This is a genomic window from Dictyobacter kobayashii (assembly GCF_003967555.1).
GTDB lineage: Bacteria > Chloroflexota > Ktedonobacteria > Ktedonobacterales > Ktedonobacteraceae > Dictyobacter > Dictyobacter kobayashii.
The window spans coordinates 230,686-346,028 of sequence record NZ_BIFS01000002.1 but is presented as its reverse complement, the minus strand read 5'-3'; the positions used below and the strand labels follow the sequence as shown (position 1 = coordinate 346,028).

Sequence of the window (115,343 nt, the reverse complement as noted above, 5' to 3'; positions counted from 1 at the left end):
GCAGGCAGATGCGTTCGACAAGCATTGTCGTGTCGCCTCTGTGGATGGCTCCCAGCGTTCTGAGAATAACTTCGGATAACTCGGCGAGCAGTCTACTCGCATACGCATCTGCATCTGCCTGAAGAGAGCTCCATGTCCAGTGAGAGATTTCTTGCTGAAATGCATGAAAAACTTCCTCTTTATCAAGCAGAATATGAGCATCCCGTATGGTCGATAATCGAAAGATAGCCTCTTGTGGAATACGTAGCCACTCTTTGTAAATAGAAAGCGGACGACTCGAAAGGTTGAGGAGATAGCTATCATACCAGATGAATTGTTTCTGTTGGTGTCGTTCTGAAGTCTCTCTCGTAATTCTTACGATGTCAATATCACTATAAGGTGGGTTGGCGTTTCCACGCGCATAGCTTCCATGGAGAATGATGGCTGTCACTGTTTCATTGTCGATATCAGCAACAAGCTTTTGCAAGAAGGTATCGGATAAATGTGTTGATGAAGAAGTCATTGTTGTACCCTTCATAGTAGAAATAAGGACTTTCTATGAATTATATATTATATAAAGATGTAACATGCCTCTGAATAGATAAGGATAATTTTTCTTATCGCATTCATCTTCTTGTTTTCCATTACGAGGAAGAGCATTCAAGAGATTGGTGCTGAATTTAAACGTGTGGAGGTAATGTGAGTTTAAAACGCGTCTTGTTTATCGGTTTGGGTGAGCTCGGATCTCACATTTTTGACTTGCTTGTTCGAATTCCTGGACGGCATTCGTTCCTTGTGGGAGGAAGAAACCTTGGATATCTTCAGCAGCGAACGAATCTCTCGCTCTTTTCCGCTTTGCAGCTCGGATGTGAACCAAATGTTGCTTGTGTGGCTCTCGATCTAGAGCATGTAGAGCAAACAGCAGAAACCATTGCGGTTTTTCAACCAAATATCATTGTATGTGCTGCAACTCTTCAGAAAAAAGAGGTATTTCAGGATCTTCCCTCTCCTTTGGCAAAGCGCTTGCTGTCAGCCCAACTTGGTCCTCGGCTTCCCTGGCATCTCTCTTTGATCTATAAACTTATGCAAGCGGTAAAAATGTCCGGTCAGACAATCCATGTACTGAATGCAATTTATCCAGATGTCGTGAATCCTATCCTTGCAAAAGTTGACCTAGCCCCAACCACAGGGATTGGAGATCTGGCAAATAATGTCCCAGCTCTCAGGCAAGCAGTTGCGGGCATACTTAATGTGCCACGAGAACAGGTGGATGTTCGCCTGATTATGTCTCGGTATGTCAGTTATTGGATGTCGCGTCACCCTCTCAAAGATGCTCCTCTCTCTTTCTCTGTATTCATCAATGGAGTCGACCAAACCTCTGAGATTGACCGAGCAAAAGTGTTCCAACAGCTTCCATCAACGCTCAAGCGGACTGGCGGTGGTGTTGGGAATATCATGACCGCAACGTCAGCAGCGGTCGTGTTCGATGGGGTCGTCAACGATACTGGTGTTATTACCCATGTTCCCGGTCCTAATGGGTTGCCTGGCGGATATCCTGCCCGCGTAGATGCGCAGGGAGTAGAAGTCGTTCTACCTGAGAAGATCCCATTACAAACCGCCATCCACATCAACGAATCCGGACTTGTACTCGATGGTATTGAACGTATAGATGAGGATGGGGCGGTTTTATTTGCGGAACAAGAAATGTCTGTATTCCGGGAAGTTTTGGGATATGACTGCAGGAAGATGCCACTATGCGAAGTAGATGATTGGGCTAAGGAATTGCAAACCAAATATCATATGCTGGTTCGTTTATAAAAGGTGAAAATATACAATCTGGGTGTAAGGTAGACTGAGAGCGAGGTACTGTTACCAATCCTTTTCTCTCAGTCGCCTTCCGAACCGGCACCGTTTAGTGTAGCTGTACCATCATCGCGAGTTGCACTGTTAATTGTTTTACAAAGCTTCAACCAGTTAGATGATCGCTACGGGCAAGAAGTAAGAAAGAATATTTTATCTAACTCGGTAACTCATCTGCTACTACCAGGGTCAGGGTTAGAAGAAACGGAGTATTACAGTCAACGTATTGGGAATAGTACAATAAAAAAAGAGTCGACAAGTACCACTGGCTATAGTGTAGGGCTGTTCTCCGATCCACAAAACATAACACATACCCAGGACGAAACGGGTCGATGTTTGCTCATGTCGGATGAAATACGGACGAGATGCCAGAAGACACCATACTCATGATCAATTCTTCACGTTCACCAATGCTATTATAGATGACTCCTTATTACCTCAATCGTAAAATGGTGCGCTTGACGGAGATTTCATATCAACTACCCATAAATAGGACACTCCAACCTGATCAATATGTTCCTATGGACACAGGAACGCCAATAGAGGGTCTGGCGTCTCCAAAATATATAACCAGAGATCATGTAACATCCTCGGACCACCCAGAAATAGTTCCAGAAAGCACACAGCATAAACCCTTTGATTCCTTCTTCCTCGACGATTAGAAAACATCAAAATTTCGGGGACTGGACAACAAGTATTTTGAATGTGTTTCCTATTGGAAAAACCTAGCGTTTAGCGATGGGCCAACGAATTCCTATGTATTCGAAGTATTGTTCTGTCTCGGTAAAATGGAGGCAGAAATCTTCACATGTTGGATAGTTTAAGGCATGATAGTGGTCAATGCTGTTCTGCAAATCGTTCCAAAGGTCTTTATCCCCACGGATATCAGGTTTGCCAACCATGTTAAATTGCAGGCGTTTTCCACTCTGCAAATCATGCAAATAATAAAAAGCTATTGACTGATTTTTTCGCCCAATGCGATAGGCGTACATTTGTGGAAACCTGAGCCATACAAAGAATTTGAAGTGTTCATTGGTAAGAAGATCAGGATGGAAATACTCATAGTCCCAGGTCTCTTCTATGATTGGGAAAATAGGTTCTCGCGGATACAATGACCGATCCAGGCGATGATCCACCCCTTCGCCTCCGTGCAAGCGCATAAATTCACCCTGGAGGTTATCGAGTATTTTTCCATAAACCTCACCCGTGTCCATATCCCGGCAGATGATGAGCATCATACTTACGTACCACGTTTTGACATTGACTACTAACAAGCCACCAGGTGCTAGCTGATCAATCCATGCGAAAGGTACAAATGGATAACTCCCAGTTGCAATGATGCGATCATAGGGAGCATTGGGTGCGTAGCCTTCACGACCATCGCCAACGAGTATTGTCATGCCATCGCCGCCGCTTGCACATATGCGTTGAGTGGCCCTGTACACTAGATCCTCGTCAATATCAATAGTCGTTACCAGAGCAGGATCACTGGTAAGTTCAGCGAGCAAAACTGCATTCCAACCTGTCCCGGTTCCGATTTCCAGCACCTTTTGACCAGGTTGGACATGTAGTTCTTCTAACATGGCAGCCATGACCGATGGTTTGGATGAGGATGAAGAGGCATGACCATCAGCAGCAATTTGTGTCACTACTGGCTCATCTCTATAAACTGCCTCAAGCCATTCTGTTTCATTCATCTGTGGCGATAGCTGGACCCATTGGGGCGTCTGTCCTTTGGCTGGTCGTGGCAGATAAAAAGTATCAATAAATACATGCCTGGGTATACGCGCAAATGCTTCAAGAACATTTTGGTTGACGCTATATTTAGACAACTCTTTTTGTAACTTTGTGCGATATTGTTCTATAGAATAATCCTCATTGGATCTATCTGGTATCATATATGGCCTCCCTAGAGAGGAAGAGGCACGTATATGATCTCTTCCTCTCTACTCTCTATTCACAGCTTACTACTTAGTTTTTTCGATGGTCGCCACGCTTCCCGTGATGCCAGCCATACGTATGGCGATATCCGGTAGGGCGACCACGATCACCGCGTCGTCCACCATCGTCTTCGTTAATGGGTCCTTCTTCTTCAAACTCTTCACCTTCCTCTATATCATCGGCATCATCAACCAGATATTCATCGTCATCTTCCCAAGGATTATAGCCAGCATTTTCGCCGCCTCCATCATCCCCTTCACCCCACCGCGCCCTTTGTTTCCCCCTCCTCCATGGCCACTATTTCCCCCTCGGCCGCCACTGCTTCCTCCACCACCACCACGCCGCCGACCAAAAAGATTTGTTGGTAATTCCAGCGCTCTACCTGATACAACGATTTGTTCTATAGATTGTGCCATACCAAGACTCCTTTCCGTAATTATTGAGCAAGGTCATTGTTTTGGATATGCCTCACAGCTAATACTCCTTTGGTACTACTAAGATATTTGTCATCACCGTCTGCCTGATGTCGCAGTTTAAGTTCCTACTGTCTCGTCTAATGTGGGATGAGTGCTGTATGCGCATATAAAAGTTGAAAGGGAAAAGCATGCAGCAATACATTTTTCTTATTTATCCTGGTCTGCTATGTGTGTGTACGTAAAATCACAAAGCAAATAATGAGTGTGCGCTATCTGGTTAAAAGCATCCAAAAGTTTCTGTGTTATTGATTCAGGTATGGCGACCCCAGCAAAGAGGCAATCAATAAAGTTAGGATTAACCAGTGTCTTAAAGTACAAGTCCTGCTTTGTGATATTCATGGCTACGCACATTGAATAGAATCTCAGCTTGCTTGGCTTGGCCAATTCTGTACTCATATGGTGTCCTTTCTAGGAGAAATAGGGCCAAAGGTGGCTTGAAAAGAATACCTCCACAGCATTTGTGTTTTCTCCCTTATTCGCTCTGCCTATTTTTGCCCACAAACAAGATCAATTCTCAGGTTGTGTGAAAGTGTTCCCATTCTAGAAGCAAGTCGGCCCACGACGTATCAAGCGATTGCGCAGGCGTCTTAGTTTTCTCTATGCTATTTCCACAAACTATCCTGACACAACACATCATGGGCTATTTCATGTAATCCCGCATGTTCAAGTGCAGATATGTGATCTGCCAGGCGTTCCATACGGATCGTAATGGATGTATGATTTGCAACGATGGCAGGGTCATATAATGCTCTTTGCGTTGCCTCTGCTTCTAAATCGATCTGCAATTTGACCTTTGCGACCTCGCTCATATTAGGCCTGCTTTCTGATTTGAATGAGAGAATGAGGCATGAATCATTTCTATCACTCCTACATCACTCCTTTTGCTTCTATACTTATCTATGACATAGGATACATGAAATATAATGTGTTGAAAATATGGTTTGAATAGTGCGATGGTGTAACCATCGGTGTCTCTTGCTAAGAGAATCGTGTTCGCATATACTATCTTCAGCAATGAATATGGAACCACTTCATATGAAGGGGCGAATAAGTATGTGTGCTGTCCAACCATCACGAAGAGAGCAAGGGCTTAGTGCATTTGACGCTGGTCCAGACGGGCTTCTGCGTCCTGGACAAGTTATTCGGCATTTTCGCCAGACCAGGCTCAAAGCAGATGGAATGCCCTGGACACAACGCGATTTAGCCCAGGTCTTAGGCAAACAAGAGTTAGCCATAAGAGAAATGGAGCTTCGAGATAGTGGGTTGAATGATATTATTCGTCGGCGTTTTCTCGCTGAATTGTTTGCTATTCCGCCAAGTCTCTTAGGATTAGCGACGGTGCCAGAAATAGAGAACCCAGGCGCAGTTATTTCGATCTGGTGGGTAAAGCTCGGATTTCCCGCATTTGACGCTGGTCCAGACGGGTTTCCGCGTCCTGGGCAAGTCATCCGACATTTTCGCCAGATGAGAGTCAAGGCAGATGGAAAGCCCTGGACGCAACGCGATTTAGCTCAGGTCTTAGGCAAACAAGAACTTGCTATGAGAGATATGGAATTAAGGGATACAGGTTTGAATGACATTCCACGCAGAAGGTTTCTTGCTCATCTTTTCGACATTCCCCTCTTCTTCTGGGGTTAGCCGCACTCTCGCATCCGTCAAGCAAAATTTCTCAAAGTACGTCTGCACCAAAGCCTCTGATCGTTTCAGACCGGATCGATCTTGAGGAGGTTCGAGCCAGGCTGACGGATTTTTGGATACAGAATGATGGAGCCTCTCAGGATGTATTTCATACACTTGATATGACATTGAAGCGATTATATGAATGCTATCCTACCACAGCATCCTCTGAGCGTTTAGAGGTTGTAACCGCTCTGTGCGAATTACACATTCATGCAGCCAATCTTTTACGAGACAGGGGGAAATTCAGCAAATCACTTGAACATTTGAATAAAACAAAAGATCTTCATGTACTTCTGAATGATGATGAGCTCAAAGCCGACGTGCTCTATAGACGCGGAGGGCTGTACCTGGAAAAAGGAGAGATTTCTCTGGCTTTGGATGACTACCATACAGCCGAGCAGAAGCTGGACAATGTCTCTGCACCGCTCCAGGCTGCTGTTTTGCTCGAAACAGCCCTCTCTGAGGCCAGGATAGCAGATTCAAAGCAGCAATGTACGGCTGTTCTGAAAAAACTTGATCAGGCTGGTCGTATTATTAGAGTCGAACGGACTGAAGTAGGAAGAGAAAAGAAGCCCTATCTCAAGGTTGACTTAGCACGTTATCATCTGGATCGAGCCGCAACGTTGATTGCTCTTGGGAATCCTGATGAGGCACAGCAGGAACTCACGCTGCTTTCTTTTTCTCAACTCAACGGCAGGCGCTCTGTGTACCACTTGATCTTGCAAGCTCAGGCTTGCTTCGGTCTGAAAGAGTATTCGCAAGCAGCGATGCTGGTAGAAGAAGCGTTGCCTCTCGCCCGTACAATGCGCTCGCGTGTAAATTTGGAACGCATCAAGACGCTCTATAAGCAGCTTCAAGACACCCCCTTTCGAAATAATCCAGAAGTTGGGCGCCTTGGCTATCTGCTTTTTCATACGTGAGAACAAAAGCGCTGATATCACCGTACGGATTCACTGTTGTCTGTTCTTTTTAAGAAATGTCGTAAAGGAGTTTTACTTGCAATTACAGATATCCTCTACTACGCCAATCGACTTGCAAATGCATACCACATATAGTGATGGACGCTGGTCAGCAGAGCAACTTTTTGAGTACCTCGCACAAGAACGTTTTGGCCTGGTCGCGGTGACAGATCACGATCGCGTGGATACGGTAGAACGCATCCAACACCTGGGGGTTCAAAAACAGGTGCCAGTTCTCGCAGCTGTAGAGATAAGTGCCCAGTTTCATGGAAAGATGGCTGATGTCCTCTGTTTTGGTTTTGACCCTCATGATCAGGCGCTTCGCACCATTGCTGATGATGTTCGACAACGCCAGAAAGACAACGCAGAGCGGGTGTATGAAGAGTTACAGAGCCGAGGCTACCGATTTCCACATCCTCAAGATCTGCGTGTGGCAGGTGACTGTGGCAAATTGTTGATCAAGCAGGGTATGGTCCCCGATTGGCCGAGCGCCTTGACGTTGTTGACCGATGCAGGATATTGTGAAATGAAGGCGGATATAGGCCAGGCCGTTGAGGCAGCACACCAGAGTGGAGGTGTCGCCTTGATTGCGCATCCAGGCCGTGGTTTGCGAGAGTCTCAGGAATTTACCGATTACACACCGGAACTGCTCGATCAAGTGCGTGCAGAAATCCCTCTCGATGGCATTGAAGTTTACTATCCCACACATTCTCCAGAACAAGTGGAAACCTATTTAGCGTATGCAATGAAGCACGACTTGCTGATCAGTGCTGGCTCAGACTCACACGGCCCTCCTGGTCGCATGCCGATCAAGTATCGCGCCGAACTCTGTCGACGCCTCCTTGAGCGTGTAGGCATCCAGGTGCAATGAGCTAGAATATGTGCCGCGAAACGGTGGGCCTGTACGGAAAAACAGGCATCATCAGTGAATATCCGAGACCAATAATAAGAAAAACTGTCCACGTAGTGAAATCTACCCGGACAGTTTTTTCATACCTAAATTCTTTCTACATGATAATGTATGGTTTGTTTTTCCAACTACACCAGTCCTTTTCTCAGAACAAGGCAGTATCAGCTAGCGCGGCAAGTGCTGACTCGGTACAATTGTGCTTCTCTTTTCCATGAGCCATAAAACGGACATTGCGTATAGATTTAATCAATCCGATATATGATCGCAATCTCTTCCATGTACTTACATACAAAACCAGAAAAAATATTTCGAAAGATTTTAACGTATTAAATCCCTTTTGGTTGCGTCGAAAGCAGCATATTCAATACGTTTATTTCAAACTTCTCTTTTTATGCTTATTTTCTTGTGTTAATCAGGATGGAGATGTACATAGCAGTATTTCTTCTTAAATAGCACTTGCATCCCTGGAAGTATGGTATAATCTTTTGCAATTGGATAGATGCATTCCTAATTATGAAAAGTGATGAGAGGTGAAAGCTGATGGATGATTGGAATAGAGAGGGGCTGATTGACTTAAAGGAAATATGGCTTAGACAGGAGCAGGAGATATGTGCTGATACACGCTGTTCTTTCTGTGGAAAGCGTAGAGATCAAGTGAACCGACTAACCGCAGGGCCAGGCAAAGTCTACGTGTGTGACGAATGTGTTGATCTCTATCGAGAGCATTTCGAACACATGGGTGGGTCATTCAACCCAAAAGAGAAACTTTCGCATCTCTGTCCATCGTGTGGCACACACGCTCCTATGAGCCATAAGTATTGCTACAATTGTGGAATACAATTTGAGCCGCAAGCAGATTCATAAAGAGAGACTTTGCCAGTTTGCTATCCCGTTTGTTTCGTTGCATTGAAGAGAGCGCAACAATGATCAGAGCAAGGTGATAAGTAAAGTTTCAAAGATCATGAGTATTCTTATGAGTATCATTTGTGGAGGATAGGCGATGCATAATGATTTCATGTGCAAGGCTAGAAAACTGCTGATATCTCACGCATAGGAAAGATATATATCATTTCATACGCTTTGCTCCTCGTAAATGATAGCTATCCCGTCCATGTTGTTTTTGTGGAACATTAGTCATCGCCATAGTGTTTCTTATAGAAATGTGTAGTACCCAATTGTAAGGGGAAATGGTTATAGGTTATTTTTCATCTATCAAAAGGCAAAACGATGGATTATGAACGCCTCGAAGTTGATCTACAACACAGTCCGGCCATCAAACTGTTAAGAGCGGATAATGCCGCACTTATTCTTCGCTTTTTTCATCAAGAATTTAAGCGAGAACCTCATGTTTCTCTGCATTGGTCAGCATTCGTGGAGCATCTAGAGGATGAGTTAGAAAGAATACATCTCACCGCTCCAGGTCGTTATCCTCGTTCTGCACAAGCGTATGTAAGTGATTGGGCAGATCAACAATTTATTAGGATCATAGCGCCTGTTCCCGGGAGGAGCGAGAAGCCGACGGTTGAATTGACTGCTGATGCAGAACGTGCTATCGGGTGGCTTGATGAGATGCATGCTCAGCCTTTTGTCGGCACTGAGTCCCGTTTTTTGCTGGTGGTGCAAATGCTTCAGGATATTGTGCACAAGAGTACGGAAGATCCTCAAGAAAGACTCGCGCAACTGGAGCAGCAACGTGATGAATTGCAACGTCAGATTGAAGACATCCGTGCTACTGGGAAGGTTGATGATCGATATACCTCGACGCAAGTTCGTGAGCGTTTTTTTGAGGCGACGGCACTTGCGCGTCAACTTCTTCGTGATTTTCACCTCGTTGAAGACCGCTTCCGTGAGATTGCCCATTCTATTCAGGAAAGGCAGTTACAGCCAGACATTCGCAAGGGGTCTCTCATCGAATATGTCCTTGATGCTGATTCCGAGCTAAAGCTTTCCGACCAGGGGAGGAGCTTCTATGCTTTTTGGGATTTTCTGATGGCCCCTTCTCAGCAAGATATATTCTATACGTTGTTAGATAATCTCCGTCATATTCCTGAGCTTCAGCCTGTTGCTCGTGCAGATGATATTCTTCGACGCTTGCCAGCTTACCTGATTAATGCCGGTGAACAAGTAGTGCAATCAAACTCTCGGCTTGCTGAACAACTGCGCCGTATTCTTGATGAGCAGGCACGTGCTGAGAGTCGTCGTGTTCGTGAATTGACCACAGAGATTAAGTTCCTGGCTCGCCAGATTGGGGATTCCCTGTCAAACGAGGAGGGATTTCTTGAACTAGAAGGGCCTCCGTTTGTTTCACTCATCATGGAAAGAGGTTTATGGGAACCGAGCGAGACCATACCGGTTGAGATGCAACCGGAAGCAGGTGATGATGATCTGACTGAGGTTGATTTTATTCGCCTCCACACACAATTTTATGTCGATGAGGCCGTATTATGCGAACGAATCGAGAGCATATTAGCGCTTCGTCCAGAAGTGACGCTTGCCCACCTCCTTGAACAGTTCCCTTTAGACAAGGGGCTTTCTGAACTTCTGGCATATTGCTCTATCGCCGCAAAAAGTACCTCTCATAGGATTGATAGCACACAAAAAGATGTTGTTCCACTTTTTTCATCTTCAGATGGAATTGAATCCCCGAAGGTAGTTGTTCTTCCGAGAGTTCTTTATCGAAGGAATAGCGATGAAAAGTAATACAGTTGTGGCTTATGCACCTGTGATTATCAAGTTGCTTCAGGGGCCACTCTTTAGCGATGAGCCAAATTCATGGAATCTTCTGCTTCATTATGTCGAGCAGATACAAGCATACTTTGCCCAAATCGGCTTGGAAGTTCAATTACATGAAGAAGATGGATTTGCTTATCTGCACCAGCCCACCATTGAGGACGATGATGGACATTCCTATGTGCTTCCTCGACTGACACGCAGAGATCGTTTGAACTATCATACGACGTTACTATGTGTTTTATTACGTGAGCAACTGGATCAATTCGAGTCGAGTAACCTTGATAGTGGCTCTTGTCTCCTGACTAGGAAACAACTCTACGACCTCCTATTCCCATTCTTGCCTGAACGCTCCAATCAGCTGGTTATGTATAAAAAAATGGATGCGACTATCTCAACTGTTATTGAGCTTGGTTTCTTAAAACGTATAACATCACAGACAGACAGCGAATATTTTGAGATCCGACGCCTTGTGAAGGCACGCGTGAATGCAGAGCGGTTACTTGAAATAAAGGAGAAGTTGCAGCGATATGGAACCCCTCTCTCTGAAACCACAGATGCTTGATATTGGAACATCTATGACTGGATTTCGCTTAATGCAGTTAGAAGTCTATAACTGGGGAACGTTCAATCAACGAGTGTGGAAGATGTCACCTGGTGGTGGAACTGCATTACTCACAGGAGCAAACGCATCTGGAAAGTCTACGCTCGTTGATGCCTTACTTACGTTGCTTGTGCCATATAATCGACGCACGTATAATCAGGCATCTGGGACCGAGAAACATCGAGAGCGTGATGAGAGAACCTATATTCTGGGAGCCTGGAGTAAGCAGAAAGACAGTGGGAGCAGCCAGGCTCGCCCCGAATATCTTCGGGATAAAACATCCTACTCTGTTCTACTTGCAGTTTTTCATAATGACCAGTCTAGGCGTGATGTGACTCTGGCTCAGGTCTTACGTGTTCAGGATGATGGCATCTCCAAATTTTTCGTCGTTGCGCCACTGGCTTTGACAATTGTCGAACACTTTCGCTTGACTGGGACGCTAACAGAATTGCGTAAGCAACTTCGTGCATCTGGTGCTGAAGTATACAACGAATTCGCAGCCTATAGTCGGCAAATCCGTCATCTGATGAATGTGCGTTCAGAGAAGGCGTTTGATCTCTTCAATCAGATCGTCTCTATGAAGGAAATTGGGGGTCTCAACACCTTCGTTCGAGATCATATGCTAGAAAAGACAGATATCCAGCATCGTATTGCCCAATTGCATGCCAACTTTGAGAACTTAACACGTTCACATGACGCCATTCTTCTGGCGCAGAAGCAGTTGGACATTCTTCGTCCACTATGCGATGAAGCGAACAAATATGTTGAACTACAGATCCGTATTAGCGAAGCGCAGCGCTGTATTGATTTGGTGCCCTTTTATATCATTAAGAGCAAATTGAATCTTTTAGAAGGAGCTCTTGCCACAGCAGAGCTAAAACGAGAGGATCTCCAAGATCAGTTGAGCGGTGTGAGTGAGAGACTCAAGGATTTGAAGCAACAGGAGATAGATTTGCATGTTGCTCTGAGCAATAATCAGATTGGGCAACAAATTGCGCGTCTTAACTTACAACTCAATCATCGGCTTTCTGAACAGAGGAGCAAGGAGAAAGAAACTCATCGATATAATGCATTGGCAGAATCGTTAGGATTAGCTGGCTATCGGGATAAAACGACGTTTTATGCAACAATTCAGCAAGCAAAATCTTTTCTCGATCAGATGAATGCAGAGTTAGAGGAATTCAAAGATGAGCGTGATACTGTTATGCAACAGCTCACAACCACAAAGGGAATAAGCGAGTCTCTTTATGATGAAATCACGTCTCTCAGAGAGCGTAAAAGTCAAATCCCGAATTTGGATATCGCTATTCGTCGCCAGTTGGCGATCGATTTACACATTGTAGAAGATGAACTGCCATTTATTGGTGAACTTCTCCGCGTCCGCGAGAATGAGCAACTCTGGGAAGCAGCAACTGAACGTCTGCTTCATCATTTTGCATTGCAGGTGCTGGTACCAGAACAGTGGTATCATCAGGTAAGTCGCTTTGTTGAGAAAACGCATCTGGGCAGACGTTTCGTTTATCACCGTGTTGCTGTTGGCCAACGTACACCTCGTAATACCAATTTACCCTATCATAATATGCTGTATAATAAGCTCGAAATCAAAGCTGGTACGGCTTTTAGCGATTGGCTTGCTGCGGAGATTATTGACCGCTATGATTATCTTTGTTGCGAAACACTTGAAGAGTTTCAGCAAGCACGACGTGCATTGACCGTCAAGGGACAAATCAAGCATAGCGCTGTTTTGCATGAGAAGGATGACCGCCAGCAACTTGGAGATCGTACCTTTTATGTACTTGGATGGAATAATAAAGAGAAGTTAGTCGTTCTGGAAAAGCAGCTTGCGAAGCAAAAGGAGGACTTTAGCCGTTTACAAGCGGCCGTTGCGAATCTGGAAAAACATCAGAAACAGGGCCAAGGAAAGCAACAGGGTTTACAGCGATTCCTGGAATTTGAGCACTTTACTACGATTGATTGGCGAACAGAGGAGCAGGCTGTGCTTGCTTTACAAGCACAAATACAGGATCTGGAAAAGAATTCGAGTCTGGCTGAGCTTCGTCGACAACTAAAAGGCGTCGAGGAAGAACTTAGTAGTGGTCAAGAAAACTATAATCATCTTAATGGCTCGATTGCGACCTTCCAGCACGATATCGAGACGTATACAAATCAACAAGAACAATGCCATAAAACGTACAAGAAGCTGGGATCAGAAAGAGCCGCGCAACTGGCCCATCTTGAAAAAGAGCATGGGAGCAAAGAACTTACTCTTGAGACAGTTGATAAAGAGGAAAGTGTTCTTACCATGTTCTATACACGACGTATCAATTCACTGCAGGGCACTTTGAATCCCTTAGGACCACAGATGGTTCTTCGTATGCAAGAACTGAGAGGGACGAGCGCAAAGATAGCGCAAGAAGTTGATACCTCTCTAGAAGCTATTGACCAATATAAGCAATATTATGAACAGATCAAACGGGAAGATCTGCCCCGCCACTCAAAACGTTTTAAAGAACTCCTCAATGACAACGTTATCATTGATATCAACTCATTTAAAGCTGGCTTAGAGCAGCAAGAGAAAGAAATTGAAGAGAGTATAGAGAAGTTGAACCGCTCTCTGGGTAGAATTGACTACACTCCATTAACGTATATTCAATTGTGCTGTGAGCGAACTCATGATCAGCAGGTGCGGGATTTTAAAATGGAATTGCGAGCCTGTCTCCCTGATGTTTCCCAGCAACGTACTCCAGAAGCAAATGAGGTAAGCTTTCAGCGTATTCATGCTTTGCTCCAGCGCTTTCAGCAGGAAGAACGGTGGACAACAAAAGTGACGGATGTCCGGAATTGGCTGGACTTTTCCGCAGAAGAACTTTACCGTGAAGATGGAAAGCGCAAGAACTACTATTCGGACTCATCTGGGAAATCTGGTGGGCAGAAGACAAAGCTAGCATATACTATTCTCGCTTCAGCAATAGCGTATCAATATGGCCTTGATCAAGAAGAGGGACATGAACGTACCTTTCGATTTGTGGTCGTTGATGAGGCATTTAGTAAATCAGATGAAATGAATGCTCGCTATGCGATGGAACTTTTTAAACAGCTTGAGTTGCAACTGCTTGTCGTGACTCCACTTGATAAGATTCATGTCATTGAGCCCTACATCTCTGCGTGTCATTATGTGGTCAATACGGAAGAAGAGAATGACTCAAAGGTGTATAACCTCTCAATTGAACAGTATTATCAGCAGAAACGGGAGATAGAGATGGGAGTGATGATTAGTGATTACGCCGATTGAGATAAGACGAAAAGGGGAGCGATACTATCTCCACTTTTTACAAAGCTGGTTGAAGGAAGAGGCGTTTGTACCCTATGCATTTCCCGTTGGTACACCGCCTGCAGATTTCGTCGCGTTCCGTGGTGCCGTAGAGGCACTCTATCGTCATTCGAAAGAGCAGCGTGGGTATGGCTATACTATCGTGTCGCAATTTAAGCGTATGCAGCAGCATGGAAATCAGAATTTGCCGGTTCGCATTCTCATTGAGACTCCGCAAGATCTTCTCGGGTTGATCGAGAAAGAGGAGGAGTTTGAGCACTTTCAGCAAGATGTCGCATTGATTCGCACACACATGCCGCAACTTAACGAGTGGCTGATGCATCACCCGCAACGTATCATTAATCACCATCTTGATTGGCTTGCTTTACTCAAGATTTGCGCCTACTTTTTAGAGCACCCACGACCAAATATGTATATTCGTGAACTTCCCATTGCTGTCCATACAAAGTTTATCGAGCAGCATGTCGGTATCGTGCAGGAACTCTTGAAGGTTCTTCTTCCAGAGACTTCAATACGATTAGATGCACCAACATTTGAACAGCGTTTTGGTCTGCGCGAAGATGAATCCCTTATTCGCATACGGTTTCTTGATAATCAGATCATGGCTCGATATGCTCTCCCTGTCACGGATATCAGTCTCCCGATTTCGCAGCTCGCTCAGATTGAGTTGCAGGAACAGGTGTGTATTGTAACTGAAAACAAGATGACGTTTTTGACATTGCCAGCACTTCATCAGACCTTCGCTATTTTTGGGAGTGGTTTTATGGTCAATAATTTGTCGAGTCTTTCTTGGCTTGCTACCTGTCCTATCCTCTACTGGGGGACCTGGATGCTCACGGTTTTCAGATCCTCTCTCAGCTTCGTGCAGCATTTCCTCGTGTAATTTCTATGATGATGGACAAAGCAACGCTCTCTACATTTTCAGAGTTTTGGGTCACGGGTACACCTTTATCTGTGCAACGCTTACCCCATCTCACTGATGAGGAGCACGACCTCTTTATTTATCTCATGAAGGAAAATATTCGGCTAGAGCAGGAACGCATTAGTTATGTCTATGCCATCAGATATATAAGAGAGAGATATCTGAGTTTGAATTGCGAGGATGTGTTGTTGAACCATAACTTTACTCTTGAGTAGCCTCTCCTCTTCCATTAAACATGAACAGCTTTATTGCTATTTTCTATTTCAGGCTCTTCCGCACAAACCGTGTTCAGCAATAGGGTGGCAGTGAAAAAAATGGTCATCCGATGATGATGCAAAACTGCTCCCTCCTCTCGAAGGATCATCAAAGGCGGCAATCGAGAGGACCTCAATTGTGAATATTGTCAGATACTACCGCAAATCATGTAGACTTTCAGATACTTCAAGCGTCCTAGGATGATATGGGCCATACACCCGTGTACGGATTGCAAGAGCTCGTTGATAAAGGTCAGTCGCTTTTTTAAGATTCCGTTGCCATTCATAGAGACGAGCCAACCCAAACAATGTGGTGGCAAGGTCTGTATGGTGCTCAGTCAATGTTTGTTCCTGGATCGCTAACGCTTGGAGAAATAAAGGCTCCGCCTCTCTATGTTTGCCTTGCTCCTGATAAAGAAGCGCTAGGCTGGTAATACCTCTTGCGGTTTCCAGATGGTGAGTACCCAGGTTCTGTTCCCAGTTCGCAATGACTCGCTTTATCAGTAGTTCCGCTTCTCTATACTTTCCCTGTTCCCGGTAGAGCTCTGCCAATTCATAAAGTGTTTCAATCGTATCAAGGTGTTCTTCCCCCAGGTGCTTTTTGCGTATCGTGAGTCCCTGGAGAAATAAAGATTCCGCCTTAGCATGCTCTCCCTGTTCCCGGTAAAGAATTGCTAGGCTCGTGATACCACGTGCTGTATCGGGGTGATCCACTCCTAAATGGTGTTCCCAGATAGCGATGGCTCGCTTTATCAATGGCTCAGCTTCTTTATACTTTCCCTGGCAACGATAGAGTTCTGTTACATTATTCAGTCCCATAGCCGTAGTAGGATGATCCGCTCCTAGGTGGTGCTCCCAAATAGAAATCGCTCGTTTTATTAGTGGTTCTGCTTTCTCATACTTTCCTTGTAACAGATAAAGGTTCGCCAGATTATTCAGCAGTTTGGCAGTATGAGGATGATTAGCTCCCAAGAGTTGTTCCCGAATGGTCAATGCTCGCTGATACAATGGTTCGGCCAGTCCATACTTCCCCTGGTTCCAATAGAGAATCGCCAAGTTATTTAGGCTTCTTGCTGCGTCAGCGTGATTGATTCCTAAGTACCTCTCACAAATTGAGATTGCTTGCTTGTAGAGTGGTTCTGCCCTCTCATATTTCCCCTGCTGAGTATAAAGAACAGCTAGATTGTTTAAATTGCTCACTATATCAGAGTAGTGTGGTTCGAACTGCTGCTCGCGAATCGCGAGTGCGCGTTGATACAGCGTTTCGGCAAGGATATACGAGGCGTGGTCACGAAGAAAGGTTCCTGCCCTATCAAGCAAATCTGCCGCCTCCGGAAATGATAAGTTATACTTTTGGATAAGTTGGTCGCAGGCCTGTACTTGCTCTAAATAACGCAGACATTGCGGCCAGGTATCAACATTGTCTTTTGGATCTTTTGGAAAAAGTGTGTTGACGGCACAGACCACTCGTTCGGCCCATTTGTGTTGCTCACCTATATTCATCCGATCCAGCTGTACCGCTTGCACGAGCCGATGCAGACTCAGTAAATGTTCTTGCGTCAATCGTTTGATCAGCGAAAATGCTAGTAATGCTTCGAGAAGCTCATTGAAAGTAAACTGATCGGCCACCGCCTGTTGGAGTATAGGGGGCCAGTGTTCCGCTGCCTTAGTAAACAACTCTTCAGGAATATGATCGGGGGAAAGATACGCACATAGTTGCAAGAGCTTAGTTGCCGCCGGATAGGCCTGCTCAATCTTCTGAAACGAGAGTTCCCAGGTGGTGACCACCGAGTCGGGATAGTGCGTAGCCTGCCTTCCTCGGCGTGCTAGTAGCTTGGCATGATGCTGCTCATAGAGCTGAAGGTACTCCCCAAAGCCACATCCGGTTTCTTCGATATAGGCTCCTGCTTGGTCTAGAGCCAGAGGGAAGCCATCGAGGGCGATCACAATATTGCTGGCCTCATTTTGCTCCTCGTCGCTTGCATCCAGGTGTTGAGCACGATGCAGCAAGAACTGCGTGCCTTCCATCAATCCCATCATTTCCACTTCAAGCGGTACGGCAAATGAACCAACAGCATGTGCACGGGTGGTGAGGAGCACACTCCCATAACCCTGTTGGGGAACGTAAGGCTGGATTACAGACAGATCATCAGCATTATCAAAAACCAGCAACCAGCGTGTTCGATAGCCCTCCAGCCAGCGCTTAATTGCCATAGCGAGCTTGTGTTGATCAGTTTCATCTTGCTCAGAAAATGTGGGGAGCAGTCGCACCAGCCCCACGAAACTGGTCATCACGGCCTCTTCACTAGATGCGTTGATCCAGAGTATATGGGTGTAGCGATTCTGTTTGCGGGCACGGTAGGCATATTCCACCGCAATCTGGGTCTTCCCAATGCCACCTAGGCCCTTGATGGCCTGCGGCTGGGTCAACTCGACCTGACACATCATGCTGCCAGGTTCCTCAGGTCTTTCTGCTGAGAGGCGTTGATCAAGGTGATCCAAGAGATCCTCACGCCCGGTAAAATGCGGATTACGCGTATAGGGCACATTCCATACACCGTTCCCCTCTTCAGGTGAAGAACACGTCTGCTTCACGTCTGATACATCTTGATCAGCGGACGGTAGCGCCGATGGGTTGTCCACGGCGACCAATCCGAGTTCTTCTGCGCTTTTGCCAAAGAGGGCACACAGTTTGATGCGAAAGTACGCGCTGGGTTGTTGGTTTCCCCGTTCCCACCGTTTCACCGTACCAACGGTAGTTCCCAGTTCATCAGCAAGATCTTTTTGACGCCAGTTGTGCAGAATACGTTCTTGTCGTATCCGATTCACCGTATCCGTAGAATGAGATACGTCCATATCTCTACTCCCATGTTTTATTTAATGATTCTGAAGCAAATTATTCTTTAAAGAGATTATACAATATAAAAAAATGCGAAGTGCCTTAGCTGTTGTATAAACGCTACCTAGACGCTACCTAGTGCATTCTCAAGAGACCATGTCCTGGATAGATAAATGAGCTTCATACGAACAACGATAATAGGCACAAATCCGCTCGGCCAACTGCGAGGCTGTGAGGAGCCCATTGGGTTCAACGACAGCACGCTTGCCATGCACCCACTTGGGTTCAATGGGATTGAGCCATGGACTCTGTTTGGGCAGAAACAACGGAAGAATGCGCACGCCCTTGCCTGTCAACTTGACCTGCTGATTGTGATCCCGAATCCAGGCGCGCACGATCTTACTGGAATGCCAGGAAGCATTATCCCAGATGAGCAGCCAGGCCGTTTTCCCCTGACGCTCCAGTTCGGTGCAGCACCACGCCAGAAACTGCGTCGTGATGTCACTCACAGGACGCCCATCTACAAAGCGCAGCGACATCTGATCCCGCATGGGAGCATCTGCTGGCCCTCGTTGCCACAGAACCCCATAACATGCCAGCGCTTTCGCATCCGGATCGGCCTTCTGCCAACTCTGTTCTCTCAAATGAACGGGAGCATCGGTCGTTTGCCAGGCATGAGCTGAGGGCAACGCAAAGCGACTCCACCACACCTCATCGAGAAAGCCGATGGCCCAGATGGCCGCCTGCTGCGTTTGGGAGGCCCAGATCAAGAGTCGGTCGCGAGCGGTTTTTTTTCCTGGTACAACGGATCGGGGCTGGTGATCCAGTGTTTCGCCCGCTTCCAGTTGATGCCTAGACGCAAGAGCGTTTGGCGCATCGTCTCGATGGAGACGGAGCGGGTCATCCAGCCGAAACGCACACATTGCTTGACGAGCAAGTCGAGTGTCCACAGGCTGGTCTCGAAGCCGAAATCGCGAGGCGGGCGATGCAACACCGCTTTGAACATCTCGGTGGTTACGTCTTCGCGCAGAACGGTCAGCAGGTGATGGGGACGGCTCGATCCAGCTTGTAGCGCTTCTCGTCCCTGTTGGTTGAAGGCGTGGATGGCATGGCGAACGGTTTGTTCGTCGCAGGAGAGCGCTTTCGCGATGCTGGGGGGCGTTTCCCCACGAGCCGAGGCGAGCAAGATCTGGCTGCGACGAAGCACAAACGCGTCGGCTGAACGTAATCCGGCAGTCAATGCCGTTCGTTCGTTTTCGGAAAGGTCTCGAACAAAAATGCGTGGTCTCATGAGATTGAGTATACCACATCCCGGATCACCTCTCTTGAGAATGCACTAGACGCTACCTAATGACCTTCCCGAGAAGGAGGAAAACTGGGTACTATCAAGACAAGGTGATCGCGTCAATCCCAAGTTGCTGCGGGAGAATATAGGATCATTGCATGATTATGTAGAGGGTAATGATCGGGTTACTTGCAGTAATGGGCTTCCTTCCGGAGTTGAGGCAAGTTCGGCCCCTCGGCAAAGTTCCTAGGCAATTTAAAGGCTTCGGGCGGAGCTCGGATATTTGTTCAATTCCTAATCACTATACTCACCCCATTGAGGAAGAAAGAAAAGGAGTTCATGAATGATGGCACTTTGCTGCCAATACAAGGGTCACGTGAGCTACACAAACCTGCCTATTCGGGTGTAACACACGCCTAAAGGGTACAGCGAGTTAGCGTGCTGAATTTACAATGGGTATCACATCCCGCATAAAAGCATCGTCGCATTTTTTGTATTGAATGTATCTGCGAAGGTACAGCAATTTGTTAAAGGAGAACATTAGCAATGAAACGTTTTATCTCGCTTATGATAAGTATAGCTCTGCTTGTTTCCATGTTTTCATATATAGGTGTTGGAACAGCTTCTGCGCATACAATTACACCTTCCATTGACATGGCCAATTGCTATAATAATCCGCAAGGTTTTACTGGCGTTTATGGTCACGACTATGATGGGAATCAGCAGGAAGTGTGCTTTGCAAATGCTGGCACTTATGAAGGGGGCAATATTCTCTACAATGTCTATGAAATTTACTCGGGGAATAATACAGGCCATATTCTCTGCGATACAATAAGTGGCATACGGGCTTATTACTTCTCAACGCGATTCCAATGGTATTCTGTTTCTGGGTGTTATACAATGGTAGGCATCACCATAAATTAATGAGTGAGGAAACTCAGGTTCGCACTATACATGTACCGTGATAGGTGTCAATAACGAGAAGTGCTTGATCTGTACGGCTGTGTCAGGTATGACTCTTGCCCGGGGAGTCCACCTGGCGCGGTCTTTATCTTGTTAGGCCCGAGATTTCACCTACTCTATTCATCAAAGGCACAAAGAGTTAGCTGAACATAGAGAAGAAGCATACTTTTCAGTAGGCATCAAACGGCCTTGGATGAAGAAAACCGTCGGATGAAATGAGAGGTATACGCACCCACCAGGAAAAGATATCCAAAAAAGTATTAGTATCTTCAGACCCAATAGCTTACTACAATTGTACTTTTTAAACTGAACAATACCCATCCCAAAAGAAAAAAAACGCTTCAAGTACCTTTCGGTGACATGTGGCACTCTGTACTTGTGAAGTACGAAACAGAGCTTTGCATGTATTAGCGCCGACGCACATGTGAGCCAGTGTCGAGCTCAAATGCGCGCTTTTTGAACAAGGAAAGAAATGGTTATTTTCTGCTTCAATGGCTTATCATTTATCTGAGCAGGCTTCTCATCTGGTGTCAAGGTAAGACGCAGCAGCCTTGATAGCAGATGAGAAGTCCGCTACACTCCCTAAGTCATTGAGTCAAAACGCGCCAGGATCGGCTCACATGTGTGTCGGCGCTGGCATTTCATATCTGAATTCCACCCACATTAGAACTCTTGATATGCAGAGATAGACGAAATGCTAAAAACAAAGTGCCACAAATGGCAAGACGAACCTCCAAGATGGCTTTTGAACAGGGATATGAAATGAACTTAATCCAGTCCAATCAGGTTACAGATTTTCTGCTGATACAGCTTCTTCAGGCTCAGAAATATGACTGTTTCTTGAACAAATTATATTTATTTTCCATCTTGATGAGACGGAATCTGAGACGAGAAGCGGTACGCACTCGTTGTTCTTTTGGCTTCGGCTACGTCGCTTTCGGTGTCCTTATCCGGTTTCCAGGTACCTTCGCTGAGCGTTGACATGCGCTCTTTAAAAGCTAGATAGACTTGATCAATCATATCTGGATTGCCGAGTTTGCCCAGTTCGACGACACAACGACGAATGGCACGAGCTGCTCTGACCACCCGTTCACCATCTTTACCAGCTCTATAGGCGAACTTCAATTTCTGGTCCCATCGAGTGTTTAATGCGTACATGGCATAGTCATAGAAAAGCTGTGCCGCTTTCGCAATATGGTGTCTGCGCTGTTCCTCATTCTGTTCAATGGAGAGATCTTCATCAAGAAAGTTTTTACCAAGTGCACTCTCATAGTTCGCCATGATCAGTACTGCATCCAGGTATCTGTCCCGATAGAGCGTGATTGGTTCTTTTACCCAGGGGCCAAATTCCTCGGGAACTTTTCTATGAGTGATTGGAGGAAGTCTCCTGGATACGCATCGATGAGATTCTGGCATGCTTCTACGACCCAGTTAGGAATAGTGCCATTGAGCTTTTCGTCCAGAACTCCCTCTTTACGTGCAATCTTGATCACGTTATACTGTTCTTCGATCTTTTCCAGGTCAATCACTCTACAAGAGGAGTGAAGCCAGTAGAAACCTGGCTCGTTACTGAAGAAATCGACGTCATCAGCGACATGATGGTCATTCTTTTCCAAATCCTTTATTGCACGATCTAAATCCTGACGAAGATACCTCTTGGCTGCGTCGAAGACTTCTCCCAGTTGGTCAGTATTCATATCTCGCCTTTTCCCACGTGCAATCACATAGGTCAACATTTTGTCTCGGTCGACCGAATTTCCCTGCCGCCATGCGATGTAGGCAAGCTGAATAAGACGGATGGCGTTCTCACCTCCACGTAATTTTACTTCCACACTAGTCCCGTCATCGGCCCGTACCCAACAGCGTATCTGTTTCAGTAGTGTCAACGTTACTGGTTTTGGTGTCTCAGAGAGTTCTCTTGATTTTTGTAAGGGGAAAAATTTCTGCGATCCCTCTGACTCCGTTGTTTTTTTCTTCTCTTCCTGTTGTGGTGGGACATCAAAGACTTGTGATTGCATGATCTGCTCGGCTTGCGTAACCGGTGTATTCTCCTCTCCATTGGTCTCCACCTTCTCTTCCGCGTGTTCAGCCTTGGGAGATCCGTTAGGCGGAGACCAGTCAGGATTTGTCATAGGTAGAGGTGTGATCGGAAGATTGGACTGTTGCCAGGGATTTGTTGGATCAAGTTGGAAGAGTGGGGGGCTGCAATCTGTCTTTTTGTTTCCCATCCTTCATGTTCGCTTTTCTGCGGCGTCACCGATCTTTCAAGTTTGTATCGAGGCTCTTGAGGGATCGTACCCTGAGAGGGCCTCATTCGGTTTGTGCTTTCCTCCTTTCCTCGCCATGATAGGAATCTCTCTCCAAGCGCGAGGAGAACCCAAATCCACCCTCCTGTGAGCAAGAAGCTGAGAAGCGGGGACAGGAGTTTGACGAGAATCGCTGCACGTACCAGAGGTGAGAATTGGAAAAGTTGACCAAGGAGTGACAGAGTTGGAATCCATATCCGGACTGTCACCAATATGGCAATGAAGAACCCAACAGTTCCTGCAATAATTAGACGTGTCTGCAAATGCTTTCTGTCTTGATGCATATATCACTCCTTTCAAATAGCTATAGAGACTTATATAAGATAGTAGTGTCATTTTGCTAGATACCTTGAAATACCTCCTTTTTGCTATTGGGCTTTTCTTGGTATTTAGACTATCTTATATCATTTTAAAGTCCACAATTACAATAAAGCGTAAAGGACATCATAGTGTAATAAAGTATACAACATTGCAGTAAATGTAATCGACGATTGAACGAGGAGATAACCTTCACTAGCTTTCCAACCTCTGATCTGAGAGTGTTATACCTCCTTTTAGATCATGCCGGGAAGTTTTTTTCCGACGACGAGGCTTTCTTTCAGGCCGATCAAATTATCCTGCTGGTGCTGGATTGCTGCACGGGAAAGGACACGACTCATATCTTGGAAGGATGCAGCAGCGATCCAGCTTGCTGTATGCAAGACGGTATTTGTCAATCCGAGGAGCTGTGGTTGCGCTCTCGCTGGGTTGCCTCCCTGTGCAAGAACAGCAGCAACACACTGTTGAAAGGTAAAGCGGTCGATAATCGAACCTGGGAGTAGATCTGTGTCACCAGCATCGGACACAAGAACGTAGCGAAGCATTTGCCGAACAATAACCTCTACGTGTTTATCATGCACTACAGCGCCAGTGCTTCTATAGACTTTTTGTATCTCTTGAATCAAATATCGTTGTGTCATGTCTTGTCCAAGAAGGTGTAAGATTTCGTGAGGATTCAACGGGCCTTCGATGAGGGGAGTGCCTATCTCTACCCGTTGCCCTTCCTTCACCGTAATTTTCCGTCTACGCGGAAGTTTGTAGACCCATTCTTCGTGTTCCTCGCTGCATGCAGATGCGAAGTGAATCTGATATTCTCCTGTCTTTATATCTGTCTGGATGGTTTTCACTGTGCCACTTCTCTCTGCCATAGGAGCGGCTTGAGCAGGGACATGAACTTCAAAGAGATCATCCACCCGAGGCAATCCTAACGTAATGTCAGATGCATTGTTGGCAATGCCACCTGAATGAAAGGTTCGCATCGTGAGTTGCGTACCAGGTTCACCGATAGCCTGGCCTGCCAGGACCCCCACGGCTGCACCTTTTCTGATGTGTTTGCCTGTGGCAAGATCGGACCCGTAACAACTTCTACATATTCCATATGGTGCCTGGCAATAGAGAGGAGAACGAACACATACATGCTCGATGCTATTGGCAAGGAGCATATCGACTAGCTTTTCATCAAGGAGCGTGCCAGCCGCAATATTTCCTGCGCGCTCTGCCAGGACTCGTCCAATGATTCTACTACGCATATTTGGTAGGCCAATACGACGACACTCTTCATTCGTGATGAGAAGGCTTTCCATTGTCTGACAATCTTCTTGGGTCACGATAACTTCCATACCGGCTTCCACCAGGCGGCGTGTCAGGTAGCCAGACATTGCCGTATTGAGACTTCTGTCCATAAACCCCTTTCGAGCGCCAGACGCTGCAATAAAAATTTCCCAGACGAGTAATCCAAGCAGGTAGTTCGAGAGGATCGGTATTGGGAGGATCTTACCAGAAGGGCTTGCCATAAGGCCGCGAATGCCGCTGAGCTGGCGTATTTGCTGAAACTTTGCCTTCGTTGCTCCAGATTTCACAATGGTCATCATTGTTCCAAATGGATCAAGGACATCTTTCAGTTTTCCGCTAATCTCTTCCGTAATCTGGGTCCAGATTTCGATGACGTGATGATACCATTCATCATAGGTGACTTCTCCTGCATGATAGCGTGTATCTATCTCTTCTACTTGTTTGCGACCCAGAGCGATCAGGTCTTCTCGTTCTGGGGGGATTTTCATATCGCTCATAGCGAAGCTTATTCCGCTCTTGGTTGCATACTGATAGCCGATCCGTTTCATTTCGTCGAGGAGATGAACGGTTGTCTCTTCCCCGCACATTGAGAGACATTCTGCAACGAGAGCCTTGAGGGCTTCTTTATTGAAGGGATAATTGCGGTAGCCGAATTGCTTAGGAAGAATTTGATTGAATATCAATCGCCCCACAGTTGTCTCAACGCGTCCGCGTGTGGGTTGTTCGGGTTCCATAGGAGGGGGTGTTGTGTATACTGATACATCACCGATGCGTACGATAATGTGCGTATGCAGATCTATATGACCTGCCGCGTGTGCAAGCAGAGCCTCGTTACTATCAGCGAACACTCGTCCAGCCTTTTTATCACTTGGGCGGTTCTCTGTGAGATAGAAGCAACCAAGGACGATCTCCTGGCTTGGAGAGATCGACGGCTCCCCTGATGCGGGATGACGTAAGTTGTGCGTCGAGAGCAGCAGACGGCGGGCTTCCTCCTGTGCTCTTTGAGAAAGCGGAACGTGTACTGCCATCTGGTCTCCATCGAAGTCCGCATTAAATGCTGAGCACACAAGCGGATGAAGTTGAATGGCTTTGCCTTCAATGAGTTTTGGTTGGAAGGCTTGAATACTTAAACGATGCAAGGTCGGTGCGCGGTTCAGGAGCACAACGCGTTCGAAGAACACCTCATCTAACACATCCCAAATCTGTTCATACCGTCGCTCCACCATGCGTTTTGCGGCTCTCGGACTAGGAGCATATTGATGATCAAGTAATTTTCCAATGAGAAATGGTTTAAAGAGTTCGCATGCCATCTCTTTTGGCAAGCCACACTCATGGAGTAGGAGTTGTGGTCCTGCTACAATTACTGAGCGGCCCGAATAATCTACACGTTTGCCTAACAAGTTCCGGCGAAATCTTCCTTGTTTCCCCTGTAATACATCTGTCAAACTCTTCAGTGGCCGTCTGCGAGAATCGGTCGTCTTTTTCTTTTTATGGGCATTATCAAAGAGCGCATGGCATGCTTCTTGGAGCAGACGGCGCTCATTATTCAAAATGATTTCCGGTGCTCCCTGTTCGAGAAAGCGCTTCAAACGATTGTTGCGGTAAAGAATACGATAGTACAGTTCGTTCAAATCAGAAGAGGCAATGCGGCCTCCATCTAAAACAAGAAGCGGCCTGAGTTCCGGTGGAAGGACAGGGATGATAGAGGTGATCATCCAATCAGGATGTTGGCCAGAAGCCAGGAAAGCATCGATATTAAGGACGGTGTATACTCGAGCCGGTGAAGAATTGACCGACCCCCAAGAAGGCGGTAGACTGAGGATATAAACACAACAATATTCTCAGGAGACCGACCATGCTTAGGAGTCAGACAGTGCTAACAATACACGATCTTTACACACAGGGGAAGAATGTACAGGAAATTGCTCAGGAGTTGGAGATCTCACGCACAACGGTACGCAAATACTTGAAACATCCCGAGGCGGTGATCCCGAAACCGCGTCCGGTGCGTCCCTCCAAGCTTGATCCATTTAAAGAACAGATCAAGAAGTGGGTCATGGAAGACCATTGCACCAATTGCGAGGTGATCTTCGAGCGGTTACAGAAGATGGGCTACACCGGCAGGATCAGTATCCTCAAGGAATACGTGCAGCCGCTGCGGGCTGCAGTGGCTGGCCACGCGCCCGTACAACGATACGAAACCAATCCAGGAGAGCAGGTTCAATTCGATTGGGGCGAGTTTGTATACGAGCATGAGGGTCAGATGCGTAAATTTTATGGATTTACGGCTATCCTTGGCTATTCACGCATGCGCTTTGTGACCTTTGTGAAGCGTTGCGACACACCCACGCTCATCCGCTGCTTAATGGAGGCATTTGAGTACTTTGGTGGCTTAACGAAGGTTGCGCTGACGGATCGCATGAAGAGCGTCCTCTTAGAAATGGAGGAGAACAAGCCGCGGTGGAATCCCCGCTTTGCCGATTTCATGGTTTCCATTGGAGTTGGCGCACGCGTCTGCAAGCCGTACACACCACAAACGAAGGGCAAAGTCGAGCGTACAGTCAGCCATGTCAAGAAGAGTTTATGGGTGGGGTCACCTTTACCGATCTGGATGATCTCAATCGCCAGGCGCATGCGTGGTGCGAGCGTATCAACTCCCGTGTGCATCGCACGACCCATGCACGGCCCGTGGATCGCCTTGCCGAAGAGAAGCTGCTGCCCTTGCCCCAAGACTTTGCTTGGGAACGCTTCGCCACCGAAGAGCGCAAAGTCACCTGGGATGGCTACGTCTCCTACGATGGCGTGCTGTATGGGCTGCCAGGGACGCTGCAACTGGCAGGCAAACAGGTCCAGGTACGTGAGCGCAAGGGCTTGCTCACCGTCTGGTCGGCTGGCACTCAGGTGTTTGCTATCGAGAAGCGACCGCGCTCGCAAGAGAGCGTGCCGCACGCGGACCAGTGGAAGACCGTCGCCTCCGTCTCAGCTACCCGCCGTGCGCCCACGCCCTTAGGCCATTTGCAGCCTGCCCCGGACGTCGAAAGCCGTCCCCTCCAGGAGTATGATCAGTATTGTGGAGTCGTGACCATGCAGGAGGTGGTCGCATGAAGAAAGGAGTATACAAACAACTGAACTTAACGCACTTGGAAGCAGCACTGCCACACGTCCTAAATGCGGCCCGGCACGAGCAGTGGACCTATGAGATGTTGCTGGAACGAGCTCTGGCTGCGGAGTTAGATGGACGTGAGCAGAAGGCCATCGCTCGGCGGCTCAAAGCGGCGCGCATTCCTGGAAAAAAGACCTTGGATGGGTTCGATTTCTCCTTTCAGCCGACCCTTTCCGAACGGCGACTGCGGGAACTGGCGGATCTCTCGTTTGTGCGAACCTGTACCAATGTAGTCTTCCTCGGCCCTCCGGGGACAGGCAAAACACACTTGAGCTTGGCGTTGGCGGATCGAGCGCTCGCAGCAGGGCATTCCGTGTTGTTTACGACCCTGGCTGAGCTCGCACAGGCCCTGGAAAGTGCATCGCATCCTGGCCTCATGCGGCAGCGTCTGCGGCGCTATATCGCGCCCAGTCTGCTGGTCATCGACGAAGTCGGCTACACCAAGCTGTCACAGGAGCAGGCGCACCACTTCTTTGAGTTGGTGACGGCACGCTATGAGCATGGCTCGATCATCCTGACCTCCAACACGAGCTTTGCTCAATGGGGCGCTCTCCTGGGGGATGAAGTGCTTGCCACAGCACTGCTCGACAGGCTGCTTCACCATGCTGAGGTTATCCCCATTAATGGGCGCAGTTATCGCATGAAGGAGCGTCAGACCGAGCGTACGAGCCTCTCAGCCTCACCGGAAGTGGCTCTCAGCGCCACCGGCGGCAAATCTACCGGCGTTCGGTAAGCGGCGTTTGTGCGCCGGCGTTGGGATCACTTGATTCTGGCGCAGTTTGGTCGGCATTTGTTCGCCGGCGCTCATGGAATGTTGTTCTTTGGAGTTCGTTTCACTAGGGCGGCCAATTCTCAATCGGCTCGTGATTACACCGGCCTTGACACTACGGCCGATCGCTTGCTGCGTATGCATCGCGGACGTGGTCCCTCTGGCCTCTCCACGACACGTCCAGGAACACTGCTCAAGCAACAGATTCCCATGCGGACATTTCAGCAGTGGAATGAGATCCAACCTGGTTTTCTGGAAGCAGATCTGGTGGCCCATGGTGGGGCTGACACCAAGGGAAGTTTTCTCTACACGTTCACCCTTACGGACATTGCCACAGGATGGACGGAATGCCTTCCCCTTTTGTCCAAGTGCCAGGAGAGTGTCCTCGACGCGTTGCGACAGGCACGCGAGGTCTTTCCTTTTCCCATCCTGGGGCTCGATACCGATAATGGAGGAGAATTCATTAATGAGGCGGTCCTGAGCTATTGTGAGCAGGAACAGATCTCCTTTACCCGAGGACGCCCAGCGCTCAAGAATGATCAGTGTTATGTTGAGCAGAAAAATGGCACTATCGTACGCCAGGTGGTTGGGTATGATCGGTTTGTTGGAATGCAAGCCTATCAACAGCTGGGTGAGGTCTACCGAGCGCTGCACTTCTATGTCAATTGTTTTCAGCCCTCGATGAAATTACAAGCGAAACAGGTCGATGGAAGAAAGGTCCACCTCGTCTACGATGTGGCCAGGACGCCACTGCAACGTCTGATACGTTCCAAGGTGCTCTCTGACGCAAGCGAGCAGGCGTTGATGCAGATGTTTCGAGTCATAGACCCTATCCTGCTCTTTGCACAGGTGAAAGAGATGCAGCAGGCGCTCTTCGCCTGCACTGGAAGCGCCGCTGTCTCTCCAGCGGCGCTTCCAGTGCAGCGATTTTATGTCGAACGTTGTTTGCCAGCAGCTCTGGCAGCCGATGTCCTTCCCTCAGCATTGATCTTGGAACAGCATGAGCAGGTGCATGAGCTGCCATCACTGCAGACGCTCCTCGACTGGCCGCGAACGTGTCACGATCCATTCAAGGACGTGTGGAAACTAATCGCATCCTGGGTAATTGCCCACCCTGAACGTGCCTGTAGCGAGATGTTTCGGGAATTGCAGTGCCTGTTTCCTGAGCGTTACCAGCCATTCCATCTGCGCACGTTACAGCGAGGTGTGCACAAGATACGAGTTCGTCTGCAAGAGACACGTGGTGAACAATGGCAAGAGGCCATATTCCATGAAGAGGGGTGTCGTCTTTTGGTGCCAGAGAGATCAGATGGAGTGGTTTGCCAACCAGACCTGCCGATTCGATCTACCACGGTTTCTCTTGCGAGAGACATATTACAGGAACACCCACCAGGACAACAGACCTCTTCTCGCTGTCCTATTGTGGATGAGGCGAAGGAGGTACCGAAAATCGCAGTCAGCACCACCGGGTCGCATACGCTTATGCCGGACCAAGAGCACTCTCAGGGAGGTCCACTATCACAAAACGTTGCTCACCGTAGCGCGTCGCGTCAGAGAGGGGCGTCGCTCTCCATTGAGCAAGCCATTCAGGGCTATCTTGAGGCACAACGCAGAGGCAAAAGACGGCCAAAAACGCTGGAATGGCACCAGACGGCCCTGCGTTTGTTCCAACAGTATCTGCTCACCGAGTGCCAGTGTGTTCTCATCCATCAGATTACCGAGGCCGCAGTACAGGGTTGGTTCACGTTTCTTCGTGAGCGACCAACGGCAAAGGAATGCTCCGCGCTGTTGGAACCATCGCATCGTATGCTCGCTCGGCTCGGGCCTTTTGCCAGTGGTTGGTGCGGCAACGGTATCTGAAGCGGACGCCCTTTGTGAATTTGTACGTGCCTCACGAGGACCCTGGGCTTCTTCACCTCGTAGAACTGGAGGAATGGGAACGTTTGTTGTTGGCCTGTCAGCCTAGGAGGGAGAAGGCAACAGGAGCGGATCAGGCTGCAGCGCGTAATCAATCCGTGCTCTGGATCCTTGCTGAGACCGGAATGCGTACTGCTGAAGTTTGCGGGCTGTGTCTTTCGGATGTGGATCGTGAACAAGGCAGGCTCAGGGTACGAGGGAAGGGCTCTACGCGGCGATGGATTCCCTTGGGGCATGAGGGACTCCATTATCTGTACCTGTATCTGGATCACCATCGCCTGAAGGCTGGTCAGGATGTGAAGCGAAGACGAGTGGGAGAGGAGCCTCTGTTTCTTTCTGAGGCAGGGCACCCTCTCACCAGCAATAGCATTGCACTTTTGTTTGGGCGACTCAGGAAACGGGCAGCGATCACGCGAAAAGAGGTTGGTCCTGTCCTGTTACGCGATACGTTTGCGGTGCGCTATCTGCAGGAAGGTGGAGATCTGCTCACGCTGCGGCAACAATTGGGTCAAGAGGAAAGTGCCGCTGTCAAAAGGCACCTGGGTATGAATCATGGTCAAAGAGCACACGAAGTGGAAGAAGCATGAGAAAATAGTTCCTTTCGCCTGGTGTTGATCGCAGGGACTGTTTTTATGATACAGCCATAGTGGTGTTGGTGCAGGAATCGGACATCCCCATGCTTTGTTTGCCTTAATCCAGCTTTCTATGGCATCTTGCTCTTGCTTTACATCTTCGATATATGTTTTTCCATGCGGCTTGCAGCCAGGGAGTTCTGGAACTGTGACAATGTACGCCTGATCCTCTTCGTTCCATTGCATGTTCATTGAGTAACGCAACGGCTCGATTCCCATGAGGTTGCTCTCTTTCTCGCTGATGATTTATCTCTCTGCATCAATGAGTACTTGCTCTAGAATATCTATAACACCAAGCTGGGGTGCGAATTGTCTCAAATACATGGTATCGAGAGCATCTCTCGTGCGCTTGATGACTTCAACAATATCATTCCATTGTCGCGTAGATATTTCTCCTCCCAATTTCCACCAATTGAGTTTTGTGCGAGGGAATGTTAAAGCGATCAAAGGCATCGATGAGAGGGCTAATTGCTTGAATAATCTCTGGTGTATTCATAGGTGAAGCCGAGGATATGTGTGTTTCTTTCTTGTAAAGCAGGATCGTTTTGCGAGACATGCTATTGAGCTGTGACATTTATGGTTGGTGCTTGTACCTTGAGGAGACCCAAAATACCGTTCCATTGATCATCGGCGGTGTTTCCCTGTTTTTGATGGCTTAAGAGATTGAGCAGTGTCATGTCTTCAGGCGAGGCGAGAAAAAGTGGGGCTTTTTCTTCGATGAGTACATGGGGCTGTCGGTGTGCTAAGACCGCTTTGTCAAGCACTGTAGAGGGGAGGAAGACATCAATTTTGATGAGCCGCGAGCGATGCAGCGCGCTGAACGTTGTATGCTGGAGGGGAGCCAGGGTGATTGTGTCTGGATCGAAAATATGATCGTGTATCAGGTGCTCAAAGAGAAAAGCAAGGTGGTCTCCGTTGAAATCGACCAGGAGATCGACATCCTGTACGGATCTGGGCAATCCGTAGATTGAGCTTGCCACAGAGCCCATCATTAGAGTAGGGGCTTTGAGCTGTTCAGCGATCTTGATGATCGGGCGGGCCGCCTCCTGAACGTCAGGTGCCTGGAGGTTCCAGGTCTGTTGCGTTTCAATCGCATTGGCAAAGAGGTGGGCAAGATGACCCCCATATTCGCGAGCAACAAATGCCAGCATACGATTCTGAAGAGAAGATCCATGGGTTGTCTCAAGGTTAGCGTATATCATAGATTGTGTCCAACTGCAGACCGATCTGAACTTTTTGGCAGCGGAAAATGTACGGATGCGAGCAATCTGTATCCGCTCGAATTCTGGAGACGTATCAATAGATTGTGTTCTCATCGTATCTGCTCCACCATCTGTTTCCTTCCCGGGGGATATCGAAAGATGACGAGCGTGTCAAGTGGCCGCATCCATTTTCTAAAATATAGTATAGGTATTGAATGTTATATAATAGCGAGCATTTGAACCATAAATAATCTGTATTCACTTATTAAATTTGTAATATAATAATAAAATGTTCAATCATATTATAATTTTTATTTCAATAAATGATGTTATTAAATTTTTATATATTTTTGTGTTTATTAATCATTAAATTAACAAATAACCCCCCCAAAAAAAATCTCTATTGCTTCATATCGCTCTTTATTCTGGTTTGGAATTGCGGCAAGACTGCATGGGCATCGGCAGCCTTGGCACACTGAAAACCAGTCAATATACTCAAGGACAAAACGGATGTGTAGGTGAAATATGTACTCATCACATGTTGAAGCACGATTGGCACTCTTTGCCTACATAGAAGTGCATCATAATCGGGTTCTTTAGCATTTCGCGATTGGATACGGGATTCTGATCAATTGTGTACTGGTGGGGAAACAATATATGTAATGTTATGTTTGACGTATGAAATTTTCTTTGCTATAATAACTATATCAACTTAACATTATGTCAAAACATTTTCTTTCGTCCTCATCTCAAACCTCTGGAGACTCTACGAAACCGGGTCAAGCTCAACTGGCGGCAGCAGCGCTTACTTTGAGACCCTTATAGTTATTGCGTAGAAATATATCTATATAAAGACGAAAGGAGTTCTTTAAATGAGCGTATCCGAGCAAGGCCTCATCAGACGGCGGCGAAAAATCATTCCCCCTACGTTGCCACGCATTGTACATCGTCAGTCACTGGTGACCGAATTGCAACAAGCACTCGAGGGAACAACATCTACAAGTATGGGATGTAAGCTTGTCTTGTTATGTGCTCCAGCAGGATATGGAAAAACGACTTTACTAGCCGATTTTGCCAGACAGTGCTCACTGACCTGCTGCTGGTATTTTCTTGATCACACGGATACAGACAAAACAACCTTTTTGAGAACACTCTTTGAGAGTATTCGCATGCATTTTTCGGGATTTGGAAATGGCCTTGAACAGGTATTGGAGAACGCCATTGCCGCTGAAACCTCTAATCAGGCTTCTACGGCTCACTACGAAGCAGTCATAGATGCGCTCACATACGCGATGGAAACCGAAGTAACAGGCCGCATAGCGTTAGTGCTCTGCAATTATCACGAAATACAAATCAATCCGTTCATCCATACCCTTGCGAATCGACTCCTGACCACTTTACCAGCTAACTGTGCTCTCATCATTGAGAGTCGCACAATTCCTCGATTTCCCCTTATGACCTTGATGATGCAGCGCCAAGTCTTTGCACTAGGAGTCAGTAAACTGCGTTTCAGCAAACAGGATATTCAGGATCTTGCCCAATTGCAACAGGTTCCTCTTTCCAAGCAGGAGGTACAGTCTCTGACAGACTCATTTGGTGGCTGGATCGCTGGAATCCTACTAGGTACCCGTTTGGGCCAAACACAATTATTAAATTTTTCTCAAAAATCTCATACTACTCAGGAACCGAATGTGCTGGAAATTGATGAGTACCAGCAAAGTTTATTTGAATATGTAGCACAGGAAGTCTTTCAAGCAGAGCCTGAGGTTTATACTTTTTTAAAAGAGGCATCTACACTACAATATATGACTCCATCTTTATGTAATCAATTACTTGACCGTACTGACTCGGCTATTCATTTACACTATTTGGAGCAGCATGGGCTATTTGTGACTTGTCAAGAACATGGGCCTAAGCAGGAAGCTTCGTATGCTATCCATCCCATCATTGGGGCTCTCTTCCACGTAGAGTTACGACGGCACACTCCCGAGCGTTTTCGTGAGCTTCATCGTCGAGCCGCAGCTCTTTTTCTCGATCTACATGAGTATGAGCAGGCTATTTTTCATGCGCAAGAAGCCGGAGATGTTGATCTAGAGGCTGATCTCATCATTACTGTTAGCTCAGAATTATTGTCGTTGGGTCAGCGAGAGACCCTGGTGCAGTGGATTGATACTTTGCCTCCTGAAGTCTGGAATCGCCATCCTCAGATCCTCCTGATCCGAGCTAATTTGTATCTGCTGCTAGGGGAACATCTTCCTGTACCACCATTACTGCATCGGGTGGAGACCATCATCAAAGAGCAACCAACTTTCATTCATCCAGATGATGTTCCAGCATTTCTGGCGGAGCTTGCCAATTTGGAAAGCAAAGTCTTATTCTTGCGTGGAGAATATGAGCAAGCCAGGAGCCTCAGCAAAAAAATTTTTGATTATGTGCCTGTAAATGATGTATCTTTACGGGCAGCAGCACACCTTCGGCTAGCAGTTTGTACCAATTTATTAGGAGATTTGACGACTGGTATTGCTGAGTTTCAGAATGCGCTACAGTTATGGGGGCGCAACACAGCGAATCGGGAAACAGCCAATATTCATAGTGCGCTAATGAGCGCTTATAGTTTGTCCGGGAATTCTACATTAGCTGAATATCATCTCTACCAGGCTAATCGCATTTTGAATCATATTAATGACCCCTGGTGTAAAGTGGAACACTTGATTCGTGTTGGCCTCCACTTGTGGAGAGAAGGGAAGTATGTTGAAGCGGAAAGTGTATCTCAGGAAGCCTTATCCCTGGCTAGAGATCTTCATTTCCTCCGAGGGGAAGGCTTTGCTTTGGTGATGTTAGGAACCATCTATGACGACCAGGATCGACATAGGCAAGCATTGGAAGTCAGCGAAGAGGGACTGGCTATCGCCTTGCAAGTCCAAGAAGCTGATCTGATTCACACTGCTTTGCGAGGTGTTGCCTTTGCATATTTGTTCTCAAAAGATACACAGACGGCTCTAACCTTTGTGGCACGCATGGAGCAACTCCATCCAAAGGGTGAGAATGAAGTGCTTATGGAGTTGACTCGTGGAACTATTTTGCTCTATCAGGGGAAATATGAGAGAGCTTGGAGTTGTTTGAACGCAGTCGAAAAGGTACTTGCGTCGACGAACAATAAGATCAGACATCTGCAAGCACTGTTACGAGTGGCCGCATGTATGAGCTCATTAGACCAGAGAGAGCGAGTTGTACAAGCAATAATGCAGATTACGGAACTGCTGACTCACTATAGTTACGAGCAGTGCACGCACCTCGAATTGCGGCGCCTGCCAGCTCTGATGAAAGAAGTACAATCGCTGGAAGAAGCTGCACCTTTAAGATCCTTGTTGAAGATAAAAGAGCCTGACCAATTGGCAGGAAAATACGCATCGAGAATTGCAGTCGTCTCTCCAACACACCCGGGGCTAGCTGATCTACCCTCGATGAAGATCTATGCCTTGGGAGAACCAGTCGTGTTGCTTAATGAGAAGCCAGTTACTCGTTGGCGCATGGCTCGCTCGATGGAGCTGTTCTTCTTACTCCTTGACAAAAGTAAAACGCCGTTGCGAAAGGAACAGCTTATCACTGCACTCTGGTCGAATGTCGATGAGCAGACAGATCACACCTGGCGCTCTACGCTTTACTATCTACGTAAGGTTGTTGGGGAGTGCTGCATTATCAAGCAAGGGAATAGGTATGAGCTCGAACTCTCCGCGCTCTATGGCGAACAGGTCTGGTATGATGTTGCTATCTTTGCAAATCTCAAGACACAAGCACAGCAAGCAGCAAGTATGGGAAACAATGAGAAGGCATATGCCACGTTTTTGAAGATGATAGAGCTCTATCGTGGGGATTATGTACAATCCTTTTATAACGATTGGTGTACTTTCCGACGTGCTGAATTGCGGCGGGATTATCTGGATGCCAGACATCAGTTGGCAGTATTGGCCTGGGAGCAAGAGTGCTTTGAAGAAGCAGCAACCCACTGGCAGCACATGTTAGTAATTGATAATTGTTTGGAGGAGGCACATTATGGTCTCATGCGCAGTTATCTGCGGCGTAATAAACGCAGCCTGGCATTACGGCAATATCAGCAATGCGTCCATATGCTGCAGAATGAACTAGGGATTGCCCCAGGCAAAGCTATTCAAGGGCTCTATCAGCATATGATTCGGCAGAAGTGACTAATTCTCTTAAAAATTGGGGATTTGAATAAAAAAAAGAAAAAAAGTGCATCCAATCACTAATATATCGCATGGCATTATTTCATATTATATAATCCTCGGAATTTTACTGCAGTTTCCGCTTCGTAATTGGTATATTCTATCAGAGTATGCCTTCAGACGAAAAAACAGGCTTGAAAGGGGCTAAGCGAGTCAGGAACGGACGAATGGAAGCCACTTGGATGAATGCCTCCCTGCTTGCAAGCAATCCCTCATAATTGCGAGCAAGTCAACGCAAGCAGAATGGGCCAGCCAAAGGCTCGTTCGACAAGCCAGTGCTGGACCCGAAGAACTCCCTTCGGTTTACGCATCCCAACGGACTGCCCATTGATGAGCATCCACTCGGTCCGCGCTTTATGCCCTTGCTGGAGAACGATTTCAATCTCTCATCTCAGATGGTCAAAAAGCCACTGTTCAAATGGTTCCCCCATCATAGCCATGATCGGCCAACAGACGCAAGAGACGAGGAAATTGTTAGACAGAGCTCTCTAACAAGAAATACCCGCCAGTCACACCGAAGATATTGGCTGCAAGCACTTTGACGGCCAGCAGAAAGCCCAGATTGTCAACCAGGAGGTGCCGTTTTTGCCACCCCAATTTTTTTCGCCATCGTAGCCACGCTCGATGCTTGGACAGGATTAGCCTTGCTGGATTGGCTATCTATGATGGCGGTGCTTGGTTCCTCCTCTCTCCATATCGAGCCACGGACCTGCCGGCGTTAAGAAATGCGATGAGCTTGGTGGCGCGTTTCCCGGAAAACCAATAGTATCTATTCTTCTGGCTCATTCATTCACAAAACGGCTGGTTTTCCTCTTAGTGAAAACAATAACTAACCACTGCTATGTTTTTGGGGTGCTGACAAGACGCGGACAAGACGTCAACAGTCGCTTTATATACTTTCTCCATAGCAGATAAAAAGGATAGTTTCTTAACGCTGCTTACTCTAGTAGGTATCTGCATATGCAGGAAAGGAGATTTTCTCTTGGATTTCAAACACATTATCCGAGCCTGGTCTGATCCGCGCTATCGGGAATCGCTGTCCCCAGAAGAACAGGCATCCATGCCAGACCATCCGTCTGGATTTATTGCTGTTTCTGACGCAGAACTATCGAAAATGGTTGGTGGAGGTAGTGCATGCGACGCGTCACTTGGTTGTTGCCCATTTATTACCACGAGTGACCCTTGCAGTGCTGGCAACACTGATACCGTTCAGTGCGGTTGTGGTACTACTGATTAATAAGTGGAGGAGGCACTATACATGGGCACTAGCGATGTTGTTCCTTCAAAGGATCTATTTTCAGCACCCGAAGAAGAAAATCCACTGCTTCCAGAAAATATACCGGGAGTTTATGATTTAACTGATGGAGAATTGGGTGTTATAGGAGGAGCAAGTGCAGTTTACGATTTGTCCATAGGTGATTTACCATCATTTAGGTCTTCTGAAGCGTTTTTTAATGCTTTTAGAAAGTAAACCAAAAGAGGTGCTTCATGTAGATGAGTGCAATCTTTACAGTATGCCTGTCCTGTTCTGGTGCATTTGTATATGCGCTGATCATCGGGATCGCTGAAGGTTCATAAAAAGCGATCCCTATACACGTGAAGAGCAGTAGATAGAGGATGTGCTTTTCCCCTCTCTGGGGGAAGGAACTTTCTACAGAACTCTCTCACCAGACGAATGTAACGTGAACAACTCTACAGAAAAGAGCATTCCTTACTACTGATCTATTGGCTTTTCAAGTCAGAGAGGAGAACTTTAATGGCGAAGGAGCCTAATTACGAAAAAATTTTCAAAGCCTGGAAAGATCCTGCCTTTCGTGCTAGCCTCTCTCCAGAAGAACAGGGTGAATTACCCGAGACCCCGGCCGGATTCTTGGACCTCAGTGAAGAGGAACAGGATGGTCTGGTAGGAGGAACTACCGTTGTCATTGTTTGTACGACTGTTCCTTCACTTTGTGCACGCGGAACTCTCTGTGGCACATGTGCTGTCTTTACATCCGGTTGTTGTTAGTTGAGGATGTATCCTTACGGATGCACTAATCTGTGCTCTACTTCTCGCTAATAGCTTGTTTCGGTCATAGAAGGCACGCTGCTCTGACCGAACAAGCTATATTAGCCCTATCGATATCAGGAGGGATCTATGTATATTCCAGAGCGACGCCTCTTTAGAAGCGTGGCAATACAGCAGCACCTGGAACATCGTCGGCAGGATGTGCTCCCTCATCTCGTATCCCCGCGCATCGTGCGTTTAATCTGGATTATCCTAGTCTGTGTTGTTGTCGCTGGAATTTGTATCTGGAATCTACCAGTGCCAATGCACCTATCTGGTTTTGGACTGATAGCTGAGGATGCGGGCCAAGAAGTTGTTTCCTCTAGCTCTTCAGATATTTTTGTTTTTGTTCAAGCAAATGAACTCTTCCTTTTCAAATCTGGGCAGTCCGTCCAATTGCAGGGTGGGAGGACCAACAGTTCTTTTCAAGGAATAATTGTCCAGGTGAAGCCTGACCTCATGAGTTATGATTTGGTGCGTCAGCGTTATCGCTTGCCCCCCGACGTGTTGAGCGATATGACTCAGCCTCTTGCGACACTGATTGTCAAGCCAGAGCATGTGTATCCTCTCGCCAGAGGTACAGTACTCATCGCTACGGTCAGTATTGGTTCAAAAAACATTTTGTCACTTTTCTAAAGAAGGTGCATCGCGCATCGTTCTTACGACGGTATATAAGGAGAGACCAGCAGAATGAGCAAAGAATCTCTTATTCAAAATGCCCTGGACATGCATGTGAAGGATACCTCCTGGTATCAAGCGACAACGTTGCGTGAGCGTCTTCATGGGTTTGAAAATGGGAAGCGCGTCTCTATCTCTGAAAGAAATGAGGACCTGGCAAGAGGGGAGTGGCGGCTACGCCATTTAATGGAGCAGTTTAGTGAACGCGAGGATCTATTCGCACAAAGGCTGGCTCAGGATAGCCTCACTGAAGAGGATTTGCTTGTGTTGTTCAGTGAAACACCAGAACGGGTGCGCAACTATTTTGCTAGCAGACCGGCATGGGTGGAACAGATCCTCCAGGTGTTTTCATCGCTATCAGTTGATAGTGTGCTTGATCAAGAGCTTTCTGCTGACGCTGCCAGATATCAAGAAATCCTCAGGCAGAGTGGGTGGAACAGTAGAGAATTTCTTACACTGGCTACGCCATTTATTCGCGAAGGATGCCAACGTTTACAGGCAGGTGTTAAAGATCTTTGTTTGCAAAAAGCCAATATTCCATTTGAATGCACAAATGTCGAAGAATACTTTCTTCCTCATCTTTTGCCCCGCATCCTTCAAGCAGTGTGTAGGACTCTGGCGCTTGAACTAAATATTGCGCGCCTGAGTAATATTTTGCAAGGCGAAACTCCTGAGGCCCGTTTTCAAAATTTTATCGAGCATCTTCAGGAACCCGTATTCGCGCTTGCATTATTGCAAGAATATCCAGTTCTTACCCGCTTGATATTGTTATATGTGAATCAATGGGTGGAGAATAGCCTCATGTTCTTGCATCGTCTCTGCTCTGATTGGTATGCTATTTGCAGCACATTTAGTCCTCACGCCCATCCTGGTATTCTCAAGGAGGTTAGTGGTGGCGCAGGTGATTCGCATCAGAATGGCCAGACTGTAATGATTCTGACTTTTACTTCGGGCTTGCACCTGGTCTATAAACCTCGCTCACTCAACGTTGATATCCATTTCCAAGAACTTCTGCTCTGGCTGAATGAGCATGGAGATCACCCCTCTTTCAGAACATTGCGGGTGCTTAACCAGGGCAATTACGGTTGGGTGGAGTTTGTGATGATGCAGGGCTGTTCTTCGCAAGAAGAGGTTCGTCGTTTTTATATACGACAAGGTGCATATTTAGCGGTACTTTATGTATTAGCTGCGACCGATGTTCACCATGAAAATCTCATTGCGGCGGGAGAATATCCTGTTCTTATTGACTTGGAGTCGCTCTTTCATCCCCAGATAAAAGAACATGTGGTCGAAAAAAATGCTAACACATTGGCGGGCGATGTGGTATCTAATTCTGTGATGCGTGTAATGCTCCTCCCACAACGCTTCTTTACTAATGGAGACTCCGATGGAGTTGAAATGAGTGGGCTGGGTGGTGCACCCGGCCAGTTATCTCCGCATCAAGCACTGCATATGGAAGACCCAAGAAAGGATACCTTACATTTTATCCGTAAGCAGGCAGAAATGCCTGGTAGCCGTAATCGACCACAGCTCAATGGAGAGGATGTCGATGTACGAGACTATGTTGATGAGATTATTCAAGGCTTTGAGAATATGTATCGTACGCTCCTTCAATACCGCCAGGAGTTGTTGTGTGATGATGGGTGCCTGGCTCATTTCGCAAATGATGAGGTTAGAGCCATCCTGCGCCCAACGTATCGCTATGCCCGTCTGCTTATGGAAAGCCTTCACCCAGACGTATTGAGGAATGGCCTTGACCGTGATATTCTCTTTGATCATCTCTGGAAAGATGTTTCCCTAAATCCATCTCTGGCCAAAGTGATTCCTTTTGAGCAAGCGGATTTGCAGCGTGGAGATATCCCATTTTTCACGACACGCGTAAATTCATCAGATGGGTGGAATAGTGTTGGGGAAGTCTTTCCCGATTTTTTTGGAAGATCTGGACTGGACCGGTCACGCAAGTGCCTGCTGAATTTGAGCGAGCAAGATCTTGAAAAGCAGCTCTGGTTTATTCGAGCTTCTTTAACCACCCTCTCTATCGGTGGGCAAAATCTCGTTTGGCCAAAATACTCTCTGGCTGATACAACGTTTCCTGCGACATCTGATCAACTGCTCGCAGAAGCATGCGCAGTCGGAAACCGCTTGGAAGCACAGGCGCTTTCAGGGGAACGGGATACCAACTGGATCGGCCTGTCTTTCGTAAGCGATCGCCTCTGGATGATGACTCCCATGGGCATAGATCTTTACAATGGCCTGGGGGGGTCATTCTCTTCCTTGCTTACCTGGGGAAGATAAGTGGAGAAACACGCTATACTGCACTGGCTCAGACGGCTCTCGTCACGTTGCGCAGGCAACTAGAACAGTTCCGTCCCCAAATTACGAGCATTGGAGCGTTCACTGGCTGGGGAAGTCTGATTTATCTTTTTTCGCATTTAGGAGTACTTTGGCAAGATAGCACACTTCTCGCAGAGGCTCATGATTTAGTACGCCTGACTCGTCAGCATATCGAAAAGGATGAGTCACATGATATCCTGGGTGGGGCAGCTGGATGCGCGGTTGCTCTTGCAAGTTTGTATCATGTGTCACCATCTCAGGAAATTCTTACTGCTATACAAGAATGCGGCGATCTACTCCTCTCTCATGCACAACCTATGCAGGCCGGGATTGGTTGGAGAAGCCTGAACAATGCGCAGCCTCTTACCGGCTTCTCTCATGGAGCGGCGGGCATTGCTTGGGCGCTTCTTAGGATTGCTGATCTCACCGGAAAAGAACGTTTCCACGCAGCCGCCTTGCAAGGGCTGGCATATGAGCGGAACTGTTTCTCCTCGGAGGCATGCAACTGGCCTGATTTCCGCGACTTTGTTGTACAGCAAAGAGCACCTGGTGATCATACATATATGTCTGTCTGGTGTCACGGATCAGCAGGTATTGCTCTTGCACGTCTTGCAATCCTTCCTTACCTGGATGATAAAATCGTACGTGATGAAATAGCTATCGCCTTACAAACCACCCTGGAGAACGGCTTTGGCCAGAACCATTCCCTATGCCATGGCGATCTGGGCAACATCGAAACGCTCTTACTTGCAAAGAAACAGTATAGCAGCGCCTATGCCGCAGACGTTGCACGTCTGACCTCAGGTATTTTTTCAAGCATCAAGCAAAGTGGATGGCTTTGTGGTGTTCCTGAGCGACTGGAAACTCCTGGCTTGATGGTAGGGCTTGCTGGTATTGGCTATGGTCTATTACGATTAGCAAAACCAGAGCAAATACCCTCCGTTTTGCTTTTGGAGCATCCTATTACTGAAAAATAATCAAAACCTTATTCTCCTTCTATTTAAGTTTAAAATTAATATTCGGGCACAAGGAGTAGTTTTAGATGGAACAGTACCCATTACGAACAAAATCAAAGGTCAACTTCTATAAGATACTGCTCCTTGCTCTCTGGCAGTTTCTAGGAACGTATCTGAAAAATAGGAGGCGCGTACCTGAATTGATCCAAATGGGCTCAACAGAGTGTGGATCTGCCGCTTTGGCCATGATTCTACAATATTATGGCTGCTATGCTTCAGTTGCCGAAGTACGAGACCGTTGTGGCGTTGGCCGCGATGGTCTCTCAGCACTGACAATCGTGAAGACTGCGCGCGATTATGGACTGCGCGTCCGAGCAGTCTCTGTGCAAGAGAGCACCAAGCTTCGTCTTGCAAAGCTTCCATGTATTGTGTACTGGGAGTTCAGCCATTTTCTGGTCGTTGAACGGATTGGTCAAAAATACATTGAGGTGGTTGATCCCGCATTTGGGCGCAAATGGCTGACACCTCAGGAATTCGATCACGGTTTTACTGGCATCGCTATTCTTATGGAACCAGGTATGCAATTTCAGAGTCGAGGACCTATGGCACGCCTCTCCTTACGTTCCTATCTGCTGTCCTCATTGAGTTCACTCGGCATCCTTACTCAAATTCTCCTGGCATCCTTGCTTCTCCAGCTACTTGGTCTGGCAATGCCTCTCCTGACGCAGGTTGTAGTTGATCAAATCATTCCCTTGAAATTCGACGATTTGATGCTTTTACTTGGAGCAGGGCTGGCGATGATTGTTCTGGCTCAGCTCATCATTGCGCTCCTACGCTCTCTCTTACTTGTGTACCTCCAAGCTCATATCGACTCAAAAATGATGCTCGGCTTTTTTGAGCATATCCTTGCGCTGCCCTATCCTTTTTTTCAACAGCGTTCGACAGGTGATCTATTAGCGCGGTTGAGCGGCAACACATTTATACGTGATATCGTTACCGCTCAATTGACATCTACCATCCTTGATGGTAGCTTTGTCCTTATCTATTTGATCATTATTCTCTGGCAATCCTGGCTCTTTGGAGGGATTGTATTTACGCTTGGTGCTCTGCAGGTTGTACTATTGCTCATCACCAGGCGCCGGACACATTATCTGAGCCAACGTGAACTGGCAGCGCAAGGGAAGGCCCAGGGAACTGCAGCCGAGACACTTTCTGGTATTGTCACACTCAAGTCGATGGGAGCGGAGCAGCGCGCGTTTGATGATTGGGCTAATCGTTTTTTTGAACAACTTGATCTTTCTGTACGACGTGGGCAACTTTCTTCCGTAGTAGATGCGACAATGTCTGCATTGCGTTTGCTCGCCCCGCTCCTCTTATTGTGGATTGGTGTGTTTCAGGTTCTGAAAGGGACCCTGCCTTTGGGCGAAATGCTGGCACTCAATAGCCTGGGGCTCTCTTTTTTAGCTCCACTCACTTCGCTTGCAACTAATGCACAGAGGCTCCAGATTGCTCAAAGTTATCTCGACAGAATTGCTGATGTCATTGAAGCAGAAGTAGAACAAGTTCCCCACACAGTGGAACATCCTCCAAAACTCAGTGGGCGTCTTGAGATCACCAATCTCGCTTTTCGCTACGATCCAAATGCTCCATTTGTTCTACATGACATCAACTTATTGGTTGAGCCAGGACAGAAAATAGCTATAGTTGGCCCTACCGGCTCAGGGAAAAGTACGTTGGGTAAATTGCTACTAGGGCTCTATCAGCCCACCTCAGGACAAATCCTCTACGATGAACGTTCATTTCAACAGTTAAATTATCGCGATGTGCGTGCTCAATGGGGAGCAGTGCTCCAGGAGTCTTTCATCTTTAGTGGTTCCATTCGCCACAATATTACATTCAATCGCCAGGATATGTCCTTAGATGAAGTTATGGAGATTGCGAAACTGGCTGCTATTCATGAAGATGTAATGCGTATGCCAATGAAGTATGATACCTTGGTTGCCGAGGCCGGCAATGCCCTTTCAGGTGGACAGCGTCAGCGCCTGGCCTTAGCTCGGGCACTTGCCTCTGATCCTCGTATGTTACTGCTAGATGAGGCGACCAGCCACCTGGATGTGGCAACAGAACAGAGGGTTGCCGCAAATCTTAACGCACTTTCATGTACGCGCATTGTCATTGCGCATCGTTTGAGTACTATCTATGATGCTGACCTTATTATTGTGTTGAATCAAGGGAAAATTGTGGAACGGGGATCACACAACGAATTGCTGGCTCTGAATGGGCACTATACCTCCCTGGTCCGCAGCCAAATAGAGATGGAGTCCGGTGGTCATCCCCCATTCATCACGTTTGCCACAAGCGAGAGCGGAAAGGGAGAATCGTTATGATTCCCGTTGTATTTACTTGCGTGTATCAGAAGGAGGACCATTACTTTCTTCTTCTAGAGAATAAAGAGGAGCAGAGCACATTGTCACTCCAAATAGGTTCTCTAGAACTGGGTGTGTTAACTGCGGTACTTCCTGGCCCTGGTCAACGGAATATGATGGCCGATTTTTTGCAGATCACTGGAGGCAGAATCAAAGAGACGTTTCTTCACCGAAGAGAAAAAGGAACCCTCGTGGCCGCTGTACGCATCCTATATGGTCATACATTAAAGGAATTTGTGCTTCTGCCATGTATTGCCTTGCTACTCACTCACTATACAAAAGGGACTATTTATGTTGCTGAGGACGTTTTGGATGTGAGAGAAGATGTTAAGGTGGAGAGCCAAAACAGTGTATCATTAGAAATGCTACGAATTGCAGCCAATAGTACTTTAGCCGGTCAAAGCGAGCCTCAAAATAAAAGAGGACTTATTGACTCCCTGCTCTTTCTTGAACCCCAAAATCTTGACTTTCACGATGGAACCTCGCATTGGTTCGTCACTGGCACACATCGATCAGATTATGAGGTAGGGGTAGTCAGCAGTTTTATCCCGCATAAGAGAAGCCTTTTTATCAGATCCAGGGTTCCAGAGCCAGGGGGAGTAGCACGTTAATGCAATATTTCAGAGCAGAAAGATATCGAGGAAAACACATCCGTTTTTCTGGTGCCATGAAAACTGACAGACGGGAGACACAAGCAAGCTTGTGGATACGCATAGATGAGTTACGTGAGGGTGAGACAGAGAAAAGGTATCTACTTGAGTACGCCTGGAATAAGCCTTTGGTCTGGAGCTATGGGTGGTACGCTCAGTCGGTTGACATCCAGGTGCCTGAAGACAGCGTCTATATCAGCCTTGGCCTTATTTTACTGGGAAAAAGCCAGGTTTGGCTTGATCTACTAGAGTTCGAGGCAGTAGGTTAAGCTTGTTTTTTATATGAAAAACAGGCTCTGGTAGGTAAACGGTTATTGCTGTAACCACCTTTCGTCAGCAATAGGTTCTCCAGTTGTTTTATATGTTCTTGCATCGGATGTTCATGAAAAGCTTACAGGCACTCTTTACGTATGAGATTTGCTTCTTCAATGCTTTTCGACTCGCCAGGCAAATCTCTAGTATCAGTTGCGATACTGTTGTTGTTTTCTGATGGGATGCCTCGTAATATATCATCAGGGAAAGCTGGAAAAGGAGACAATTACATGCAAAGCACAACAGGTATACTTAGGCGTAAACGACCTCTTGGGATCAAGATTCTAGCTATGCTGCTTGGGATAGAAGGCATACTAGCATGTCTGCTTGCTTTTTTTACCTTAATAGTTTCTGTCACTGATCCTGTGGCTATCTTTGGCGTCATTATAGCCACAGCTTTTGGACTGGTGAGCCTTATATTAGCCTGGGCTTTATGGGAACTTAAACCTTGGGCATTGCCAGTCACTATCGCCATCCAGATAGTCAATGTCGCCATCAGCGTGTTAAATTTTATCTTGATGTTGCCTAAAAATACATTCAGCACACTGTTCATCAATTTGCTCGCGCCAGCTATTATCTTATGCTATCTCCTTGCCAATAAGAGAGTACGGGTTGCATTGAAGAGATAGCATGAATGGTTTGAGAATGAACGTGTAAAAGACGATTCTAAGTAACTCTGGCTCGAATGTGCGATTGACCTGCTCTCTTGGGTGATGAGGAGATGCGCCCACTACCTATTGTGTAGCAGTTCATCAAACCTGGTAAAGGCATTGATCTTCCAGAAATCTCTAACAAAAGAACGTGACGTAAGCGGCTCTACAGATGAGTTCTAAAGGCAGAGGATCCATGCCCCTATCTATGATACCTATTGGAGAACGGCCTCAATACGGGTTAGTATGATATACAAGCAGGCAATTTCTTTATGAAAGGAGATATAGGGCATGTCCAAAGAGATCTTAAACGAGCTTATTGGCTTGGCTATGATTGACACTACGTTTTGTAATCGATTGTTAGCTTCTCCTCATAAAGCAGCCTTAGAGCAAGGATTTCTATTGACACCTGAAGAGCAGGAAATCTTTTGCCAGATTAAAGCAGACAATATTTATGATTTCAATAAGCAAGTCCTTGAAAAGCTTTCACCTACGAGTGACTAATACTACAGTGACATTTGAGAGACGTAGATTGAGGAAGAAATAGGAACAGATTGCAGAAGACATTGCAGCATCGGTTCCCAATATGCCCTCTAAGCGCTAGCGACGGTAACGGTCAACCGCGGTTTGCCATCGATCAAAGTATACAGGCAGACCCCGCCAGGAACGCCCTTCCTACATCACAAAGAGATTTCCCTTTACGATGGCCCTGGTCCGGTGATCAGCCACTGGACGACCTGCCCATACTTTTGGGGCGGCAGCAACGCCGACAGGCGCGCCCAGATCTCGTACGTGAGAACGGGGAGGCCCTATAATCGGATAGGTTCATGCACTTCCAATGATGCACCAGCGGTGCCTGACGAGCACATCGCGGCAGGTGCAATTTGCACCTACCTGGTGATATCTTCGGAAGTGGGATCTAGTCAGTTAGTCCTAGCGTTCCTCTTCTGGCTCATGAAGTGCGCAGAGCCTCCGACGCACTTCGGCGACACTCAGGTGGATTCTCTCTTCCCCCTCTTTTTTTTGCTAAAATGGTACTCATCTAGCTTAAAAAGTCGTATTTTTTAATCAAAAACAATCAAGACTGATCACTATTATTTAGTATGAATGATTCATTATATTTGATCTGGCTGGTAACAGTGCTGCGATGATATTGCTGGGATTTGCTGACAAATTGCGGTCGAGACGTTGACGTGTGAGATGGTATGTTTACTATGACAATCGTGAGGAAAATACTAAAAGCACTGTATTTTTTAGCTTTATTGCTTTATGCTCAAGGAGGTGCATCAGTATGCAATACTGGAAAGCTCGCGTAACAACCAGTTTGTTTTTTATTCTCTGCGCCATTGCGTGTTGTCTGTGCGTTATTTTTCCGTCAACAACAAGTTGTATATTGACGTTGCCACATTCACAGCAGACAAATGGTCATCCAGCATCACAGGTGATATATATTCGCTCCTCCCAGATCGGTAATCTTGCTGAGGGCCCTGATCCGATGATGCTAACTCATAGGCATTGAAATAGGGGCCTCGATAGAACTTACAGGTAGAGGTTTTTAAGCAAAGCAACATGAGGGGAGGACAAAAAGCACCCAAAATGAGACAAGTGAAAACCAAGACGGTGGTTAGTCATTGCACTATCTGTGAGGTGTCCTCTGTCTCATGAAACTCGATTATCGTCCTGGCAGGATCATGTATCAAGTGCCTTCGCTCATCTGAGCAAATCGCAGGCGTGTGGGCTTGCGCTCTGGAGTGCGAGGATCGCGTTAACAGGTTGCTGTGAGAGCGCGCAAATCAGTGCTCCGCTTGCGCAGCCATCGCCCATCCGATCACAGGCGTGAAAAGAGATCAAGCACAGCAGAAAGGCGCGAGCAATCCCTCCAGGGTGCAGTAGGAAAGTGGGAAAAACTGGGCAATCAATTTGTTCATAGTGAGCTTATCTACACCTGTCTGATTCTCTCTCTTTTCCTGGCTGTATATCGCAACGAGAAAGTGTTTATTGTGATATTGCTTGCCGACTGGGGATCGCGAGTTTATCGTGATGGAGGGACCAAAAAAGACTTTCTTCAAAATGTTCTCCTGGGAAATCCTGCCTGCCTTGAAATTAGGCGGGTGATCGTTTATAGTGCTTCTAGAGTCTTCTGAGGAAGATCATACTGCCTACAGAAGCTTGGAACATATATTATCCATTGAGTGGCAAAAAAGCTTGAGAAATATATTGCTCGAATAGGGGTAGGATTCTTTGCGACATACGTTGCCTGGGTAGAAAAGCTCATGCATAAGAAGGTTCGCTTGATGAAATATTTTCTCTGGTTTTTTCAAAAGCTCATGTATAAGAGAATTGAAAATGGCATATTTCTCGTGAAATACTTTGTCAATGAAGCTCATATGAGCATTGGCATACATAGATTGGCCTGAGAGGCTGGTTTACAGCAAGTGAGCGTTGTTCTTGGGAGTCCCTGCCTTCCAAGCAGGTTGTCGCGAGTTCGAGTCTCGTCTCCCGCTCTTTTCATGTCTATCGTCCCCTTGCAGGCCGATGAGAGGCCGCTTCGTAAGAAGCGTTCGCCATCAGGTCAGCAAGGGGACGATTGTGTTTTTGGCGCATTGCCTCATCAGAAATCTTCCCTTTTGCCAGCCCTTAAACGAATTTTCTTATGCCTCTTGAGTGAATTTCCTGCTCAGATTTCTTGTTTCTGGTATAGAAAGGGATACGGTACAATGTCTCCCAAAGGGAAGATGTTCGGTGAGGCAACCAGCGCTGTCATGTCTGTGCCCAGCTTGCCCACCTGGCTTGATGACAAAGGACGGAAGAGGATGGGGGGGAGACTGTGTTTACAGACCAGGCGGGAACTGCTTCAACAACTCGCGCCGCAGTATCGACAGGCCGCATCGGCACAGAAACGGAAAATGTTCGATGAGTTTACCCGGATCACGGGTTATCATCGCAAATATGCCATGTGGCTGTTAAATCATACGGAGGAAGGGCAACCGTCCCCGGCGCGTCCACGTCCACGACAGTATGAGGGGACCGTGCAGGAGGCATTGGTTCAGGTATGGAACGCCGCAAACCGGATTGCGGCCAAGCGCCTCATGCCATTTCTCCCAACGCTTGTCGAGGCATTGGAACAGCATGGGCATCTCCATCTGAGTGAAGCTGATCGATCACGCCTGCTCACGATGAGTGCAGCTACCGCAGATCGCCTGCTGCGCGCGCATCGAAGACGAAGTTTCTCTGGCCTCTCCACGACGCGCCCTGGGCCACTGCTCAAGCAACAGATCCCCATCCGTACCTTTCAGCAGTGGAATGAGACCCAACCTGGTTTTCTGGAGGCAGATCTGGTGGCCCATGCCGGTGCTGACTCCAAGGGAAGCTTTCTCTACACGCTGACCCTCACCGATATCGCAACCGGATGGACGGAATGCCTTCCCCTTCTCTCCAAATGTCAGGATGTTGTGCTCGACGCGCTGCACCAGGCGCGTGAGCGTTTCCCTTTTCCCATCTTAGGACTGGACGCCGATAACGGTGGGGAATTTATGAATGAGCTCTTGCTGAGCTATTGTGAGCAAGAGCAGATTACCTTTACCCGAGGGCGTCCCACGCTGAAGAATGATCAGTGTTTTGTCGAGCAGAAAAATGGTGCTATTGTGCGTCAGGTGGTGGGGTATGGTCGGTTGGTTGGCATGTTGGCCTATCAGCAACTCGGTGAGGTCTACCGAGCACTTCATCTCTATGTTAACTGCTTTCAACCATCAATGAAATTGCAGGAGAAGCACATTGATGGAAAAAAGGTGCACCTTGTCTATGATCAGGCCAGAACACCGTTGCAACGCCTGGTGCGTGCCAAAGTGCTCTCTGATGCGAGCGCACAGGAGTTGATGCAGATGTTTCGAGCGATCGATCCTGTGCTGCTTTTTGATCAGGTGAAAGAGCTGCAGCAGGCGCTCTTCTTTCACACCAAAGGTACGTTGGGAGGTTCAGCTGAGACGGAGGAATGTTCTCTCCGCCGCTTTTGTGTTGAACGTTGTCTATCAGGATCTCAAGAAGCCAATGCGTTCCTCTCGGCTTTGTTCTCTGAGCAGCGCGAGCCGGTGCATGAGCAGTCACCGCTGGCGTCACTTCTTGATTGGCCCCGAACGTGTCATGATCCCTTCCATGACGTATGGGATCTTATCGCGTCCTGGGTGTGTACCTCTCCTGAGCGTAATTGCGGCGAAATGTTTCGCGAATTACAACGTTTGTTTCCTGAACGTTTTCGACCGGCGCACTTGCGCACCTTACAACGAGGGGTGCGCAAGGTGAGAGCACGTCTACAAGGAGCATGTGGCGGACAGGGGAAAGGGGAAAAAATGGAGGCGGGCGGATTGCATCCTTCGATCTCAGTGAGGCCAGAGACTGCAGGATGTGGGTCAGACCGGCCGGTTCACGTGATCAACGTTTCTCCTTCTCAGAAGCATGTATCAAAACAACTGGTACCTTCTCGTTGTCTTGGTGAGGAAGGGATCAAGGGCATGCAGAGAACCGCGCTCTCTGGTGAGGGATTGGACACTACTGCATCGGATCAGAAACACCTTCAGGATGATCAACTCTCTCAAGGGTTTGAACGCCGTACCGGTTCGAGCCAGAAGGGATTGTCGCGCTCTATCGAGCACGCTATTCAGGACTATCTCCAGGCGCAGAAGAAGAGTGGACGACGTCCAAAAACGCTGGAATGGCACCAGACGGCGTTGCGTTTATTGCAGGAATATCTCTCCTCCGAGTGTCAATATGTTCTCATCCATCAGATCACAGAGGCAGAGATACAGAATTGGTTGACGTTTCTTCGCGAGCGGCCAACAGCGAGGGGAATGTATCGATCCACCGGGACCGTCGCGTCGTATGCTCGCTCGGCTCGTGCTTTCTTCCGGTGGTTAGTGCGTCACCGCTCTATGAGGCAAACGCCGTTTGCGCAGCTGGACATGCCTCGTGAGGAACCTGGGCTGCTTCATCTTGTTGAGCCAGCAGAATGGGAACGTTTGCTGTTGGCGTGTAGGTCTGCAGGAGGAATGGTGGCGGGAGTAGCAGATCAAACCAGCGCATGCAATCAGGCGCTGCTCTGGGTGCTTGCCCAGACGGGGATGCGCACTTCCGAAGTGTGCGAGTTGCAGCTTTCAGATGTTGATCGCGACCATGGCGTGATGAGGATACGAGGGAAGGGCTCAAGGGCACGATGGGTTCCTCTGGGGGAGGAAGGACGTTATCATCTCTCTGTGTACCTGGATCGCTATCGTTTGCCACCAGGACACGATCTGAAGCGAATGCGAGTGGGAGAGGAACCTCTCTTTCTGTCTAGGGAAGGATGCTCTTTGACCAGGAATAGCATTGCGCTTCTGTTTGGCCGGCTGCGAAAACGGGCTGGGATCACCAGGAAAGAAGTTGGGCCTGTTTTGCTCCGCGATACCTTTGCCGTGCGCTATCTGCAAGCAGGTGGAGATTTGCGTACGTTGCGGCAACAATTGGGTCAAGAGGAGAGTGCTGCTGTCAAACGGTATCTGGATATGGTATGAGTTATCGTAAAAGAGCACAGGAAGCGAAAGAATTATGGGAACATGGTTCTTTTCGGCTGGTGTTGATTGCGGGAACTGTTTTTCTGAGACAGCCATCGTGGCATTGGGGCAGGAATCGGACCTCTCCATGCTTTGCTTGTCTCAATCAATCTATTTGTCGCATCGTGTACGTCCGCGTTCGTGATGTGCAACCTCGCTTGACCTCACCACGCACGCATCAACTTTCGCGTACGAGCAATGCTACGTCCTTGATACAAGCCACAGGCGACGACTTCTCATCCTTGTATAGATCAGAAAGACCTGGGAGGGCAGCACGTTCTCCCTGCTTGTATGGAGGAAGGACACGGCTTATCCGCATAGGAACAAAATACACAGCAGTCTCCCTGTTTACGGGCATGCGTCATGGAACGCGCATCACAGGTATAGAATAATTGGCAGAACGTGGTAGGCATCATGATGCTCTGCTGATGCCGACACAGTGGATTGGGACAGATAAGCGTCGCCAGAAGGGCATGGCTGTTCATGGTTCCTCAGTTCTTTATGTATTATGACCTATATTTAGAATCAGAGGTAAAAAATGTCCCTCACTGTAGAGAGGAGGAACGTACAATGAGATCGGGTTGATAGACGATCTGTTGATGTTGGTGCTCTCTATGGCCTCCCAGCTCCTTGAAAAGCAGCTCGGTGGCTGTACGCCCCAGGAGATATTTGGGTTGGCGAATAGAGGAGAGCGAGGGAGAAAGGGCACTGGCAAACTCGACGTCATCATAGCCAATCAGCGCCATCTCGTCGGGAACCCGTACCCCACGCTGCAGCAGTCCACGCATAACTCCAAGGGCCAGTTGATCATTAGCACAGAAAATTGCCGTAGCCTTACGTTCCCCCTGCAACAACATTTCTACACACTGTTCACCAGCCAGCACATTCTGATCCGCTACCGGAATCTCAATCACCACCTGCTCAGGATCAAGACCAGCTGCATTGATCGCCTGGTACATTCCCTCGCGCCGCTCTTCGCACTGTCGAATACTAAGAGAGCCATGCACAAAGGCGATCCTGCGATGACCTGATACCAATAGATGGTTGGTGGCCAGCTTTCCTCCTTGCTGATTATCGACGGCAACTGAACAGAGACTGTGCTCCTGATCGGTTCGATCCAGCAGCACAACGGCAATCTCTTGTTGCGCGAGACGCTGAAGATAACTCAGATCATTGCTGGCAGGCGTAATCAAAATACCAGCCGTACGCTGTTCTTCAAGTATATGGAGATAGCGATGCTCTTTTTCCAGTGAACCATCTGAATTACAGAGAATGACGATGTAGCCAGCCTCATTTGCGGCATCCTCCACACCACGCGCCACCTCAGTAAAAAAAAGGATTGGTTACGTCCAGTACCACCAGGCCCAGATAACGGCTCCCACCAGCCCGCAATTGATGCGCCGAAGCGTTGCGCACAAATCCTAGTTCATCAATCACTGCCTGCACACGCAGACGGGTCGCCTCCGCAACCCGATCCGGGCGATTTAATACATTAGAGACAGTCCCCAATGAAACTCCCGCCTTCTCAGCAACTTCTCGAATACTTGCCATCTTTTCCTCTTCCAAGCCCTTCCCGACGCTCATCCTGTCTCATCTTTCAGAGCAAAGGATAAGTGAAACGTTTCATACTCTGTCCTGTAGTATAGCAGTTGGACTGGTAATCGTGAAGAGGCCCGCTTATTTAGACCCTTGACAGGATGGCTTTTGATCTCCTATACTCAATTGAAACGTTTCAATTGAAACGTTTCATACGCTTTTGTCATTGAAGGTACAGAGTATCTGAATGATCCAAAAGAGGTGCAAAGCTATGGCCGAACTCTTTGATCAACTGCGTGCGATGTTGGACGCGCAAAGTACCGACATTGAGCACGTTATTATGCATATCCAGGCGTTCTCCATCGAAACTCCCTCATGGGGCTACGGGAATTCGGGGACACGCTTTCATGTTTTCCGCTGGCCTGGTGCAGCCCGCAACCTGCGCGAGAAGCTGGCAGATGCGGCCCAGGTTCAGCATGTAACTGGTTGTTGTCCAAAGGTGGCGCTCCATATTCCCTGGGATCAAGTGGCTGATTGGCCGGAAATCAAGGCGTATGCCGAGCAGCTAGGCTTACAGCTAGGCGCGATCAACCCCAACCTTTTCCAGGACAATGCTTACCGTTCTGGTAGCCTCTGTCACTTTGATCAGCAGGTGCGCAATCAGGCAGTTGAGCATGTGCTCTCCTGCGTACAGATTGCGCAAGCCACTGGCTCAGACGTGATCAGCCTCTGGTTGGCAGATGGTACTAACTATCCTGGTCAGGATGATCTGCGCAAACGCCGCCATCGTCTGCTTGACTCGCTACAAGCTATCTACGCAGCCTTCCCTGAGACGATGCGTCTTCTGATTGAGTATAAATTTTTTGAGCCAGCTTTTTACTCGACTGATCTACCTGACTGGGGAACAGCATTGCTTCTGGCACAGAAGTTGGGGCCCCAAGCCGAAGTGCTTGTAGATACCGGTCATCATCCTCAAGGAACCAATATCGCACAGATTGTCGCTCAATTGCTAGATGAGAAGCGTCTGGGAGGTTTCCATTTTAATGATCGCAAGTACGCGGATGATGATCTGATTGCTGGTTCACTTAATCCCTTTGAACTCTTCTGTATCTTCAACGAGATCATTGGTGCACAGCATGAGGACAACACAAATGGAGGTCGCATCACCTATATGATCGATCAATCTCATAATATAGAGCCAAAGATTGAAGCAATGATTCAAAGCGTCATGCATATCCAGACCGCATATGCAAAGGCTCTGCTGGTCGATCGCATCGCACTGCATGGGGCCCAGGAGAGCGGCGATGTGTTGGGAGCGTATCGCGTACTTCAGGCGGCTTACGAGACCGATGTACGCTCTTTGCTCGCTGAAGTTCGTATGCGTCAGGGGCGTGCACCCGACCCCATTACCGCCTTCCGTACCAGTGGTTATGCTGAGCGAGTAGCAAGTGAGCGTATAACAGACGAAATCACAAGTGGCTACCTCGGAATGTAAGCAATCGCTCTTCTTGTTGCAAAAATAAGGTTTTTTTATTTTTGTGATCTGAAAATAGCAAAGGATTTATAATAATGGCATCTGTGCTTTCTTCACCCGCTTTGAAACAACTTGTCGAGCGTTCGCGCCACCTGGGCGCTGATCGCTCTGTCTGCAACTGGGGTGGAGGCAATACCTCTGCCAAAGCAGAAGAATATGATTTTCGTGGTCGAGTTGCGCGTGTGCTATGGGTTAAGGGCTCGGGCTCTGATCTGGCAACCTGTACTGAGGAGTCTTTTACCGGTCTGTACCTGGACGATCTCCTCCCCCTGCTGGAGCGCGAGCAGATGAGCGATGCCGAGATGGTAACTTACCTGGGACACTGTTTCTTTGATCCAGGCCGTCCCCGTCCTTCTATTGAGACGCTTTTACACGCTTTCTTGCCTTTTACCCATATCGATCACACTCACGCTGACGCCACGAATTATTTTGCTTGCGCCTCTAATGGGGAGCAGCTAGCTCGCGAATGTTTCGGCGAGGACCTGCTGTGGTTACCCTATCGCCGCCCTGGCTTCGGGCTGGCCCGCGAGGTGGCCCTGGCTGTGCGGGCAAAACCCGAGGCCAGGCTTGTCCTTCTTGCCAGGCATGGTTTGATCACCTGGGGCAAGACAGACGAAGAGTGCTACACCTCAACCTGTGCCACAATTGCTCGGGCGCGTGACTTTGTTGAAGGACGCATCCAACAGACGAATCACGCTTTTTTTGGTGGCTTGCGTGTTCCTGTGCTTCCACAGGAAGAGCGCCACAGCGTTGCCGCACAGATAGCGCCAGTGCTGCGCGGACTGATCTCAACTGACAAACCCCAGATTCTACGCTTTGAAGACGACGAAGCGGTGCTCTCCTTTGTCTCCAGCAACGATGCATCACGTTTGACGAGCATTGGTGCGGCCTGCCCAGATCATCTGGTGCATACCAAGCCCTGGCCCTTGCTGGTTGAGTGGACGCCTGAACAGGGCAGTGAGGCGCTCTCTGAAGCGGTGCACATTGGCATTGCGACCTACGTGGCTCGCTATCAGGCATATCTGGAAGCGCATCGGGCTCAGGATCTTGATCCAGATGCATCCACGCCCGTATTTCGCGAGGCTGATGCTGCAAGTGATCCACACCCTCGCGTGATCCTGATCCCTGGCGTGGGTATGTTTACTACTGGAAAAGATATGACGCGAGCGGATATCTCGTCACAACTCTATCACCGCGCCATTGCGGTGATGCGCGGTGCAGAGGCTTGCGGCGGTTTCATATCCCTCTCGAATGCTGAAAGCTATGCAGTTGAGTACTGGCCGCTGGAGCAATATAAGCTCAAGTTAGCGCCTCCTGATCGCGAATTTGCGCGACACGTGGTACTGGTCACCGGAGCAGGTGGGGGCATCGGCTCAGCTATCTGCCGTAGAGTTGCACTGGATGGTGCACATCTCGTTGTTACTGATATTGATCTGGTAAGCGCTGAAAAACTGGCAAACGCTCTCAATCAGCAATATGGAGCAGGACGCGCAATCGCCCTCAAGATGGATGTGACAAACGAGGAGAGCGTGGACACAGCCTTTACGCAGGCCGCATTAGCGTTCGGTGGCATCGATATCGTTGTCAACAATGCTGGCCTGGCCTCCAGCGCACCAATTACTGAGACCAGCCTGGCTATGTGGAACAAGAACTGGAATGTGCTGGCCACCGGCTATTTTCTGGTTGCACGAGCTGCTTTCCAGCTTTTACAAGTCCAGGGGCGCGGTGGCAATCTGGTCTTTATTGCCAGTAAGAATGCGCTTGTGGCTGGGAAAAATGCTGCAGCTTATTCAACCGCCAAGGCTGCTGAGTCCCATCTGGCACGCTGCCTGGCAGAGGAAGGCGGTCAGTTCAAAATTCGCGTCAACACGGTCAATCCAGACGCCGTTCTGTCAGGCTCACGTATCTGGGATAGTTCCTGGCGCAAGGGACGTGCAGTCACTTATGGTGTGGCACCTGATCAACTGGATGAGGTGTATCGCAAACGTACGACGCTTGGCGTGAACATTTTGCCCGAGGATATCGCTGAAGCGGTGGCGTTTTTTGCCTCGTTAACGCGCTCAAGCAAGAGTACTGGCAACATTCTCAATGTCGATGGAGGCATCGCCGCCGCCTATCCACGCTAAGAGAGGAACTGGACAGTTATTATGAGGCGACCGCCTATGGCAATGCACGGCTGCAGTTGGTGGGCCTGAGTGACCTGCAAAGCCTGGCCGATGTACGTGCCGTGGTCCGGTGCGCCTCTACTCATCGCTTTGGGCCACAATTGGCTCAACATGCAGTATGGAGCGATGCCGCTGAACATTTCCGCCGGCTGCCTGGTTGTCTTTGAGAGAACGAACGGATTGATTTATGCAAGTGGCACTATTCTTGGTTTACGACTGTCCTGAGAAAAAGGCGCATTCAATGTGATCAGTACGTGGCTGGAATGGCGCTTGTTATCTATATAAACGAGGACATATGATGCTGTAAAACGCTTATAGGGCAGCAGTCAGAAGAGATTTGTATTGAAATACAGGTGAATTGCTTGGTATTCATAATCAGTATATTTGTTCTGTCTGCAGGCAACCTTGGAGGAGTTGTGGTCGGAGGAGGTGATTCAAGGACATGTGGTTTCTGTGAACGGACTCGATCCGAGTTGCAAACGGAAGGAGATCCCTTCCCTGTTCTAATGTGTCAATATTTATTCTTGTCAATGTGTGATAGTTCTTGCCTGCTACATTGAGGAAATGATACAGAAGAAGACCTTCTTCTGTATCATTTCCTCAACGTAGAGTGATGTTTACGATCGACCAACAATGGGTGGTTGGAAGGCGAGATCTGCTTCAGACTGAGGGAGGAGAAAATCGAAATCGCATCCCTCATCTGGTTGCAGGACATGTTCTGCGTAGAGGCGGGGATACCCTCGACCGTGCATCTGCCGGGGTGGCATCCAGTCGCTCCGTCGCCGCTGTAATTCTTCCTCTGAGACATGAAGGGTGAGCGTGCGTTGTTCAATATCCAACTCGATGATGTCTCCATCTTGTACCAGGGCCAGTGGACCTCCAATGGCTGCCTCTGGTGTGACATGCAGGACGACGGTACCAGAACTGGTTCCGCTCATGCGCGAGTCGCTGATGCGAACCATGTCCTGTACCCCCTGGCGTAACAGTTTTTCGGGAATGGGGATAGAACCCCACTCGGGGAGTCCTGGAACGCCTACCGCACCAGCGTTGCGCAGTACGAGAACAGAATTGGCATCGACCGGTAGGTCGGGACGATCGATGCGGGCCAGCAGATCGGTATAGTTCTCGAAGACGAGTGCCGGACCACTGTGCTGCTTCAACTGTGCTGACGCCGTGGTGGTGCGGATTACCGCTCCACGTGGTGCCAGGTTTCCGCGCAGTACAGCGATCGATCCTGAGGGGGCGAGCGGCTCATGCCGGGAGAAGATCACCGCGGCATCCCGGTAGGATACTGCATCTACCGTTTCCTGGAGTGCCTGACCTGTGACGGTCAGGCACTCCAGGTGAAGCAGATCCCGGATCTCGTGCATCAATGCGGGCATCCCGCCGGCGGCATCAAAGTCGTGCAAGAGCTTTGCTCCGGACGGCTGTACATTGAGAAGCATCGGGGTTGTTCGGGCGAAGGTATCGAAATCATCGAGGGTGAGCGGGACCCTCAGTCGTTTCGCGATGGCAATCAGGTGAATGACCGCGTTGGTTGAGCCGCCAATGGATGTGTAGACTCGCAACGCGTTTTCAAAGGCTGCGCGTGTCATGATCTGTGCCGGCCGTAGATCCTGCTGCACCAGTTCGACAATACGCCGCCCGCTGGCTTCCGCCGCTGCTAGCCGCCGGGTGTCTGTGGCGGCGATGGTGGCGGTGCCTGGAAGCATCATGCCCAGGGCTTCTGAGAGAACCGTCATCGTTGAAGCGGTTCCCATCGTATTACAGGTCCCGATGCCGCAGGCATAATGCTCCTCCAACTCCTGCCAGTCCTGTTCGGTAATCCCTCCCGTGCGATATTTATCCAGATAATGCCAGAGCTCTGTGCCCGATGCGATCTCGTGGCCTCGCCAGCGCCCTGCTATGCGAGGGCCAGCGCAGACCTGGATCGCCGGAAGGTTGGCGCTGGCGGCACCCATCAGTTGAGCGGGCGTGATTTTATCGCACCCAGTCAGCAGGACGACGCCGTCGATTGGATAGGCGCGCAGCGTTTCTTCTAATTCCATGGCCAGTAAGTTGCGGTAGAGCATGGCGCTGGGCTTCATGAGTTCCTCACCCAGTGACATGGTATTGAACTCCAGAGGGAGCCCCCCGGCCGCGATCACGCTGCGCTTAACTGCCTCGGCCACCGCTTTGAGTCCGCTATTGCAGTTATTGAGCTCGCTCCAGGAATTGGCAATCCCGATCACGGGCTTGCCGGTAAAAAATTCCCTGCTCCAGCCCAGGGAGCGCAGGACCGATCGACTCTGCAGCCCGAGCTCATCTCTGCCTTCAAACCACTCCTGACTGCGTAGCTGTATCACTGCTTTCTGCGCGTGTGTGGGTCGTGTTTCCAAGATCCGTGTTCCTACTTTCCATATGTATGTGCTTCTTTTCCCTGATCACCTTCATAAGATACACCAGGGCCGTGCCGACATCGATCTATTTGATGGCTCCAATCACCATGCCTTTCCTGATATAGCCCTGCAGGAATATGTAGAGGAGAATGGGAAAGATCGACGCCATTAATAAGCTGGTCATCAGCAACGGGTAATCCGTCGCGTAGCGACTGCCAATGGTCGCGATCGCCGCGGTAACGGTCTGCTTGCCATCGGTCTGCAAAAAGAGGAGCGGCGTCAGCAGATCATTCCACCATGCGGTCACGTTAAAAATACTGATGGTCATAATGCCAGAGACACTCATCGGGACCACCACGCGTATCAACTGATGGAAATAGTTGGCCCCATCGACTCTGGTGGCTTCCAGAACCTCACCAGGTAGCCCGCGCATCAGCGAGGTCAGCAGGAAGACCGATCCGGGGATGCTGGTCGCCGCCCAGAGTAAGACCACCGAGAGAAAGTTATCGACAAGACCGAGATGGGCCATCGACAGATAGTTGGGGATGATGAAGGTCATCCCCGGAATGATCAGGCTGGTCACGATCAGCATGAAGAAGACACGCCGAAATGGGAAGCGTAACTTGGCCAGTGTGAAAGAGGCCGGAATAAAAACGAGCAGAGAGAGGATCATCGCCAGCACGATATACCCGATGGTATTCAAGAGCAATTGCAGCATATTCAGGTTGCTGAACATGGCGATGAAGTTATCCAGATAGCCAAAGCTCTGCGGCAGGCCCACCGGGTTGCTGGTATATTCGGTCGTCGTTTTGAAACTGGTCAAGAGCATAAAGAGGAGCGGGTAGATGGCGGCAACGGTCAGGATGATCAGGATCGCCAGAATTCCGGAGCGGGTGAGTGATTGAAATATGCTTTTCTTCATACGGTCCTCCTTTTCTGAGAAGCTGGCTTACTCGGCACCGACTCGATCAAACAGGGTAATCTGCATCCAGGAAATGATCAGGACGAGGATCAGCAAGATGACAGCCAGCGCGCTGGCATAGCCCAACGATCCCTGCGCAAATGCCTTGATGTAGATCATGTAGTCGATGGGCGTCGTCTCATATCCGGGTCCGCCGCGTGTGATCGAGTAAACAAGGGCGAACAAGCCAATAAAGACGAAAATGATGTTGGTAATCACAAAGTAGGAGATGGCGGGGCCAGAGACGGGATGATGATGCGGAACAGGCGTTGCCACCAGTTCGCCCCGTCGATGCGTGCCGCCTCAATCAGATCGGCCGAAATCGATGAGAGTCCAGCGAGAAAGATCAGTACTCCTTGCCCCAACGTTTGCCAGTAGAACGCCAGGATGAGGACCAGAAAGGCGGTCGGCGCGCTCCCGATCCAGGGTTGGGCAAGGGTGCTCAGTCCGATCCCGTTCAGTACCTGATTGATGGCACCCTGTGAGTCGAAGAGGGTTTTCATCAGCAGGCCAACGACGACCGCCGATAGAATGGTGGGCAGATAATAGACGGAGCGAAAGAATTTCCAGCCAGGGGTCTGTTCAAAGAGCAGCACCGAAACCACCAGTGAGATCAGGAGAATGCCTGGAATGGAAAGCAGAAAGATGAAATTGTTGCGCAGCAGCAGCAGGAGTTGCCCTGACGTCAGGATGCTTGCATAATTCGTCAGACCGATCCAGCGTGAACTGTCGCCATCCCAGGCGGTGAAGCTGTGATAGATGGCGAGGATTAGCGGATACCACATAAAGAGCGCAATCAGGAGGAAGGCGGGCAGTAGTGACAGATATGCCGTGAACCCTTCTTTTTGGCGAAGCGTTTTTCCGCGCACAGATGTCACAGGTTTGGCGGGGGCGATGGGCGCGTGCAAATCGATGAGCGCAACCTGTTTCTTGTTGGCCATGACATCCATCCTTTCCTATGGTTGATCAGGAATCTCTTTGGTATTTGTGGACAGCATGCTGTCGATACAAGCAGATGCAATGATGTATTTAGGCATTCGTTTCTGCCAGCAGTTGATCGCGTTTGGCGTCGAGTTGCTGCAAGAATTGTTGCGCGCTACTCTTCCCGGTCCAGGCAAGCTGTGCCTGCGCGGTCAGTTCGGTGGTCAACTCACTCGGGTAGATATTGTCAGGCCAGAAGATGATATCGGGTTCGAGAGCCCATTGTTGTAACTGTCGCTTGATGGGGTTTTTCGTGATCTGACCCATATCGACATCGACCACGTTGCTCAGGCTCGAACTGGTCTCTGCCTGGGTGGTCTGTTCTGGCTGGCTCATTAAAAACTTGACAAAGCGTACAGCCTCTTCCTTATGTTGAGAATACTGCGAAACGATGAGGCCATTGCCCGAGCCACCGATGCCGGTATTCTTGATTGAGACCTGGTTGCTGTAATCTGGGAGTTTATGTACCCCGAGATCGTTCCCCATAACCTGGCTCATGTCATCGATAGACCAGGGACCATTGATCATCATGGCGGCATGACCCTGATAGAGAAGCTGTTGGGCTTCCCCGGTTCCCATCGTTGGCGCGCCTGCGATGGTGTATTGTGCCAGTTGCTGCCACTTCTGGACCACTTCAAGCAGTTCTGGGGAGGCGAACTTGCGCTTGCCCGCAATAAGGTCCGCGATGCCAGCGTCTCCATTGACGACCTGAGCGATCCAATAATCCAGGCTAAATAAGCTATAGCCATTGTCAAAGAGCGCCAGCGGTGTGATGCCGGTGGACTGCACCTGCTTGAGCATGCGTAAGAAATCGTCAAAGCTGTGTGGCCAATCCGCGTCAGTCTTGATGCCAGCTTTGGCCAGTGCTTTCTTGCTGTAATAGATGGCGCTAATGCTATCTGTACTGCAGGGAACCCCATAGATGGTGCCCTGGCCTGCGGTGAAGCCCTCCGTCACCGCGTTCCAGCCGCGGATGCGCCCGCTTTCTTCCGGCGTGAAATAGTGATTGAGCGGTTCCAGATAGTGTTTGAACTGCATCAGGTAACTCCCGCTCCACAGTGTCATGACGTCCGGCCCCGTTCTGGCGATACTTGCGACTCGATAGGCGGTAAACATATCCGTAGAGCCGGGCATCACCTGCATATCGACTTTCACGCCGGGATTCTGGGCCTCAAAGCGCTGAATCGCTTTGTAGATATAGTACTGGTCCCTCGCTTTTGTTTTGTCGAGTGGATCGGTTGTCGCATAGGCGGTGTTCCAGAACCTGATATGTTTCTCGGCAGAAGGTGCGGCCTGCGTAATCGGCGTGCCTGTGGTGCAGGCAGATAGCAGGCTTGTTCCGCCAAGCGCGACGCCACTGAGACGGAGAAACGCACGGCGTGATAGATGGGTGGGAGACATCCATTTTACTCCTTTGTGTATTGTTCACTGACGATGTGAGAAGCACTACTCTCTCTCCCATGAAGTTCGAAGGTAAGCAGGTTGCCGCTGGTGAAACGTCTGGCATCCAGTACGGAGAAGTCCAGCGAGGCCGGCTCACCGAGAACATCACTGAGATCGAGCGAGGTTGTATTGTGGAGTAACAAGGTGCTGACGGCACGGGCAATGCCAGCATGTAAGGTGATACCATGACCATTTAAGCCAACCGCATGATAGAAATTGCTCAGACGGCTATCACGGGAAACGATTGGGAAGCCGTCCTCAGTGGTGCCATAGACACAGCACCAGCCGTTGAGGAACTGACTGTTCGGCAGATGCCAGTAGCGACGATACACCTGCTCAACCGCCGGAGGGTATGCAGCGTCATTGATGCGATGGACATAATCCGGATCAACCGTATAGCCTGATCTGGTCGTGTGGTGATGTTGACCGAAGAGGAGCGTTCCCCCAAGTTCTCCTCTGCACCAGACTCCCTCTCCCTGTACGGATTCCGGTACACTTGTCAGTGGTGCATTGTGCACCCCATCATCAAATGCGGTCGCGACGCAGACCTGGATGCGTTGCGGCGTGAGGGCAAGTTCGGAGCCAGCCAGTTCAGCGACCCGGGCGCCCCAGGGGCCAGCGGCATTGAGCACCGTGCCGACGTGCCAGAGACCACGCCGGGTGACCAGCGATGCGATGCTGTCCCCATGGGTCCGTATCTGGAGAACGGGTGTGTTCCGCTTGATCTCTACCTGCCCTGTTTCCACGGCCAACCGTTCGTACAGCGCTACCAGCTCATATGGATCGATGAAGCCTTGATTAGGATAGAATACGCCGCCTTTGACGCCATGGGGCTTGATCCACGGAAAGCGGCGCAGTAATGCGTCAGGTTCCAGATACTCCTGATGGTAGATACTGTCCGCTCCCCCGCCGAAGCGTTGATGGTAGGCATCCGGGGGAGGGGGAAAGACGCCAGGTTCATAGATCACGTTGAGCGAACCCCATGCGTTGAAGGTAAAATGGTGATCTCGGCGCAATTGTTGATAACGATGATACCCTACCAGCGTCAGGGCCGCGTAGAGCTCACCCATGTCATGCAAACAGACAACACCTGCGGACCCTCCGGTCGTACCGCTGGCGGGTTGCTGCTTATCAAAGACGACGATTCGCTTTGCCCCTTGTCGGGCCAGTTCGTATGCACAGCTCATACCGATGATACCACCACCGATAATGGCGATATCCGCTGTTTCATATTCCATGCTTGCCGTCCTTGCTCTCCGTGCCTGTGGTTGTGTCCACACATGACACAGCTATAGAGCTGGCCACTATGTATTCAGAAAATGCAAATAAATAGCTTACCTTGCATTGAGTGAATACTTTGTATACAAAAAAGACGATAAAAAACAACGATATCATCGAGTAAAGACCCGAGAAAGGATTGCTACTGGCAATAGTAAACTGAAGAACTCCTCTCTGTCAAGCGTGTTTGTTCGAGTTCAAAAACATCTGCCCATCAATTCTGGTTGACAAGCAGTCCAATTTTATCGTATGTTTGTATACAGAAATTGTCTCCTCCTCTTTGGGAGTGATTATTGGGAACAGGGGTGAACTATGTACGATCCATTAGGGCCGTTGAGTGTGCCGAAGGCGCCGGGGTATCGCGAAGCCGCTTTTCATGCGATCAAAGAGGCGATTCTTTCCGGGCAACTGAAATACGATCAACCATTGGTTGAAGAAGATATTGCGATCAGGTTGCAGGTGAGCCGGACACCTGTGCGTGAAGCGCTGGCTATTTTGCATCATGAGGGCTTGATTGCTCCTCGTAGTGGACGCGGTTTCTATGTCTGTCGTCTCACGCGTGAGGAGTTTGTAGATCTCTTTACCGCCAACGAGGTGATCGAGCCCTATCTGGTACGCCGCGCCGCGCTGCGCGCCACTGATGCCCAGATGCGCGATATGGAAGATGCCATTACCCTTGGCAAGCAGTCTGAGCAGCAGCAGGATATTGCTGGCATGCTCCGTTCCGGACGCGATTTCCATCGCGCCGTCGGTAGCGCCGCTGCCAATACTCCGCTGACGCGGTTTGTCGTTAGCAATGAAGAGCGCACCGATCTGTATCTGCTCAGCTGCGCACAGGTGCTCGATGTCTCACAGTTGAGCCAATCCAATCAGGAACACGAACGCATTTTTACGGCGATCGTGCAACGCGATCCCGAGACGGCTGCGCGGCTGGTCGTCTATCACTCACAATCTGTGCGCGAACGACTGGCTCCTTTTTTTACCGTCGATGAAGCACAGATGCTGGCAGAAAAAGGCTCGGATCTCTCTCAAAAATAATGCGTATTGCTTAGCGATAGGATACAGGGTATGACGACCAAAATCAGCATTATTGGCGCGGGCAGTGCTGTGTTCTCCCTCAGCATTATCCGTGACCTCTGCCTTACACCCAACCTGAAGGGGAGCACCGTCTGTTTTATGGATATTAGCCAGGAGCGCCTGGACGCGGCCTATCACCTCTGCTCGCGTTTCGCGACGGAGGTTGGCGCGACACTCCACCTGGAAAAAACGACCGATCGACTGGAGGCGCTCCAGGGGCCGATTTTGTCATCAATACCGCGCTGGTCGGAGGGCACGAAGGGTTGCGAGCTGGCTGGGATATTGCCAGAAAGCATGGCTATCGCTTCGGTGGGAGCCTGCATATCATGCACGATGAGCCGTTCTGGAACAATTTCTATCAACTGCAGCTCTTCGATTCCTTGATGGAGGATATTCTGGCCGTGTGTCCCGATGCCTGGTACGTGCAGTCAGCCAACCCGGTGATGGGGGGATTACCCATCTGGCGCGCACGTATCCCCAGGCCAAAATCGTTGGACTATGTCACGGATTCGGCGAGATTTATAGCATCGCGAAGATTTTAGGCCTGCAGGACCGTGAGCAACTGACCTTTGAGATCCCAGGCGTCAACCACTTTGTCTGGTTGACCAATGCGTATTACCAGGGCGAGCCGCTCTACCCACTGCTGGATCGCTGGATTGAAACCGAGTCCGAGCGCTACTGGGCCGAGGCACAGACGCATGGGAGTCTGCGCCCCAAGCAGATCGATCTGTACCGCCGTTTTGGCGTGTTGCCGATTGGTGATACCGGGAGCGAGGGTGGTGGTTCGTGGGGCTGGTGGTATCACACCGATGAGCAGACGCAGCGGCGCTGGCAGGAGGATCCCGAGGGTTGGTGGCGCGGCTACTTCCAGGCCACCGAAAGTGGCGTCGCCGAGATGAAGCGTATCAGCGAGGATACCAGCACGCGCGTCACCGAGCATTATCCGGCGGAGCACTCGCATGAAAGCATTATCCCCTTGATCGAGTCGCTGGCCTGTGACATTCCACGCGTCCTGATCGTCAATGTGCAGAACACGGGTGAATACGTGCCCGGTATTCCGCGTGACTTCGCCGTGGAGGTGCCTGCGCACGTGAGCAAGCGTGGCATCGATGCTATCCAGACCCACGCGTTGCCCGCTGGCCCGCTCAACTATGCGTTGCGCGATTGTGTCGCTCCCTGGAATCTGGAACTGGCAGCCTACAGCAGCCGCAGCAGACAGGCGCTGCTCGATGTGATTCTCATGGACCCCTGGACCACCTCGGAAAAGCAGGCGAGGGCATTGCTGGAGGAGATGCTGAATCTTCCTCAGCACACGGCGTTACGCGAGTATTATCAGTAGGACTAGCCAGTATACGAAAGGAATCTTTCATGGCAACGACAGCATCACGCTCCCAGCAGATCATCGAGCAGGCTCAGCGCTACATTCCGGGTGGGGTGAGCAGCGCCAACCGCCTGGTCGAGCCTAACCTTGTCTTTACCCGAGCGCAAGGCGCCTACCTTTTTGATGCCGAGGGCAGGCGCTATATCGACTACCATGCCGCCTTTGGGCCACCCTTGCTGGGCCACTGCCATCCTGAAGTCCAGCAGCGCGCCGCAGAAGCTATGGCGTCGATCGACGTTGTTGGCGTAGGGTCGAGCGAACTGGAGGCGCAACTGGCTCAGAAGATCTGCGAGCACATGCCCTCCGCTGAAAAGGTGCTCTTTTGTAATTCGGGGTCTGAAGCGACCTATGCGGCGCTGCGCCTGGCGCGGGCGGTAACGGGTCGTCAGAAGATTATCAAGTTTCAGGGTTGCTATCACGGCTGGCACGATGCCGTCTTAATGAACGTGATCAGCCCGGCGGACAAAGTCGGACAGCCTGATCCGCTCTCGGCCGGCATGCTGCCACAGGCGATCGAGAACACACTGGTGCTGCCTTTCAATGATCTGGCTGCCGTAGAGCAGGTCATGCAGGAGCAGGGATCAGAGATCGCGGCCATTATTCTCGAGCTCATTCCCCATAACATTGGTACCGTCCTTCCCCATCAGGAATTTGTGCAGGGCCTGCGCGACCTGACGAGCCAGCATCACGCCGTTTTGATCTTCGATGAGGTCGTCACCGGCTTTCGGCATGGACTTGGGGGCTACCAAAAAGCGCTCGGGGTGACGCCTGACCTGACCACGATGGCTAAAGCGATCGCTAATGGTTTTCCGCTCGCGGCCCTTGTCGGACGGGCGGACCTGCTCGATCACTGCAGGCCGGGTGGCGATGTCTTTTTCGCGGGCACCTTTAACGCTCATCCCGCCAGCGTGGCCGCCTCGCTGGCGACCATCGAGATTTTGGAGCGGCCCGATAGTTACCCTCATCTGTTTGATCTGGGAACACGGATGCGCGATGGGTTGACCGCCATGGTCCAGCGCCATGGTCTACGCGCGACCGTTGCCGGCTTTGGCTCGGTCTTTCTGCTGTACTTTATGGAGCCGCCGATCGAGAGCTACGAGGATCTACTGCGCAACGATGCCGAGACCTTTGTGACTTATCGACGCGCGTTGATCAAGCGCGGTATCTATGAATTGCCCGTCAATCTCAAACGCAATCATATCAGCCTGGCCCATACAGCTGCAGACATCGATGAATCGCTGGCCGCCGCCGATGCGGTCCTGACGTCGTTCTCATAGTGAAGCGTGAGAATGTTTATCGTGACATACTACAGGTGAAGGAGAGGAGTAAGCGTATGCGTGGTCTTCAAGGCAAAGGGGTGTTGATTACTGGTGGCAGCCGTGGTATCGGGCAGGCAACGGCCCGGCGTTTTCTCGAAGAGGGAGCGCGAGTCTTTATTTGCGGGTTGGAGCAGGACGAGGTGGAGCAGACAGTCCAGGCATTTGTATCCCTGGGCGAAATCTCTGGCATGGTTGGCGATGTCAGTATTGAGGAGCAGGCGCACCAGATCGTCGAGGAGGCTGAGCGCAGGCTCAATGGGATTGACATTTTGATCGATAACGCAGGGATCGCCTGGGAAGAGCCGTTTCTTGAGATTACCAGTGAGCACTGGGATAAGATTATCGCGGTCAATTTGCGCGGGATGTTTCTGATCGCACGTGAGGCGGCCAAGCGTATGGTCGCACGTGGCAATGGAGGTGCCATTGTTCTGATGTCGTCCAAAAATGGCCTGGCTGGCGAGGTGAAATATGCCCATTACAATGCATCTAAAGGGGCGGTGGTCATGCTGATGAAGACGATGGCATTGGAACTGGGTCCTCTTGGTATTCGTGTTAATGCGTTGTGTCCGGGCTATATTTTGACGCCACTGGCCGAATCGATCGACTCACCAGAGTTTATCGGGGCCTACGTCAACAATATCCCTCTGGGACGGCTTGGCCGGCCCGAGGATGTCGCGGCAGCTTACGCGTTCCTGGCATCGGATGACGCCGCATTTATGCACGGGACCGAGCTCCTGCTCGATGGAGGGCAACTCGCCCAATAGGTGTGAGACCTGTCCCGGTTTGCGATTACGCCGGGGCAGGTCCAACTCCTACGAGCGACTCAGGAGACTGGGCGCAATTTCGATGACACGTTGTGAAGGGGTTTGCCCGACAAGCAGCTGGTCAAGCATCGAGAACATGGCGTGCACAATATCTTCGGGATCGAACTCGATCACAGTCATGCCCCGCATGTGTTTGAAGAGCATCATGGAACTTTTATTGGCATGCGTGGCGATTTTGACATCCTCACCCACACGTATGCCCAGGGTCTGGAATGCCGCTAGTAGCCCATCTGTCATCATATCATCGGTGCTGACAATGCCATCAGGCTTGGGGAGCGCTGGATTGGTAAAGACCTGTAGCGCGAGCTGATAGCCCTGTTCCTGAAACGTCTGGAAGGGGAGCGACGATTGCGCGGCTGAGAGCTTGTAGATGCTTTGTATCAGATCCGGGTGGAAGGTCTGCCTATAGGTCTGCAGGAAGGAGGCAAACAGTCCGTCATAGGATGGTACTGCTACGTTCGAATCACCTTGCCAGAATGTTGTATTCCACAACCCAATCTGCTGACAGCCTTGCTCGGTTAAACATTTAACTCCTAGCCGGAGGACCTCAATCATATTTAAGCCAACCATCCAGTTCCCGCCTTCCGCGAAGGTGACACAGGGCACGCCCCGGCTCATAATGTGCTCATTGAACGCAGCTGGAAAACCAACTGCCAGCACTCCATGGATGCATTCCGTTTGAATGAGTCGCTCAATTTCTTCTGGCAATTGGGTGTCGTTGCCTGGCACACGCGAAATAAGGTGCATGGTGTAGTATTCGTCTTTGATCTGCGATCGCTGTTGCGTGACGGCCGCGAAATGGCCCCAGAGCATCCCCCAGAAAGGGGAGGCGCTGGTGCGTAACAACAGCGAGGTATCAAGGACGATACAAATAGATTTGCGATAAATTTTCTGTGAAACGAAGATGCCACGGCTCTGTTCCCGATACAGAATGTTTTGAGCCTCCAGGTCGTCCAGTGCTTCATACAGCGAGACGCGACTGGTCTGAAACATCTGACAGAGCTCGCGCACTGTTGGCAACTTGCTTCCCGGCCCGCGTTGATATGCCAGATCGCGTATCTGCGTATGCAGCATGCGTACTTTGGTTTCTGCTTGTGAAGAAGGTGTTGTCATCAGCTCTTATCGTTTTTTCTTTCGTTAAAAATCACGCCTGAGGCATAGTTGTTCTAGAACAAAGTATAGTAGCGAGGCTATCTCCTGTCAAGCTCTCTGTTTTTTGGACAAAAATATTAATATAAAGTCAGGTATTGACAAAAAAACAGAAACATTTTATTATTGTTCTAGAACAATAATAAAATGTTTTCGTTCCTTCGATGATATAAAGCCCGTAGGAGCGGCTCTAGAATGTTTGGCAATGATGGAGAATAGCCGGATGTTCTTGAACATTAGTGGTCTGCGTCATAATTGCGAAAGGAGGGCAGCGGAACTCCTATTCTGATTGGTACCTCCTACTCATAATTACAATGCTATCCATACGTCGGTATGTCATGTCCTCCTTCTGAAAGGTAAAACATGCTCATACTCTTCAATGTCCAACTACTTAATGAAGGATATGTTTGTGAAGATTGCGCGAACGGAGAACTGTGAATATATTCAGCCACTGGAGCATGTAGAGCTCACCGATATTGAGCCGATGCAGGAGAGCGCCCTGGTTGTCAGGGATGGGCTGGGACGGATCTATCTGCGCCAGCCTGCCATGACAGCTGTGCAGTTTGTCGTTTCAGGAGCACTGGGGCATCATCGGATTACCCTTGAAGGTCCCATGGGCATGGTACAGGATGAGCTGACCTTCCGTGTTGATTGCCAGACACGTATTGACGATCAGGATGGATTGTATCGCGAATTGCTGCAGATGCTGTACTACACCAAGGTAAAGGAGGGCGAATACATCACTTCGGTGCGGTATCTTGGGCGCATCTATCGCTGCTTTGTCGGGTGGTTGCGCGATGACGTACATGAAATGAAGGGCATGAAGTATTTTTCGAGCGTCCTGAAAGATTGTATCGACCTGTATCGCGACAGTCAGCGTGCTGATGGGATGATCTGGGACAACGTTACGTTGCGGGAACCAGAGCCCAATTACTGGGAGACGCGTTTTGCGCCAGGAGATTTCATTCGTATATTCGATGACGCCAGCGCCGAATTTAAACGTATCCCGGTTGAAAATGATGTTGAATATTTATTTGTGGAGGGATTGTATTTTACCTGGAAGGCGGTTTGTGACGATGTGTGGATGAAGACGTGTTTGCAGGCCGCGAAAAAAGCCCTGGATTACAGTATCGCTGATCCGTATCGCTGGTCAGAGAAATATCAACTGCTCAAACGCGGCTATACCATCGATACCTGGGACTTTCAAAGCCGGGTGGATAGTGTGGTTCATGGCGATGCGATGCTGGTGGATCCTGAACGCACGCATTTTGGCATTATGTTTGGTGACAATACCGGTTATGCGATGGCCTGTGATTACCTGGCAGAGATGCTGGAATATAGTGGTTCCTTAGAAGAGGCCCGCCGGTATCGCCAGCGTGGTCAGGGGATCCGTGAACGGCTTTTTCAACTCAGCTGGAATGGACGTTTCTTTACGCATCATGTTCCAGAACATCCGGAGCGCAAGCGTGACCTTGGTGTCGATGAGGCTGAACAGATCGCGCTCTCCAATGCATACTCGCTCAACCGCCGTCTACCACATACATTGTGTGTCTCGATTCTTCAGGCGTACCAGGATCTCAAAGAACATCTGCCAGAGGGATCGCCAGGAGAATGGTATACCATTTATCCCCGTTCGGGCATGGCTTTGGGGGACACAATGAGATGTGGCAGTACATGAACGGTGGTGTCACCCCCATTGTGGCTGGAGAACTGGCACACGGGGCTTTCCAGCATGGTTTTGAAGCCTATGCGGTCGATATTCTAGAGCGCCTGTATGCGCTGGGAAAGCAGTACGGGAGCATCTTCCATAGCGTCTATACCGGTGCGTTCCCCGCATCGCAGCGGCCTCACTTTCAGACGCTCGACATTTCTCAGCATGCCAATATCGACGTCAACGGTGCGGGGTCTGAAGGGGTCCCTGGCTGGATTGGGGAGGGTGATAACGATCTGCACGAAGTCCCGTATGGGTGGCAGGAAATGGCTGGCATTCCATTTGTCTTGCCGGACCCGCAAACGAATGGGCGTCGGGCTGCGATTGGGATCAGCAATCGGGCGGGATATGCCTCCTCGGTGAGGATTCCGGTCCAGAAGTCCGCAGAGACGATCTATTTCTTGCATACTGTCTCGCAGACAGAAGCGGACGGTGTCGCTGGTACGATTACCGTCCAGTACGAAGATGGCAGTATGTTTGCGCGGCACGTCGTGCGGGGATACAACGTGCAGGGGTGGTGGTTGCCGCAAGTCGGGGACCAGCGGGTAACGCATGTCGCGTGGCGGGGCAAGAATGCTCATTGCCTCAATGTCGGGCTGCTTGCTTATGGTCTGCAGAATCCATTTCCCGAAAAGTGTATCGATAGCATAACGCTGACCGCTGCGCAGGGAGCAGCGTTCTGGGGTGTACTGGGTATCACGCTCAGCGACCAGCCTGTATCTTTTCCGGTCTCTCCCATCTCCTACGGCATACCCGATGGCTGGGCGACCTCGGCTGTCATCTATGCGCTGATTGAGGGGCTGGCCGGCGTGGTCGATCAGGCGACCGGCTATAGCCATGTGGCTGTCTCTCCGCGCTGGAGCGCAGCAGGCGTACAGCAGGTTCATGCCACCGTCAGGTACCCGGCCTCCCATGGATACGTTGCCTATCACTATGCGCACGATATCGAGCAACACTGTATCACGATTGAGTTCACAGGCAGCGGTGAACGCTGTGATTTCCATGTGCTTCTGCCCAAAGGTGTTACCGCCATTACTTCTGTTACCGATGGGACAAAGCCAATCGCGTATGCGCAGGTAGAGATAGAACAATCAATCTATGCAGACTTTCATGCTGATCTCCATCCGCGCTGCCAGGTCAGCATTTCATATAGATAAATGGATCCCTTTCGTTTCTCGTACGCGGCTGTGCGTTTTTTCGGGAGGTCTATCATCACATGAATGGTGCACACTCCTCTTGTCTTCATATCTATTTTTATCTTACAGGATGGTAAGTAAAGGAGAACGTTATGTCCGACGAAACAAGCATTGGGCAAGATGTGCCATCGGTGGCACCTGTATCTCTGGCACCAGCACCAACCCTTACACGACGACAAATGCTTCGCAACCTCGCCGCCGGCGCGGTTGTGGGAGGGCTTGCGCTCACGGGTGGCGGTATTCTCACCGCCTGTGGAGGAAATACCGAGTCGACCTCCACGTCTCCTGTCACCTTAACGACTGGCGACTGGCCCTTTAAGCCGATTCCTGCGACCGCTAAGAAAGGCGATACCGATCCATACAACAAAGCCACTGTGGCAACGCTGCAGACGTGGTTGAGTAAAAATAAGAATGTCACGCTCAAGTATACAGCGATTGACATTTCAACATCGCAAAAATTAATCGCCGCGGTCGCGGCACGTACCGCGCCTGACTGGTATGCTGGCCTGGGTCCGGGGTCTACCGCTGCTCAAAACCACTTCGCGGGTACCCTTGGGTTGGCTGCAGAAACCACGGATATCCTGAAAAAATATAATGTGGACTCGTTACTTGCGGATTATGCCAAGCCGATCTGGAACGCGAAATGGAACCTGGATGGGAAGTTCTACGGCCTGCCTGGTGACCTGGTGAGTGCGGGTGCGGGACTCTTTTACCGCCGCGACCTGGCCAAACAAAAAGGGATCGCGGAGCCTAAGATGGGGTGGACGTGGGATGATTTTCGGACCTTTGCCAAAGCGATGGCGACCCCTGGGAAGCCCGCGATGGGAGCGCCGAAATATATGATTGGCTATCTCACCAATTCCAATATGTTGGATACCGCATCCCATGGAGGTATTCTGGGGAGTGTGCCTGTGCCAAACGGCAACTGGCATCAGCAAGTGAATCTCTCTCCCTGGCTGCAATCCTGGAAAGATCGCGTTGCGCTCTATCGCACCATGATCTTTGACGACAAATTGATTCGCCAGAATGCGACCGCCTATACCTGGGAGGGAGATGCTGTGGCACAGATGGCCAATGGAAGCTTCCCCATGGCACCTGGCTTCTCCAGCCTGCTCTCTATTGGTGGTTATGCTCCGGTGACCATTCCTGACATGCCGAAGAAGTACAACAAGCCGTTGGATGAGCTGATCGGCTATGTTCCATATCCGTATGGCTCCAATGGTGCGTTTAATTCATCGATCTGTCCCGATTATGGCGCGGTGCTCCTGAATCCCCATCTGAAGAATGGTGCGTTGGATAAGGCCGCCGACCTCTGGCTCTATATGTTCTTTGGGGATGGGTACGTTGACTCCAGGGCGATGCGCTACGATCTCACCAAAGATCCACACGTGGTCTACGATTACATTACGCCAGGCAATCGTTTCCAGAAAAATCCCAAAGTACCGGCGAATGTGACGGTAGAAAACGTCTTTGGTGCGAAGATTGTGGCCGACTATATGGCGTTGATCAATATTCCACTGGTGCCCTCGGATGGCCTGTATATCCCGGCTGATAAACAGGCTCCTCCCAGCGATGATTCTCATGATGACATGTTGCAGCAGCTCAGTTCAACCCAGCAAGATGTCGAGCCTATTCTCAAAAAATTCCAGGATATCTATAACCAGCAGGCGCGTTCACTCTCATCCAGTATCTCACCGGCGGAGTTTAAAGATGGGGCTACGAAATACTATGCCACGCTCAATAGCTTCTGGCAAAAGCATGCGCCGACTTTCTACTCAGGCGACTGGAGTACCTTTTACAATAGTGAAGTTCTTCCTGCTCTCAAATAGCTAACCGTGTTGTAATGCCGGCTCAGGGTGGGGAGGGCGATGGCCTCTCCATCCTGAGCCACCTGTTGTGTGTACACACAACCCTTAGAGGGAGCATGTTACTATGCCTAGCTCATCGACCGAGGTGCAAGCAGCAGAGGCTGCGGCCCCTGCCGCCAGCCTTTCACCGAAGCTGCGCCGACGCAGCCGTATCGAAACCTGGCTCTTTATCCTGGTTGCTCTCATTTTTCAACTGGCCTGGGGATGGTATCCATTGATCGCCGGACTCGCGATCAGTTTTACCGATGGACAGGTGATTCAACCGAGCCAGTATGTTGGCTTTGCGAACTATGTTCATATCTTCAGCGATCCGCTGGTTGGCAGTGCCTTTTATGTTACGTTTATCTATTCGATTATGTCTATCGCGCTGACCTTTTTCCTGCCGATTATCGCCTCTATCTTCCTGCTGGAGATGCCCAAGAAGGTGACCTATTGGATGATGTTCCTCTGGTTCTTACCGTTGAGCAACATCACGACCATCATGCTCTGGCGGTACTTCTACGATCGAGATTATGGGATCTTCCAATTTATTACGACCAGTATCCTACATTTGCCGCCACAGCTCTTTTTGGAGGATCCGAAACTCGTCTTATTCTGGCTGGTCTTACCGGGTGCGCTCTTCTTCAGCCCCGGCTTGTTGTACCTGGCCTCGCTGCAGAGTATTCCAACCTCGTACTACGAGGCCGCAGAGGTGGAGGGCGCCAGTTTCTGGCGCAAAATCTGGACCATATCGTTGCCGCGCATCAGGCCTGTCATCGCGTTAATGCTCTTGTTGAGCATCATTACCTCGCTGCAGACCTTTGATTCGCCCAAGATTCTGACGGAAGGTGGACCATCTGGCAGCAGCCGCACCGTCATGATCTATGTGTACGATCTGCTCAGTGGGTTACGCTATGCCGATGCATCGGCGCTGGCCTGCCTGCTTTTCCTGGTTACGCTGGTCTTTATCATCATTTCACGCCTGCTTGTCAAAGAAGATCCAGATGCCTGATGTCACGGGTCCTCCTCGACGAAGAGAGAACGGAGTAGATACATGGCTCTTTTTCCCGCGGTTGGACGCAAACAGCCGCATGTGCGTATTTCCTGGTGGCTGTTAATCGCGTTTCTTGTCCTGGGTATCTTTTTGCACCTGATCCCTTTTTACTTTATGCTGATCACCTCCTTTAAAACGGGATCCGAGACGCTGCAAACGCCGCCAACCCTGTGGCCAATCCATTTTGATATCAATGCCTGGAAGCTGGCCATTAATGTCGTCAATGGTGAACAACTGAGTAGCGGTGGACAGCAAAGCGCCAATTTCTTTACCTACTTTGGCAATTCTTTGCTGATGACGGGCCTGACCTTGCTCTTCTCGACACCCGTTACCGCGCTGGCTGCCTATGCCAACAGTAAATTGCAGCGTGGACCCGTTGCGCGCTGGACCTTCCTGTTTTTTATCGGTACGATGCTGTTGCCGGGGGCCGTCATGCTCGTTCCAACGTACCTGCTGATTCAACATTTTCCGTTTCCGTTTTCCTATGTGCCAGAGCTTCCGTCTGGTGATCCGTATCCATCCTTGCAATTAAACGATACGCTCTGGGCTGTGATCGTGCCTTCGGTCTTTAATGCCTATGGCTTTCTCTACTTCAAGGCATTCTTTGATACAATTCCGAACTCGATTTTACAGGCCGCTCGGGTGGATGGCGGGTCCGAATTGAATATTTTTCGGCGTATTGTCTTCCCTATGAGCATTCCGGTCTTTGCGGTCGTGATGTCCATGCAGTTTTCATCGATCTGGGATAGTTTCCTCTGGCCCTCCCTGGTCATTTCCAGTCCACAGAATCTTCCTATATCGGTGGCGGTCTATAAGCTTGTCAATGCATTTACCTCGACCGGAGCCACCAATGCGGAACAGGCTGCCAATACGACGACCAGCGCCGCCAGACTGGCGCAGCAGGGACTGAGCTGGAACGGCATCATGGTGTTGAGTATCCTGCAATCGCTCCCAATCTTTTTCATCTTCTTGATCAGCTTCCGCTACTTGCTCAAAGGTATTCGGATCAGGGGATTGAAATAAGGGCGTGGAACGCGGAAGAGAAGAAAGGAAGAGCGATGGTTACGGTTGCACTTGTTGATGTCGTGAAGCAGTATGACGCCATGGAAGAAGTGACACTGATCGGTTATAAACATGGCCCGGCGCTCAATCATGTGACACTGGAGATCGCCAGTGGTGAGACCCTGAGCGTGGTTGGCCCTTCAGGCTGTGGCAAGAGTACGCTGTTGAAGGTAGTAGCGGGCCTGGAGTATGCCAACGCGGGACATGTGTACTACGATAGCTATGACATGAGCGAGATCAAGCCGCAGGATCGTGGGGTGGGCATGGTGTTTCAGGATTATGCCCTCTACCCGACCATGAAGGGAAAGGGAAATCTGGCGTACTACTTTGAGCAGCACGATCGCTCAGAGCAAGACATGGAGGCCCGCGTCCAGCAGGTGGCCGATCGCCTGGGGGTTGATTTTCAGCTTCTGCTGGGTCGGCTGCCCGATACGCTTTCTGGCGGCGAAAAGCAGCGCGTGGCCATCGCACGCTGCATCGTGCGCGATCCGGTGGTGTTTTTGATGGATGAACCCATCGTCAACCTGGACGCCAAGAGACGCGAGAAGACGCGCATCGAGATCAAGAAGCTCCTGCGTCAGTTCTCGATTACCACGCTCTATGTGACCCACGATCAACAAGAGGCGATCTTTATGGGTGACCGCATCGCCGTGATGCGTAGCGGACACATTGAGCAGGTAGGTACCTTTGATGAGCTATACTATACGCCTGCGAACCTGTTTGTGGCCACCTTTATCGGCACGCCTCCGATCGCAATTGTTCCTGTGAACCTTGCTGGCATGGAGATTCGCAGTGGTGAAACTACCTGGCCGCTGCCTCCAATCCTGGCAGATTATCATCTGGCTGGCCCCGCTCGTCTGGGTGTGCGGCCAGCTGACTGGATACTGGGACGGGAGGACGGTATGGAACTGGAGATTCGCCATATTGAGCGCATCCCAACCGAACAGGCTGCTTTCATTCATGGGATGCTGCCGGGTGATATCCCTGTCACCGCCCTCGCGCCACTGGACATTCCCGACCGGCCGATGGTGAAGGTGACGCCGGATTGGGAACGTGTGATCCTGTTTGAACCCGAAGGGGAGCGGGTGCTACATACCCCTGGTGTTCCTGATCTGTTCGAATAAATGCCATTATGGTACGCATCCCGAGTATAGAGAGAGAAGGGGATGTCGACACAAAGGAGTGAAAAAGATGAGTACGATTGTCGCGCAGCATCTGGTGAAGCGCTTCAAAGAGAAGGCTGCCGTTGACGATATTAGTTTCGAAGTGCCTGAGGGCCAGATGCTTGTCCTGGTGGGGCCTTCAGGATGTGGAAAGACGACGACCCTGCGCATGCTGGCCGGGCTGGAGCCTGTGACAGGTGGAGAGATCCTTTTCGGTGAACGGGTAATGACCGAGATACGCCCCCGCGATCGTAATATCGCCATGGTTTTCCAGGACTATGCTATTTTCCCACATATGACGGTCTATGAAAATATCGCCTATGGTTTGCGCTCACGCCACGCGCCAGGATCACTAATCAAGCAGCGCGTGCCCGATGCGGCCCGCCTCTTTCATATCGATGCCTTTCTCAAAAGGAAGCCGCGCCAGTTAAGCGGTGGCGAACGCCAGCGTGTCGCGCTGGCACGAGCACTGGTACGTGATGCCACACTCTATCTCTACGATGAGCCTCTGGCGAATCTGGATGCGCAATTGCGTCTGCAGGCTCGCGAGGATATCCTGCTTCTGCACCGGCAAAAAGGGATGCCAAGCATCTATGTGACGCACGATCAATCCGAGGCGATGGCGCTGGGAGATACCATCGCCGTGATGCGTGATGGGCAGATTCAACAGATGGGGTCCGGTCAGGTCCTGTATGAGCGTCCGGTCAACGAGTTTGTGGCGTTTTTTATCGGCACACCCAGCATTAATTTCTTTGACGTCACCCTGCAGGCTGAAGGCGATGACATCTGGATGCGCGGTACCGCTTTGGATCTGCTTTTGCCTCGCGAACTCAGAGAAAAAGTAGAGGTCTATATAGGCAAGCAGGTCAAGCTGGGAATTCGGCCGGAGGATTATCATGTTCCGAAAAAGGCCCCTTTTGCCGTCGGCGAGGAAAACACTCTGCACGGTTTGGTGAATGTCATTGAGCCGACCTCCGTCGGCAGTACGGTCTATTGCAGTACCCTGGAAGAGGAGCCACAGGACTTCACCATTACGTTTAAGCTGCGGCTACCGGCCTCCTATATCGGAAAAGAGATTCCCCTGGCCGTCAATACGCGTAAGGTGCACCTTTTTGACAAAGAGACGGGGGCGTCCCTGCTCTATGGAGCGCGCACACCGGCTGCGGTGAGCGAGAATGTGGGGTAAAAATGGCTGCATTTGAAGAAGGTATCGTATACGAAGAGGAGCAGCGCAATCCCGTCTGGAGCAGTTTTACGCTGGCGAAGGAGCATATTGAGGCGCTGGTCGTGATCAATCTTGTCTGGTCTCTTACGTTACTGCCGGTCCTGGCTGCACTGGGATTGGGCGCATGGCCGCTCTGGCTGCGCTTGTTTTGTCTCTTCATCGGCATTACCGCCATGGCTGCCTCATCTGGCTGCGTCTTTTGCCTGGTGGCGAAGGTGTGTGAGGACGACCCTTTGACGTGGAGCCTGCTGAGACAGACGATGCGGGAGAATGCCCTCAACAGCGTTCGTCGCCTTGCCCCTCTCTACGGAGTGTTTGGTCCAGGGCTGCTCGTACTGGCCCTTGCCTCTTCCTTGCATCAGCCGCTGCTGGAGATCCTGGTGCAGTTTGTCCTGCTCTGGCTGCTGTTCTGTTCACTGTACTGGGGGCCGCTGTTTGCCGATCGTTCTGATGCCCCGTCCTGGCGCATCTTGCGAGTTTCGCTGCGCCTCGCCTGGCGCTATCCCGCGCAATCGTTGCGCACCGGGGTCGTTGTCCTGATTTTGTTGCTCTTTGGGGCCGTTTCCCTGGTGGGCATCCTCTTGATTGTGCCTGTGCTGGTTGCCCTCCTACAAACCTATCAATATCGGCAACTGGTTGCTCGCCAGCGGGGACACATTGCGATGCTTCACTGAAAACAATGAGAAAGAATGTGGATGCTATGAATGGATTAGAAGTACAGGGCCTGGTCAAGCGGTACCAGAATACCCTGGTGGTCGATGATATCAGCTTTCATGTTGCCGAGGGGGAATTTTTTGTGTTGCTGGGTCCATCAGGTGGTGGAAAGACCACAATTTTACGTTTGATCAGCGGATTGGAAACGCCTGATGCCGGGCATGTTTTTATCAATCAGCAGGACGTTACCAACGCGTCTCCCCGCCAGCGCAATCTCGGGATGGTGTTTCAGGACTACGGCATCTATCCTAACATGAACGTGTTCGATAATATCGCATATGGGCTGCAGGCGCGTAAAATGGCTCGCGTCGAAATCGAAAAACGCATCAGTACGGTCGCCGAGAAACTGGGTCTGCGCCCTTTTCTGACAAAGACGGCAATCGACCTTTCCGGTGGTGAACAACAGCGTGTGGCGTTGGCACGCGCCATGGTCAAAGATGCCGATGCGTATCTGTTTGATGAGCCATTGGCCAATCTGGACCCCAAACTGCGCTATCGCGCGCGCCGTGATATTCAGGCGCTTCATCAGCAGAAGCGGAAGCCAAGTATTTATGTCACCCATGACCAGAGTGAAGCGTTTGCCATGGCTGATCGCATTGCTGTTATCGCTCGGGGCCATCTGCAGCAAGTAGGGACGCCAGATGAGATTCTGCACCATCCCGCCAATCTGTTTATGGCTCGCTTTATCGGTACCCCGCCGATGAACGTGCTGGAGGGACGATGTATCCATGGCGATGACGGCTACCAGGTTGAGGTGGCCGATCTGCATTTGTCGTTAGATCCCAGGTGGAACCAGGTCGTGCAGCAGAACGTTGCTTCTGTGATGGTGGGGCTTGCGCCAACAGCTTTTATTCCTGAATGGGAGCTGGTTGACTATCCTCAGGTTACTGTTCACCGGGGCGTGGTCGAAGACATCGAACCGTTAGTCGGAGAAAATCTTCTGACCGTGCGCCTGGTCGATGGCAACCATCTGCGTATGCTGTATGAGGATAGCGGTGCTGCTCTGCCTGCCATCGACCAGGTATTCGCCTTTGGTGTGGATGAAGAGCGCATCTGCCTTTTTGATATCTCTACTGAGGAAGCGTTGTCCCCTCAGTCCTGGTAGCTAGCAGGAGGAGTTGTATCTATGAACAGGCTTGTATCTTCAGATGTGCATCCAGCGCTGGTACAGGCTCCACTGGCTCTGCACAAGCTTCTGCGTGGGTTTGAGCAATTCAGTACCTTGCTCGCGTTTATGCTTGGACCCACGAAGGGATCGGTCTTGTATGCTCGTAGCAGGTTGGAGCCGGAGGTGTTACAGGATTCGGCGACGGTTGCGACTCGTGTCATCGCGCTTCCCGAGAGAGCAGAAAATATTGGGGCCATGATGGTACGTTCAATGGCTATGGGGATCCATGAGCGTTATGGGGATGGCGCCGCCACTGGTGCGGTGCTGGCGGTCGCGGCCCTGCGCGAAGCGGTCAAGCGTATTACCGCTGGAGCCAATCCTGATGAACTCAAGCGCGGCATGGAACTGGGATTATCCCTGGCTCGGGCGGCTTTGCTTGCTCAAGCTCAGCTATCTACCGGGCAGGATGACTTGACCAGTATTGCCACGAATGTCACCAACGACGCGGCCCTCGGGGCTCTGCTTGGTGAAGCGGTTGATGTCTTAGGTGATCAGGCCTCCCTGGCCATTGAAGAGTCCTATACACCGTATCTGGATCGCGAATATGTGAGCGGCGGCCAATGGGACGTTCATGTGGCGGATCCCTATTTTCTACCCGAGCAGAAGGCTGGCATTGACCTGCACCAGCCGTTGATCATGATCGTGGACGAGGTTGTTAGCCGACTTGATCAGGTCCAATCCGCCCTGGAACTGGCGGTACAGCATCCAGATAAACCGCCCCTGGTGATTGTAGCGAATGGTATTGAACAGGATGCCCTGAAGACCCTGCTTCTCAATCATACTCGCGGTATTCTGACGGTTGCGCCCGCGATCATTACCTCTGGCCTGACTGGAATCGATCTGGCTGATATGGCCGTGCTGGTAGGCGCGCAAGTGCTCAACACGGACCAGGGTTGCTCTCCACGCCATATGCGGTTGGAATACTTTGGACGCGCGCGCAAGGCGACGTTAACGCGTAATGGCCTGGTTATTGTTGCGGGCCAGGGCGATCCCGTAACGCTCAGGCAGCGTCTCGTTGGTATTCGTAGCCGGTTGCAGCAGCTTGACCACGCGGACAAGGAGCGGGCGACTCTGAAGATGCGTCAGGCCCGGCTGACGGGAGGCATCGGCGTCATCAAAGTGGGTGCGTATAGCGAGCACGAGCGCGAGCGCAAAAAAGAAAGCATTGAAAAAGCGTTGTTGGTGTTGGAAGCGGTCCAGATGTACGGTACTGTTCCCGGAGGAGGGATCGCATATCTGGCCTGTCTCCCATCTTTGCAGACTGCCATGCACGGGTCGCTGTGCGAGGATGTGCGCGGTGGTTTGGCGGTTGTCGCCGGGGCGCTAGAGGCGCCCTTTCTCCAACTGGTCAAAAATTATGGCTTGCAGTCTCCATTGGTCGCGTTAGGGGAAGTCCAGCGCCACGGTGGTGATTATGGCTTTGACGCATTGCGAGGCAAATATGTGTGCATGCGGGAATGCGGCATCATCGATAGCACGTATGTGATCTGTGGTGTGCTGGAAGCAGCGATCAATACGGCGATGATGGCGATGACGACGGATACCATCGTGCATACCATGTGAAGAGCGAGAGAAAGATGAAGGAGGAGATGATGCTAGCTGCTCAACGACGACGGCATGAACAATTTTTGCTTCCTATCGAATTAGAGGTGCCTGTGCTGGCTCTGGCCTGTACCCCGGACGACGTATGGGCCGGTGGCAGTGGCGGTGTGGCTCATTGGAGAGTGGACACGCAATGGCGGCCATGTAGTGGTAGCCCGCCCTTAACCGGCATCACGACCCTTGCCGTCTGTGGTGATCGTTTGCTTGCCGGAGGAGTTGAAGGAGTTGCCTATTCGTATAACGGTGGGCAGAGCTGGTTTCGCGGTGCCATGCAGGAAGGCCTGGCCTCGGTGACGAGCCTGGTAGCCTCACCAGATTTTCTTTATGATCATGTCGCACTCCTTGGAACTTTGGAAAGTGGTATCCTCAGAAGCGATGATGGGGGATCCTCATGGCGCAGCTCTCAATTTGGATTGCAGAGCTTTGAGATTACCGCGTTGTTCTGGGCTGATCGCGAGATTGTGCTGGCTGCCACACCCGATGGTCTGTATCGGTCACCAAACGCGGGGCGAGCCTGGAAAGCCGTCCCGGACCTGAGTGATCTTTCCATTGTTGCCCTGGCTCGTTCTTCCAACATGGACCTGCTCGCCGCTGGAGAGCAAGGAGCACTGTATCTTTCGCACGACAACGGACGACACTGGGATCGGTGCCAGGACGTACCGGAGGGAGTGCAGCCGGTGGCGCTCGACATCACCGATCAGGATACGTTGCTGCTTGGTTGCGCCAGAAACGGCCTTCTGCGCCGGGATCATGTGTCACAATCCTGGTCACAGGTCTTGCCGGTTGTTCCCCTGGTTTTTGCTCACCAGGATGGCCGAATCTATAGTGGTACCAGTACTGGCCTCTGGGTGAGTACCGATGATGGCCAAAGCTGGCAAGCGCTGCCCTATCCTCCTCTCTATGACCTGCACCAGCTTGTAATGCATAAAACAAGACTGCTGGGAATAGGCACGCAGACCGGGATGTTGCGTTATGACCCTGGGCATGGCTGGTGCCCGGTCCTGCAAGGGGCGCCAATCATCGAGACTGCCAGTATCTCCGAGCGAGATGTGTTGTGTGCCGCGACCACACAGGGTCTCTATCGTTCAGACGATGGGGGCGTAGACTGGCAGATGGTTGGAGGAAGCGCGCCTCTTCAGATGACGAAGATGAGTGTGTGCGCTGATGGGTTTGGCCTCGGGATGAGTATGAACCCGCCCTGCCTCCTGCGTACCTGTGATGCCGGTCAGCAGTGGCAGCAACTTCCCTCCCCCTTTGGAATTCTCCCTGTTGTCGCGCTGGTTGCCGAGGCAACGCTGGCTATCGCAGTGACCTATGATCCCCGGCTGTACCGCGCGCGCATCTGGCACTCTCTGGGTCGGGGCGATACCTGGGCCGCTGGTTTAGAGATCTCGACGACCTGGGCCACCATTGCTATGTGTCAGCAACCATTGATGCTGGTAATCGGCAATACACTCTTGCGCCATGAAGGATGGGGGCAGTGGCAACGGGTGCACTTTGCAGGTGAGGAAGAGGCCCTTGATGAGGTACGCAAAGTGCTCGCAATCGATGACCATCTCTTGTTTCTCACGACGAAAGGACTTTTTCTGGTGTCGCTGGATGCTCATACCTGCATGTGCGTCAGAAAGCATACGCATGATATGCAAATGATTGATATCGTATGCATCGGCCAGCAGTGTTATGGCTTATTGGCAGGAGGTGATGTGATCAGCATGCTCTGATACACGTGCCCAGGGAGTGCATACAGCAGTAGGTTAAAAATCCTGCTCCAGGTTTTCGTATGGCGCCAGATGACTTTCAGATAGTCTACTTGACAATACATGCTTCTCTCGATTATTCTATTGTTATAGAACAATGCTATTTCTTCTATATCCCGTTACCTCAAAGAGGCCGGAACATGACACAAAGAAAGGAAGCGAGGACGCTATGGCAGCGACCCAGCCACGCGAAGGAATGACAGTTCCTCGTTTATGCCAGCATGTGCGTGAACTGGCCTTACAAATGGAACCGGGGCAGAAGCTTCCCACCGTCAGTGAACTCTGTACCCGCTTTGGTACCAGCCGGGCTACACTGGATGAAGCCTTGAGCCGGCTAGAGCAGCAACACGTAATTGAGCGCAAACATAGCAAAGGTATCTTTATCTCCGACAAAATTCATCGTAAGACCATCAGTATTCTTCTCGATGCTTCTCTGCTGGCCCAGCAACGTCACTCGCCTTTTTGGGGAGAGCTCTGGCACCTGTTTGCTCAGGAGGCGCAACACAGGGCGCAGAGCAAAAATGAATATCATAGCTTTCACCTGGTATTGAGAACGACTGAGCATCAGGTGATCTTACCAGAAGAGATGGTGCACATGATGGAAGCACACCTGGTGCATGGGCTGCTTGTCGTCGGCATGTCAGACTACGAATGGGGCGAGCACGCAGCGATCCCCTGTGTCACCTTCGCTGGTTATGATCGGTGGATGGTTGGATTTGACCAGGCTCAATTTGCTTTAATGACGGTCAAAGCACTGGCGGAGCAGGGATGTCGCAACATCGGGATCTGGTCGCCAACGATGATGACGGTAGATGGACCGGAGCCACCCTCCTTTCATGATTATCGGTCCTGCCTCAATGTTTTTGATCTCCCATTTCAACCAGAGCTGGCGCGCACGGTTCCTCCAGATTTTCTGTATCAGCACCCACAAAACCTGTCTTTTTCAGCGCAAGGCTATAAAATAGCCATGGACGTTTTCAGCCATCCAACTGTTCCCCGTCCCGATGGCTTGATCGTGACCGACGACATGCTCATGGAGGGAGTGCTGGCCGCCTTGAATCGCTTACAGGTAACGATCGGAGATGATATCAAAGTCGCTACCCATGCCAATGCTGGTTCAATGCTCATCTTCAATGGCATCCCCGGTCTCACCGTTGTGGAGTTTGATCCAGCAGAAATCGTTCAGAAAATGTTCATGGTCCTGGATACGTTGATGGCAGGCCAGAAACCTGCTGACGCTACAACGAAAGTCATACCCAGGCTTCGACGGACAATGGACCTTTTTAATAAGATAGAGGCGAGTACCTGAGGGAGAGTACCAGGCCTCAATATTAGCGAGAGGAGGATATGATGATGCCAGGATAACGATGCTTTATCTCGTGTAGATAGTTGTTCTGTTACCGGCCCATTCTTTCCTATACCATCATTTTATTCTCTCATTTCTATGCGCAAGCCAATAGAAATGTACATCTTCATGTCCTGTTGTGCGGACATAGCAGGAAAGAAGGCCGATCTGTATCTATCCATGTTGTTCATTGTTTTGTGTGTTGCAATGAAAGCAACAATCAACCACGTCCAATGAGGTAAACAACCCTATGAAGCAGACAGAAAAGGGTTCGCTTCCTGCATCTCTCGGCGAGAGAGTACGCGTAGGCAAAGGAGCACAAAGAACCCACATCATGAGTGGTGTTGTATTATTGGTGCTTATCGGGATGAGCTTTGCATTCTACCGGGGCGCTGTCGTACAACCGAGCTATGCTGCCGCCGCGCCAGCGGGCACCCCTCCACTCGGGCTGAATGTGGATTTTAATGAACAGTCTCTTGTTGATATGATTCAGAATAATCAGCGTTTTGAACAGGTAGGCTCTACCCCTTTGACTGAAGACAATAATGGCTGGCCGACGAGTGATTTTCAATGGACCGAAGACAATCGCTATACCTTCGCCTGGAACCCGAGCGCGACCAACGCTGATCCACTGAAGAAATCAACTGACCTGAGTGGTACATACAAGCTTTCGTTTACTGGTCAGGCTGTACTGACAGCTACAGGTGATGATCCTGCACACCAGGCCACCACCATCAGCAATCAGAACTATAATGCCTCGACCAACACCACGACTGCAGATGTCACCTTTGGCAACCCTTCTGGGGGCCTGCTCTCCGTGATTACCTTTACCCAGACCAAACGTACCGGTACAGATAATCCTGGGACAGGGGTGACCAACGTCAAAATGATTCGGCCAGGCTATGCCACCAACACCACGCAAGTATTTACCACCCCCTGGATCAACTCCATCAATAACTATAAATGGACAGCCCTCCGATTTATGGATTCGCTGGGTACCAATAATTACGCGCAACCGGGAAGTGCAGAGGCCTATCCCTATCTTTTGCAATGGCCTGCTGATCGGATGCAGCCTAATGAAGGCCCTCTCTACGGCAGTAATCACAATGGTGTTCATGGGACGATTCCCTGGGAAGACGTCATCCTGGTCGCGCAGCTGACGCATAAAGATATCTGGATCAATATTCCAGTGAATGCATCGGACAACTACGTGACCCAGCTGGCAAACCTGCTGAAAAATGGTGATGCCGCAACAGGTAATCAAGGCGTCCCTTCGGATGTGAACGTTTATGTTGAGTATAGCAATGAGATGTGGCACTATGGCTTTCCTCAGGGACCCTGGAATCTGCAGGCTGCCCAGGATGAGGTCAAAGCTGGAGGGACGAACCTGAACTACGACGGAAAAACGGACGATGATACCATTCGCTTCCGTCGTATTGCCAAGCGCACGATCGAGATTGGCAAGCAGTTTAAGACAGCCTTCAGCGACAACGGCACACGCATTCGACCCGTCATTAATAATGCCGCTGTCAGCAACGATGTGGATATGCTGCAATACGTATCCGATAACTATGGCGCCCCTGGTAGCGTGCTGTATGGTATTGCGCAGACAGGCTACTATACCAGTGCCGACTCTTCATCTGTCACCGCCATCCTCAATGGCGAGAAGACTGCCAGCGACAACAATGCATCGGGGTACCTTCAGAGCCGTACGATTGCGACCTACTTTGGTCTGCACTCGTTGGTGTATGAAGGCGGACAGGATGAAGAAGGTGATACAAATCTCAGCAACAAATTCGCGGCTGCTCGTGATCCTGGGATGCAGGATGTGGAAACACATGATCTACTCAACAACTGGTATCCCGATGGCGGCGAACTCTATATGCAGTTCGCGCACGTTACACGCTACAGTACCTACGGGATGTGGGGACTCTCTGACGATCTGACGGTCCAGAATTCAGGCAAGTGGAATGGGATGGTTCAGGTCATGAATTCCTCGCTTCCGGCTGTGACAGCTGGTGTAGTACCATCTGGCACCGTCGGGCAATCAGTGACGCAAGCCGAGACCAGCGGCGGAACCGATTATATCAGTCCGTCTGCAAGTCCCTGGAAAGAGCTATTGCTGCGCGTGCCACAGAGTGGAACCTATAGCATCAACATTTTTGGTCACCAGGAACAAAGTGGAGCTGTAGAACGTGTCATGCTGGATAACCATAAGGCTGGTACGCTTTCGATGCCGCTCTATCCAGCTGCCGATGGATATGCTGCCCAGGATGTGACGCTTTCTCTTTCAGCGGGTTTGCATTCGGTTTTCATCTATGTCGATGGACCTGCACGAGCGGTTTTCCCCTCCAATGGCACTATCAGGATCACGACACAGAGCATCAGTAGTACAACTCCGACCCCGACACCGACGCCTACAGGAGGCTCGTTGCCTGCGCCGTGGCAGCAGCAGGATATCGGATCGGTGGGACAGGCGGGTTCGGCCTCGGCCAGCAATGGTACCTTCACCGTGGTCGGCTCGGGCAACGACATCTGGGATAGCGCCGATGCCTTCCAGTACGTCAGTCAGCCGCTCAGTGGCGATGGAACCATTGTGGCCAGGATCGACAGCCAGCAGAACACTGATGGCTGGGCCAAAGCGGGAGTGATGATCCGTGAGAGCCTGACGGCCGGCTCGACGCATGCGCTGATGGCGCTTACACCGGGCAATGGAGCGGTGTTCCAGCGCCGCACCACGACAGGAGGCAGCAGCAGCAGTACCGCGGGGGCGAGCGTGGCGGCTCCTTACTGGGTCAAGCTGCAGCGAGCGGGCAGCACCTTCACCGGCTCGATCTCCAGCGATGGCAGCAGCTGGACGGTGGTGGGCAGCGACACGATCAGCATGGCGACCAATGCGTATGTGGGCCTGGCGGTGACGGCGCACAACACCAGCGCGCTCAACACCACAAGCTTCAGCCAGGTCAGTGTGACAGGGGGAGGGGCGACGAGCAACCTGTCGCAGAACCATCCAGCGACAGCCTCCTCCAGCGAGAACAGTGGCGTAGGACCGGGCTATGCGGTGGACGGGGATCCAAGCACGAGGTGGTCGAGCCAGTACAGTGATCCACAGTGGCTGCAGGTGGATCTGGGCGCGAGCCATCACATCAGCGAGGTGAAGCTGCAGTGGGAGACGGCCTACGGCAAGGCCTACCAGATCCAGGTCTCGCCTGATGGCAGCAGTTGGACGACGATCTATACACAGAGCAATGGATCGGGAGGGACGGAGGATCTCAAGGGGCTCTCGGGGACGGGACGCTACGTGCGCATGTATGGGACGCAGCGTGGCACCTCCTGGGGCTACTCCCTCTATGAATTCCAGGTCTTTGGCTCCTGATTTTCCTGCCCTTTGACACGGTTGGAGAGCCTTACATCAGCATGGCTTTCCAACCACTATCCTCGCACCTCTTACATCTCTTTGTAGAGCAGACATGTAGAACGGAGAACACTAAAGATACACACGTAATCAAGGACGTTTACACGTAAGGACTTTGAATGATGAAGGAATCATCATCGGAAAGGACTCTCAAGATGCGACGTCGCAACTATGGGGCAGACCCCGACATGGGTCACGTTCGCCCTACCTCGCATAGATCAACGGGTATGTTTTGTGGTATCGCGATGCTCTTTTGTGCATTGCTTGTTGCGAGCCTCTGGCAGATTTTCCAGCCATCGACCATTCCTGCCAAAGCAGCGGGAACGCCGCCGGCGATGGGCATTAATCTGATCGGAGTGGGCGATACCAACACCGACTTTCTCTTCGCCGACATGATCAAGGAAGGCTTTCGGCTCCAACCGCCGCCCAATAGCAGCACCACGCCGGCTCTGGATGCCAATGGCTGGCCGACCGGCGACTTCTCCGCCTTTTTGTGGGATGGAGGCTTTAATCCCCCGGCCAACAAGATCAACGGCACCTATGCGCTGCGCTTCACCGGCAAAGCCCACGTGGGGGCGCGCTTCGCCTTCGGGACGGTGAGTCCACAGAACAGCGATGGGACCACGGGCACCTACGATGCCAGTACTAACACTACGACCGCGACGGTGGTCTATACCGCCGATACGATGGCGCTGGAGTTCACCAACACCCAGCGGACCGCCAGTAGCGCGACCAACACCGGGGTAACCAACATTCAGCTGATGCGCCCGGTGAGTCCGGGAGCCAGCACCAGCTATAGCTTTAACACCACCTTTACGACCGATATCAAGACGCTGGTCTCCAAGTTCCAGGCGATCCGTTTTATGGACTACTCGGCCACCAATGGCAACACCGATGTGAACTGGGCGGATCGGCAATCGCCGGTGGGACCCTCACAGGGCAAGGGTGCCTGGGAATATGCCATTCAGCTGTGCAACGAGACGGGGCGAGATGCTTACATCAACGTGCCGGCGCTGGCCACTGACGATTATGTGACGCAGCTGGCGCAGTTGTTCAAGTATGGCAGTGATACCAACGGCAACGTCTACACCAGCCCCCAGGCCAATCCGGTACACGCACCACTCAATAGCAACCTGCACCTCTACATTGAGTATAGCAACGAAGTGTGGAACGGCATGTTTGCCTCCTTCAACCAGAACTACAATGCGGCGCAGGCCGAGGTGGCTGCGGGCAACTCCCCCCTCAACTACGATGGCGAGACGGGAACGTATCAGTGGGGATGGCGCCGGATCGGACTACGCATCAAGCAGATCAGCGATATCTTTCGCTCGGTCTTCGGCGATAGCGCGATGCCGCCCAATGCGAGTGCGCATATTCGCCCGCTTCTGGAGTGGCAATATGGCGATGCGCAGGGCACCGCTGATCAACCATTAAATTTCCTCAACAACTACTACAATAATGCAGATGGGAAGCAGCACGTCTCCAATCCACATCCGGTGAACTACTTTCTGTGGGGAGGAGGTGGCGCCGCCTATACTGGTGTCAACAACGCCAATGCCAGCACGATCGATGACATGTACAACTCCGGCTTTGGGGATGGAACCGTCAATCCATCAACCGGCACCGTCAAAACAGATGTGCAGTGGGCACGCACTTATGGCCTGCATGATGTGGCGTATGAGGGAGGGTTCCAGATTGGTGGAGATTATGCCAACAGCTTGCAGAAGCAGGCCAATGTGGATCCACGAGCGCAACAATTAGAAGTACAGACCCAGACCGAGTTCAACCAGGCCGGTGGGGAGCTGCTGATGTACTTTGACTCGACCAGCCCCAATTATGGCCTGGCCGTACCCACCGTCTTTGATCAGAACACGCCCAAGATGCAGGCGATCAATCAGTTGAACCAGACAAGTGTGACGCCGACACCGACGCCTAATCCTACATCAACACCAACGCCTACAGGAGGCTCGTTGCCTGCGCCGTGGCAGCAGCAGGATATCGGATCGGTGGGACAGGCAGGCTCGGCTTCGGCTAGCAATGGTACCTTCACCGTGACCGGCTCGGGCAACGACATCTGGGACACCGCCGACGCCTTCCAGTATGTCAGTCAGCCGCTCAGTGGCGATGGAACCATCGTGGCCAGGATCGACAGCCAGCAGAACACTGATGGCTGGGCCAAAGCGGGAGTGATGATCCGCGAGAGCCTGACGGCCGGCTCGACGCATGCGCTGATGGCGCTTACACCGGGCAATGGAGCGGTGTTCCAGCGCCGCACCACGACAGGAGGCAGCAGCAGCAGTACCGCGGGGGCGAGCGTAGCGGCTCCTTACTGGGTCAAGCTGCAGCGAGCGGGCAGCACCTTCACCGGCTCAATCTCCAGCGATGGCAGCAACTGGACGGTGGTAGGCAGCGACACGATTAGCATGGGGACGAATGCCTATGTGGGCCTGGCGGTGACGGCGCACAACACCAGTGTGCTCAACACGACGAGCTTCAGCCAGGTGAGCGTGACGGGGGCAGGCGGAGGAACAACGAGTAATCTATCGCAGAACAAGCCAGCGACAGCCTCCTCCAGCGAGAACAGTGGCGTAGGACCGGGCTACGCGGTGGACGGGGATCCAAGCACGAGGTGGTCGAGCCTGTACAGTGATCCGCAGTGGCTGCAGGTGGATCTGGGCGCGAGCCACCGCATCATCGAGGTGAAGCTGCAGTGGGAGACGGCTTACGGCAAGGCGTACCAGATCCAGGTCTCGCCTGATGGCAGCAATTGGACGACGATCTACACGCAGAGCAACGGATCGGGAGGGACGGAGGACCTCAAGGGGCTCTCGGGAACGGGACGCTACGTGCGCATGTATGGGACGCAGCGTGGCACCTCCTGGGGCTACTCCCTCTATGAATTCCAGGTCTTTGGCTCCTGATTCTTTACTGTAAGTGCAAGAGGCAGTTGGGAAAGCACGTCTCCAGTGCTTTCCCAACCCAGATCAGCCACTTCATGCTTCTAGCCTGGAATTTCGCGGTGAACTATTTCCACAATGTCGAGCTTTTATAATTGATAGCGGACTATTTTAAGCATTCAATGCATCACAAAAGGATTTGAACGTGCTGAATAGAGAAAAGAAGTTGGCGCTACCAGGCGAACAGGTGCGCCAGAGAAGGAAAAAGATCTTGCAGATAGCGGCGAGCCTGACCGTATTGATGCTGTTTGCAAGCATGTTGCAGATCTTCCGGCCATCGACTCTTTCTGTAAAGGCAGCGGGAACGCCGCCGGCGATGGGCATTAATCTGATCGGAGTGGGCGATACCAACACCGACTTTCTCTTCGCCGACATGATCAAGGAAGGCTTTCGGCTCCAACCGCCGCCCAATAGCAGCACCACGCCGGCTCTGGATGCCAATGGCTGGCCGACTGGCGACTTCTCCGCCTTTTTGTGGGATGGAGGCTTTAATCCCCCGGCCAACAAGATCAACGGCACCTATGCGCTGCGCTTCACCGGCAAAGCCCACGTGGGGGCGCGCTTCGCCTTCGGGACGGTGAGTCCACAGAACAGCGATGGGACCACGGGCACCTACGATGCCAGTACTAACACTACGACCGCGACGGTGGTCTATACCGCCGATACGATGGCGCTGGAGTTCACCAACACCCAGCGGACCGCCAGTAGCGCGACCAACACCGGGGTAACCAACATTCAGCTGATGCGCCCGGTGAGTCCGGGAGCCAGCACCAGCTATAGCTTTAACACCACCTTTACGACCGATATCAAGACGTTGGTCTCCAAGTTCCAGGCGATCCGTTTTATGGACTACTCGGCCACCAACGGCAACACCGATGTGAACTGGGCGGATCGGCAATCGCCGGTGGGACCTTCACAGGGCAAGGGCGCCTGGGAATACGCCATTCAGCTGTGCAACGAGACGGGTCGCGATGCCTACATCAACGTGCCGGCGCTGGCCACTGACGATTATGTGACGCAGTTGGCGCAGTTGTTCAAGTATGGCAGTGATGCCAACGGCAACGTCTACACCAGCCCCCAGGCCAATCCGGTCCACGCGCCACTCAATAGCAACCTGCACCTCTACATTGAGTATAGCAACGAAGTGTGGAACGGCATGTTTGCCTCCTTCAACCAGAATTACAATGCGGCGCAGGCCGAGGTGGCTGCGGGCAATTCGCCCCTCAATTACGATGGTGAAACAAATACATATGTATGGGGATGGCGCCGGATCGGACTACGTATCAAGCAGATCAGCGATATCTTTCGCTCGGTCTTTGGCGATAGCGCGATGCCGCCCAATGCCAATGCGCACATACGCCCGCTTCTGGAGTGGCAATATGGCAACGCCCAGGGCACCGCGCAGGAGCCACTGCAATTGTTGGATGACTATTTTGGAAACGCCGATGGGAAGCAGCACGTCTCCAATCCACATCCGGTGAACTACTTTCTGTGGGGAGGAGGTGGCGCCGCCTATACCGGTGTTAACAACGCCAATGCCAGCACGATCGATGACATGTACAACTCCGGCTTTGGGGATGGAACCGTCAATCCATCAACTGGCAGCGTCAAAACAGATGTGCAATGGGCACGCGCCTATGGACTGCATGATGTGGCGTATGAGGGCGGGTTCCAGATTGGCGGAGACTATGCCAACAGCTTGCAGAAGCAGGCCAATGTGGATCCACGAGCGCAGCAGTTGCAAGTGCAGACCCAGACCGAATTCAACCAGGATGGTGGTGATCTGCTGATGTACTTTGACTCGACCAGCCCCAATTATGGCCTGGCCGTGCCCACCGTCTTTGATCAGAACACCCCGAAGATGCAGGCGATCAATCAGCTGAACCAGTCAACTCAAGTGGCTGCCACTAATGGAACACAGTTACCCAACACGGTGAATATTAACTCTGGATCATTTGTGGCGGGGAATCGGGTTGATGAACTGGTCCTCAGTCCTGTTGACGCGACCTATGGTGCGACCTTAAATTTGCAGACCAATGTCAGCGCGAGCACGTTACAAATCCTGGTGAACAATACCGTTGTGCAGACGCTGACCGTTCCACAAAATAGCCAGGCAAATAGTAACGTTACCTTAAACTCGATTGCATTACCGGCGGGCTTAAATGCCATTTCGATTCGGGGATTTGGTGCGACCGATACCGCGCTTTATAGCCTGTCTCTCACGAATAGTAGCTTGACCCCGGTACCAACCACGCCCACTCCGACGCCGATACCAACTCCCATCCAGCAAGCGAATATCGCGAATGCGGCAACAGCGCCGGTTATCGATGGCAATGCCACCGATGCCGCCTGGAGTAGCGCAACGAGCTACCCGTTGAAAAACGCCATCGGCACCCCATCAGGTTTTTCAGCATCCTATCAGGCTAGCTGGGACAATGCAAATCTCTACTTTCTCATCAAAGTGCAGGATACCTCGTATTCGTCGCACGCTGATGGCCTGGAGATTTATATTGACCCAACGCACAGTAGTGGGACGCATTATACCGCTCAGGATATGCAGTATGTTTTCTCGTCAGATTCTACCACGGTAACGCAGTACAATGCGGGCCAGCAGGGGACAAATACTGCTGGTATTGTGCTGGCTAATGGCACTCTCGCAGGTGGCTATGAGGCCGAAATCAAGATTCCGTGGTCCACATTAGGTGTGACGCCAAAGAGCGGAAAGATCATTGGCCTGGATCTGGCGGCAAAACAAAATACCACAACCGGCAATAACAAACTCTTCTGGAATGCTACCGCCGACACTGATTGGACGAATCCCAGCTACTTTGGCCTGGGAACCCTGCAGGGACAAGCTGGTAGCGGTAGCCTGCCCGCGCCGTGGCAGCAGCAGGATATCGGATCGGTGGGACAGACAGGCTCGGCTTCGGCTAGTAATGGTACCTTCACCGTGACCGGCTCGGGCAACGACATCTGGGACACCGCCGACGCCTTCCAGTATGTCAGTCAGCCGCTCAGTGGCGATGGAACCATCGTGGCCAGGATCGACAGCCAGCAGAATACTGATGGCTGGGCCAAAGCGGGAGTGATGATCCGCGAGAGTCTGACGGCCGGCTCGACGCATGCGTTGATGGCGCTCACACCGGACAATGGAGCGGTGTTCCAGCGCCGCACCACGACAGGAGGCAGCAGCAGCAGTACCGCGGGGGCGAGCGTGGCGGCTCCCTACTGGGTCAAGCTGCAGCGAGCGGGCAGCACCTTCACCGGCTCGATCTCCAGCGATGGCAGCAGCTGGACGGTGGTAGGCAGCGACACGATCAGCATGGCGACCAATGCGTATGTGGGCCTGGCGGTGACGGCGCACAACACCAGCGCGCTCAACACCACAAGCTTCAGCCAGGTCAGTGTGACGGGGGGAGGGGCGACGAGCAACCTATCGCAGAACAAGCCAGCGACGGCCTCCTCCAGTGAGAACAGTGGCGTAGGACCGGGCTACGCGGTGGACGGGGATCCAAGCACGAGGTGGTCGAGCCTGTACAGTGATCCGCAGTGGCTGCAGGTGGACCTGGGCGCGAGCCACCGCATCAGCGAGGTGAAGCTGCAGTGGGAGACGGCCTACGGCAAGGCGTACCAGATCCAGGTCTCGGCTGATGGCAGCAATTGGACGACGATCTACACGCAGAGCAACGGATCGGGAGGGACGGAGGACCTCAAGGGACTCTCGGGGACGGGACGCTACGTGCGCATGTATGGGACGCAGCGTGGCACCTCCTGGGGCTACTCCCTCTATGAATTCCAAGTTTTCGGTGTGTAATACGAAGCAAGCCCGGGATACCATTCCGGGCTTGCTTCCACTCGCCATGTCTCTCCTGTAATTCCGCTGGCGGTAAACTAAAGGCTTCGCTCCAAAGCGTTGACAGTCATCTCCGTGCCTCGTTATAATTACGCTAAAAGAACAAACCCCACGTGAAATGCAGGAGTACCTCTGGTGACGTCAACATCCATGCCTCAAAAAGATACGAAACTTGATGTATTATGTACTAAATTGCGTGTGCTGGCGACAGAATTAGGTCCTGATGTGCAACTGCCGAATGTGCGAGCACTCTGTCAGATGCTAGGAACGACTCGTGTGACGCTCGCCGAGGCCATGCATGTGTTGGAGGAGCAACATGTTCTCTACAGCGTTGGGCGCAAGGGGACGTTTGTTTCCCCCAAAATCAACCACACCTTTATTCATATCATTTTTGACAACTCCTTTATCAACAATACACCTGTGACCTTGTTCTGGAATATGCTCTGGAATTACTTCTCCAAAGAGGTGCAGCGGCGCGCTGAGACCAGACTAGAAACCTGTACATTCCAACTCATCCTACCTTCGCCCCAGACCGATAAGGCGCTGCCTGATGAAACAATGCAGCTCGTGAGTTCCAACCGCTTCGATGGTTTACTTGTGGTGGGCTTAAATATTTATTCTGAAGATTGGATCAAGCACCAGCCCTTGCCCAGCGTGGTATTTGCTGGTGCTGGCAATCAGATGGTAGGCCTGGATAATCAAGAAATGCTCCATCTAGGTGTCCAGAGTCTGTATCAGCAGGGGTGCCGTAAGATCGGGCTGTGGGTTCCGTTGTACGATGATCTATCGTCCTCTCCCCTTGAAGAGATGCCAGACGTTCAATTTTTTTGCAAAGAGCTTGATACGTATCAGCTTCCCATCTATCGCGAACTGATTCGTCGCCCTCACGTCGAACTACGCCAGGAAAGCTATCGTTTGCTCAATAATAACCAGGAACGCGGCTATAAACTGGCCAGAGAGGTCTTTCGCCCCGAGAATCTGGATCGGCCTGATGGCTTGCTGATTACAGAGGATCTGCTAACCAGCGGAGCGCTTATCGCCTTGCAGGAGGCAGGGGTATACCCGGGGAAAGATATCAAGATCGCCACCCATTCCAATGCGGGATCTCCCTTGCTCTTTGGGTATGAGAAGACCCTGACGATGATTGAATTCGATCCCATGGAGATCGTCCAGACGATGTTCTCTACTCTGGATATGCTCATCGCCGGCCAGCAACCCCCGCAGTCTCTGATCCTTGTTCCTCCTCGCATTCATGAACCTGAACGGAACACCATTCGTTCATAATCTCTATGGAGGGTGGACGCGTCCACCACTCCAGGTGGGGGTGAGCCCGTGTGATCACCTGCCCGTGTGGATACGTCCGAATGGTTGAGCACAAATGCCTATTCTATGCGCAAAAGATAGTCATGGGCGGGAATAGTCTCCCGCTCGATGGTTTGTGGGTGATCTGAAAAATTGACTCTAATGTAAGCGCCGTTGGAGAAGCGTGTCTCCTCGACATCACGTGCTTGTGTCAGATAACGGTGTCCCGTCATCTCCAGCATTCCCACCGTACTGTGCCATTGATAGACCTGGCTCAGGGAAGCAGGCATGCTGATATACTGTCGCCACGAGTTTGCATTCGAGAAGTTCCAGCAGAGCGTATAGCCCCAGAGCATATCCGCTAACCAGTTAGGTGCACCATAGCTATCCCTCTTGTCTGGCGAAACGTAGCGTGTACAGAATGCCGCATCATGAAATACCAGGGGCCAGAGAGGGATAGAGATACCGGGAATGCGCTGATGGCGATTTTCAAGCCAATCGATCAAGTCCATGCCAAAATCGGCGCCTTTCTCACTGCCCAGTACGATTCCTTGTTCTTTGTAGAATTGGAGGAGATCGCGTTTATATCCTTCATCTTGTAAACGGCTGAGCCAATTCTTATATTCATAGGATTCGTACAATTGGACTGCCAGGGTCGTATCAATAAACATCGCTCGCGGCTCCAGATCCCGTAGTGTTTCCCAGTTACGCCGTGCATAGGCCAGCCCTGCGCGTGCATTGAGAATGTATGCCTGGCCGCCATCCCACAGGCCACCTGGCATATGCTCACCGGCCTGGGTACGTATGACTCCCTCTGGCCAGCTGGCTGATTGTTGATAGATATCCTGATAGTTATCGTGGAGGGCGACGGTCCACTGTGGATTATGGATGAGGGTCTGCTTCAAATCCTCAAGTGTCCCCAGCGCTGGTTCAGGAGGCCAGATATCTGGATGCGATTCATCGTAGCCGCCGGGAATCCAACCGCGTAAGACGGCCAGCGCGTGGGTAATGCCGCGTTTCTGAAGTTGTTGCAGGATGTGCTGGACCTCCGTATGGGTGATATGTACGTGCAGGTGCGTCTCGTGTTGTGTGCCCGCCGCAGGTATGGGCAAGAGACGGTCCAGATATCGCTCGGGATAGTTGCTATTGGCCTGCATAAATGAAAGCAGGGGCGCACCATGGAGATTATGAAGCGCCGGCGTTGCCTGCACTTTTTCTGCCAGGGATCGGTGCAGGCGATGCTCAATCGCGTAGGCACGGTAGGCCTTGGCCAGCGCAACATACCCTCCCTGCACAAACTGATAGCGAATCTTGCGTTTGCCTGACCAGCTTCCAAGCGAGGTGAGCCACGCTGGTGCGGCGGCGAGCCCGGTTGCAAGTACCCCTGCACTGGTATAGCCTTCTGTGACAATTGCCAGCCAGCCCTGCTCTCCCTTGAGTCCACCAAACCAGCGCATATTGAGGTGTGCTGGATAGACCCAGAAGTGGCGCTCGGGTAACGGATCGCGTATCCAGGCGCCAATCCCCTTTGGAAGGATCAGGCTTTCCGTTTCAATTGGTGGTGGAAAGACCAGGCTGGGTAGAGTGACATCGATGGCAACGAGGGACATGTCACAGTGCGCATCGTGTAGCTCAAACTGGCAAAGGAAGCTACCAACTGGCCGCTGTTCACGCCCATAGAGAGTAAAGCGACAGGTCTGGTGATCTATCTTCTCACCATGAAAATGGCCAGGGTATTCTTCACATATGGTGCGTCGGGTTCGTAACCAGACGTGCCCCACATCAACCGGCCCGTCTTCCTGCAGGGCGACGTGCCCCGTTTTCCAGGTTACGTTGTGCTCTTTCACATAGAATGTCATTGCGGCATTGTCGTAGATGGATACAGATAGATGTTCGTTTTTTGCGTACCAGAGAAGATGACTCATTCTAATGTCGCTCCGTTCGCCCGGGCGTTTTCCCTCAATATCCATAGAAATTACAAACCTTTGCTAGCCATCAATCATGGGATGAGGCATTGTGAAAACACGCTACGTTTCTGGGTATTGCAATTGATATAAGCGTATCGATGTTTGAAGAAGTTCGAGATGATTTATGTCTCTCTTCTTGCACACACTCTATCTTGTGCTTGCGCTGGCGCGGTACTGGACCACCCCAGATTCTGAAACCAGCGCGCGCAGGCATGCGTCCAGAAATCCTGTAAGCCGAAGCCATGCTCTTGCTGATCTGTTCGGATATACTCATAGGGGACACCAGCTGCCTGCAAGCGCGCGGCGTAGGCATCCGAGTTGTCGACCGGCACGCCGCGGTCCTGCGTTGAATGGACCAGGAAGGCTGGCGAGGTTCGTGCCGTCACCCGCCGATCACTTTTGAGGTCCGCTACCTGTTCCGGCGAAAGGTGTGCATCCTGGATGTTTTCAAGCACGCTGTTATCCGCTGAGTGAATAACAGGATAGACGAGCACATGGGCGTTAAGATGAGCCGGGATCCGTTCTATCGGATCTTCTGACTCAATATGGCCAACTGGATCGTGGGTTGCTACCAGGCTGGTGAGATGCCCACCGGCAGAAAAACCGATCATGCCGATGCGCTCGGGATCCAACTGCCATGTTCTGGCGTGGGCACGCACAAAACGCACCGCGCGTAGGGCATCGCCTAGAGGAATGGGATGCTGATAGGTAAAGGCGTGGCGATAGCGCAGGATGAACGCCGTGATACCTTGTGATGCCAGCCATTGTGCGACCGGGACACCTTCATGCTCGGCCAGCATGACATATCCCCCGCCGGGGCAGACGATACAGGCGGCTGCGCTCGCCGTATGCGCGGCCGGTAAGACGGCCTGCAAGGTTGGAATATCTTCGGGTCCCGTGCCGCGTGCGCCCGGGGCCGCCGAGGGCCAGAGTCGATAGAGAACACGTTCATCGAGTTGTGAAAACAGTGTATTCAATCATCAATCCTTCAATTGTTATTTCACGGCACCTGATACGGCATCCACGAAGTACCGTTGTAAGAAGATATAAATCAGAACAATGGGGGCCAGGGCGATGACTGATCCCGCGCACAGATAGGTCCATTGGGTCGAATTTTCACCGATGAAGGCGTAGAGGCCCACCGCCAGCGTGCGTTGGGTCTCATCACCCAGTGTAAAGACCAGCGGCCCCTGAAAATTATTCCAGGAGCTCATAAAGGTGAGCAGGGCTATCGTTGCGGTCATTGGTTGGGCGAGTGGAAACATCACCCGCCAGAAGAGTTGATGGAAGGTCGCACCATCGACGCGAGCTGCCTCCTCTACTTCATGGTCCATCGTGAGAAAGTAGCCCATGAAGAGAATGGCATGAAACGGGACACCTCCGGCAATCTGGACTACAACCACGGCCCAGATGGTGCCGATGAGATTTACGCGCTGCAGCAGATCGAAGACCGGCACAATGCTATAGCCGCCTGGAATGAAATATAGGACCGCGAACAGTCCCAGCACTAGCCGCTTGCCTGGGAACGAAGTGCGTGCCAGGGCGTATCCGGCCATCGAGGACAGCGCGACCACTGCTGTCACGGTTAGTGTAGTGATAACAATGGTATTGATGAAGTACTGTCCAAATGACGCTTCGTTCCAGGCATTGACGAAATTGTCCCATTGAAACTCTTTGGGAATAACATTGAGCCCCTCATCAAAAAAGCCACTAGTGCTCTTGAGGGCGCTTCCGGTGACCCAGAGGAATGGGTAGACCCAGAAGAAGCCGCCAATAAGTAATATGAGGTGGATGGGCCAGTGCGAAACCTGCAGCCTCTTCAAAAAAGGCACCCGCCGTTGTCGTCGACGTCTCGTATAAGAGGGACCAGGTGGATACGTGTCGTGATGATCCCTCCTGATGATTGCCATGCTCTTCTTTTTCCTTTCATTTCTCTTGTTTGCAGTCTGATGTGTAAGACTCAATTCATCCGCAATGCGGCCCGCTGGCGACGCATGTGCACAAACACGTAGGCTTGTCCCAGAGAGAACGCCAGTAGGATGATACCGTAGAACAGTGAAGCCGCTGAGGCGAAGCCCACATTTGGCTGGACCGGCTGGCTGCCCGCGTCACCAAAGGCCTGATGGTAGATGTAGGTATTCACAACGTCCGTCCCGAAATAGGGGCCGCCCCTTGTAATCGTTTGCACAATATCGAAAACCTGCATGCTGCCGTAGACCGCCAGGAACAGGATCATGATTCCAATCGCGCGTAGCATGGGAAGCGTGATTGAGAAGAGACGGACAATGCTGGTGGCGCCATCGATGCGAGCTGCTTCATATAACTCGCCAGGAATGGTCTGCAGGCCAGCCAGGAAGAAGACCAGATTGTAGCCAAAGCTTTGCCAGATACCAACGATGATGATCAGGATCATGGCGAACGTTGGATCGCCCAACCAATCAACTGGTGATGAGAGCACGTGGGTTTTGAGCAGCAGAGTATTCACGTCTCCCCAAAGTTGGTCAGAATCAACTGTACGATGACACCAATGATGGCGGGTGAGGTAACGACTGGCAGGAAATAGATGGTGCGATAAAACGTCGAGCCACGGAACCTGGGATTGTTTAAAATGAGGGCCAGCATAAGGGCCAGCGTCAATTGGATCGGGACCAGGACCACCGTATAGGTCGCCGCGTGGATAAAGGCACCCCAGAACAGACTGTCCCCAATGACCCGTTTGAAATTGTCCAGGCCAACATAGGCGGTTGGGTCACCGATGCCATTCCATTGGTAGAGGGTGAAGCCAAGGGATGCGAACAGGGGGTAGACGCTAAACACAAGATAGAGCACGAACATGGGAGCGACATAGAGATAGGAGCCACGATGTTGCACAATTCGTTGCCATAATGTGGCCTGGTAAGAGTTGTTTTTGCGTTGAGGAGGCCCCGATTGTTCTGACGCTCCAGATTTCAGAGAGACCGTCGGCACTTGCATGAGAGGCATTTTTCCTTTCAATAATGGGTGGCTGGTGTGGTTACAGGAGCAGTGCCTGTTTCAGATGGCGTACATCAAACCATTGATGACAAGATATGAAGATCTCAAGCAGGGAAGAGATAAGCAACATCTTCTTCTCCATTGCTCCCCTCCGCAACTATTTCTGGATATAGTCTTTAGTAGGGTCCCAATCAGGGAAGATATAATCAGACAGGCTGACTTTGTATCCCTGCTGATTGGCGGCCTTGATGGCACGCGCGCGTTCAGCTTCCCAGCGAGCATCCAGTTCCTGTAACGATCCCTGAATATCTTTGATCTGGCCGGTGAAGATGCCCTGGAGCACATCCCCGATATCTGGTGAGACGCCATTGAGAACGACCTTGGCGGTTTGTGGATTTCTCAGCAGAGTGTTTGGGCGGATGCGCGTCAGCCTGGTTGTCTCCAGAAACTGAGCAAACTGACGATCTTTTGTTTTTGCCGGATCATTATTCTGCGGATAGATTGAGGCATCCTCCCCCATTTCCACCCAGCGTTTGCCTGCCGCTGGACTATAGAGCCAGTCGATCCAGGCCCAGGATTCATCTGGGTGTTTGGTTTTGGCCGAGATCACAAATTCTGAGCCTGCGTTGCCGCGCCCATAATATGCTTTCGGCGTTGTTGCAGGAGAAATGAGCGCTGATAGACTATATTTCGTGAAGCCATCCTGTTTCCAGGTGGGCTGGGCCCAGACTCCATTGGTAATCATGCCAATCTTGCCCTGGGCAAAGAAGCGGCGTTGAACTTCATCCTTGGTGCTCATCACATTAGAATAGATAAAGCCATGCTCCTTCCAATCCAGGAGCAGATCAATGAAGTCGGTATAATTGCGATCGCTCCCATAGGTAAATTTGCCAACGCGATCATCGGCCCCAAAGGCACCCTGTGGTGTTCCAGCCCCAACTACAAAGACATGCAGCATAAAGGCGAACCAGATCGGACCCTCGCCACCACTAAAGGCGAAGCCCGCGATCTGCCCGTTGCTTTTCCTGGTAATCGCCTCGGCCGAGCGCGTCACGTCATCCCAGGTATGAGGCACCATGGCTGAACCATCGCTATTGGTCAGCCCTGCATCCTTAAAGACCTGATCGTTGGTATACAACTGGACAAAGGGGGCACTGCTATTAAGTTGGGCTGAGTAGATCTTGCCGTTGAAGACATTGGTACCCTCTAAAAAGGACTGTGGTGGAAAGCGCACTTTCCACGAATCGGTGGCCCACCTGTTCCAATCCAGATACCATCCCTTCTGCACCTGAGCAGCTAATGGGTCTGGGCCAGGAATGGTGCTAACATCGGGAACTTTGCCGCTGCGAACCGATAAAGGATAGATGGTATTGAATGTGTTGCCCGCCTGGGTCGTTTTCTTGATCTTAATCGAGGGATGCGCCTGCTGGAAGAGATTGATCTCCTGATCAACCCAGGCCGCCTGGCTAACAAAACTATCCCAATATTGAAGGGTTACGGTCTTTCCAGTTGATGAGGCAGTGTTGCCGCAAGCAGAAAAAAGATCTGGGAATGCTGCTACGCCCATCGTCGCGGTCGCGGCCGTCTTGAGAAAGCTGCGTCGGTTTTGTTGGCTTGAAATAGTGCCTGCTATTGACATCGTGTCATGAACTCCTTTCACACCCCGTGAAACGGACATATCATCTGTCTATTGAACAGCGAAAACGGATAAATACTATGCAGCGACGTGAATCAAGATCCTTTTGTCATGACATACTGACTTCATAACATAATAAAGTGAACATGGCGACCTACACCATTTTTCAGTACAGTGTCAAAAGTGAAAAATGGCTTCCTGATGCAGAAGGGGAAGTATTGCCCTGAATTCGTCTGCTATACTACCTCTAGCTATCGGTGAATGATAATTGGACTAGTCCAAAATATCTGGTAGAAATCTTATACCATATCACTTTTTATCTTGTCAAGGAGTTTTGCTGATAAAAAGGGAGTTATCTACCCTGACCAGCAAATTCATATGATAGGTGTCTCGCTTCATTGCATATCTTTCCCTGGCTTGATCCTATACAAAATCTTCTTATCCATATCAGGCAAATCTTTCCGCGGGCGGCTAGCTCCTTTTTCTCCAATGATCACCACAAAAATGCATTTGTGGTGATACAAGCTTTGTTGGCAGCCAATGATTTATTTGAACGCGAACCTTACACCACCAAAGTGGGCTGTTTTATATGGAAGAGAGGCAGGATGTTTCGCTTGCACTTTCTCAAAAAGTTCGGTATAGTCTCCTGCAGATCAACGAATGCTGATAAAAGAACATCCTGTTTCCATGTTATCGTGATGCTTTTTGTCAGAAGATGCACAATTGTTTGCATATCTCTCATCAAATTGAGGTGAAAAAGCCTGTGACTGCCTTTGCTTGCGTATTGAAAAGCTCATGCATAAGAGCAAAAAAAAGATGAGAAATCCTGAAACATCTTTTGCCATAGAGGTATAAATATGCAGCGATAAGAGGCGGAAAACGTGGAATTTCTTCGAACATTTTTTGCCTTTACGGCAAAAAATTGCGCGTGGCATCTTTTGTCAGCCCCGTTCGAGAATCTTTGAGGTATAGATAAACCGGCCTGCCAGGCCGATGGACATGATTTTGGCGACCTGCTTGTGGGTTTCTGCCTTCCAAGCAGGTGGTTGTGAGTTCGAGGCTTACTTTCCGCTTTTCTTCACAAACTATCGCTATACAAGAGCATTGGAAACTATAAAATAGTAATCTAGGAAGTTGGGAGGCAATCAGTGGTATTTCTGACTGTTTAAATTGTGTTGCAACAATGCCCTTGTTTAACAGACTGTCACCCATCCTGCCTTTGTTTGTGCCTATCGCCCTACCATAGCCTGAACCAGAACCTCTCTAAAAAGGTGTCACAATATTGATCCCTACTGCAAATTTTTTATTTCACATACCCAAATATCTTCGTGTTCGAACCCAGTTTGCTCTCCATATGTGCCTGGTAAATTATAGATTGCCGCATGTATTTTTTTGCCTCGCTTTGGTTCATCTGGTCGAACAAAACATGTTCCTGCTAAAAGTTTGTATGTTACCCTATCGCATTGCTAGCATCACAAACTGCACTTGCATTTCCTGGGCTGCCATCGTTGTTGATTTTTGCAGGCCTCCCGTGGAGAATGGCTAGTCCGATTGGACTACATATACCTACGTGCTTTCATCTGTACATTATTTTGTGCTTGTTTCTGTCGTCCTTCTTATCTGCCTGTTTGAAGACATCCGAATCTCGTCGATGAAGAGAAAGCATGCTTGTAAGGCTATGCTCTCAAACACACTTCTCCTCACTGTTTGAGACTGCACAGAATGGATTTTCACCTTCACGACTCTGTCCCTGTGACTATTCATGTTGGGACGTGATTTTTTTGCCTTGAAGAATAGTGCAGCATTTCCCCATGGCTTATTGAATCCTGCTCACTCCTCCATCTCTTTCCGTTACGAGGTATTCGCTGATGGATTGCATGCGCATGAATATTTCATCTGACTCCTCCAGTACTGTGTTCATCGGGTAGGTGGGTAGGAGCAAAGTTACGCGGAGCCGGCTTGATCGTCGCCGTAGAAGCGGTCCCACGTAGGCAGGAGCTTGCACGCACCTATGGCGCCGACATCATTGTTGACTTTGCGAAAGAAGACGCCGTACAACGTATCCTCGAACTTACAGATGGGCAGGGTGTGGACACAGCGATCGAGGCACTGGGTGCTGATATTACCTTCCAGCAGGCTATCAAGGTTACCAAAGCCGGTGGAACGATCTCTAATATTGGCTATCATGGACATGGTGAATTTGTCCATATCCCTCGTGTGGAGTGGGGTGTTGGCATGGCTGAAAAAACCATCAAGACAGGTTTGTGTCCTGGTGGGAGGTTACGCATGGAGCGCCTGCTGCGTGTGCTTGAGATGAAGCGTGTTGATCCAACTCTGATGACGACGCATACTTTCCGCTTTGACGAGATGGAGAAAGCCTTCGAGGTGATGGACAAAAAACTCGATGGTGTCCTCAAACCCTTGATCGTTTTCTAGTGGTGTGAAAGACTGATGGTATTAACCAATCTGACGAGCAGCCGAAAGAGGGCTAGTAGCAGCGCGAGGCCTGTACTCTCTTTCGGCTGCTCGTTGACTAGATATGTACAAGCAAGGGCGGGTTGTAAATTTGAGTAGTGATGATATAGGATGTTCGGGCATTGACATCCTATAGTATATAGATTATATTATCTATAATCCTATCCTCGTTACGTTTAATTGTTGCTCTGCACCTTATTTCCATTTTACACTTTCTGCATCAGAGCATTGATTTCCATGCAGCCCGTATAGCAATGCTTAACTCTCAATTGAGATCACATAGAGTTCGACTGTCATTCCTGAACCTTTCATCTTACCAGTTTTACCTATGGCTATGAAAGCCATAGAAAAGGAGACAAGAGCTAGCTCTTGAGAAAGTACGCAAAGGTGTGTAAAATAGGTGTATGTATACACCGAGAGAATTTGTGGAGAGAATCCACGTTTCCGTGAAGACGCTGCAACGATGGGATCGGCAAGGGGTGCTCAAAGCCCACCGAACCGCGACGAACCGGCGATACTACACGCAAGAAGACCTCCTCTCAATCCTCCCCCAGGAAGCAGGGGTGAGACGGCGGATCATTGCCTATTGTCGCGTCTCGAGTGTGGCGCAAAAGCCGGAGCTGGAAAACCAGCGAAGGATACTGGCCGAGTGTTGTGAAGCAAACAGTTATGGAGTCGATGAATGGATCAGTGAAATTGGCGGGGGACTCAATTTCAAACGGAAACAGTTTCTTCGACTGATTGATGCCATCATAGCGGGAGAAGTGGCAGTGCTGCTCATTGCCCACAAGGATCGACTGGCACGCTTTGGATATCACTTGTTGGTGCATCTGTGCGAAACCCACGACTGCGAACTCGTGGTTATGAATACCGAACAGCTTTCCCCTGAACAAGAGTTTGTTCAGGATTTGATCGCCATTCCCCATTGTTTTAGCTCACGATTGTATGGATTGCGCAACTACCGCAAAGCATTAAAGAAGGCACTCAAAGATGAAAACCGCGCACCGGATCAGAATGAACCCCACGCCTGAACACGTGGAGTATTTGAAACGTGCCTGTGGCACCAGACGTTTTATTTACAACTGGGGGCGCGAGCAGTGGGAAAAGCAGTATCAGGCGTATAAGCTGGAACAGGAAACGGTTCCCGAAGAACAACGTGTGCTCACACCACCCAACGCGTTTTCGCTCAAGAAGCAGTTCCATGCTATTCGGGCAGACGTCTATCCGTGGACGTATGAGGTGACCAAGTGCGTGGTGGAGGGAGCCTTTGATGATCTGGGAAAAGCCTACAGGAACTTCTTTGCCGGACGTGCAGCCTATCCACATTACAAGAAGAAAGGGAAATCGCACGAGTCGTTTTATCTGTCCAATGATAAATTCACGCTCGGCAGTCATTGGATCGCCATTCCGGGGTTAGGCCGTTTCATCTTGGATCAACGGAAGCAGGAGAAGAAGCGAGGCAAACTCAGACGGAAACTCGGAACGGTCAATCTGACAGAAAAGCTGCGTTTTGTTGAGCGGGGAAAAGCTTCAGTCCCACCCAAGAAGCGCAATCGACGGAAACAGGTTCTGTGTGAGAACGTCACGATTCTAGGCGCAACTGTGTCGTGTGAGGCTGGTCAATGGTACCTGAGCATTCAGGTGGAGATCAAGAAATCCTCGCCTCAGACTCCGGTATCAGTCGTGGGAGTGGATGTGGGGTTGAAGCAAGTAGCCGTAGTCAGCGATGGACGAGTGCTTGAGAACCAAAAGCCACTCGCACACCATCTCAACAAGCTCGGCAAGCTCCAACGCCAACTCAGTCGCAAACAGAAGACCAAAGATCCGGAAACGGGGAAAACGACGTTCAGCAACAACTATCAGAAGCAGCGGGTGAAGGTCGCACGCAAGCATCAGCAGATTGCCAACATCCGTCGAGATGTCCAGCACAAATTCACCATCGAACTTGCTCGAACTTGCGGGACCATTGGCGTCGAAGACCTGAACATCTTGGGGATGATGAGCAATCGGAAGCTCTCACGTACCGTTGCTGATGTGGCGATGGGACAACTCCTGCAGTTTTTGAAGACCAAGGTCGCTGCTTCTGGCGGGACCCTTTTCATCGCCTCGCGTTGGTTTCCCTCGACCAAACGCTGTTCAGGGTGCGGGCATGTCAAAAAACGGATGCCTCTCAAGCATCGCACCTATCAGTGTCTGGCCTGTGGGCTTGTGATCGATCGCGATCTGAATGCTTCCTTGAACCTGGCACAATTCGCACAAGACATGCTTCGCCACCTTTCGGCTTAAAGGTGGCCGTCCTGGGTAGTGGCTACGACCGACGACGTAAAAGCGCCTGTGGAGCCGATGTGAGACCGAAACGAGGGAGCTGATCTAAAGGTCCTCGTGCTCTGGCAACTGGCGATGAAGCAGGAACAACTGACCGCTCAGCCGTGTCTTGCACACGTTTGAGTATGAGAAAGGTAGCAGGACGAAGTTATGTCCACTGGACAGCAGGTATTGGACGAGGCTGATGGGGCTCAGATCAAACAATTAGATGCCATTGTTATTGGGGCCGGCTTCTCAGGGTTGTATATGCTCTATCGTCTGCGTGAGCTTGGATTTTCAACACGGGTCTATGAAGCCGCCGAGGGGATTGGAGGCACCTGGTACTGGAATCGCTATCCCGGCGCACGCTGCGATAGTCCAAGCGTGCATTACTCCTATTCATTTTCGCCCGAGCTTGAGCAGGAATGGGAGTGGAGCGAAAAGTATCCTCGTCAACCCGAGATCCTGCGTTACCTCAACCATGTTGCGGATCGCTTTGACCTGCGCCCCGCTATACAGCTCAATACACGCGTGGTATCTGTGGCTTATGACGATGTAACAGAGCGCTGGACGATCCAGACGGAGCAGGGTGAGCGGGTATCCGCAATGTATTGCATTACCGCCGTTGGTTGCCTATCGGCTCCCAACACTCCGAATTTTAAGGGGCTAGAAGCATTCAAAGGTCATATTTACCATACCAGCCGCTGGCCCCATGAAGGCGTTGATCTGAGCGGCAAGCGCGTTGGCGTAATCGGGACCGGCTCCACGGGCATTCAGGCCATCCCCCGCATCGCTGAACAGGCGGCTCACGTAACCGTCTTCCAGCGTACCCCCAATTACAGTATTCCGGCGCACAATCGCGTGTTGACCGAAGAAGAAAAGGCCAGCATCAAGAAAAATTATCGTCAACTGCGCCAGAGTGACCGCCAGTCGCACTCCGGCCTCACACTCAATGTGAATATGCGGTCAGCCCTCGAAGTAACTGAGGAAGAACGGCAGCGCAGGTTTGATGAGGTATGGGCGATAGGAGGCCTGCAGATGCTTGCAGCCTTCTCGGACATCAGTGTCAACCTGGAAGCCAACACCTATATGGCGGATTTTGTGCGCACCAAGATCGGCGAGATGATCCATGACCCTGAGGTAGCCAGATTGTTGATGCCGCATGATCACCCCATTGGTAGCAAGCGCATCTGCATTGATACCGAATACTACGAGACCTATAACCGCAATAATGTGACGCTGGTAGATGTACGGACCTATCCTATTGAGGAGATCACACCAACGGGTCTACGTACCCAGAATGGCGAATATACATTAGATGCGATCGTCTTCGCCACCGGCTTTGATGCTATGACTGGTGCCCTCTTCAACATGAATATTAGAGGAAAAAACGGCCAGTCCCTCAATGAGAAATGGGCGATTGGTCCGCGTACATACCTGGGTCTGATGACGGCTGGCTTCCCGAACCTCTTCATTATTACTGGCCCTGGCAGTCCTTCCGTGCTGAGCAATATGCCTGTCTCCATCGAGCAGCATGTCGAATGGATCAGCGATTGTATGCAGTACATGCGTGAGCATCGTTTCACGAGCATTGAACCCAGGGTTGAGGCTGAGGATGCCTGGGTGGCCCACGTCAATGAGGTAGCTAATCATACTCTCTTCCCGCTGGCGAACTCCTGGTATATTGGAGCGAACATTCCCGGCAAACCACGTATCTTCATGCCATACGTTGGAGGCGTGGGAAACTACCGCGTGAAGTGCCAGGAGGTAGCGGACAACGGCTACGAGGGATTTAGACTTGGAGTCGAAAATGGTCACGAGAGTATAGTGCTCGGGATATAGCTACTGCATCTGTGATTAAAGTTGCCTGCTTTTTATAACTGATTTATTTTGACGCTCTGTAAATACTTTTAAGAACAACCACGAGGAGATGAAAATGACTACCGGGACTAGCAAACATCTTGTCGATCCAGAGATCATGGGGTTGCTTGATATATTGCCTCCTTTGGATCTCACCAATGAGACATTAGCGCAGACACGTGCCATGCTCAGTGAGATGAATGCCCAACTGCTCACGGGGCTGCCTGAATTCCCTGATATTTCTGTCCGCGAGCAGTATATAGCTGGTCCAGAGGGCGCTCCCGATGTGCGTGTGCTGGTATATCTACCTAAAAACGTCCCTACTCCCGTGCCAGCCTTGCTCTGGATTCACGGTGGAGGATATGTCATTGGAAATGCCGACCAGGCGGACCTGCAGATGAAGAGTATTATTTCAGCAACTGGCTGTGCGGCAGTCGCGGTAGATTATCGTCTTGCGCCTGAGACGCCTCATCCAGGTCCGGTTGAGGATTGCTATGCTGCGTTGAAATGGCTCTATACCAACGCCAGTAGTCTTGGTGTAGATGCGAGCCGTATCGCTATCGGTGGTGACAGTGCGGGCGGTGGCCTGACGGCGTGTTTAGCGCTACTTACCCGCGACCGAGGCGAAGTGCCACTCATTTTCCAGCTGCTGATCTATCCCATGCTTGACGACCGCACCGTTACAACAGCAGATCCTCATCCCTACACTGGAGAGTACGTTTGGACACCTCAAGCTAACCACTTTGGCTGGAGCGCGCTCCTGGGACAAGAGCCAGGTGGACCAGATGTATCGCCCTATGCCGCGGCGGCCCGAGCCACAAACCTAGAGGGCCTACCCCCAGCCTTAATCGGCGTCGGCACACTTGATCTGTTTTTGGAGGAAGATATCGAATACGCACGCCGGCTAATCCGGGCAGGAGTGCCCACTGAACTACATATTTACCCTGGTGGGTTCCATGCCTTCCCCATGGTTGCAGAGGCAAAGGTATCGCAGGCATTCATACGAGATTACCTGAACGCACTTACACGTGCGTTCAACCAGAGCTAACCAGCGAGGCTGCCACTCAGTGGCAGCCCCCGCTAATGCTTTGAGAAATAGTATGGCTCACCTGAATTTTTATAGTCCTGTTGGATAGGTTTCTTCAGGTTCTCCTTGTATCCATTGAGGCGTGCATACTAGCGGCTCAAGAGCATGGGTTCGATCCAGATGAATGACGGCGTCGAATTGCTCAGGCAAGGTCGCTTCAAAGTAATGGCTAGCCCGTTCGGTGTAAGGACGATAGACGACACCAATAGCCCGTTCCAGACGAGGCTCCTGTAAGAATGAGCGCGTCTGGTCGGGTGACTGTAGCAAAAGGTAAAAATTGGGAGCGAGAACAAATGAGGCATAATGGAACAGGGATTCGTAGCTTCCCTCCAGGGCGGGGCGTACATGTTTGCGCTCGGCGGGTCGATCCCAGTTTGAAGCCGCCGTCACGGTGCCGGTATAGGTTGTGAAACCAAGCAGGAATGCCTGGGCCTCATAGCGCTGGCGTACCAGTTGTCCAACATTTTGTTCGCCTTCTTTACCCATATATGTTGCGCGAGCATCGCCCAGATGGGAGTTGTGCGCCCAGACGACCACTTTTGTGTGAATATGCTGCCGATCAAGATAGCGCAGCAGGAAATCAAGGGTATCTACCATATGGTGATCGCGAATATTCCAGGAGCGAGCGCCATCCGCAAGCATCGCGCGATAGTATTTTTCCGCATTGGATACCAGGCGTGCATTCTGATCTACATAGAAGGACTCCTCCGAGTATTGGTTAGAAAGGGCAATCAACTGCTGTAACTCTAGCAGTTGCTTCAAGACCTCTTTCTCACAGGATGAATCGAGTTGGAGGCTGGTGAGATAAAACCGAGCATCGCCCCCATAATGCTCAAGACAGGCATAGCGTCTTCTGGCCCGCTCAGCGGCCTCCGGATTGACTTTGCCAAGATAGGAAATCACAGCGTCGACTGATGTATAGAGACTATAGAGATCAAGGCCATAGAAGCCGACCTTTTGCTCTTGATCCTCTAGCATATCATTATGCTGGCGTAACCAATCGACAAAGCGAAGGACCTCTGTATTGCCCCACATCCAGGTTGGAAAGCGCGTGAAAGACGAGAGTGCTTCCCTACCTGTCTTGTCAACTGAGAGACCACGCACATAGCGATTCACGCGGTAAGTATCGGGCCAATCCGCCTCAATGGCTACGGCTGTAAAGCCCTTTTCTGTAATGAGCCTGCTGGTAATTTTTGCTCGTTCTTGATAGAACTCGTGCGTGCCATGGGATGCTTCCCCGATTAAGACGAAGCGCGCATCGCCAATCGTATCAAGCAACTGATCATATGTATGGTGTGACGTTTCAAGGGGAATGCCCGTAGCTTGAATTGCCTGTATAACAGGTTGATCATAATGTTGCGACATAGTTGTGCCTATGATCCGTCTCTGGCTATGCCATCTATAACGTTTCACTAACTGTCATAGTAATAGTCACGTAGTAAAGCATTTCAGGTTTCGTTCAATAGCGTACAGACGCATCCAAAGTGTGACAATCCTGGTTTGATGGAGGGAGAATAGCGACTAAGTAAGGGATCTCTACAAAAAGGCAAGAGCAGCTCGGCTGCTCTTGCCTTTTTCCTCATCCATATTTGAATGCGGGATACGTATGTTTGTGTTTCCTGAGCTCTTGTTAGGGGTGTGTTTGGTCTGCAGCTCGCCTGTTCGATGCCAGCTGCTTCCAGTCGAGGCTATAGGTCGGGGTAGCATACCCAAGAAAATTGCCCATGTCGAGCATGAGTTTTAACTCACTGGTCTCCAGATCCGGTGCCATGGCAGTCACAAAGCGATGGCCATCGCTGGTTTCTACCAGGGCCCAACACACGATAGGCTCAGTAAAGTATCCAGGTTCGCCCTGTGCTGGCTCTTCTTTCGTACCCCAGACGGCTCCCCAACCTGGCTGTGCAGGCATAATCTGCACAATAGTGAGTTCCTCTTCTTCGATGGCAGGCAGTTCTATTCCTTCGAGTTCTTCGATTGGTTCCATGTTTTCCTCCATTTTTCTTTTTTGTCGAGCTTTTAGTGGCTTTTTAAATCAATTGCCAGCTCTTTATCTGCGTCTTTCTCACGGTTGCTGCGAGCAGCCCTTCAGAAAAGTTCTCTCGCAGTTGCTTACACGTTCCTGAGCAGCAAATATATTCAAGCGTTGGATGGATGGAAGGAGAGAGACCTGCGAAAAGGTAACAGTCAGGACAAAGAGGGTTTCATCCTGGACGACGTATTTCTGTTAGTGGTGCCATCGCTTCATCTGCTGGCCTTACACATCGGCGTCGTCCTGCTGAATCTGTACCATGGTTTCTAGTATGATGCACTCTTTCTCTATTGGACATGCATGCATCAAAAAAGGGCTATCATCTTCCCAGTTCCACCGTAGGGCATTGTACCCCGGTTTCCAGCTATACGTCAATGCGATAACGAGATCTCCTTGACGTATAGCACAGGAGACCGTGTTCTATGTGGGAGGGAGCACGGCCTCCATTGCAGAGTGCCTCTGTTAACAGAGATGAGGCTCTGCCATGAATGAAATGGCGCTTATTCCTTTGGTACACCATTCTCGTGATCTCGAAAGAAGGAACGCCAGGGGCCGCTGCCGAGCATGAAGGGTTGCATGAGTGCTCGTTCGGCCTGGACTGTGTGATTCAAATCGTGAGCCGCCCATGTATGAAGCAGCTCTGCCAGAGTGACAGTGCCTAGCTTAGGATGCTGTGTGGTCCGCCCCAGGTCCTCATCCTTTACTTGCTCGAGCAGGGCAAGGCTTTCCTGACGCAAGCGTGCGAACGTAGCCGCAAGTTGCGCGGGCGTCTGTGCATCCACCTCTGCGTGCTGCTGGTGTGGATCGAAATCAGCTAAATTCTGGCCCGCCAAAAAAGCGCGGAAGCGGACAGGAAAGAGCAGGCGTTCTGCGTCCAGTAAATGCTGCAAGCAATTGAGCGCTGACCACTCCCCTGTGGCCGGTGGGCGTGTCAGCAGACCAATGGGAAGGGTACCGACCAGCCGTTGCCAGCGCTCTGGTGTGGTGGAGAGGATAGCGTATATGTCCTCTAACAAAGCATTCAATGAGTGCCTCCTTTTATCTAATCTTTTACCTAAAATAATGAGCGACAGTTATATGCCATAAAACACATTTTTACAGGTATATCCGGAGCACTTCAATTATACCATACAAAACGGCCAGCCTGCTTTACAAGCTGGCACTCTTTTTTCAGTTGCAGGTTGTGCAGCTCATAGGAAATATAGCATGCACAACTTTGTCGCAATTCGTGAGTACTGGAATACCTTTATGTCGTAATTTCCAATTGACAGCGCTATAAAGTGCTGGCTACACTCAATGGTAGCCGGGTAACATCGCATTGCAGCCTTTTACCGGCCTGCATAGAAACAGGGAAGCGTTGGTTCAGGGACGATATAATGCAAACAAAGAAGTTGTTAGATAGT

The 115,343-nt window shown here is 50.6% G+C and carries 85 protein-coding genes and 6 pseudogenes (1 of these 91 running past the window's edge); 58 read left to right on the top strand and 33 right to left on the bottom strand.

The annotated features are described in order from the left end of the window. Nucleotides 1-502, bottom strand: the 5' portion of a protein-coding gene (locus EL645_RS28265; protein ID WP_161977765.1) for a nucleotidyltransferase domain-containing protein. The gene continues 302 nt to the left of window position 1, outside the view; 502 of the gene's 804 nt are visible here — the first part of the coding sequence; it begins with the start codon at nt 500-502; its stop codon lies beyond the left edge, outside the window. A 176-nt stretch (nt 503-678) separates the two neighbouring features. On the opposite strand from EL645_RS28265, the gene EL645_RS28260 reads away from it, so the two are divergent. Next, nucleotides 679-1,797 carry a hypothetical protein gene (locus tag EL645_RS28260; protein ID WP_126554854.1) on the top strand — a complete coding sequence of 373 codons (1,119 nt, stop codon included), beginning with the start codon at nt 679-681 and terminating at the stop codon, nt 1,795-1,797. A 48-nt stretch (nt 1,798-1,845) separates the two neighbouring features. After that, a complete protein-coding gene (locus EL645_RS45890; RefSeq protein WP_126557713.1) occupies nt 1,846-2,229 on the top strand; it encodes a TraM recognition domain-containing protein in 384 nt (127 codons plus the stop codon). Between the two features lie 335 nt (nt 2,230-2,564). Here EL645_RS45890 and EL645_RS28250 read toward each other — a convergent pair whose 3' ends face one another. The 4 genes from EL645_RS28250 to EL645_RS28240 form a co-directional block, all read right to left on the bottom strand. Continuing rightward, nucleotides 2,565-3,737, bottom strand: a complete 1,173-nt coding sequence (locus EL645_RS28250; RefSeq protein ID WP_126554852.1) for a methyltransferase domain-containing protein — start codon at nt 3,735-3,737, stop codon at nt 2,565-2,567. 69 nt (nt 3,738-3,806) lie between these two features. Further along, nucleotides 3,807-3,935, bottom strand: coding sequence for a hypothetical protein (locus EL645_RS44630; RefSeq protein WP_281276429.1), 129 nt, complete (start codon nt 3,933-3,935; stop codon nt 3,807-3,809). A 15-nt stretch (nt 3,936-3,950) separates the two neighbouring features. After that, entirely contained in the window at nt 3,951-4,196 is a 246-nt protein-coding gene (locus EL645_RS28245) for a hypothetical protein (RefSeq protein WP_126554850.1), read from the bottom strand. A 662-nt stretch (nt 4,197-4,858) separates the two neighbouring features. Further along, nucleotides 4,859-5,065, bottom strand: a complete 207-nt coding sequence (locus EL645_RS28240) for a hypothetical protein (RefSeq protein ID WP_126554848.1) — start codon at nt 5,063-5,065, stop codon at nt 4,859-4,861. Nucleotides 5,066-5,435: 370 nt separating this feature from the next. Here EL645_RS28240 and EL645_RS28235 point away from each other — a divergent pair, with 370 nt between their 5' ends. The 8 genes and pseudogenes from EL645_RS28235 (at nt 5,436) to EL645_RS28200 (ending at nt 15,607) form a co-directional block, all read left to right on the top strand. Beyond that, on the top strand, nt 5,436-5,894 hold the full coding sequence (locus tag EL645_RS28235; RefSeq protein WP_126554846.1) for a hypothetical protein: 459 nt from the start codon (nt 5,436-5,438) through the stop codon (nt 5,892-5,894). 305 nt (nt 5,895-6,199) lie between these two features. Continuing rightward, nucleotides 6,200-6,856 carry a hypothetical protein gene (locus EL645_RS28230; RefSeq protein ID WP_126554844.1) on the top strand — a complete coding sequence of 219 codons (657 nt, stop codon included), beginning with the start codon at nt 6,200-6,202 and terminating at the stop codon, nt 6,854-6,856. Between the two features lie 76 nt (nt 6,857-6,932). After that, nucleotides 6,933-7,766 (top strand): PHP domain-containing protein, encoded by an 834-nt coding sequence (locus tag EL645_RS28225; protein WP_246035606.1) that lies wholly within the window; start codon nt 6,933-6,935, stop codon nt 7,764-7,766. 579 nt (nt 7,767-8,345) lie between these two features. Next, the gene (locus EL645_RS44625) at nt 8,346-8,669 is read left to right on the top strand and encodes a ClpX C4-type zinc finger protein (protein WP_126554842.1); all 324 of its coding nucleotides are present in this window, start codon (nt 8,346-8,348) and stop codon (nt 8,667-8,669) included. Nucleotides 8,670-9,032: 363 nt separating this feature from the next. Beyond that, nucleotides 9,033-10,505, top strand: coding sequence for a DUF3375 domain-containing protein (locus EL645_RS28215; RefSeq protein WP_126554840.1), 1,473 nt, complete (start codon nt 9,033-9,035; stop codon nt 10,503-10,505). Beyond that, on the top strand, nt 10,495-11,100 hold the full coding sequence (locus EL645_RS28210) for a DUF4194 domain-containing protein (protein WP_126554838.1): 606 nt from the start codon (nt 10,495-10,497) through the stop codon (nt 11,098-11,100). The genes EL645_RS28215 and EL645_RS28210 overlap by 11 nt, the downstream gene beginning before the upstream one ends. After that, nucleotides 11,066-14,431, top strand: coding sequence for an ATP-binding protein (locus tag EL645_RS28205; RefSeq protein WP_126554836.1), 3,366 nt, complete (start codon nt 11,066-11,068; stop codon nt 14,429-14,431). Before EL645_RS28210 ends, EL645_RS28205 begins: the two co-directional genes overlap by 35 nt. Then, nucleotides 14,415-15,607, top strand: a pseudogene (locus EL645_RS28200) (Wadjet anti-phage system protein JetD domain-containing protein). The gene EL645_RS28205 and the pseudogene EL645_RS28200 overlap by 17 nt, the downstream one beginning before the upstream one ends. 195 nt (nt 15,608-15,802) lie before the next feature. On the opposite strand, the gene fxsT reads toward EL645_RS28200, so the two are convergent. From fxsT to EL645_RS28180, 3 genes are all read right to left on the bottom strand, one after another. Continuing rightward, nucleotides 15,803-18,502 (bottom strand): FxSxx-COOH system tetratricopeptide repeat protein, encoded by a 2,700-nt coding sequence (gene fxsT, locus EL645_RS28190; protein ID WP_126554830.1) that lies wholly within the window; start codon nt 18,500-18,502, stop codon nt 15,803-15,805. 129 nt (nt 18,503-18,631) lie between these two features. Next, nucleotides 18,632-19,255, bottom strand: a complete 624-nt coding sequence (locus EL645_RS28185; RefSeq protein WP_126554828.1) for a transposase — start codon at nt 19,253-19,255, stop codon at nt 18,632-18,634. After that, entirely contained in the window at nt 19,252-19,776 is a 525-nt protein-coding gene (locus EL645_RS28180; protein WP_126554826.1) for a helix-turn-helix domain-containing protein, read from the bottom strand. Before EL645_RS28180 ends, EL645_RS28185 begins: the two co-directional genes overlap by 4 nt. A gap of 540 nt (nt 19,777-20,316) precedes the next feature. Here EL645_RS28180 and EL645_RS28175 point away from each other — a divergent pair. Beyond that, nucleotides 20,317-20,694, top strand: coding sequence for a beta/gamma crystallin domain-containing protein (locus EL645_RS28175; protein WP_126554824.1), 378 nt, complete (start codon nt 20,317-20,319; stop codon nt 20,692-20,694). 894 nt (nt 20,695-21,588) lie between these two features. Here the strand turns inward: EL645_RS28175 and EL645_RS28170 are convergent. The 3 genes from EL645_RS28170 to rpoC form a co-directional block, all read right to left on the bottom strand. Further along, nucleotides 21,589-22,014, bottom strand: coding sequence for a hypothetical protein (locus EL645_RS28170; protein WP_126554822.1), 426 nt, complete (start codon nt 22,012-22,014; stop codon nt 21,589-21,591). Between the two features lie 50 nt (nt 22,015-22,064). Next, nucleotides 22,065-22,961: a hypothetical protein gene (locus tag EL645_RS28165; protein ID WP_126554820.1), complete on the bottom strand. Its 897-nt coding sequence runs from the start codon at nt 22,959-22,961 to the stop codon at nt 22,065-22,067. Nucleotides 22,962-23,593: 632 nt separating this feature from the next. Then, the gene (gene rpoC, locus EL645_RS28160) at nt 23,594-26,392 is read right to left on the bottom strand and encodes a DNA-directed RNA polymerase subunit beta' (protein WP_281276480.1); all 2,799 of its coding nucleotides are present in this window, start codon (nt 26,390-26,392) and stop codon (nt 23,594-23,596) included. A gap of 113 nt (nt 26,393-26,505) precedes the next feature. Between rpoC and istA the strand changes: the two are divergent. The 5 genes and pseudogenes from istA to EL645_RS45880 all read left to right on the top strand — a co-directional run. Continuing rightward, nucleotides 26,506-27,180, top strand: a pseudogene (gene istA / locus EL645_RS45885) (IS21 family transposase); the annotation flags it as partial. 53 nt (nt 27,181-27,233) lie between these two features. Further along, nucleotides 27,234-27,755 carry a Mu transposase domain-containing protein gene (locus EL645_RS43240; protein WP_371865830.1) on the top strand — a complete coding sequence of 174 codons (522 nt, stop codon included), beginning with the start codon at nt 27,234-27,236 and terminating at the stop codon, nt 27,753-27,755. After that, nucleotides 27,752-28,546 (top strand): IS21-like element helper ATPase IstB, encoded by a 795-nt coding sequence (gene istB, locus EL645_RS28150; RefSeq protein WP_126548762.1) that lies wholly within the window; start codon nt 27,752-27,754, stop codon nt 28,544-28,546. The genes EL645_RS43240 and istB overlap by 4 nt, the downstream gene beginning before the upstream one ends. Before the next feature lie 9 nt (nt 28,547-28,555). Then, complete coding sequence (locus tag EL645_RS28145; RefSeq protein WP_126554814.1) at nt 28,556-30,442, top strand: integrase catalytic domain-containing protein; 1,887 nt, start codon at nt 28,556-28,558, stop codon at nt 30,440-30,442. Next, nucleotides 30,358-30,975 (top strand): annotated as a pseudogene (locus EL645_RS45880) (tyrosine-type recombinase/integrase); the annotation flags it as partial. The gene EL645_RS28145 and the pseudogene EL645_RS45880, both read left to right, overlap by 85 nt. Here EL645_RS45880 and EL645_RS43235 read toward each other — a convergent pair. Together EL645_RS43235 and EL645_RS28130 are read right to left on the bottom strand one after the other, a co-directional pair. Next, nucleotides 30,937-31,317 carry a type II toxin-antitoxin system HicB family antitoxin gene (locus tag EL645_RS43235; RefSeq protein ID WP_371865829.1) on the bottom strand — a complete coding sequence of 127 codons (381 nt, stop codon included), beginning with the start codon at nt 31,315-31,317 and terminating at the stop codon, nt 30,937-30,939. The pseudogene EL645_RS45880 and the gene EL645_RS43235 overlap by 39 nt on opposite strands. A 371-nt stretch (nt 31,318-31,688) precedes the next feature. Beyond that, a complete protein-coding gene (locus tag EL645_RS28130) occupies nt 31,689-32,447 on the bottom strand; it encodes a hypothetical protein (protein WP_126554808.1) in 759 nt (252 codons plus the stop codon). A 758-nt stretch (nt 32,448-33,205) separates the two neighbouring features. Here EL645_RS28130 and EL645_RS28125 point away from each other — a divergent pair. Further along, nucleotides 33,206-36,538, top strand: a complete 3,333-nt coding sequence (locus EL645_RS28125; protein WP_126554806.1) for a BTAD domain-containing putative transcriptional regulator — start codon at nt 33,206-33,208, stop codon at nt 36,536-36,538. A gap of 513 nt (nt 36,539-37,051) precedes the next feature. Here the strand turns inward: EL645_RS28125 and EL645_RS44620 are convergent. Further along, a complete protein-coding gene (locus tag EL645_RS44620; RefSeq protein WP_281276428.1) occupies nt 37,052-37,174 on the bottom strand; it encodes a hypothetical protein in 123 nt (40 codons plus the stop codon). Nucleotides 37,175-37,559: 385 nt separating this feature from the next. Here EL645_RS44620 and EL645_RS28120 point away from each other — a divergent pair, with 385 nt between their 5' ends. The 11 genes and pseudogenes from EL645_RS28120 to EL645_RS28065 all read left to right on the top strand — a co-directional run bounded on the left by EL645_RS28120 (nt 37,560) and on the right by EL645_RS28065 (nt 52,173). Further along, nucleotides 37,560-37,814: a mersacidin/lichenicidin family type 2 lantibiotic gene (locus EL645_RS28120; RefSeq protein ID WP_161977763.1), complete on the top strand. Its 255-nt coding sequence runs from the start codon at nt 37,560-37,562 to the stop codon at nt 37,812-37,814. Nucleotides 37,815-37,835: 21 nt separating this feature from the next. Then, nucleotides 37,836-38,048, top strand: a complete 213-nt coding sequence (locus EL645_RS28115) for a hypothetical protein (RefSeq protein ID WP_126554802.1) — start codon at nt 37,836-37,838, stop codon at nt 38,046-38,048. A 285-nt stretch (nt 38,049-38,333) separates the two neighbouring features. Continuing rightward, nucleotides 38,334-38,585, top strand: a complete 252-nt coding sequence (locus EL645_RS28110) for a mersacidin/lichenicidin family type 2 lantibiotic (protein WP_126554800.1) — start codon at nt 38,334-38,336, stop codon at nt 38,583-38,585. A gap of 129 nt (nt 38,586-38,714) precedes the next feature. Further along, on the top strand, nt 38,715-39,260 hold the full coding sequence (locus EL645_RS28105) for a hypothetical protein (protein ID WP_126554798.1): 546 nt from the start codon (nt 38,715-38,717) through the stop codon (nt 39,258-39,260). Nucleotides 39,261-39,314: 54 nt separating this feature from the next. Next, nucleotides 39,315-42,613 (top strand): annotated as a pseudogene (locus tag EL645_RS28100) (type 2 lanthipeptide synthetase LanM family protein). 65 nt (nt 42,614-42,678) lie between these two features. Next, nucleotides 42,679-44,979 (top strand): peptidase domain-containing ABC transporter, encoded by a 2,301-nt coding sequence (locus tag EL645_RS28090; protein WP_126554793.1) that lies wholly within the window; start codon nt 42,679-42,681, stop codon nt 44,977-44,979. Further along, the gene (locus EL645_RS28085; protein WP_126554791.1) at nt 44,976-45,629 is read left to right on the top strand and encodes a bifunctional nuclease family protein; all 654 of its coding nucleotides are present in this window, start codon (nt 44,976-44,978) and stop codon (nt 45,627-45,629) included. Before EL645_RS28090 ends, EL645_RS28085 begins: the two co-directional genes overlap by 4 nt. An 89-nt stretch (nt 45,630-45,718) precedes the next feature. Beyond that, nucleotides 45,719-45,937, top strand: coding sequence for a hypothetical protein (locus EL645_RS28080; protein WP_126554789.1), 219 nt, complete (start codon nt 45,719-45,721; stop codon nt 45,935-45,937). Between the two features lie 273 nt (nt 45,938-46,210). Further along, the gene (locus EL645_RS28075) at nt 46,211-46,609 is read left to right on the top strand and encodes a hypothetical protein (RefSeq protein WP_126554787.1); all 399 of its coding nucleotides are present in this window, start codon (nt 46,211-46,213) and stop codon (nt 46,607-46,609) included. A 312-nt stretch (nt 46,610-46,921) separates the two neighbouring features. Further along, entirely contained in the window at nt 46,922-47,134 is a 213-nt protein-coding gene (locus tag EL645_RS28070) for an Os1348 family NHLP clan protein (RefSeq protein WP_126554785.1), read from the top strand. Nucleotides 47,135-49,443: 2,309 nt separating this feature from the next. Further along, a complete protein-coding gene (locus tag EL645_RS28065; RefSeq protein WP_161977762.1) occupies nt 49,444-52,173 on the top strand; it encodes a tyrosine-type recombinase/integrase in 2,730 nt (909 codons plus the stop codon). 290 nt (nt 52,174-52,463) lie between these two features. Here EL645_RS28065 and EL645_RS45875 read toward each other — a convergent pair whose 3' ends face one another. The 3 genes from EL645_RS45875 to EL645_RS43230 are packed head-to-tail and all read right to left on the bottom strand — an operon-like array spanning nt 52,464 to nt 53,763. Continuing rightward, nucleotides 52,464-52,697 (bottom strand): GDCCVxC domain-containing (seleno)protein, encoded by a 234-nt coding sequence (locus tag EL645_RS45875; RefSeq protein ID WP_126554781.1) that lies wholly within the window; start codon nt 52,695-52,697, stop codon nt 52,464-52,466. Between the two features lie 60 nt (nt 52,698-52,757). Beyond that, nucleotides 52,758-53,522, bottom strand: a complete 765-nt coding sequence (locus EL645_RS28055) for a substrate-binding domain-containing protein (RefSeq protein ID WP_246035604.1) — start codon at nt 53,520-53,522, stop codon at nt 52,758-52,760. A 13-nt stretch (nt 53,523-53,535) separates the two neighbouring features. Further along, nucleotides 53,536-53,763 carry a LacI family DNA-binding transcriptional regulator gene (locus tag EL645_RS43230; protein WP_246035603.1) on the bottom strand — a complete coding sequence of 76 codons (228 nt, stop codon included), beginning with the start codon at nt 53,761-53,763 and terminating at the stop codon, nt 53,536-53,538. 256 nt (nt 53,764-54,019) lie between these two features. Between EL645_RS43230 and rhaI the strand changes: the two genes are divergently transcribed. The 3 genes from rhaI to EL645_RS39640 all read left to right on the top strand — a co-directional run bounded on the left by rhaI (nt 54,020) and on the right by EL645_RS39640 (nt 57,614). Next, entirely contained in the window at nt 54,020-55,243 is a 1,224-nt protein-coding gene (rhaI, locus tag EL645_RS28050; protein ID WP_126554779.1) for an L-rhamnose isomerase, read from the top strand. A gap of 74 nt (nt 55,244-55,317) precedes the next feature. Then, nucleotides 55,318-57,408 (top strand): bifunctional aldolase/short-chain dehydrogenase, encoded by a 2,091-nt coding sequence (locus EL645_RS28045; RefSeq protein ID WP_126554777.1) that lies wholly within the window; start codon nt 55,318-55,320, stop codon nt 57,406-57,408. 59 nt (nt 57,409-57,467) lie between these two features. Then, nucleotides 57,468-57,614, top strand: coding sequence for a hypothetical protein (locus tag EL645_RS39640; RefSeq protein ID WP_161977761.1), 147 nt, complete (start codon nt 57,468-57,470; stop codon nt 57,612-57,614). A 450-nt stretch (nt 57,615-58,064) separates the two neighbouring features. On the opposite strand, the gene EL645_RS28040 is transcribed toward EL645_RS39640, so the two are convergent. The 6 genes from EL645_RS28040 to EL645_RS28020 all read right to left on the bottom strand — a co-directional run bounded on the left by EL645_RS28040 (nt 58,065) and on the right by EL645_RS28020 (nt 64,448). Next, a complete protein-coding gene (locus tag EL645_RS28040; RefSeq protein ID WP_218032109.1) occupies nt 58,065-59,825 on the bottom strand; it encodes a dihydroxy-acid dehydratase in 1,761 nt (586 codons plus the stop codon). An 85-nt stretch (nt 59,826-59,910) separates the two neighbouring features. Beyond that, a complete protein-coding gene (locus EL645_RS28035) occupies nt 59,911-60,747 on the bottom strand; it encodes a carbohydrate ABC transporter permease (protein ID WP_126554775.1) in 837 nt (278 codons plus the stop codon). Nucleotides 60,748-60,774: 27 nt separating this feature from the next. Beyond that, the gene (locus tag EL645_RS41535) at nt 60,775-61,062 is read right to left on the bottom strand and encodes a hypothetical protein (protein WP_218032108.1); all 288 of its coding nucleotides are present in this window, start codon (nt 61,060-61,062) and stop codon (nt 60,775-60,777) included. Next, nucleotides 61,002-61,727 carry a carbohydrate ABC transporter permease gene (locus EL645_RS28030; RefSeq protein ID WP_218032107.1) on the bottom strand — a complete coding sequence of 242 codons (726 nt, stop codon included), beginning with the start codon at nt 61,725-61,727 and terminating at the stop codon, nt 61,002-61,004. The genes EL645_RS41535 and EL645_RS28030 overlap by 61 nt, the downstream gene beginning before the upstream one ends. Nucleotides 61,728-61,815: 88 nt before the next feature. Further along, complete coding sequence (locus tag EL645_RS28025) at nt 61,816-63,168, bottom strand: ABC transporter substrate-binding protein (protein WP_126554773.1); 1,353 nt, start codon at nt 63,166-63,168, stop codon at nt 61,816-61,818. A 5-nt stretch (nt 63,169-63,173) separates the two neighbouring features. Then, nucleotides 63,174-64,448, bottom strand: coding sequence for an NAD(P)/FAD-dependent oxidoreductase (locus EL645_RS28020; RefSeq protein WP_126554772.1), 1,275 nt, complete (start codon nt 64,446-64,448; stop codon nt 63,174-63,176). A 352-nt stretch (nt 64,449-64,800) separates the two neighbouring features. On the opposite strand from EL645_RS28020, the gene EL645_RS28015 reads away from it, so the two are divergent. From EL645_RS28015 to EL645_RS27990, 6 genes and pseudogenes are all read left to right on the top strand, one after another. After that, nucleotides 64,801-65,526, top strand: a complete 726-nt coding sequence (locus EL645_RS28015; protein WP_126554770.1) for a GntR family transcriptional regulator — start codon at nt 64,801-64,803, stop codon at nt 65,524-65,526. A 30-nt stretch (nt 65,527-65,556) separates the two neighbouring features. Continuing rightward, nucleotides 65,557-65,769 (top strand): annotated as a pseudogene (locus tag EL645_RS45870) (family 4 glycosyl hydrolase); the annotation flags it as partial. A gap of 59 nt (nt 65,770-65,828) precedes the next feature. Next, on the top strand, nt 65,829-66,107 hold the full coding sequence (locus tag EL645_RS45865) for a hypothetical protein (RefSeq protein ID WP_371865774.1): 279 nt from the start codon (nt 65,829-65,831) through the stop codon (nt 66,105-66,107). Further along, nucleotides 66,017-66,904: a family 4 glycosyl hydrolase gene (locus EL645_RS28000; RefSeq protein ID WP_371865828.1), complete on the top strand. Its 888-nt coding sequence runs from the start codon at nt 66,017-66,019 to the stop codon at nt 66,902-66,904. The genes EL645_RS45865 and EL645_RS28000 overlap by 91 nt, the downstream gene beginning before the upstream one ends. Before the next feature lie 29 nt (nt 66,905-66,933). Further along, nucleotides 66,934-68,223 (top strand): aspartate aminotransferase family protein, encoded by a 1,290-nt coding sequence (locus EL645_RS27995; protein ID WP_126554765.1) that lies wholly within the window; start codon nt 66,934-66,936, stop codon nt 68,221-68,223. Between the two features lie 56 nt (nt 68,224-68,279). Further along, a complete protein-coding gene (locus tag EL645_RS27990; RefSeq protein WP_126554763.1) occupies nt 68,280-69,029 on the top strand; it encodes an SDR family NAD(P)-dependent oxidoreductase in 750 nt (249 codons plus the stop codon). Nucleotides 69,030-69,077: 48 nt separating this feature from the next. On the opposite strand, the gene EL645_RS27985 is transcribed toward EL645_RS27990, so the two are convergent. Next, nucleotides 69,078-70,202: a GntR family transcriptional regulator gene (locus EL645_RS27985; RefSeq protein ID WP_126554761.1), complete on the bottom strand. Its 1,125-nt coding sequence runs from the start codon at nt 70,200-70,202 to the stop codon at nt 69,078-69,080. Between the two features lie 445 nt (nt 70,203-70,647). Here EL645_RS27985 and EL645_RS27980 point away from each other — a divergent pair, with 445 nt between their 5' ends. The 16 genes from EL645_RS27980 to EL645_RS27905 all read left to right on the top strand — a co-directional run bounded on the left by EL645_RS27980 (nt 70,648) and on the right by EL645_RS27905 (nt 97,591). Further along, nucleotides 70,648-71,916 (top strand): glucosidase family protein, encoded by a 1,269-nt coding sequence (locus tag EL645_RS27980; protein ID WP_126554759.1) that lies wholly within the window; start codon nt 70,648-70,650, stop codon nt 71,914-71,916. Further along, on the top strand, nt 71,901-73,106 hold the full coding sequence (locus EL645_RS27975) for a hypothetical protein (protein WP_136625307.1): 1,206 nt from the start codon (nt 71,901-71,903) through the stop codon (nt 73,104-73,106). The genes EL645_RS27980 and EL645_RS27975 overlap by 16 nt, the downstream gene beginning before the upstream one ends. Nucleotides 73,107-73,237: 131 nt before the next feature. Further along, complete coding sequence (locus EL645_RS27970; protein WP_126554755.1) at nt 73,238-74,974, top strand: ABC transporter substrate-binding protein; 1,737 nt, start codon at nt 73,238-73,240, stop codon at nt 74,972-74,974. Between the two features lie 103 nt (nt 74,975-75,077). Beyond that, nucleotides 75,078-76,004, top strand: coding sequence for a carbohydrate ABC transporter permease (locus EL645_RS27965; RefSeq protein ID WP_126554753.1), 927 nt, complete (start codon nt 75,078-75,080; stop codon nt 76,002-76,004). A gap of 42 nt (nt 76,005-76,046) precedes the next feature. Continuing rightward, nucleotides 76,047-77,069, top strand: coding sequence for a carbohydrate ABC transporter permease (locus EL645_RS27960; protein WP_126554751.1), 1,023 nt, complete (start codon nt 76,047-76,049; stop codon nt 77,067-77,069). A 35-nt stretch (nt 77,070-77,104) separates the two neighbouring features. Further along, nucleotides 77,105-78,232, top strand: a complete 1,128-nt coding sequence (locus EL645_RS27955) for an ABC transporter ATP-binding protein (RefSeq protein WP_126554749.1) — start codon at nt 77,105-77,107, stop codon at nt 78,230-78,232. A gap of 67 nt (nt 78,233-78,299) precedes the next feature. Then, nucleotides 78,300-79,457 carry an ABC transporter ATP-binding protein gene (locus tag EL645_RS27950; protein WP_126554747.1) on the top strand — a complete coding sequence of 386 codons (1,158 nt, stop codon included), beginning with the start codon at nt 78,300-78,302 and terminating at the stop codon, nt 79,455-79,457. Nucleotides 79,458-79,459: 2 nt separating this feature from the next. Then, a complete protein-coding gene (locus EL645_RS27945; protein WP_126554745.1) occupies nt 79,460-80,170 on the top strand; it encodes a hypothetical protein in 711 nt (236 codons plus the stop codon). Nucleotides 80,171-80,196: 26 nt separating this feature from the next. After that, complete coding sequence (locus EL645_RS27940) at nt 80,197-81,315, top strand: ABC transporter ATP-binding protein (protein WP_161977760.1); 1,119 nt, start codon at nt 80,197-80,199, stop codon at nt 81,313-81,315. A gap of 21 nt (nt 81,316-81,336) precedes the next feature. Next, the gene (locus EL645_RS27935) at nt 81,337-82,941 is read left to right on the top strand and encodes a TCP-1/cpn60 chaperonin family protein (protein WP_126554741.1); all 1,605 of its coding nucleotides are present in this window, start codon (nt 81,337-81,339) and stop codon (nt 82,939-82,941) included. 14 nt (nt 82,942-82,955) lie between these two features. Beyond that, nucleotides 82,956-84,701, top strand: a complete 1,746-nt coding sequence (locus EL645_RS27930; RefSeq protein WP_126554739.1) for a WD40/YVTN/BNR-like repeat-containing protein — start codon at nt 82,956-82,958, stop codon at nt 84,699-84,701. A 205-nt stretch (nt 84,702-84,906) separates the two neighbouring features. Beyond that, nucleotides 84,907-86,046, top strand: a complete 1,140-nt coding sequence (locus EL645_RS27925; RefSeq protein ID WP_161977759.1) for a GntR family transcriptional regulator — start codon at nt 84,907-84,909, stop codon at nt 86,044-86,046. A 370-nt stretch (nt 86,047-86,416) separates the two neighbouring features. Continuing rightward, on the top strand, nt 86,417-89,458 hold the full coding sequence (locus EL645_RS41530; RefSeq protein WP_218032106.1) for a discoidin domain-containing protein: 3,042 nt from the start codon (nt 86,417-86,419) through the stop codon (nt 89,456-89,458). A 194-nt stretch (nt 89,459-89,652) separates the two neighbouring features. Then, on the top strand, nt 89,653-92,418 hold the full coding sequence (locus tag EL645_RS41525; protein ID WP_218032105.1) for a discoidin domain-containing protein: 2,766 nt from the start codon (nt 89,653-89,655) through the stop codon (nt 92,416-92,418). Between the two features lie 181 nt (nt 92,419-92,599). Beyond that, nucleotides 92,600-96,268 (top strand): sugar-binding protein, encoded by a 3,669-nt coding sequence (locus EL645_RS27910; protein WP_126554735.1) that lies wholly within the window; start codon nt 92,600-92,602, stop codon nt 96,266-96,268. Nucleotides 96,269-96,442: 174 nt separating this feature from the next. Next, nucleotides 96,443-97,591 (top strand): substrate-binding domain-containing protein, encoded by a 1,149-nt coding sequence (locus EL645_RS27905; RefSeq protein WP_126554733.1) that lies wholly within the window; start codon nt 96,443-96,445, stop codon nt 97,589-97,591. A gap of 98 nt (nt 97,592-97,689) precedes the next feature. Here EL645_RS27905 and EL645_RS27900 read toward each other — a convergent pair whose 3' ends face one another. From EL645_RS27900 to EL645_RS27880, 6 genes are all read right to left on the bottom strand, one after another. After that, on the bottom strand, nt 97,690-99,579 hold the full coding sequence (locus EL645_RS27900; RefSeq protein ID WP_126554731.1) for a DUF5696 domain-containing protein: 1,890 nt from the start codon (nt 99,577-99,579) through the stop codon (nt 97,690-97,692). 119 nt (nt 99,580-99,698) lie between these two features. Beyond that, entirely contained in the window at nt 99,699-100,553 is an 855-nt protein-coding gene (locus EL645_RS27895) for an alpha/beta hydrolase (RefSeq protein ID WP_126554729.1), read from the bottom strand. 18 nt (nt 100,554-100,571) lie between these two features. Beyond that, nucleotides 100,572-101,486: a carbohydrate ABC transporter permease gene (locus EL645_RS27890; RefSeq protein WP_126554727.1), complete on the bottom strand. Its 915-nt coding sequence runs from the start codon at nt 101,484-101,486 to the stop codon at nt 100,572-100,574. A gap of 50 nt (nt 101,487-101,536) precedes the next feature. Then, the gene (locus EL645_RS41520) at nt 101,537-102,061 is read right to left on the bottom strand and encodes a carbohydrate ABC transporter permease (protein WP_218032104.1); all 525 of its coding nucleotides are present in this window, start codon (nt 102,059-102,061) and stop codon (nt 101,537-101,539) included. Next, nucleotides 102,058-102,549, bottom strand: coding sequence for a carbohydrate ABC transporter permease (locus EL645_RS41515; RefSeq protein WP_218032103.1), 492 nt, complete (start codon nt 102,547-102,549; stop codon nt 102,058-102,060). The genes EL645_RS41520 and EL645_RS41515 overlap by 4 nt, the downstream gene beginning before the upstream one ends. Nucleotides 102,550-102,706: 157 nt before the next feature. After that, the gene (locus EL645_RS27880; protein WP_161977758.1) at nt 102,707-104,188 is read right to left on the bottom strand and encodes an ABC transporter substrate-binding protein; all 1,482 of its coding nucleotides are present in this window, start codon (nt 104,186-104,188) and stop codon (nt 102,707-102,709) included. A gap of 1,932 nt (nt 104,189-106,120) precedes the next feature. On the opposite strand from EL645_RS27880, the pseudogene EL645_RS27875 reads away from it, so the two are divergent. From EL645_RS27875 to EL645_RS27855, 5 genes and pseudogenes are all read left to right on the top strand, one after another. Then, nucleotides 106,121-106,621, top strand: a pseudogene (locus EL645_RS27875) (zinc-binding dehydrogenase); the annotation flags it as partial. A 443-nt stretch (nt 106,622-107,064) separates the two neighbouring features. After that, entirely contained in the window at nt 107,065-107,691 is a 627-nt protein-coding gene (locus tag EL645_RS27870; protein ID WP_126554721.1) for an IS607 family transposase, read from the top strand. Then, nucleotides 107,651-108,946, top strand: a complete 1,296-nt coding sequence (locus EL645_RS27865; protein ID WP_126554719.1) for an RNA-guided endonuclease InsQ/TnpB family protein — start codon at nt 107,651-107,653, stop codon at nt 108,944-108,946. Before EL645_RS27870 ends, EL645_RS27865 begins: the two co-directional genes overlap by 41 nt. A 189-nt stretch (nt 108,947-109,135) precedes the next feature. Continuing rightward, nucleotides 109,136-110,806, top strand: a complete 1,671-nt coding sequence (locus tag EL645_RS27860; protein WP_126554717.1) for a flavin-containing monooxygenase — start codon at nt 109,136-109,138, stop codon at nt 110,804-110,806. Nucleotides 110,807-110,900: 94 nt separating this feature from the next. Then, complete coding sequence (locus tag EL645_RS27855; RefSeq protein WP_174845324.1) at nt 110,901-111,872, top strand: alpha/beta hydrolase; 972 nt, start codon at nt 110,901-110,903, stop codon at nt 111,870-111,872. A 69-nt stretch (nt 111,873-111,941) separates the two neighbouring features. On the opposite strand, the gene EL645_RS27850 is transcribed toward EL645_RS27855, so the two are convergent. The 3 genes from EL645_RS27850 to EL645_RS27840 form a co-directional block, all read right to left on the bottom strand. After that, nucleotides 111,942-113,276 carry an erythromycin esterase family protein gene (locus tag EL645_RS27850; protein WP_126554715.1) on the bottom strand — a complete coding sequence of 445 codons (1,335 nt, stop codon included), beginning with the start codon at nt 113,274-113,276 and terminating at the stop codon, nt 111,942-111,944. Nucleotides 113,277-113,541: 265 nt separating this feature from the next. Further along, complete coding sequence (locus tag EL645_RS27845) at nt 113,542-113,895, bottom strand: hypothetical protein (RefSeq protein WP_126554713.1); 354 nt, start codon at nt 113,893-113,895, stop codon at nt 113,542-113,544. Nucleotides 113,896-114,440: 545 nt separating this feature from the next. Next, nucleotides 114,441-114,965, bottom strand: a complete 525-nt coding sequence (locus EL645_RS27840; protein ID WP_161977757.1) for a DinB family protein — start codon at nt 114,963-114,965, stop codon at nt 114,441-114,443. Nucleotides 114,966-115,343 lie beyond the last annotated feature (378 nt).

Coding starts and splice junctions, on each gene's coding strand:
- EL645_RS27900 (WP_126554731.1), bottom strand. CDS start 99,579: ATGGATATTGAGGGAAAACGCCCGGGCGAACGGAGCGACATTAGAATG.
- EL645_RS27995 (WP_126554765.1), top strand. CDS start 66,934: ATGGCAACGACAGCATCACGCTCCCAGCAGATCATCGAGCAGGCTCAG.
- EL645_RS28065 (WP_161977762.1), top strand. CDS start 49,444: ATGGGGGGGAGACTGTGTTTACAGACCAGGCGGGAACTGCTTCAACAA.
- EL645_RS27975 (WP_136625307.1), top strand. CDS start 71,901: ATGTGGCAGTACATGAACGGTGGTGTCACCCCCATTGTGGCTGGAGAA.
- EL645_RS44625 (WP_126554842.1), top strand. CDS start 8,346: ATGGATGATTGGAATAGAGAGGGGCTGATTGACTTAAAGGAAATATGG.
- EL645_RS28125 (WP_126554806.1), top strand. CDS start 33,206: ATGAGCGTATCCGAGCAAGGCCTCATCAGACGGCGGCGAAAAATCATT.
- EL645_RS27970 (WP_126554755.1), top strand. CDS start 73,238: ATGTCCGACGAAACAAGCATTGGGCAAGATGTGCCATCGGTGGCACCT.
- EL645_RS28175 (WP_126554824.1), top strand. CDS start 20,317: ATGAAACGTTTTATCTCGCTTATGATAAGTATAGCTCTGCTTGTTTCC.
- EL645_RS45875 (WP_126554781.1), bottom strand. CDS start 52,697: ATGAACAGCCATGCCCTTCTGGCGACGCTTATCTGTCCCAATCCACTG.
- EL645_RS41525 (WP_218032105.1), top strand. CDS start 89,653: ATGCGACGTCGCAACTATGGGGCAGACCCCGACATGGGTCACGTTCGC.
- EL645_RS27925 (WP_161977759.1), top strand. CDS start 84,907: ATGGCAGCGACCCAGCCACGCGAAGGAATGACAGTTCCTCGTTTATGC.
- EL645_RS28240 (WP_126554848.1), bottom strand. CDS start 5,065: ATGAGCGAGGTCGCAAAGGTCAAATTGCAGATCGATTTAGAAGCAGAG.
- EL645_RS27990 (WP_126554763.1), top strand. CDS start 68,280: ATGCGTGGTCTTCAAGGCAAAGGGGTGTTGATTACTGGTGGCAGCCGT.
- fxsT (WP_126554830.1), bottom strand. CDS start 18,502: ATGGACGTATCTCATTCTACGGATACGGTGAATCGGATACGACAAGAA.
- EL645_RS27960 (WP_126554751.1), top strand. CDS start 76,047: ATGGCTCTTTTTCCCGCGGTTGGACGCAAACAGCCGCATGTGCGTATT.
- rhaI (WP_126554779.1), top strand. CDS start 54,020: ATGGCCGAACTCTTTGATCAACTGCGTGCGATGTTGGACGCGCAAAGT.
- EL645_RS41515 (WP_218032103.1), bottom strand. CDS start 102,549: ATGCAAGTGCCGACGGTCTCTCTGAAATCTGGAGCGTCAGAACAATCG.
- EL645_RS27870 (WP_126554721.1), top strand. CDS start 107,065: ATGTATACACCGAGAGAATTTGTGGAGAGAATCCACGTTTCCGTGAAG.
- EL645_RS27965 (WP_126554753.1), top strand. CDS start 75,078: ATGCCTAGCTCATCGACCGAGGTGCAAGCAGCAGAGGCTGCGGCCCCT.
- EL645_RS43230 (WP_246035603.1), bottom strand. CDS start 53,763: ATGGCAAGTATTCGAGAAGTTGCTGAGAAGGCGGGAGTTTCATTGGGG.
- EL645_RS27935 (WP_126554741.1), top strand. CDS start 81,337: ATGAACAGGCTTGTATCTTCAGATGTGCATCCAGCGCTGGTACAGGCT.
- EL645_RS27855 (WP_174845324.1), top strand. CDS start 110,901: ATGACTACCGGGACTAGCAAACATCTTGTCGATCCAGAGATCATGGGG.
- EL645_RS28250 (WP_126554852.1), bottom strand. CDS start 3,737: ATGATACCAGATAGATCCAATGAGGATTATTCTATAGAACAATATCGC.
- EL645_RS28205 (WP_126554836.1), top strand. CDS start 11,066: ATGGAACCCCTCTCTCTGAAACCACAGATGCTTGATATTGGAACATCT.
- EL645_RS27850 (WP_126554715.1), bottom strand. CDS start 113,276: ATGTCGCAACATTATGATCAACCTGTTATACAGGCAATTCAAGCTACG.
- EL645_RS28130 (WP_126554808.1), bottom strand. CDS start 32,447: ATGAGAACACAATCTATTGATACGTCTCCAGAATTCGAGCGGATACAG.
- EL645_RS27955 (WP_126554749.1), top strand. CDS start 77,105: ATGGTTACGGTTGCACTTGTTGATGTCGTGAAGCAGTATGACGCCATG.
- EL645_RS41530 (WP_218032106.1), top strand. CDS start 86,417: ATGAGTGGTGTTGTATTATTGGTGCTTATCGGGATGAGCTTTGCATTC.
- EL645_RS28020 (WP_126554772.1), bottom strand. CDS start 64,448: ATGGAATATGAAACAGCGGATATCGCCATTATCGGTGGTGGTATCATC.
- EL645_RS28045 (WP_126554777.1), top strand. CDS start 55,318: ATGGCATCTGTGCTTTCTTCACCCGCTTTGAAACAACTTGTCGAGCGT.
- EL645_RS27945 (WP_126554745.1), top strand. CDS start 79,460: ATGGCTGCATTTGAAGAAGGTATCGTATACGAAGAGGAGCAGCGCAAT.
- EL645_RS27930 (WP_126554739.1), top strand. CDS start 82,956: ATGAAGGAGGAGATGATGCTAGCTGCTCAACGACGACGGCATGAACAA.
- EL645_RS43235 (WP_371865829.1), bottom strand. CDS start 31,317: ATGCAATGGAACGAAGAGGATCAGGCGTACATTGTCACAGTTCCAGAA.
- EL645_RS28015 (WP_126554770.1), top strand. CDS start 64,801: ATGTACGATCCATTAGGGCCGTTGAGTGTGCCGAAGGCGCCGGGGTAT.
- EL645_RS28110 (WP_126554800.1), top strand. CDS start 38,334: ATGGCGAAGGAGCCTAATTACGAAAAAATTTTCAAAGCCTGGAAAGAT.
- EL645_RS28235 (WP_126554846.1), top strand. CDS start 5,436: ATGCCCTGGACACAACGCGATTTAGCCCAGGTCTTAGGCAAACAAGAG.
- EL645_RS27865 (WP_126554719.1), top strand. CDS start 107,651: ATGAAAACCGCGCACCGGATCAGAATGAACCCCACGCCTGAACACGTG.
- EL645_RS27950 (WP_126554747.1), top strand. CDS start 78,300: ATGAGTACGATTGTCGCGCAGCATCTGGTGAAGCGCTTCAAAGAGAAG.
- EL645_RS28025 (WP_126554773.1), bottom strand. CDS start 63,168: ATGTCTCCCACCCATCTATCACGCCGTGCGTTTCTCCGTCTCAGTGGC.
- EL645_RS28245 (WP_126554850.1), bottom strand. CDS start 4,196: ATGGCACAATCTATAGAACAAATCGTTGTATCAGGTAGAGCGCTGGAA.
- EL645_RS28180 (WP_126554826.1), bottom strand. CDS start 19,776: ATGAGACCACGCATTTTTGTTCGAGACCTTTCCGAAAACGAACGAACG.
- EL645_RS27880 (WP_161977758.1), bottom strand. CDS start 104,188: ATGTCAATAGCAGGCACTATTTCAAGCCAACAAAACCGACGCAGCTTT.
- EL645_RS28075 (WP_126554787.1), top strand. CDS start 46,211: ATGCAAAGCACAACAGGTATACTTAGGCGTAAACGACCTCTTGGGATC.
- EL645_RS28170 (WP_126554822.1), bottom strand. CDS start 22,014: ATGGCGAACTATGAGAGTGCACTTGGTAAAAACTTTCTTGATGAAGAT.
- EL645_RS28085 (WP_126554791.1), top strand. CDS start 44,976: ATGATTCCCGTTGTATTTACTTGCGTGTATCAGAAGGAGGACCATTAC.
- EL645_RS27940 (WP_161977760.1), top strand. CDS start 80,197: ATGAATGGATTAGAAGTACAGGGCCTGGTCAAGCGGTACCAGAATACC.
- EL645_RS28165 (WP_126554820.1), bottom strand. CDS start 22,961: ATGGGAAACAAAAAGACAGATTGCAGCCCCCCACTCTTCCAACTTGAT.
- EL645_RS28035 (WP_126554775.1), bottom strand. CDS start 60,747: ATGAAGAAAAGCATATTTCAATCACTCACCCGCTCCGGAATTCTGGCG.
- EL645_RS28105 (WP_126554798.1), top strand. CDS start 38,715: ATGTATATTCCAGAGCGACGCCTCTTTAGAAGCGTGGCAATACAGCAG.
- EL645_RS27860 (WP_126554717.1), top strand. CDS start 109,136: ATGTCCACTGGACAGCAGGTATTGGACGAGGCTGATGGGGCTCAGATC.
- EL645_RS43240 (WP_371865830.1), top strand. CDS start 27,234: ATGGGTGGGGTCACCTTTACCGATCTGGATGATCTCAATCGCCAGGCG.
- EL645_RS28090 (WP_126554793.1), top strand. CDS start 42,679: ATGGAACAGTACCCATTACGAACAAAATCAAAGGTCAACTTCTATAAG.
- istB (WP_126548762.1), top strand. CDS start 27,752: ATGAAGAAAGGAGTATACAAACAACTGAACTTAACGCACTTGGAAGCA.
- EL645_RS28115 (WP_126554802.1), top strand. CDS start 37,836: ATGGGCACTAGCGATGTTGTTCCTTCAAAGGATCTATTTTCAGCACCC.
- EL645_RS27845 (WP_126554713.1), bottom strand. CDS start 113,895: ATGGAACCAATCGAAGAACTCGAAGGAATAGAACTGCCTGCCATCGAA.
- EL645_RS28030 (WP_218032107.1), bottom strand. CDS start 61,727: ATGGCCAACAAGAAACAGGTTGCGCTCATCGATTTGCACGCGCCCATC.
- EL645_RS28070 (WP_126554785.1), top strand. CDS start 46,922: ATGTCCAAAGAGATCTTAAACGAGCTTATTGGCTTGGCTATGATTGAC.
- EL645_RS28215 (WP_126554840.1), top strand. CDS start 9,033: ATGGATTATGAACGCCTCGAAGTTGATCTACAACACAGTCCGGCCATC.
- EL645_RS27985 (WP_126554761.1), bottom strand. CDS start 70,202: ATGACAACACCTTCTTCACAAGCAGAAACCAAAGTACGCATGCTGCAT.
- EL645_RS27890 (WP_126554727.1), bottom strand. CDS start 101,486: ATGGCAATCATCAGGAGGGATCATCACGACACGTATCCACCTGGTCCC.
- EL645_RS28210 (WP_126554838.1), top strand. CDS start 10,495: ATGAAAAGTAATACAGTTGTGGCTTATGCACCTGTGATTATCAAGTTG.